The 112936-nt window shown below is 49.3% G+C and carries 122 protein-coding genes and 4 tRNA genes (2 of these 126 only partly in view); 89 read left to right on the forward strand and 37 right to left on the reverse strand.

The features are described 5' to 3' along the window. The 3 genes from pdxR to MAQ5080_RS06410 form a co-directional block, all read left to right on the forward strand. Window positions 1–1178 carry the 3' portion of a MocR-like pyridoxine biosynthesis transcription factor PdxR gene (gene pdxR / locus MAQ5080_RS06400; protein ID WP_067207873.1) on the forward strand. The gene continues 232 nt to the left of window position 1, outside the view, so the window shows 1178 of its 1410 coding nt (coding positions 233–1410); the start codon falls outside the window, past its left edge; it ends in the stop codon at window positions 1176–1178. Between the two features lie 80 nt (window positions 1179–1258). Beyond that, the gene (locus MAQ5080_RS06405) at window positions 1259–1651 is read left to right on the forward strand and encodes a tetratricopeptide repeat protein (RefSeq protein ID WP_067207870.1); all 393 of its coding nucleotides are present in this window, start codon (window positions 1259–1261) and stop codon (window positions 1649–1651) included. A 298-nt stretch (window positions 1652–1949) separates the two neighbouring features. Next, window positions 1950–2552 carry a hypothetical protein gene (locus MAQ5080_RS06410; protein WP_067207866.1) on the forward strand — a complete coding sequence of 201 codons (603 nt, stop codon included), beginning with the start codon at window positions 1950–1952 and terminating at the stop codon, window positions 2550–2552. A 53-nt stretch (window positions 2553–2605) separates the two neighbouring features. Here MAQ5080_RS06410 and MAQ5080_RS06415 read toward each other — a convergent pair whose 3' ends face one another. Beyond that, window positions 2606–4012, reverse strand: a complete 1407-nt coding sequence (locus MAQ5080_RS06415) for an aminotransferase-like domain-containing protein (RefSeq protein ID WP_067207863.1) — start codon at window positions 4010–4012, stop codon at window positions 2606–2608. A gap of 144 nt (window positions 4013–4156) precedes the next feature. Between MAQ5080_RS06415 and MAQ5080_RS06420 the strand changes: the two genes are divergently transcribed. Then, window positions 4157–5041 carry an EamA family transporter gene (locus MAQ5080_RS06420; RefSeq protein ID WP_067207860.1) on the forward strand — a complete coding sequence of 295 codons (885 nt, stop codon included), beginning with the start codon at window positions 4157–4159 and terminating at the stop codon, window positions 5039–5041. A gap of 157 nt (window positions 5042–5198) precedes the next feature. Here MAQ5080_RS06420 and MAQ5080_RS06425 read toward each other — a convergent pair whose 3' ends face one another. After that, complete coding sequence (locus MAQ5080_RS06425) at window positions 5199–6236, reverse strand: CobW family GTP-binding protein (RefSeq protein ID WP_067207857.1); 1038 nt, start codon at window positions 6234–6236, stop codon at window positions 5199–5201. Between the two features lie 155 nt (window positions 6237–6391). After that, window positions 6392–6832 (reverse strand): hypothetical protein, encoded by a 441-nt coding sequence (locus MAQ5080_RS06430; RefSeq protein WP_067207854.1) that lies wholly within the window; start codon window positions 6830–6832, stop codon window positions 6392–6394. Between the two features lie 210 nt (window positions 6833–7042). Here MAQ5080_RS06430 and MAQ5080_RS06435 point away from each other — a divergent pair, with 210 nt between their 5' ends. The 4 genes from MAQ5080_RS06435 to MAQ5080_RS06450 all read left to right on the forward strand — a co-directional run bounded on the left by MAQ5080_RS06435 (window position 7043) and on the right by MAQ5080_RS06450 (window position 11186). Then, window positions 7043–7231 carry a ribbon-helix-helix protein gene (locus tag MAQ5080_RS06435; RefSeq protein WP_067207850.1) on the forward strand — a complete coding sequence of 63 codons (189 nt, stop codon included), beginning with the start codon at window positions 7043–7045 and terminating at the stop codon, window positions 7229–7231. An 84-nt stretch (window positions 7232–7315) separates the two neighbouring features. Next, complete coding sequence (locus MAQ5080_RS06440) at window positions 7316–7651, forward strand: zinc ribbon domain-containing protein YjdM (RefSeq protein ID WP_067207847.1); 336 nt, start codon at window positions 7316–7318, stop codon at window positions 7649–7651. A 231-nt stretch (window positions 7652–7882) separates the two neighbouring features. Next, complete coding sequence (gene ercA, locus MAQ5080_RS06445; protein ID WP_067207844.1) at window positions 7883–9040, forward strand: alcohol dehydrogenase-like regulatory protein ErcA; 1158 nt, start codon at window positions 7883–7885, stop codon at window positions 9038–9040. Next, the gene (locus MAQ5080_RS06450) at window positions 9024–11186 is read left to right on the forward strand and encodes an EAL domain-containing protein (RefSeq protein ID WP_082861047.1); all 2163 of its coding nucleotides are present in this window, start codon (window positions 9024–9026) and stop codon (window positions 11184–11186) included. The genes ercA and MAQ5080_RS06450 overlap by 17 nt, the downstream gene beginning before the upstream one ends. A gap of 36 nt (window positions 11187–11222) precedes the next feature. On the opposite strand, the gene MAQ5080_RS06455 is transcribed toward MAQ5080_RS06450, so the two are convergent. From MAQ5080_RS06455 to MAQ5080_RS06505, 11 genes are all read right to left on the reverse strand, one after another. After that, the gene (locus MAQ5080_RS06455; RefSeq protein ID WP_067207841.1) at window positions 11223–11519 is read right to left on the reverse strand and encodes a type II toxin-antitoxin system RelE/ParE family toxin; all 297 of its coding nucleotides are present in this window, start codon (window positions 11517–11519) and stop codon (window positions 11223–11225) included. After that, complete coding sequence (locus MAQ5080_RS06460; RefSeq protein ID WP_067207838.1) at window positions 11519–11719, reverse strand: addiction module protein; 201 nt, start codon at window positions 11717–11719, stop codon at window positions 11519–11521. The genes MAQ5080_RS06455 and MAQ5080_RS06460 overlap by 1 nt, the downstream gene beginning before the upstream one ends. A gap of 60 nt (window positions 11720–11779) precedes the next feature. After that, on the reverse strand, window positions 11780–13000 hold the full coding sequence (gene arsJ / locus MAQ5080_RS06465; protein WP_067207835.1) for an organoarsenical effux MFS transporter ArsJ: 1221 nt from the start codon (window positions 12998–13000) through the stop codon (window positions 11780–11782). A gap of 271 nt (window positions 13001–13271) precedes the next feature. Beyond that, window positions 13272–14282: an ArsJ-associated glyceraldehyde-3-phosphate dehydrogenase gene (locus MAQ5080_RS06470; protein WP_067207832.1), complete on the reverse strand. Its 1011-nt coding sequence runs from the start codon at window positions 14280–14282 to the stop codon at window positions 13272–13274. Between the two features lie 7 nt (window positions 14283–14289). Next, window positions 14290–14784, reverse strand: coding sequence for a phosphatase domain-containing putative toxin (locus MAQ5080_RS06475; RefSeq protein WP_197464579.1), 495 nt, complete (start codon window positions 14782–14784; stop codon window positions 14290–14292). Window positions 14785–14814: 30 nt separating this feature from the next. Further along, on the reverse strand, window positions 14815–15837 hold the full coding sequence (gene arsB / locus MAQ5080_RS06480; RefSeq protein WP_067207825.1) for an ACR3 family arsenite efflux transporter: 1023 nt from the start codon (window positions 15835–15837) through the stop codon (window positions 14815–14817). A gap of 15 nt (window positions 15838–15852) precedes the next feature. Next, a complete protein-coding gene (locus MAQ5080_RS06485; RefSeq protein ID WP_231870805.1) occupies window positions 15853–16224 on the reverse strand; it encodes a metalloregulator ArsR/SmtB family transcription factor in 372 nt (123 codons plus the stop codon). 122 nt (window positions 16225–16346) lie between these two features. Continuing rightward, window positions 16347–16580, reverse strand: coding sequence for a thioredoxin family protein (locus tag MAQ5080_RS06490; protein ID WP_067207822.1), 234 nt, complete (start codon window positions 16578–16580; stop codon window positions 16347–16349). An 8-nt stretch (window positions 16581–16588) separates the two neighbouring features. Further along, window positions 16589–17578: a permease gene (locus MAQ5080_RS06495; RefSeq protein ID WP_067207819.1), complete on the reverse strand. Its 990-nt coding sequence runs from the start codon at window positions 17576–17578 to the stop codon at window positions 16589–16591. A gap of 94 nt (window positions 17579–17672) precedes the next feature. After that, window positions 17673–18587 (reverse strand): LysR family transcriptional regulator, encoded by a 915-nt coding sequence (locus MAQ5080_RS06500; RefSeq protein ID WP_067208011.1) that lies wholly within the window; start codon window positions 18585–18587, stop codon window positions 17673–17675. A 97-nt stretch (window positions 18588–18684) separates the two neighbouring features. Next, window positions 18685–19776, reverse strand: coding sequence for an NADH:flavin oxidoreductase/NADH oxidase (locus MAQ5080_RS06505; protein ID WP_067207816.1), 1092 nt, complete (start codon window positions 19774–19776; stop codon window positions 18685–18687). 164 nt (window positions 19777–19940) lie between these two features. Between MAQ5080_RS06505 and MAQ5080_RS06510 the strand changes: the two genes are divergently transcribed. The 5 genes from MAQ5080_RS06510 (at window position 19941) to MAQ5080_RS06530 (ending at window position 22526) form a co-directional block, all read left to right on the forward strand. Continuing rightward, window positions 19941–20273 carry a DMT family transporter gene (locus MAQ5080_RS06510; RefSeq protein WP_067207812.1) on the forward strand — a complete coding sequence of 111 codons (333 nt, stop codon included), beginning with the start codon at window positions 19941–19943 and terminating at the stop codon, window positions 20271–20273. A 79-nt stretch (window positions 20274–20352) separates the two neighbouring features. After that, entirely contained in the window at window positions 20353–20742 is a 390-nt protein-coding gene (locus MAQ5080_RS06515; protein ID WP_067207809.1) for a hypothetical protein, read from the forward strand. A 153-nt stretch (window positions 20743–20895) separates the two neighbouring features. After that, window positions 20896–21777 (forward strand): DMT family transporter, encoded by an 882-nt coding sequence (locus MAQ5080_RS06520; RefSeq protein ID WP_067207806.1) that lies wholly within the window; start codon window positions 20896–20898, stop codon window positions 21775–21777. A 25-nt stretch (window positions 21778–21802) separates the two neighbouring features. Continuing rightward, entirely contained in the window at window positions 21803–22147 is a 345-nt protein-coding gene (locus tag MAQ5080_RS06525) for a DUF6404 family protein (RefSeq protein WP_082861046.1), read from the forward strand. A 25-nt stretch (window positions 22148–22172) separates the two neighbouring features. After that, the gene (locus MAQ5080_RS06530) at window positions 22173–22526 is read left to right on the forward strand and encodes a putative quinol monooxygenase (RefSeq protein ID WP_067207803.1); all 354 of its coding nucleotides are present in this window, start codon (window positions 22173–22175) and stop codon (window positions 22524–22526) included. 339 nt (window positions 22527–22865) lie between these two features. On the opposite strand, the gene MAQ5080_RS06535 is transcribed toward MAQ5080_RS06530, so the two are convergent. The 4 genes from MAQ5080_RS06535 to MAQ5080_RS06550 are packed head-to-tail and all read right to left on the reverse strand — an operon-like array spanning window position 22866 to window position 27506. Beyond that, complete coding sequence (locus MAQ5080_RS06535) at window positions 22866–24248, reverse strand: ABC transporter ATP-binding protein (protein WP_067207800.1); 1383 nt, start codon at window positions 24246–24248, stop codon at window positions 22866–22868. Next, complete coding sequence (locus MAQ5080_RS06540; protein ID WP_067207797.1) at window positions 24245–25033, reverse strand: ABC transporter permease; 789 nt, start codon at window positions 25031–25033, stop codon at window positions 24245–24247. Before MAQ5080_RS06540 ends, MAQ5080_RS06535 begins: the two co-directional genes overlap by 4 nt. Then, window positions 25033–25968 (reverse strand): ABC transporter permease, encoded by a 936-nt coding sequence (locus tag MAQ5080_RS06545; protein ID WP_067207794.1) that lies wholly within the window; start codon window positions 25966–25968, stop codon window positions 25033–25035. The genes MAQ5080_RS06540 and MAQ5080_RS06545 overlap by 1 nt, the downstream gene beginning before the upstream one ends. Continuing rightward, on the reverse strand, window positions 25968–27506 hold the full coding sequence (locus MAQ5080_RS06550) for an ABC transporter substrate-binding protein (protein ID WP_067207791.1): 1539 nt from the start codon (window positions 27504–27506) through the stop codon (window positions 25968–25970). The genes MAQ5080_RS06545 and MAQ5080_RS06550 overlap by 1 nt, the downstream gene beginning before the upstream one ends. Window positions 27507–27824: 318 nt before the next feature. Between MAQ5080_RS06550 and MAQ5080_RS06555 the strand changes: the two genes are divergently transcribed. The 9 genes from MAQ5080_RS06555 (at window position 27825) to MAQ5080_RS06595 (ending at window position 37633) form a co-directional block, all read left to right on the forward strand. Then, window positions 27825–28202 (forward strand): hypothetical protein, encoded by a 378-nt coding sequence (locus tag MAQ5080_RS06555; protein ID WP_156496536.1) that lies wholly within the window; start codon window positions 27825–27827, stop codon window positions 28200–28202. A gap of 161 nt (window positions 28203–28363) precedes the next feature. Further along, complete coding sequence (gene cyoA, locus MAQ5080_RS06560; RefSeq protein ID WP_067207785.1) at window positions 28364–29326, forward strand: ubiquinol oxidase subunit II; 963 nt, start codon at window positions 28364–28366, stop codon at window positions 29324–29326. Then, window positions 29326–31302, forward strand: a complete 1977-nt coding sequence (gene cyoB, locus MAQ5080_RS06565) for a cytochrome o ubiquinol oxidase subunit I (RefSeq protein WP_067207783.1) — start codon at window positions 29326–29328, stop codon at window positions 31300–31302. Before cyoA ends, cyoB begins: the two co-directional genes overlap by 1 nt. Before the next feature lie 2 nt (window positions 31303–31304). Beyond that, window positions 31305–31913 (forward strand): cytochrome o ubiquinol oxidase subunit III, encoded by a 609-nt coding sequence (cyoC, locus tag MAQ5080_RS06570; RefSeq protein ID WP_067207780.1) that lies wholly within the window; start codon window positions 31305–31307, stop codon window positions 31911–31913. Beyond that, window positions 31914–32237 carry a cytochrome o ubiquinol oxidase subunit IV gene (cyoD, locus tag MAQ5080_RS06575; RefSeq protein ID WP_067207777.1) on the forward strand — a complete coding sequence of 108 codons (324 nt, stop codon included), beginning with the start codon at window positions 31914–31916 and terminating at the stop codon, window positions 32235–32237. 12 nt (window positions 32238–32249) lie between these two features. Then, on the forward strand, window positions 32250–33185 hold the full coding sequence (cyoE, locus tag MAQ5080_RS06580) for a heme o synthase (RefSeq protein WP_197464578.1): 936 nt from the start codon (window positions 32250–32252) through the stop codon (window positions 33183–33185). 247 nt (window positions 33186–33432) lie between these two features. After that, a complete protein-coding gene (gene puuE, locus MAQ5080_RS06585) occupies window positions 33433–34362 on the forward strand; it encodes an allantoinase PuuE (RefSeq protein ID WP_067207774.1) in 930 nt (309 codons plus the stop codon). 133 nt (window positions 34363–34495) lie between these two features. Beyond that, window positions 34496–36892 carry an EAL domain-containing protein gene (locus MAQ5080_RS06590; protein ID WP_156496535.1) on the forward strand — a complete coding sequence of 799 codons (2397 nt, stop codon included), beginning with the start codon at window positions 34496–34498 and terminating at the stop codon, window positions 36890–36892. 114 nt (window positions 36893–37006) lie between these two features. Next, entirely contained in the window at window positions 37007–37633 is a 627-nt protein-coding gene (locus MAQ5080_RS06595) for a methyltransferase family protein (RefSeq protein ID WP_067207767.1), read from the forward strand. Here the strand turns inward: MAQ5080_RS06595 and MAQ5080_RS06600 are convergent. Genes MAQ5080_RS06600 through MAQ5080_RS06615 form a run of 4 tightly spaced genes read right to left on the reverse strand, consistent with a single transcriptional unit; the run spans window position 37630 to window position 39384 of the window. Continuing rightward, window positions 37630–38487 (reverse strand): DMT family transporter, encoded by an 858-nt coding sequence (locus MAQ5080_RS06600; RefSeq protein WP_067207764.1) that lies wholly within the window; start codon window positions 38485–38487, stop codon window positions 37630–37632. The genes MAQ5080_RS06595 and MAQ5080_RS06600 overlap by 4 nt on opposite strands. Before the next feature lie 8 nt (window positions 38488–38495). Further along, the gene (locus tag MAQ5080_RS06605) at window positions 38496–38918 is read right to left on the reverse strand and encodes a TM2 domain-containing protein (RefSeq protein WP_067207761.1); all 423 of its coding nucleotides are present in this window, start codon (window positions 38916–38918) and stop codon (window positions 38496–38498) included. Window positions 38919–38928: 10 nt separating this feature from the next. After that, window positions 38929–39159 (reverse strand): membrane protein insertion efficiency factor YidD, encoded by a 231-nt coding sequence (yidD, locus tag MAQ5080_RS06610; RefSeq protein WP_067207759.1) that lies wholly within the window; start codon window positions 39157–39159, stop codon window positions 38929–38931. 12 nt (window positions 39160–39171) lie between these two features. After that, complete coding sequence (locus tag MAQ5080_RS06615) at window positions 39172–39384, reverse strand: DUF4177 domain-containing protein (protein WP_067207756.1); 213 nt, start codon at window positions 39382–39384, stop codon at window positions 39172–39174. A 249-nt stretch (window positions 39385–39633) separates the two neighbouring features. Here MAQ5080_RS06615 and MAQ5080_RS06620 point away from each other — a divergent pair, with 249 nt between their 5' ends. Continuing rightward, complete coding sequence (locus MAQ5080_RS06620) at window positions 39634–40530, forward strand: aldo/keto reductase (protein ID WP_067207753.1); 897 nt, start codon at window positions 39634–39636, stop codon at window positions 40528–40530. 14 nt (window positions 40531–40544) lie between these two features. Next, window positions 40545–41297, forward strand: coding sequence for a sporulation protein (locus MAQ5080_RS06625; protein ID WP_067207750.1), 753 nt, complete (start codon window positions 40545–40547; stop codon window positions 41295–41297). Between the two features lie 67 nt (window positions 41298–41364). Here the strand turns inward: MAQ5080_RS06625 and MAQ5080_RS06630 are convergent, their stop codons facing one another. Further along, complete coding sequence (locus MAQ5080_RS06630; protein ID WP_067207748.1) at window positions 41365–42099, reverse strand: PIG-L deacetylase family protein; 735 nt, start codon at window positions 42097–42099, stop codon at window positions 41365–41367. A gap of 170 nt (window positions 42100–42269) precedes the next feature. On the opposite strand from MAQ5080_RS06630, the gene folE2 reads away from it, so the two are divergent. After that, the gene (gene folE2 / locus MAQ5080_RS06635; RefSeq protein ID WP_067207746.1) at window positions 42270–43190 is read left to right on the forward strand and encodes a GTP cyclohydrolase FolE2; all 921 of its coding nucleotides are present in this window, start codon (window positions 42270–42272) and stop codon (window positions 43188–43190) included. Further along, a complete protein-coding gene (locus tag MAQ5080_RS06640) occupies window positions 43187–44530 on the forward strand; it encodes a dihydroorotase (protein WP_067207743.1) in 1344 nt (447 codons plus the stop codon). The genes folE2 and MAQ5080_RS06640 overlap by 4 nt, the downstream gene beginning before the upstream one ends. On the opposite strand, the gene MAQ5080_RS06645 is transcribed toward MAQ5080_RS06640, so the two are convergent. The 9 genes from MAQ5080_RS06645 to uraD all read right to left on the reverse strand — a co-directional run bounded on the left by MAQ5080_RS06645 (window position 44527) and on the right by uraD (window position 55207). Beyond that, window positions 44527–45558 carry an NAD(P)H-dependent flavin oxidoreductase gene (locus MAQ5080_RS06645; RefSeq protein ID WP_067207741.1) on the reverse strand — a complete coding sequence of 344 codons (1032 nt, stop codon included), beginning with the start codon at window positions 45556–45558 and terminating at the stop codon, window positions 44527–44529. The genes MAQ5080_RS06640 and MAQ5080_RS06645 overlap by 4 nt on opposite strands. 66 nt (window positions 45559–45624) lie before the next feature. Further along, window positions 45625–47361 (reverse strand): diguanylate cyclase, encoded by a 1737-nt coding sequence (locus tag MAQ5080_RS06650; RefSeq protein WP_067207738.1) that lies wholly within the window; start codon window positions 47359–47361, stop codon window positions 45625–45627. Between the two features lie 159 nt (window positions 47362–47520). Further along, window positions 47521–47886, reverse strand: coding sequence for an AraC family ligand binding domain-containing protein (locus MAQ5080_RS06655; RefSeq protein ID WP_067207735.1), 366 nt, complete (start codon window positions 47884–47886; stop codon window positions 47521–47523). 179 nt (window positions 47887–48065) lie between these two features. Continuing rightward, a complete protein-coding gene (locus tag MAQ5080_RS06660) occupies window positions 48066–49292 on the reverse strand; it encodes an allantoate amidohydrolase (RefSeq protein WP_067207732.1) in 1227 nt (408 codons plus the stop codon). Beyond that, window positions 49289–50536, reverse strand: coding sequence for a pyridoxal-phosphate-dependent aminotransferase family protein (locus MAQ5080_RS06665; RefSeq protein ID WP_067207730.1), 1248 nt, complete (start codon window positions 50534–50536; stop codon window positions 49289–49291). The genes MAQ5080_RS06660 and MAQ5080_RS06665 overlap by 4 nt, the downstream gene beginning before the upstream one ends. Window positions 50537–50545: 9 nt before the next feature. Next, on the reverse strand, window positions 50546–51364 hold the full coding sequence (locus tag MAQ5080_RS06670) for a sulfite exporter TauE/SafE family protein (RefSeq protein WP_067207727.1): 819 nt from the start codon (window positions 51362–51364) through the stop codon (window positions 50546–50548). A 406-nt stretch (window positions 51365–51770) separates the two neighbouring features. Then, a complete protein-coding gene (locus MAQ5080_RS17390) occupies window positions 51771–53357 on the reverse strand; it encodes a gamma-glutamyltransferase family protein (RefSeq protein ID WP_067207724.1) in 1587 nt (528 codons plus the stop codon). A 3-nt stretch (window positions 53358–53360) separates the two neighbouring features. Continuing rightward, window positions 53361–54533 (reverse strand): amidase, encoded by a 1173-nt coding sequence (locus MAQ5080_RS17395; protein WP_067207721.1) that lies wholly within the window; start codon window positions 54531–54533, stop codon window positions 53361–53363. 131 nt (window positions 54534–54664) lie between these two features. Further along, the gene (gene uraD, locus MAQ5080_RS06685) at window positions 54665–55207 is read right to left on the reverse strand and encodes a 2-oxo-4-hydroxy-4-carboxy-5-ureidoimidazoline decarboxylase (protein WP_067207719.1); all 543 of its coding nucleotides are present in this window, start codon (window positions 55205–55207) and stop codon (window positions 54665–54667) included. 132 nt (window positions 55208–55339) lie between these two features. On the opposite strand from uraD, the gene uraH reads away from it, so the two are divergent. The 5 genes from uraH to MAQ5080_RS06710 all read left to right on the forward strand — a co-directional run bounded on the left by uraH (window position 55340) and on the right by MAQ5080_RS06710 (window position 61849). Next, window positions 55340–55696 carry a hydroxyisourate hydrolase gene (gene uraH / locus MAQ5080_RS06690; protein ID WP_067207716.1) on the forward strand — a complete coding sequence of 119 codons (357 nt, stop codon included), beginning with the start codon at window positions 55340–55342 and terminating at the stop codon, window positions 55694–55696. 168 nt (window positions 55697–55864) lie between these two features. Further along, the gene (gene hpxO, locus MAQ5080_RS06695; protein WP_067207713.1) at window positions 55865–57019 is read left to right on the forward strand and encodes an FAD-dependent urate hydroxylase HpxO; all 1155 of its coding nucleotides are present in this window, start codon (window positions 55865–55867) and stop codon (window positions 57017–57019) included. Window positions 57020–57703: 684 nt separating this feature from the next. Further along, window positions 57704–58120: a UPF0158 family protein gene (locus MAQ5080_RS06700; RefSeq protein WP_067207710.1), complete on the forward strand. Its 417-nt coding sequence runs from the start codon at window positions 57704–57706 to the stop codon at window positions 58118–58120. Between the two features lie 358 nt (window positions 58121–58478). Continuing rightward, entirely contained in the window at window positions 58479–59891 is a 1413-nt protein-coding gene (locus MAQ5080_RS06705; protein ID WP_067207707.1) for a hypothetical protein, read from the forward strand. Between the two features lie 305 nt (window positions 59892–60196). Then, on the forward strand, window positions 60197–61849 hold the full coding sequence (locus tag MAQ5080_RS06710; protein ID WP_067207705.1) for an OpgD/OpgG family glucan biosynthesis protein: 1653 nt from the start codon (window positions 60197–60199) through the stop codon (window positions 61847–61849). Between the two features lie 48 nt (window positions 61850–61897). Here the strand turns inward: MAQ5080_RS06710 and MAQ5080_RS06715 are convergent, their stop codons facing one another. Next, a complete protein-coding gene (locus MAQ5080_RS06715; RefSeq protein ID WP_067207702.1) occupies window positions 61898–62338 on the reverse strand; it encodes a GNAT family N-acetyltransferase in 441 nt (146 codons plus the stop codon). A gap of 79 nt (window positions 62339–62417) precedes the next feature. Between MAQ5080_RS06715 and MAQ5080_RS06720 the strand changes: the two genes are divergently transcribed. From MAQ5080_RS06720 to rplQ, 48 genes are all read left to right on the forward strand, one after another. Beyond that, window positions 62418–63596 (forward strand): alpha/beta hydrolase, encoded by a 1179-nt coding sequence (locus MAQ5080_RS06720; RefSeq protein WP_067207699.1) that lies wholly within the window; start codon window positions 62418–62420, stop codon window positions 63594–63596. A 57-nt stretch (window positions 63597–63653) separates the two neighbouring features. After that, complete coding sequence (locus tag MAQ5080_RS06725; protein ID WP_067207697.1) at window positions 63654–64610, forward strand: biotin--[acetyl-CoA-carboxylase] ligase; 957 nt, start codon at window positions 63654–63656, stop codon at window positions 64608–64610. Continuing rightward, the gene (locus tag MAQ5080_RS06730) at window positions 64576–65337 is read left to right on the forward strand and encodes a type III pantothenate kinase (protein ID WP_067207694.1); all 762 of its coding nucleotides are present in this window, start codon (window positions 64576–64578) and stop codon (window positions 65335–65337) included. Before MAQ5080_RS06725 ends, MAQ5080_RS06730 begins: the two co-directional genes overlap by 35 nt. Next, the gene (locus MAQ5080_RS06735; RefSeq protein ID WP_067207691.1) at window positions 65334–66089 is read left to right on the forward strand and encodes an SPOR domain-containing protein; all 756 of its coding nucleotides are present in this window, start codon (window positions 65334–65336) and stop codon (window positions 66087–66089) included. The genes MAQ5080_RS06730 and MAQ5080_RS06735 overlap by 4 nt, the downstream gene beginning before the upstream one ends. A 76-nt stretch (window positions 66090–66165) precedes the next feature. Further along, a tRNA-Tyr gene (locus MAQ5080_RS06740) sits at window positions 66166–66249 on the forward strand. Between the two features lie 3 nt (window positions 66250–66252). Beyond that, window positions 66253–66327: transfer RNA gene (locus MAQ5080_RS06745), tRNA-Gly, on the forward strand. A gap of 10 nt (window positions 66328–66337) precedes the next feature. After that, window positions 66338–66413, forward strand: a tRNA-Thr gene (locus tag MAQ5080_RS06750). Between the two features lie 119 nt (window positions 66414–66532). Further along, window positions 66533–66608, forward strand: a tRNA-Trp gene (locus MAQ5080_RS06755). A gap of 40 nt (window positions 66609–66648) precedes the next feature. Continuing rightward, window positions 66649–67017, forward strand: coding sequence for a preprotein translocase subunit SecE (gene secE, locus MAQ5080_RS06760; protein ID WP_055462792.1), 369 nt, complete (start codon window positions 66649–66651; stop codon window positions 67015–67017). 9 nt (window positions 67018–67026) lie between these two features. Next, complete coding sequence (gene nusG, locus MAQ5080_RS06765; protein WP_067207688.1) at window positions 67027–67560, forward strand: transcription termination/antitermination protein NusG; 534 nt, start codon at window positions 67027–67029, stop codon at window positions 67558–67560. A gap of 49 nt (window positions 67561–67609) precedes the next feature. Then, on the forward strand, window positions 67610–68044 hold the full coding sequence (gene rplK, locus MAQ5080_RS06770; RefSeq protein ID WP_067207686.1) for a 50S ribosomal protein L11: 435 nt from the start codon (window positions 67610–67612) through the stop codon (window positions 68042–68044). Further along, on the forward strand, window positions 68044–68739 hold the full coding sequence (gene rplA / locus MAQ5080_RS06775; RefSeq protein WP_067207684.1) for a 50S ribosomal protein L1: 696 nt from the start codon (window positions 68044–68046) through the stop codon (window positions 68737–68739). The genes rplK and rplA overlap by 1 nt, the downstream gene beginning before the upstream one ends. A 213-nt stretch (window positions 68740–68952) precedes the next feature. After that, window positions 68953–69453 (forward strand): 50S ribosomal protein L10, encoded by a 501-nt coding sequence (gene rplJ / locus MAQ5080_RS06780; RefSeq protein WP_067207682.1) that lies wholly within the window; start codon window positions 68953–68955, stop codon window positions 69451–69453. 79 nt (window positions 69454–69532) lie between these two features. After that, the gene (gene rplL / locus MAQ5080_RS06785) at window positions 69533–69904 is read left to right on the forward strand and encodes a 50S ribosomal protein L7/L12 (protein WP_067207679.1); all 372 of its coding nucleotides are present in this window, start codon (window positions 69533–69535) and stop codon (window positions 69902–69904) included. 187 nt (window positions 69905–70091) lie between these two features. Continuing rightward, entirely contained in the window at window positions 70092–74192 is a 4101-nt protein-coding gene (gene rpoB / locus MAQ5080_RS06790) for a DNA-directed RNA polymerase subunit beta (protein ID WP_067208003.1), read from the forward strand. A 67-nt stretch (window positions 74193–74259) separates the two neighbouring features. After that, the gene (gene rpoC, locus MAQ5080_RS06795; RefSeq protein ID WP_067207675.1) at window positions 74260–78462 is read left to right on the forward strand and encodes a DNA-directed RNA polymerase subunit beta'; all 4203 of its coding nucleotides are present in this window, start codon (window positions 74260–74262) and stop codon (window positions 78460–78462) included. A gap of 132 nt (window positions 78463–78594) precedes the next feature. Beyond that, window positions 78595–78966 carry a 30S ribosomal protein S12 gene (gene rpsL / locus MAQ5080_RS06800; RefSeq protein WP_013659444.1) on the forward strand — a complete coding sequence of 124 codons (372 nt, stop codon included), beginning with the start codon at window positions 78595–78597 and terminating at the stop codon, window positions 78964–78966. 96 nt (window positions 78967–79062) lie between these two features. Next, a complete protein-coding gene (rpsG, locus tag MAQ5080_RS06805) occupies window positions 79063–79536 on the forward strand; it encodes a 30S ribosomal protein S7 (protein WP_067207672.1) in 474 nt (157 codons plus the stop codon). Window positions 79537–79554: 18 nt separating this feature from the next. Beyond that, window positions 79555–81648 carry an elongation factor G gene (fusA, locus tag MAQ5080_RS06810; RefSeq protein WP_067207668.1) on the forward strand — a complete coding sequence of 698 codons (2094 nt, stop codon included), beginning with the start codon at window positions 79555–79557 and terminating at the stop codon, window positions 81646–81648. 34 nt (window positions 81649–81682) lie between these two features. Continuing rightward, a complete protein-coding gene (gene tuf / locus MAQ5080_RS06815) occupies window positions 81683–82906 on the forward strand; it encodes an elongation factor Tu (RefSeq protein WP_067207665.1) in 1224 nt (407 codons plus the stop codon). Between the two features lie 198 nt (window positions 82907–83104). Then, window positions 83105–83416, forward strand: coding sequence for a 30S ribosomal protein S10 (gene rpsJ / locus MAQ5080_RS06820; RefSeq protein WP_067207662.1), 312 nt, complete (start codon window positions 83105–83107; stop codon window positions 83414–83416). Window positions 83417–83543: 127 nt separating this feature from the next. Further along, on the forward strand, window positions 83544–84182 hold the full coding sequence (gene rplC / locus MAQ5080_RS06825) for a 50S ribosomal protein L3 (RefSeq protein WP_067207660.1): 639 nt from the start codon (window positions 83544–83546) through the stop codon (window positions 84180–84182). Window positions 84183–84194: 12 nt separating this feature from the next. Continuing rightward, a complete protein-coding gene (gene rplD, locus MAQ5080_RS06830; RefSeq protein WP_067207656.1) occupies window positions 84195–84800 on the forward strand; it encodes a 50S ribosomal protein L4 in 606 nt (201 codons plus the stop codon). Beyond that, window positions 84797–85093 carry a 50S ribosomal protein L23 gene (gene rplW, locus MAQ5080_RS06835; protein WP_067207653.1) on the forward strand — a complete coding sequence of 99 codons (297 nt, stop codon included), beginning with the start codon at window positions 84797–84799 and terminating at the stop codon, window positions 85091–85093. Before rplD ends, rplW begins: the two co-directional genes overlap by 4 nt. Before the next feature lie 14 nt (window positions 85094–85107). Then, the gene (gene rplB, locus MAQ5080_RS06840; protein ID WP_067207650.1) at window positions 85108–85932 is read left to right on the forward strand and encodes a 50S ribosomal protein L2; all 825 of its coding nucleotides are present in this window, start codon (window positions 85108–85110) and stop codon (window positions 85930–85932) included. A gap of 15 nt (window positions 85933–85947) precedes the next feature. Next, a complete protein-coding gene (gene rpsS / locus MAQ5080_RS06845; protein WP_055462806.1) occupies window positions 85948–86223 on the forward strand; it encodes a 30S ribosomal protein S19 in 276 nt (91 codons plus the stop codon). A 16-nt stretch (window positions 86224–86239) separates the two neighbouring features. Then, the gene (gene rplV / locus MAQ5080_RS06850; protein ID WP_055462807.1) at window positions 86240–86572 is read left to right on the forward strand and encodes a 50S ribosomal protein L22; all 333 of its coding nucleotides are present in this window, start codon (window positions 86240–86242) and stop codon (window positions 86570–86572) included. 14 nt (window positions 86573–86586) lie between these two features. After that, window positions 86587–87267 (forward strand): 30S ribosomal protein S3, encoded by a 681-nt coding sequence (gene rpsC, locus MAQ5080_RS06855; RefSeq protein ID WP_067207647.1) that lies wholly within the window; start codon window positions 86587–86589, stop codon window positions 87265–87267. A gap of 10 nt (window positions 87268–87277) precedes the next feature. After that, window positions 87278–87691, forward strand: a complete 414-nt coding sequence (gene rplP / locus MAQ5080_RS06860; protein ID WP_067207644.1) for a 50S ribosomal protein L16 — start codon at window positions 87278–87280, stop codon at window positions 87689–87691. Beyond that, the gene (gene rpmC / locus MAQ5080_RS06865; RefSeq protein ID WP_055462810.1) at window positions 87692–87883 is read left to right on the forward strand and encodes a 50S ribosomal protein L29; all 192 of its coding nucleotides are present in this window, start codon (window positions 87692–87694) and stop codon (window positions 87881–87883) included. Window position 87884: 1 nt separating this feature from the next. Then, the gene (rpsQ, locus tag MAQ5080_RS06870) at window positions 87885–88151 is read left to right on the forward strand and encodes a 30S ribosomal protein S17 (RefSeq protein WP_067207642.1); all 267 of its coding nucleotides are present in this window, start codon (window positions 87885–87887) and stop codon (window positions 88149–88151) included. 51 nt (window positions 88152–88202) lie between these two features. Then, on the forward strand, window positions 88203–88571 hold the full coding sequence (rplN, locus tag MAQ5080_RS06875) for a 50S ribosomal protein L14 (protein WP_055462812.1): 369 nt from the start codon (window positions 88203–88205) through the stop codon (window positions 88569–88571). A gap of 17 nt (window positions 88572–88588) precedes the next feature. After that, window positions 88589–88906 (forward strand): 50S ribosomal protein L24, encoded by a 318-nt coding sequence (rplX, locus tag MAQ5080_RS06880; protein WP_067207640.1) that lies wholly within the window; start codon window positions 88589–88591, stop codon window positions 88904–88906. Between the two features lie 17 nt (window positions 88907–88923). Next, window positions 88924–89463: a 50S ribosomal protein L5 gene (rplE, locus tag MAQ5080_RS06885; RefSeq protein ID WP_067207638.1), complete on the forward strand. Its 540-nt coding sequence runs from the start codon at window positions 88924–88926 to the stop codon at window positions 89461–89463. A 12-nt stretch (window positions 89464–89475) separates the two neighbouring features. Next, window positions 89476–89781: a 30S ribosomal protein S14 gene (rpsN, locus tag MAQ5080_RS06890; RefSeq protein WP_055462815.1), complete on the forward strand. Its 306-nt coding sequence runs from the start codon at window positions 89476–89478 to the stop codon at window positions 89779–89781. Between the two features lie 129 nt (window positions 89782–89910). Further along, window positions 89911–90303, forward strand: a complete 393-nt coding sequence (rpsH, locus tag MAQ5080_RS06895; protein ID WP_067207636.1) for a 30S ribosomal protein S8 — start codon at window positions 89911–89913, stop codon at window positions 90301–90303. Window positions 90304–90311: 8 nt separating this feature from the next. Next, window positions 90312–90845, forward strand: coding sequence for a 50S ribosomal protein L6 (gene rplF, locus MAQ5080_RS06900; RefSeq protein WP_067207634.1), 534 nt, complete (start codon window positions 90312–90314; stop codon window positions 90843–90845). A 13-nt stretch (window positions 90846–90858) separates the two neighbouring features. Further along, window positions 90859–91209: a 50S ribosomal protein L18 gene (gene rplR, locus MAQ5080_RS06905; RefSeq protein WP_067207633.1), complete on the forward strand. Its 351-nt coding sequence runs from the start codon at window positions 90859–90861 to the stop codon at window positions 91207–91209. 10 nt (window positions 91210–91219) lie between these two features. Then, entirely contained in the window at window positions 91220–91720 is a 501-nt protein-coding gene (gene rpsE, locus MAQ5080_RS06910; protein WP_067207631.1) for a 30S ribosomal protein S5, read from the forward strand. 6 nt (window positions 91721–91726) lie between these two features. Next, complete coding sequence (rpmD, locus tag MAQ5080_RS06915; protein WP_055462820.1) at window positions 91727–91912, forward strand: 50S ribosomal protein L30; 186 nt, start codon at window positions 91727–91729, stop codon at window positions 91910–91912. A 1-nt stretch (window position 91913) separates the two neighbouring features. Beyond that, the gene (gene rplO, locus MAQ5080_RS06920) at window positions 91914–92348 is read left to right on the forward strand and encodes a 50S ribosomal protein L15 (protein ID WP_067207630.1); all 435 of its coding nucleotides are present in this window, start codon (window positions 91914–91916) and stop codon (window positions 92346–92348) included. Next, entirely contained in the window at window positions 92349–93680 is a 1332-nt protein-coding gene (gene secY, locus MAQ5080_RS06925; protein ID WP_067207628.1) for a preprotein translocase subunit SecY, read from the forward strand. Window positions 93681–93699: 19 nt separating this feature from the next. Continuing rightward, window positions 93700–93813 carry a 50S ribosomal protein L36 gene (rpmJ, locus tag MAQ5080_RS17215; protein ID WP_082861045.1) on the forward strand — a complete coding sequence of 38 codons (114 nt, stop codon included), beginning with the start codon at window positions 93700–93702 and terminating at the stop codon, window positions 93811–93813. Between the two features lie 120 nt (window positions 93814–93933). After that, the gene (gene rpsM / locus MAQ5080_RS06930) at window positions 93934–94290 is read left to right on the forward strand and encodes a 30S ribosomal protein S13 (RefSeq protein WP_067207626.1); all 357 of its coding nucleotides are present in this window, start codon (window positions 93934–93936) and stop codon (window positions 94288–94290) included. Between the two features lie 68 nt (window positions 94291–94358). Beyond that, window positions 94359–94751 (forward strand): 30S ribosomal protein S11, encoded by a 393-nt coding sequence (rpsK, locus tag MAQ5080_RS06935; RefSeq protein ID WP_067207624.1) that lies wholly within the window; start codon window positions 94359–94361, stop codon window positions 94749–94751. A gap of 14 nt (window positions 94752–94765) precedes the next feature. Further along, window positions 94766–95386 carry a 30S ribosomal protein S4 gene (rpsD, locus tag MAQ5080_RS06940; protein ID WP_067207622.1) on the forward strand — a complete coding sequence of 207 codons (621 nt, stop codon included), beginning with the start codon at window positions 94766–94768 and terminating at the stop codon, window positions 95384–95386. A 36-nt stretch (window positions 95387–95422) separates the two neighbouring features. Continuing rightward, the gene (locus MAQ5080_RS06945) at window positions 95423–96427 is read left to right on the forward strand and encodes a DNA-directed RNA polymerase subunit alpha (protein WP_067207619.1); all 1005 of its coding nucleotides are present in this window, start codon (window positions 95423–95425) and stop codon (window positions 96425–96427) included. Window positions 96428–96469: 42 nt separating this feature from the next. Further along, a complete protein-coding gene (gene rplQ / locus MAQ5080_RS06950; protein ID WP_055462827.1) occupies window positions 96470–96853 on the forward strand; it encodes a 50S ribosomal protein L17 in 384 nt (127 codons plus the stop codon). 146 nt (window positions 96854–96999) lie between these two features. Here the strand turns inward: rplQ and uvrA are convergent, their stop codons facing one another. After that, window positions 97000–99819: an excinuclease ABC subunit UvrA gene (uvrA, locus tag MAQ5080_RS06955; RefSeq protein WP_067207616.1), complete on the reverse strand. Its 2820-nt coding sequence runs from the start codon at window positions 99817–99819 to the stop codon at window positions 97000–97002. Window positions 99820–99972: 153 nt separating this feature from the next. Between uvrA and MAQ5080_RS06960 the strand changes: the two genes are divergently transcribed. The 6 genes from MAQ5080_RS06960 (at window position 99973) to MAQ5080_RS06985 (ending at window position 107744) form a co-directional block, all read left to right on the forward strand. Then, the gene (locus tag MAQ5080_RS06960; RefSeq protein WP_067207612.1) at window positions 99973–101328 is read left to right on the forward strand and encodes an MFS transporter; all 1356 of its coding nucleotides are present in this window, start codon (window positions 99973–99975) and stop codon (window positions 101326–101328) included. A 30-nt stretch (window positions 101329–101358) separates the two neighbouring features. Next, window positions 101359–102045: a single-stranded DNA-binding protein gene (ssb, locus tag MAQ5080_RS06965; protein ID WP_067207608.1), complete on the forward strand. Its 687-nt coding sequence runs from the start codon at window positions 101359–101361 to the stop codon at window positions 102043–102045. A 166-nt stretch (window positions 102046–102211) separates the two neighbouring features. Beyond that, entirely contained in the window at window positions 102212–102793 is a 582-nt protein-coding gene (smrA, locus tag MAQ5080_RS06970; protein ID WP_067207605.1) for a DNA endonuclease SmrA, read from the forward strand. Between the two features lie 131 nt (window positions 102794–102924). Continuing rightward, window positions 102925–105846, forward strand: a complete 2922-nt coding sequence (locus MAQ5080_RS06975) for an insulinase family protein (RefSeq protein ID WP_067207601.1) — start codon at window positions 102925–102927, stop codon at window positions 105844–105846. 29 nt (window positions 105847–105875) lie between these two features. Next, entirely contained in the window at window positions 105876–106979 is a 1104-nt protein-coding gene (locus tag MAQ5080_RS06980; protein ID WP_197464577.1) for a 1-acyl-sn-glycerol-3-phosphate acyltransferase, read from the forward strand. A 30-nt stretch (window positions 106980–107009) separates the two neighbouring features. Then, window positions 107010–107744 (forward strand): lysophospholipid acyltransferase family protein, encoded by a 735-nt coding sequence (locus MAQ5080_RS06985; RefSeq protein WP_067207595.1) that lies wholly within the window; start codon window positions 107010–107012, stop codon window positions 107742–107744. 108 nt (window positions 107745–107852) lie between these two features. Here the strand turns inward: MAQ5080_RS06985 and fabB are convergent, their stop codons facing one another. Continuing rightward, window positions 107853–109067: a beta-ketoacyl-ACP synthase I gene (fabB, locus tag MAQ5080_RS06990; RefSeq protein WP_067207592.1), complete on the reverse strand. Its 1215-nt coding sequence runs from the start codon at window positions 109065–109067 to the stop codon at window positions 107853–107855. A 30-nt stretch (window positions 109068–109097) separates the two neighbouring features. After that, complete coding sequence (fabA, locus tag MAQ5080_RS06995) at window positions 109098–109613, reverse strand: bifunctional 3-hydroxydecanoyl-ACP dehydratase/trans-2-decenoyl-ACP isomerase (RefSeq protein WP_067207589.1); 516 nt, start codon at window positions 109611–109613, stop codon at window positions 109098–109100. 275 nt (window positions 109614–109888) lie between these two features. On the opposite strand from fabA, the gene MAQ5080_RS07000 reads away from it, so the two are divergent. Next, a complete protein-coding gene (locus MAQ5080_RS07000; protein ID WP_197464576.1) occupies window positions 109889–110830 on the forward strand; it encodes an alpha/beta fold hydrolase in 942 nt (313 codons plus the stop codon). On the opposite strand, the gene MAQ5080_RS07005 is transcribed toward MAQ5080_RS07000, so the two are convergent. Then, window positions 110814–111803 carry a polyprenyl synthetase family protein gene (locus tag MAQ5080_RS07005; protein WP_067207582.1) on the reverse strand — a complete coding sequence of 330 codons (990 nt, stop codon included), beginning with the start codon at window positions 111801–111803 and terminating at the stop codon, window positions 110814–110816. The two genes, MAQ5080_RS07000 and MAQ5080_RS07005, sit on opposite strands and share 17 nt — an antisense overlap. A 283-nt stretch (window positions 111804–112086) precedes the next feature. Here MAQ5080_RS07005 and rplU point away from each other — a divergent pair, with 283 nt between their 5' ends. From rplU to cgtA, 3 genes are all read left to right on the forward strand, one after another. Further along, window positions 112087–112395, forward strand: coding sequence for a 50S ribosomal protein L21 (gene rplU / locus MAQ5080_RS07010; protein ID WP_067207579.1), 309 nt, complete (start codon window positions 112087–112089; stop codon window positions 112393–112395). Between the two features lie 37 nt (window positions 112396–112432). After that, window positions 112433–112693, forward strand: coding sequence for a 50S ribosomal protein L27 (gene rpmA / locus MAQ5080_RS07015; RefSeq protein WP_055462841.1), 261 nt, complete (start codon window positions 112433–112435; stop codon window positions 112691–112693). A 108-nt stretch (window positions 112694–112801) separates the two neighbouring features. Continuing rightward, window positions 112802–112936: the 5' end (the start) of an Obg family GTPase CgtA gene (cgtA, locus tag MAQ5080_RS07020; RefSeq protein ID WP_067207575.1), read on the forward strand. The gene runs 1056 nt beyond the window's last position; the window shows 135 of its 1191 coding nt (coding positions 1–135); its start codon is at window positions 112802–112804; its stop codon lies beyond the right edge, outside the window.

The following is a 112936-nucleotide window of genomic DNA, read 5'->3' on the forward strand; positions in this document are numbered from 1 at the left end:
TTGTGGCCCAGCATACCTTGTTGCAAGCGCCGAGATCTCGTGCCGTCAAGACAGCGGCGGATGCCTCCTACGAGCGTTTTGATTCCGGCGTTGATGTTAGCGTGTTTCCCAACAAGAAATGGGCGGCCAGTATGCGTCGCGCTTGGTTAAATCCAGATCCTAAGTTGTTAAAAGGCGAATACGAAGCGGGCTATCCGCCCCTGCAGCGGGCCATTTGTGATTACCTGTACGCGTTACGCGGACTGGAATGCGTGCCGGAGCAAGTTCTATTGGTGGCGGGAAACCATGATGCTTTAACGCTACTGCAGCACACGTTAGCCGACGATGTTGAACAATGGCTGCTGGAAAACCCCACTTACCCTCCTCTTCGAGAAAGCTTTGCCGCACAAACGTGCCAAGTATTGCCCGTTTCCGAGCAAGGCTGTGCTCCGCCAACCACAAGGCTTGCTTGGGCTGCGGTGTTAACGCCTAACCGACAATATCCATTGGGTATTTGTGCTAATCCGACCACCCGCGACGCTTGGTTAAATGCCCTGGCAGACGGTCACAATTTTGTCATAGAGGACGATTACGATAACGAATTTTTATATCAAGGCGGCCTCTCTAAGCCTTGGTTTCAGGCGGCGCAACATCGCCCCGGCACCTGTGAGCGCGTGTTTTATATCGGCAGCTTCTCCAAGGTATTGTTCCGCGGGCTGCGTTTAGGATTCATTGTTGCGCCCTTAAGCCAAGTTTCTGCCTTGCGCCACAGCCAAAAGGAATTGGGTCTATTTGCCTCGCAAACGCTGCAGCCCGTCGTCGCAGACTTTATGGTCAATGGCGCTTTTTATCGTCACTTGAACCGCATGCGGCGTCACTATCGTGCGAAACGCGATTATCTATTGCAGCTGCTGGCGGCACACCTCCATCCTTGGTTCGTTTGGCACAAGCCAAATGGCGGCCTGCACATAGTGACTTATGTCAAAGAAGAATTTTCTAGTGAGCAATGGTGTCGTGAATTGAACGGGGGCTGTTTGCAGAGCGGTCTAAGATTATCCTGGCTTCAGCAGCATTATGCTGAACAGGAGACGGCCCCAAAAGGACTGGTGTTAGGCTTTTCGGCTCCGACCGAAGAGCAGTTACAAGCTTGGATAAAACGTATCGCAGAGGTGTGCCAGTCACTCTCTGAGAAGTTGTAAGGATTATTCGAGCTTTGTGTGGACAAATCTAAATGAGAATTGTTATTATTTGTTTGCGCTGAATTTCGTGGAGGTATCCGATGGAAAACTGGAAGCAATACATTGTAGCGGGCAATCAAGCCTTTCAACAGGGCGACAATCTAGTCGCGATCACCTGCTACCAACAAGCGTCAACGCGGGCGCGACAGCAACTTGGTCACTGGTATGACACCCAAGCGGTGTTGTCCGCATTAGTGTTGAGCGATTTAAAAGTAGCGGAAGTTCAATGCCGCTTGGAGCGTTTTGAAGAAGCAATCGACACCTACTCCACCCTAAGTTTGGAGTTGCGTCGATTCCAATGCTGCTTTGCCCCAAGCAACCCGATCACCAGCATTGTGACGCAAGCGCTGAATAGCGTGAAACAAGAGTTTATTAACCTGACCAAAGTGTACGCCTACGATATTTTATACGCTTCCAAGCGTAGTCCTGTGTAAGCGATTATTAGCGGAACCCCTTCAAACCTGCCGTTAATAGCATCGAAAAGTGGGCAAACTAGCCCACTTCGATATCTTATCTATTGTTTTCCAGTATTGCTTCGTCAGCGCTCATCCGCTGCCAAGCGCTGTTCAGTGCGCCTGCCCATTAATCTCACTTATAATGTTACTGCGCTGGCGAGTAACCTAAGAAACCAGTAAAACGACCTATTTTGGTGCAAATCTGGCGTGTTTTGTCCGACCGTTTAATGATCATCTCGGTAGAATCAAGTTTTTACCCCATCAGATAGGAGGGCACATGGACGGCAACGTAAAACTACTCTTTAGCGGCATCGCGATTATCTTAGCCATGGCGGGCTTTGTGCCTTATATCGTGGCGATCTTGCGTGGCCAAGTGAAGCCGCATGTGTTCTCTTGGGTGATCTGGGGCATTACCACCACCATTATCTTCTTTGCGCAGCTGGAAGCTGAAGGCGGTGTGGGGGCGTGGCCGATTGGTTTATCGGGCTTTGTTACCATCTTGGTGGCGGTCTTGGCGTATGTAAAACGCGGCGATTCGACCATCACTCGATCCGATTGGTGGTTTCTGATCATTGCCTTGGCGTCTTTGCCACTCTGGTACATCACCAATGATCCCCTGTGGACCGTGATTATTCTAACCACGGTGGATATGTTTGGTTTTGGGCCAACCTTCCGCAAGGCGTATCATCGCCCGTTTGAAGAGAGCCGACTGTTCTTTATTATTCTCATTCTACGTAATGCCTGTTCAGTGGTGGCGTTAGAAGCTTACTCGGTGACTACGGTATTGTTCCCCTTTTCACTGGCGGCCGGTTGTTTGATTTTGTTGGTGATTTTGCAGTATCGCCGTATGGTGCTTACGGCGGCTAGTTCGGGGGGCTGACCCCATCAATGACTAAGTTTACGTAACCTGCTTTAGGTATGGGGTCAGCCCCCTTAGTGATTAATCAATTGGCACAGGCGCAGTAATTGCGCCTGTGCACTATCGCTATCTATCTCTAGGTAGAGGGGCCAGCCGCAGTTAATCCGCAAGCAGTCATTATAATCAGGGTGGGTGCTGAAGCAGCTACCGCGACGAATATCGACGCCGATTTTCTGAGCTTCATCGGCCAGTTGATCGGTCTCCAAGCCTGGGATTCTGATCCAGAGTACCAAGCCTCCTTGAGGCGCGCTGATCTGGGCAGAAGCGGGTAAATGCTCCGCCAACAACTGTCGATATTGATGTGCTTGGGACTGCAGAATAGGGCGCACCTTATTGATATGGTTACGATAATCACCGCACAGGATAAACTCCGCAATGCAGGCTTGCACCAAGCTATTGATGCCCATGCTGGTGTGGCTATGGTGGCCGTAAAACTGGTCAAAGTAGCGTCCTGGTAAACACCAACCTAGTCGCAAGCCTGGGGCTAAGGTCTTGGATATGGAGCTACACCAGAGGATGTAACCGTCCTTGTCCCAATACTTCGCTGGCAGTGGCTTGTCCTTTTGATGGCTTAACTCGAAGTAAACATCGTCTTCAATAATCGGCAGCTGATATTTGGCGGCTAGGCGGGCGATGGCTTGTTTTTGCTCCGCTGGAAGGGTAATGCCAAGAGGGTTCAAATGAGTCGTGCTAAGCAAGGCCGCAGAGACTTTTTGCTGTGCAAAACACGTTTCTAGCGCTTCAAGGTCAATGCCTGCGTGGGTCACTGGGATCTCGATAATGTGACGCTTTAATGTGGTCAATAAATCCAATAAGCCGCTAAAACAGGGCGAGCACACCGCGATCGTATCCTGTGGCTCGCTCAAACACTCAAGGGCGCTACGCACGGAATCCAAGCTTGAGTTAGTTATCACCAATTCATCCGCATTAAACGGAAAATGATTGTCACGAAAGTGGCCCGCTAGCGCTTGGCGTAAGCTAGCCAGCCCTTGTGCTTCTGGGTAGCTAAACATGCTTTGGCTAGCGCGTTGAGTCACTCGTTTAATGGTGCGCGTAAGCTCCATTTCCGGCAATAAAGCTGGCGCGAGCAGGGAAGTACCCAAGGGTGCAAAGCCGCTTAAACCACTGTCATAACCCTTTTTCGGGGCAAAGCGGCTAGGATCCCGCGGCGTGAGTGAATGACTCGATAAGGGCGGAAATTCGGCAATCTGGCTGCGATTGGCGACAAAATAGCCCGCTTGAGGTCGAGCATAGATCCAGCCACGATCTTCCAAATAGCCATAGGCTTTGCCGGCGGTGGTCAAACTCACACCGTGTTGCTGTGCCAATTGGCGCAGAGCAGGCAGACGTGCGCCCACTGGTAAACGCTCGCTGACAATGTCGTCGATAAAGCTTTGCGCTAAGGATTCGTAAAGGGTCATGGCGTTGATCTGTTCTCTTACAAAAGACAGTCTTTTAAATTGTACTCTTATTTTTATTAAAAATTGAATCTGCTCTCTTAGCAAGCCCAGCACCATACTCAGTCCTGACTTATTGGCAACTGCGACGACAGAGGAGGACAAATCATGACGCAAAAGGATAGCTTGTTGTTGGTGTTATTGATGGCGCTGTGGGGGTTTAACTTCAGTGTGATCAAACTAGGGGTCAACAATATCGACCCATTTCTACTGACCGCTTTGCGCTTTACGCTGGCGGTGCTGCCGCTGATTTTCTTTGTGCGCCGGCCGAATGTGCCATGGCGTTATCTGATGGCTTATGGCTTAACCTTTGGTGTCGGCGTATGGGGGCTGACGACCTTGTCAGTGGGCGCGGGTGTTTCCTCTGGCTTGGCATCCTTGCTGCTGGATATGAGCGTTATCAGCAGCTTGTTAGTGGGTCGTTACTTACTCAAGGAGCAAGTCACCGTCAGCAAGGTACTCGGCTCAGCGCTGGCACTGTTGGGCTTAGGCATTATTATCTGGAACCAAGAAGGCACCGTAACGGCGTTAGGCTTAGTGCTGGTGCTCTGTGCCTCGGTGTTTTGGAGCATTAATGGCTTAATCGTCAAACGCTCTGGCACCCGCGAAATCTTCGCCTTTAATATCTGGGGCATGGCCTTCGCGCCGCTGCCATTACTGTTATTAGCGCTGAGCGTCAGCGGCCCAGACTCGGTGATGCAGTCCTTCACCGAGATGAACGCTTCAGTGCTGTTTTCTGCCGCCTTCCAAGCTTACCCAACCACACTGCTGGGCTACTGGTTCTGGAATAAAATGATCGTCAAATACTCCGTCTCAAGCGTCGCGCCCATGACCTTGCTGGTACCGGTATTTGCCCTAATCGGCGGTTACTTGTTCTTTGGGGAAAGTTTAGATGCGGCACAAAGCATAGCTGCGGTGGTGATCTTGTTAGGTGTGGCAGTCAGTGAGATGAAACTGCCCAAAGGACGGGGTGTGGCGGTGAAATTAGGCTAGGGTGGTGAAGGGGTCTGACCCCTAAGCGTGAGATGTTGAGTTAATAAAATTGCCCATCGTAGTTAAGGGGTCAGATCCCTTATACATCAAGATGGGCAGGCAACTCTTTGGATTCGGCGTTAAAGGGATCTGACCCCTGAATCTGCTGTTGAGCGTGTTACTTCTGCAAACAGCCTAGCATTTGCTGCTCGAGTGCTTGCCAATCTAGCTCACGTGGGCTGATGATTTCGATACGTGAGTCGCGGCGGTAGGCCACCTTGTCGAAGTCATGTTCATCGTTGACGCGGTTGTAGAACACCCAGGCATGGCCAATGCGAATCACGCCTTTGATGCGGTGAATGCCTTCTAAGCCGTTTAGGATTTCTTCCAATTCCCAGTAATCGAAGCAATCATCGCGGTGGAAGATCCAGCCACAGCTAAATAGACCGCTGCCATTACCGATCTTGCGGATCGGTTTACCGGGCTCCGCCACAGCTTCGTGCTCATGGTGATCATGCCCATGGTCGTGATGATGGTCATGGCTGTGATCATGATCGTGGTGCTCGTGAGTATGCGCTTCTGGAAATTGCGCCTGTAGTTGGCCATTGCGCACCAAGTCCAGCAAGGCTGGGTCGATTTGTGCGCGTGTGGTGCGGCCTACATGTTGTTTCGGTGGGAACATGTTGCCAAGGCTTTCTTCCACCACCTCTACCTGTTCAGGTTCTGCTAGGTCGCACTTGTTGATCAGTACCACGTCAGCCAGGTTAAGTTGGTCGTGGAAGGTTTCATTGTTGATCACGTTTTCATCGCCCAAAGAGCGCGGGTCGAGCAAACAGATGGTGGCGCGCAGGTCGAGTTTGTCTTTAAACGCCGGCCCCATAAGCGTATCGATAATACCTTCGGGATGACCGATGCCAGTTGGTTCGATAATCAGACGATCCGGCTTAGCTTGCTCGATTAAACCTTTAACGGTTTTGTGTAGAGAAGGGCCTAAGGCACAGCAAATACAACCGCCAGAGAGCTCTTTGACGTGCAGGCCGTCTTGGTCCGGCATCATTTCTTGGTCGATTCCCACTTGGCCAAATTCGTTCACTAGCACGGCCCAGATTTCGCCTTCTGGCTTATTCGCTAGCAGTCCATTGATCGACGTGGTTTTACCAACACCCAAGAACCCTGTGATGATGTTGGTGGGGATGGCTTTGGCTTGCTCGTTCATAGTGTCTCTTCGTTTTGGTACGGCTGTTGGCAGTTGCTGATCACCCTTCAATGGTCGAATCAGAAAGCCGGTGATAAAGGTTTAACTGGGTGGCTAGTCTGCAGCGTTTTCACGGCATAGGCTAGCCATATTCCGACATGCTTTGCGTTATTTGATCATTCAACTTGAGCTAATGCCAGATCGATGTTGGCTTCTAATTGGCGCAGGCGGTTGAATTCTTCCATTAAACGCTGCTCTAGGTTTTTGAAATTGAGGGGCAGGGTGCGTTGGCAGATATTATGGCCCGTCCCAATCACACTGTAGTCTTTCCAGCTGTTAATACGCTCGCCTTCCAAGGCTAAAAAGGCGTCGATAAAACGCTGTTGGTTAGGACAGTCTTCCTCGGCATGAAGGCAGATAGGAAAGGCTTTTTGCTTAATTTGCGGGCCTTCGATATAGGTCTCGAAATGCACACCACCTTGGTTATGGTTGTGCCAAGTGTCTTTGTATAACTGAATGTAAGGGCCGCGGTTGTAAATCTCCCAACCGTCTTGGAGCCAGCTGGTCTTTTTTAGCGCTTGCTCGACGTTACGAAATACCTTTTTGATGTCTTTCATGGTGCTCTCTTAGGTGCTTTTGTGCATCACATAAGCACCTCAATCGGATGTATTTTTATAAAGGTTATATTATAACAAATTGGCTTTGGGTTATAGATGAGCTCTGGCTTTGAGCCCTTTGAAATGCGTTTAGATTAAGGAATGTGTCGCAATTAAGTGAGGCAGTAATTATAATCAAATGATAATAAATCGACCCACTAAGGATGCCTTATGGAAAGCAAAACTGCCCGTTTTACTGTATTGCTCGACCCTCGTAAAAAGAAGGCGTTTGAGAAATTGTGTGCCGAACAAGATCTGACTCCATCCCAGGTAGTGCGCCAGCTGATTCGTGGTTATTTAGAAGATCACGAGGTGGACTTCACCAAAGAGGTGTTAGAAGAAGCACCTAAAAAAGGTTAATCCTGTCAAAAACATTATCATGTTATTGTCATTGCGTTATAATGCGATGCAAATTTTCCCTATTCCTATTGAGGTTATTGAAGTATGAGTCTTCCAGCTTGCCCACAGTGCAACTCTGAATACGTTTATGAAGATCAATCTATGCTGATCTGCCCTGAGTGTGCCTACGAGTGGAACCCAAACGAAGAGATCGTAGACGAAGACGCGCTGATCCTAAAAGATGCGGTTGGTAATTTTCTAGCGGAAGGCGACAAGGTGACTTTGATCAAAGACCTAAAAGTGAAAGGTTCTTCTCAAGTACTGAAAGTGGGTACCAAAGCCACTATCAAACGCTTCGTAGACGGCGACCACGACATCGATTGTAAAGTCGACGGCGCCGGTGACATGATGCTGAAATCTCAGTTTGTTAAGAAAGCTTAAGCGACTGATCGAACAGCAACTTGATGTGAAGAAGGCTCCTAAATAGGGGCCTTTTTTATGGCCTAGATCTCGATACGGTTACGCGTGTCAGTCACGACACAATATCAGCTGGGGCGCATATACCAAATGTAACAATAGCCCTGAATAAGTTTTCAAAAGACTAGGCTATGCTAGAGCATTAGGACCGACAACGTCTGAGGGATTAGTAACAATGATATTGTGAGGTATTCCATGGCGCTGTACGAAATGCGAAAGTTCGTTGCTCCGGAGTTTATTTTTGGCGTTGGTGCACGCCATCGCGTGGCGAATTACGCGAAAAACATGGCGGCGAAACGCGTATTGATTGTCAGTGATAAGGGCGTGATCGAAGCCGGTTGGGTGAAGGATGCGGTTGACGACTTGAATCAGGTCGGTGTGGCGTCCGTGGTGTTTTCAGATATCACACCGAACCCGAAAGACTACGAAGTCATGGCCGGGGCCGCATTTTATGCTGAGCACGACTGTGATGTGATTATCGCCATTGGCGGTGGCAGTGTGATTGATTGCGCTAAGGCCATTGGCATAGTGCACGCCAACGGCCGCCATATATTGGGCTTTGAGGGCATTGATCAAGTCGATCTTCCTGGGCCGCCTCTGATTTGTATTCCGACCACAGCGGGCACAGCCGCTGATATTTCCCAGTTCTGTATCATCATGAACTCAGAAGAGCGTTATAAAGCGGCGATCATTAGTAAAACCATGGTGCCGGATGTGGCGCTGATCGATCCTGAAACCACCACCACACTGGATAAGTACCTCACCGCCTGTACCGGGATGGATGCGCTGACCCATGCTATTGAGGCCTATGTGTCGACGGCGTCGTCGCCGATCGTTGAAATCCACGCGCTGAAGGCCATTAGCTTAATTTGGTTTAACCTTGAAATCGCGGTCAATCACCCAGAGTACATCGAAGCCCGTGAGAATATGCTGTTGGGCACTCTGCAAGCGGGCTTGGCTTTTTCCAATGCCAGCTTGGGGGCTGTGCATGCCATGGCCCACTCCCTAGGAGGCTATTTGAATCTGGCGCACGGTGAATGTAATGCGCTGCTGCTTGATCACGTCTTGCGTTTTAATATGCAGGCGGGTGGTAAACGCTACTATGCCATTGCTGCGGCCATGGGGATTGATACCCGCGGCATGATGATCGCGGAGTGCACCAAGCGCGTCACCCAACAAATTATCGCGCTGCGTAACCGCTTGGGGATTGCCGACCGGCTATCATTAGTGGGCGTGAACAGTTCGGATATTCCTGAGCTGGCCGCCCATGCTTACAACGATGCTTGCCTAGTCACTAACCCACGTATGGCCTCTATGGCGGATTTAAAGGTTCTTTATGGCGAAGCCATGTAAACCGCAAGATGCGCAGTCGCGGTTAGAGCAAATCATCGGTTTAGGTGAGCGCTCGGTGCGTAAAAACTATTATCCGCAACTGCGTGAAAATGCAGAGCAGGTGAAACGTTTTCGCGCTCTGCTGGATTTTGCCTCCGACTGGATTATTTTACTGTCACTGCAACCGTTTCAGATTTGTGATGTGAACGCAGTCGTTTGCCAGTTCTTTTCCTTAACTGCCAAAGACATTAGCAATGGTCGCCACCGAGATCTGATGCGCCAAGATCCTGAGTCGTCTTTCTGCGAGTTGATGCATCATTTAAAGCAACTGACCAAGCATCATGACGATAATGAAGGGATCAGCAGTGAGTTTTGGATCGAGCATAAGGGGACACAAATTTGCTTAGAACTGACCTGTCGCTTGGCCAAGTTTGAGGGGCAAAGCTTTATTACCGTAGTGGGCCGCGACATGACCGAGCGCAAGCAACATCAGCAGAGCTTGCAGCGCCTTCTAAATGAAAAGGAAGCCTTGCTTGATAATGCGTTAGTAGGCCTGGCGTGGATTAAAAATCGAACCATCCAAACCTGTAACCGGAAATTTGAACAGATGCTGGGTTGTGAGCCAGGCCAAGTGAATGGCCGCTCTACTCATGATTTCTATGAGAATGCCTACGCTTACCAGGCGTTTGGTGATGAAGCTTACAAAGAGCTGGCCAACGGCCATAAGTTCACTGGGCGCGTCAAAATGATTCGCCAAGATGGGGCCGCTATTTGGTGTGAATTGACTGGGAATGCGATTAACCCTAATGCGCCGGATGAGGGCAGTGTGTGGATCTTTTCCGATGTGCACGAGCATATGCTCAACCAAGAGAAAGCCGAATTCCTTGCCTTGCATGATCCGCTTACAGAATTGCCTAACCATAACAAACTGCAGCAAGAATTTATCCGCTATAGCAATGATTTAGCGAATAACCACATGATGGCTATTGTCTCGCTGGACCTGGATCGTTTTAAAAACGTTAACGATCTATTGGGCTATACCGAATCCAATCAACTGTTGGTTAGGATAGGTCAGCGTCTACAACAGTATATCGGCCGTGCGGGGATAGTATCGCGCCAAGGGGGGGATGAATTTACCGTATTATTGCCAAGCCTGAGTAGCGCTGAGTCCTGCTTACCTTTACTGAATCGTATTCATGCGGCGTTGATGAAGCCATTCTTTGCTGCGCAGCAAGAATTGTCCTTAACCTGCTCAATGGGCGTCGCCATCTACCCGCAAGATGGTGAAGACTTCGATAATCTGCTGAAGCGCTCGGGCATGGCCCTGTTCGAAGCGAAAGCCTCAGGTCGAAATACCTACCGTTATTTTAACGAGGCTATGAACGAGGCGGCGAATGAGACCTTGGTCATTGAGTTGGGCTTGAGTAAAGCATTGGAGTTGCAGCAATTTGAACTGCATTATCAGCCACAAATTGACCTGAAGACGGGCAAGCTAATCGGGGCTGAGTCACTGATTCGCTGGCGTCATCCCGAGTTGGGTTTGATCTCTCCGAGTCAGTTTATTCCCGTCGCCGAAGAAGTTGGCATGATCGTCGCCATCGGCAAATGGGTATTGGAAGAAGCTTGCCGACAAGTCAAAATCTGGCATGAGATGGGCTTCAGCGACAGTGTCATTGGCGTGAATCTGTCGGCGGTTCAGTTTACCTCGGGTAATATTGAACAAACCGTGCGGGATGCCTTAAAGCAAGCGGGGGTTTCGGCCAAGATGATTGAATTAGAACTCACTGAGTCGATCATCCTTAAAGATGCGGATAACGTGCTAGAAAAGGTGCATAACCTGAAACAGATGGGCTGTCGATTGTCGATTGATGACTTTGGCACAGGCTACTCAAGCTTGGCCTACTTAAAGCGCTTTGCTGTCAATAAATTGAAGATCGATCAGGCCTTTATTAAAGATATGCAGCACAACCAAGACGATGACGTGATCGTTCGCACCATTATCCAAATGGCGCACAACCTTGGCTTGAAAACCATCGCCGAGGGCATAGAAGACCCCGCCACTTTAGAGTTGTTACGCAGCTACCATTGTGATGAAGCACAGGGCTACTTTATCGCCCGCCCAATGGATCAGGCGGCGTTTTACGAATATCTATCAGCACTAGAGTAGTAGGAAGGCTGTCTCAGCCTGACCTTGTCCTTGGGGCTAATTCCGCTTTCTCCAGTTCTGCGGTGATCTTCGGCTGTCCATAACCGCAAGAGTGACTACCTTGTCGCCAAGCACTTTGTAGTAAAGACCAATTGGAAATTGCTTCAGCAAAGCACGACGAATATCTCGATGAACGAGTTGGTATAGAAATGGATTGAGAGCGACTTGAGCGATGGTTACATCCATTCGAGATATAAAATCATGGCCAAGTTTTGGGGTTATTCGTTTGTAGTAGTCGAGAGAATCACGAATATCTTGCTCTGCTTCCTTGCGAACAAAAATTCTGTAAGGCATTAATCTTCCGTAAACTGTTTCTTAAGTAAGTGCCACTCTGTGCCTATGTTTTGGTCTTTCTCAAATTCAGCGGATCGCGCATCTAGAATCGCTTTTTGCTCATCACTGATCGGTGCTGAAGATTGCTCTTTATAAGCACTTTCCCAAAGTTCTTCAGCAAGCTGAACTTTCTCTTTAGTGGAAAGGTGATTGATATTCATAAAGATGAACCTAGTTTGAATGTTTTTATTAGTATACGTTAGTGAACGGAAGCTGGCGAATTATTCGCCAGCTTCATGCCTCGGCAATCTCACCGAAATCAACGCCGTTAAGCCAATAAATCCTGCCGATACCCATAAACACACCGCTAGGCCATATTCTTGATACAACCAGCCGGAGAGCAGGGTGCCGATGAGGCGGCCCATGGCATTGGCCATATAGTAAAAGCCCACATCAAGAGACACGCCGTCTTGGCCGGCGTAGCTGACGATCAGGTAACTGTGCAGGGATGAGTTGATGGCAAACACGGCGCCAAAGGCCAGCAGGCCGGCAATAATGGCAAATTCAATCTGCCAATCAAAACTCAGTGCTAAGGCGATGGCGACAGGGATCACGCCGAGCGTAAGGGCCCATGCTAAGGCTTGGCGTCCATCGGGAACCTTGCCTTGCGCTTTGCCAGTAAAACGTGGCGCAAAGCCTTGCACAATGCCATAGCCGATAATCCAAAGGGCGAGGAAGCCGCCCACGTACCAATGATCCCAACCAAAGGTGCTGGCAAGGAACACAGGCAAGGCCACCACAAACCACACATCGCGGGCGCCAAAGAGGAATAGACGCGCCGCAGAAAGGTAGTTCACCGCGGCACTTTTTGAGAAGATATCGCCAAACTTTGGCTTGTTCTTCGCTTTACCTAGGTCTTTCTTAAGGGTTAACAGGCTCGCGATCCATACCAAGGTGAGGGCCACCGCCATCCCCAGAATCGCGCCTTTAAAGCCAAATACGCTTAGCAACGCCCCACCCAGGAAGAAGCCCACACCTTTCAAAGCATTCTTTGAGCCCGTCAGCAACGCCACCCATTTATACAGCTGACCTTGGGCATCGCTGGGTACGAGAAGCTTGATCGAGCTTTTGGCGCTCATCTTGTTTAAATCTTTGGCAATGCCCGACAACGCCTGTGCGCCCATTACCCAAGGCACGGTTAATAAGCTCGCTGGGACGAGCAGCATAGCGAGGGCTACAATCTGTAGAAACAGACCAATATTCATAGTGCGATTTAAACCAAGACGCGCCCCCAACCAGCCGCCGACCAAGTTCGTCACGACACCAAAAATCTCGTAGAACAAGAACAGCATAGCGATTTCCAGTGGGCTGTAACCCAAACCGTGGAAATACAACACCACCAACATCCGCAACGCGCCGTCGGTTAAGGTAAATGCCCAGTAATTACCCGTCACCACCATATATTGGCGGATCGCTGGCGAAAGATTGGCTAGTGCTCCCATGAGATCTTGATTCCGTTTATGAGCAAAGTAAGTGGTTAACGCCTCGCTTGATGATGACAGCACCGACCGACGCACATCCTTGTGCGCGACGGTCGGGTCGCCCATCCATGGGCTAAGTGCTTGTCATCTTCAAGCTAAGCTGAGCAAGTGCACTGGTAAGATAAATCCTAAGCCTTAAGATCGGCCATCAGGATGATGGCAAGGCTCATCCAGCGCAAGGACGCGCTGTTTGAGCCGGATCGCAGGCTGGATTTATCGTAGTATGAAAAAACTAATCCTGATCCAAACGCCCGACCATACGCATTAGCTCTGCAGTACGGTTGGCGTAGCCCCATTCATTGTCATACCAAGCATACAGCTTCACCTGTGTACCATTGATGACCATGGTCGAAAGGGCGTCGATGGTACTCGAGCGTGGATCGGTTTTGTAATCCACCGATACCAATGGGCGCTCTTCGTAACCTAAGATGTCTTTTAACTCGCCTTCGGCCGCTTCTTTTAGGAAGCCGTTTACTTCTGCTTCGGTCGTTGGGCGGCTCACTTCAAACACACAGTCGGTTAGGGAAGCGTTGGCCAATGGCACACGCACTGCATGACCGTTTAGCTTGCCTTTTAGCTCAGGGAAAATATGCGTAATCGCTGTCGCTGAGCCTGTCGTCGTTGGGATTAGGCTGGCACCGCAAGCGCGGGCACGACGTAGGTCTTTGTGGGGCGCGTCCAAGATGGTCTGCGTGTTGGTGATATCGTGAATCGTGGTCATGGAGCCGTGCTCAATGCCCAGTTTCTCGTGAATCACTTTCACCACAGGCGCGAGGCAGTTGGTCGTACAAGACGCTGCGGTAACGATAGGGTGTTGCTCTGGATCGTATAGGTCATGGTTCACACCCATAACCACGTTCAGTACGCCGTCTTCTTTCACCGGAGCCGTCACTACGACGCGTTTTACGCCTTGATCAAGGTAGGCTTGTAGTAACGCTTTGGTTTTCATCTTGCCGCTGGCTTCGATCACCACATCACAGCCAGACCAGTCCGTTTCAGCAATCGATTTGTTCTGTGTGCAGGCAATGCGCTGACCATTGATGATCATCTCGTTGCCTTCAGCGCTGGCTTCGTGGTGCCAACGGCCGTGAACGGAGTCGAACGTGATCAGGTGGGCTAGGGTTTCTGCATCACCTGCAGGGTCATTAATCTGTACAAACTCTACATCATCCCAATCGAATGCGGCACGGAACGACAAACGGCCCATGCGACCAAAACCATTAATACCTACTTTAATTGTCATAGTGGCCTCAAATTGAATACTGTTGAATAAAGAAATTAACGTGTGGCTCGAGCGTGAGCGCTTTCGGGCGTATGCCTTGAATCAAAGGCTTCACCTGTGCCCATGACTGGCCGGATTCCAAAAGCAAAATGGCTGCCATCAAGCCTGTACGACCTGAGCCGCCACGGCAGTGAATCACAATGGTTTGTTGTGTGGATAAACGTTCAAGGAGTTCATCTTTCACTGGCAAAAAGGCATCGAAGAAAGGTTGCTCCGGCGCTTGGAAATCTTCGATAGGCAACTGATACCAAGCCATGCCTTGGGCGGTAATTTGTTGACCTAAAGTTGGCACCCCAAGTTCATCCAGCTCATGATCGGACAATAGGCTGATCACAGCATCCGCCTGTTGTGCTTTAAGCGTCGCAACCGAGTCTGCTAGGGACACCTCTTGTGTTCCAGGGCATGGGGTAAAGATAAAGCTTGCGCCATTGTCCAAGGCAAGCACGTCAAAAGGGTGTGTCATATTCTGCTCCATAAAGGGCTCAAATCCCCATTAAACCGCTTTAAACCAGTGACGTGTGCGGTTCGCAAACCACACCAAACTTAACATCACCGGCACTTCTACCAATACTCCAACGACAGTTGCCAGCGCCGCGCCAGAGTGCAAACCAAATAATGAAATGGCGACCGCCACCGCCAGTTCAAAGAAATTAGAGGTGCCAATCATGCAGGCAGGGGCGGCAATGTTATGGCTTAAGCGCAACCTGTGCGCAAAGTAGTAGGCCACTGCGAAAATGGCATAGCTTTGAATCAGCAGCGGGATGGCAATCAGTACAATCGCCTGCGGATTGGAGGAAATGGTTTCCGCCTGGAAGCCAAACAGCAGCACCACGGTGCTGAGTAAGCCGATCACCGACCAAGGTTTTAGCTTAGCTAATAAGTCATGTAAGCGTTGCTCATCACTGCCACGGCTAAGGGCTTGGCGTGTTAACGCACCGGCGATCAGAGGAATGACCACATACAACACCACCGACAAGGTGAGTGTGTCCCAAGGCACGCTGATGTCGGTGACCCCCAGCAAGAACCCTGCAATCGGCGCAAAGGCAAAGATCATAATTAGGTCGTTGACGGAGACCTGTACCAGGGTGTAGTTAGGATCGCCCTTGGTTAATTGGCTCCAGACAAACACCATCGCGGTACAAGGCGCCACCCCCAGCAGGATCATGCCGGCGATGTATTCGCTGGCGGTTTGTGGGTCGACCCAGTCGGCAAAAATACCTTTAAAAAACAGCCAGCCGAGTAACGCCATGGTGAAGGGTTTGACCAGCCAGTTGATGCACAGTGTCAGAATCAAGCCTTTCGGCTTATCGCCAATATGCTTAATGGCGCCGAAGTCCACCTGCACCATCATCGGGTAAATCATTAGCCAAATCAGCACCGCGATCACTAGATTGACGTGGGCGTATTCTAGACTGGCAATGACAGCGAACGCGTGAGGATCCACATGCCCCAAGACAATGCCAGCAATGATGGCTAAAGCCACCCAAACAGTTAAATAACGCTCAAAAATGCCCATTCTATGCGTCCTTGATCAGTTACAGCAGGTGTTAGCGCGCTCTGGTCGATCGCCCATCATTTCGAGGCGCGCCATATCCGCGGCAATGGTGTCCAAGTTTTCAGAGGCGGTGATTTGTAGCACTAACTTTGCCCAATCAGGTAAAGCGTCACTGATGCTGTAGAACACCCATTGGCCTTGGCGGCGGTCGGTCAGCAGGCCGCAGCCGCGCAGTTGGGCAAGGTGACGGGAAACCTTTGGCTGACTTTCGTCGATGGCTTCCGTCAATTCACAGACGCACAGCTCGCCTTCCAGCTGAATCAGCAACATGCAGCGTAGGCGCGTGTCATCGGCGAGGCATTTGTAAAATTGGATCGGACTGATGTCCATTTCTGGGGTTGTCGGCATGACGAGATTTTAACCATATCTGTTTATTCATATATATGAATAAGAGGATATATGGAAAAACGAATATTTAAAAGTGCCAGATAAGAAATATTTATCTGGCTTCTGTAAGACCTGTGCCAAGGCTATGACAGCCAGGCTTTGACTTGATCCGTATGCGGGATGGAGCCCGAGTGCTTTAATTCCTCATCAATGACGACGGCAGGGGTGCTCATGACGCCGTATTGTAGAAACGTCTGCGCATCGGTTTCTTTGCTGACGCTCACCTCAACGCCTTGTTCGGCGGCAATGCGCTCGATCAGCTCTGCAGTTTTCTGACATTTAGTACAACCACTTCCTAACACTTTGACTTGTTTCATAGGGCACCTCATAAGAAGGATGAAAATCCATTAAAGAGCCATCCCACCAAGGTGAAAGACAGCAACAACATAACAAAGACAGTCGCCAGCAAACGCCACTGCATCACTTGTTTAAGTAAGATAAATTCTGGGAAGCTGGCCGCCACCGTGCTCATACAAAAAGCCAGCGTGGTGCCGATCGGTAAGCCGTTTTGAATCAGGCTTTCCATCACTGGGATCACCCCAGTGGCATTGGAATAGAGTGGAATGCCGAGCACCACGGCCGCAGGCACGGTCCACCATTGACCATCACCTAGATATTGTTCGATCCAGCCATCCGGTACAAAACCATGCAGCGCTGCCCCTAGGCCGACGCCGATAATGACCCATTTCCAAACACGACTGAAAATGTCCAAGGTCTCGTCTTTGGCAAAGCGATGGCGCTCCGCCATAGACAGTGTTTCGGTGTCTTGTTGTTCTGGCAACTGAGCGTTTTGGCCTGCGGCGAGTGCTTTTTGGGCAAAGGACTGCAACCAACGTTCGGCCTTGATGGCATCAAGGAAAGCACCGCCAAGAATCCCCACGGTCATGCCAACGACGATATACAGCAGGGTGAATTTCCAGCCCAACAGGCTCATCAAAAGCAGTACGGCCACCTCGTTAATCAAGGGCGAGGTGAGTAGGAAAGACATGGTAATGCCCACCGGAATACCCGCCGAGGTAAAGCCAAGGAACACCGGAATGCTAGAGCAGGAACAGAACGGCGTAATGGCCCCGAAACCAGAGCCCAGTACATAGCCTGCGGCGCGGTTTTTGCCCGCCAGATAGTTACGCACTCGCTCCACATTAAGAGACGCACGCAGTAGCGCGATGAGGTAGATCATCACCAGCAGCAGTACATAAATCTTGCTCACGTCTTCGATAAAGAAATGAACCGCATCGCCCACTTTGCTGGCTGGCGACAAGGACATCACCTCGTATGCCAACCAATCAGCAAAGCGTGTAAAGACTTCAAACATGACCTATTCCTTGTATGGCGCAATATTTGCGAAATCTAATGTTTCGCTTTTAGCCTAGCGGAAAAGTCTCTATAAGGGATTGTTATTTGTCAGGTTAACAGTGAGTAAAGTCATAAATCAGCTGGCGCACCCAGCGACGCAGTGGATCGGAGTGAGTGCGCTCGTGCCACACCTGATGTAAGCGTACGCTAGCGATCTCAACCGGTACGGGATAGGCGCGCAGTGTAGGGTTATTGCGCACTGCGCTTTGTGCGACGCTCTCAAAGCAAGTGGTGATGATCTCTGGATTTTCTTGAATGATATGGATCGGCGCTAAATGGCTGGAAATGCCGGCCACCACATTACGCTTTTTGCCCATGCGTTCCAGCTCACGATCCACTTCACCAATCAAGTCGCCGGAGACCGAGACCACCAAATGCTCGCATTGTAGATAGGCCTCCAAATCGAGGGCGTCGCCTTTGATGTAGGGGTTGTCTGCTGACGCGAGCACCATGTAGCTACGCTCGCCAACAAACTGCTGGCGCATGGTGTCCGGTAGATCTTTGTAAAAGCCAGCAATGGCGAGGTCACATTGACCATTTTCTAATTCTGCTCGAGGCAGCTCGCCGCGGGTATTACGAATCACAAAGCGCACATTCGGGGCTTGCTCGCGCATGACCTTCAAAAGGTACGATAACGAGCACATTTCGAAGTAATCATGGGTATAAATCACGATTTTATCGTCACGTTTGCGAAAGTCTGGCTCCACTTGAGTCGCGTAAAAGGCTTCCAAATTCGGCATCAAATCGCCAATTTGTTGTGCCAATTCGTGGGCTTTAGGGGTTGGCGTTAAGCCGCGCGGCGCTTTGATAAACAAGGGGTCACCCCATTCATCGCGTAGCTTGTTGAGCTTATGACTTAACGCCGGTTGGCTGATGGATAACAGCTGGGCGGCACGCGAGGCATTGCGCTCTTGGTAAAGCACATGAAACAGCAGTAACAGATTTAAATCGCGACGAAAGATATTCATAACAGAACCTTGTAAACGCACAACACGGGCCAGTGCCCGTGTTGTGTCTCTAAGTTCTCAATTTAAGAGAGTAGAGTAAGTGTAGCTTGCCTAGGCCTTAATAACGACCAATCCAGTGTGCGTACGGTGCTGGCAAAACCCAGGACGCGTCATCTAGCTCTAGTGCTTTCGCCAATTGGTAGGTGTAGCGTGGGTTAGCGAGGTAGGCACGGCCAATCAGGACTTGGTCCATTTGGCCCTCTAGGATGGCGCGTTCCGCGTCCTGTGGCTGATCAAAGCCCCAGGCTGAGGCGATCGGTAGACCAGATTCGCGGCGTACTTTCTCAGCCGTTTGCGCCAGCATAGATGGCCCCCAAGGGATGTCCACGTTGGGTGTAGAGAAACCAAAGCTGACGCTGAGGAAGTCCAACCCATGTGCTTTGAATTGTTGGGCGAGCCAAATCGACTCCGCCAAGGTTTCTTCATCGCGGCCATCGTATTCGATCACGCCAAAACGCGCGGTCAGTGGCAGCTCCTCTGGCCATACCTCACGCACGGCTTTTAATGTGTCGAGTAGGAATTTAGCGCGACCTTCTTTGCTACCGCCGTATTCGTCAGTACGCTGGTTGGCGTCACGGTTGAAGAAAGATTGAGCCAAGTAACCGTGAGCAAAGTGCAATTCTAGCCACTCAAAGCCTGCGTCTAGGGCGCGCTGTGCCGCCGCGACAAAATCCTGCTGCACACGGTCAATGTCTGACTGTGTCATGGCTTTAGGTGTTTTGGGTAGATTGGCACCAAATGCAATCGCTGACGGTGCGATGGTGTCCCAACCGCGTGGGTCGTCTTCTGTTAGGTGATCATCACCCTCCCAAGGGCGGTTAGCGCTGGCTTTACGACCTGCGTGAGCGATTTGAATACCGGCTACACTGCCATTGTCTTTGATCAAAGTCGCCACCTTAGCCAGTTCAGCGGCTTGTTCATCGTTCCAAAGGCCGAGATCGTTGGGCGAGATACGCCCTTCTGGGGAGGCGGCTGTGGCTTCGACCACCACTAGACCAGCTCCGCCACGGGCCAGCTCAGCGTAGTGTTGCTTATGCCAATTGTTCGCCACACCGTCTTCAGCGGCACTGTACTGGCACATGGGCGGAATGCCGATGCGGTTTTTTAGGGTAATGCTTTTCAAGGTAAAGGGCGTAAACAGCTGAGCCATTGGGTCTGCTCCTAGTAAGTAATCGTATGGCTGGCGAAGTAAAAGAAGTCGGCCAGCGAGAAGGTAAGGCTTATAATAGGGATTCTTGGTTATTCATAAATTTACATTTTTAAATAACAGCTATTCGTTTTTTCGATGTCTTGTGGAGATAGAAGGTAGGCGCGATGAAAACATGGATTATTTTGTTGGTGGCGATCGTTTCGGAAGTGATTGCCACGTCTGCACTCAAGGCCAGTGACGGCTTTACCAAGCTGGGACCCAGTGTGCTGGTGGTGGTTGGCTATGCGTTGGCATTTTACTTTCTGTCGCTGACCTTGAAAGTGATGTCAGTCGGCATTGCTTACGCCATTTGGGCTGGGCTTGGGATCGTGTTAACGGCCATCATCGGCTGGTTCTTGTTCGAGCAAAAGCTCGATTTGGCGGCGCTGCTGGGCATGGGGCTGATCTTATTGGGAGTAATTGTGATTAATCTGTTCTCCAACGCAAGTGGGCATTAATTCGTCGCAAACAGGATAGTGAAATAGCTTACCTAGGCGTAATTTGCGCTAAGTCAATTTGGCATATTAGAGGTACTCTATGTTTAGCTTATTAAGCAAATACCAATGCGCAAAAGATTTATTTCTTCCCATTGCTGCATTCATCTTATTGCTGCTATTTAGCGCAATCTTCATTCACTTTTGTCCAGAAAGTGGTTGGTCTACCATCGTTGCCTTATTGCCGTTGATCCCTGCGATCTGGGCAGTGCGTACGACTGTCCGTTTAGTCACGCTGTTAGAAACAGCGCAACAAGTGAAATTGTTGGTGAACTTCGCAACAAGCTTCGTTGTGGTTGGCCTGCTGACGTTCGCTTACGGCTTCCTAACTTGCTTCGCAGATTACCCAAGCCTACCGCTGATTATGGTAGCGCCACTAATGGTGGTGGTGTGGATCGCGACCAGCTATGTTATGTGCCGTCGTTGCAAGTAAATCGTTAGACGTTTTTTCTGGCGCCTAGCGCCGCGTTTTTTCTGCCGAATTGCGCCTCCCGGATACCTGGACAACCTGTGATTGCCTTGCGCAAGTTTCGGGTTGTCCTACCGGAATACTTATAGCAAAGTAGGGTCTTTTAGGATGTCTAAAATGGCCAGCTTGCTTAGCCTGTTTGTCTTGGCTGCCTTATGGGGTAGCTCATTCCTGTTTATGCGCATTGCCGCCAATCCTATGGGACCGGCGTTGATGATTGAAGCCCGCATCCTGTTAGCTGCCATCACGCTGTTGCTGATTGCCTTACTGTTGCGTAAGCGTTTAGCATTTCTGTCCCATCCTAAACACTACCTGATTCTGGGCTTGTTCAGTACTGCGTTACCCTTTGTCTTGATTGCCTATGCGGCGCAAACGCTCAATGCCTCCACCTTGTCGATTTTGAATTCCACGGCGCCGATCTGGGGCGCTTTGATCTCGGTGGTGTGGGGTGGCAACCGTTTAACCAAGAAGTTTATGGTGGGCTTAGGACTCGGGGTATTGGGTGTATTTGTCCTAGTTGGCAAAGAGGCAAGTCTGGTGGGCTGGGATGCCGCCATACCAATGTTATGCAGCGTGTCGGCGGCATTTTGCTATGGCATTGCCACTAACTACACGAAAATTGCGCCGAAAGTGTCCTCTTTTAATAATGCCCATGGCAGCATGTGGGGCGCGAGCATCTTGCTGTTACCGCTCGCGATACTGATGCCCGCACGTGAGCCGATGACTCTAGAAGTGGGCTTTGCGGTCATCATGTTAGGGATTTTTTGTACTGGCTTGGCGTATATACTCTATTTCCGTTTGATTGATGAGATTGGTGCCGCGTCCGCTTTGTCAGTGACCTTCTTGGTGCCGGTGTTTGGTATTCTATGGGGCCATCTGTTTTTAGGGGAACCTGTGGGCTGGAATACGTTCATAGGAACACTGCTGGTGCTTGCGGGCACTTCCTGGGTGACGGGCTTCTCGGTCACTCAACTGCTTAAAAACGCTCGCGCTTCCTAGCGAGCGACTGAAAAAGGAACATGACGTGTCATTTGAAGATAAATTAATGAAAGCCCATGCGGAGCTGCAAGCTCAGGGTGTTTGGCTGTCTAACTACAAACCACCCATGTTTAGTTTGCTGCGTATGCTGGGCATCAAGGTACCACCACCGTACTATCTAGGCTTCCATTTGAACGCCATCATTGCCTTTTGGTACTTCGCCATCATCATTTTCTTGGTGATGTACTTCGGCTTACTTGGTAATCAAGACACCCTGCAAACGGCGATGGATAAAGCGGCAGTATGGGGTGTTGTCTACGGGGTGGGCATGGCGGCCTTCTATGCGATACGTCGTCGTAAGCTGCAACTGAGTGACTGGGCGTCACTGTAATTTCATTGTTTTATAAGGGTTATTTATGTCTAGTAAAGTCTACTGTGTCGCACAATTTTTACCGAAAGAAGGTCAAGAACAGGCCCTATTTGAAGTGCTCCAAAGTCTTGAGCCGAACACGCTGCGTGAAGACGGTTGTATTCAATACCGCGTCACGCGTCATATCACCAGCCCATTTGCTGAAGGCAAAAGCTTTCCGATTGCCTTCCATGAGCAATGGGCCGATATGGCGGCGTTTGAAGCGCACTGTCAGCGTAAAGAAATCGCGGACTTTTTTGCCAAGTACTGCCAGGCAGAAGACGGTCTAGCGGCGGATTGGAACGTGTGTATCTACACGGATGAGCCGATCGACTTTGATGCGCCAGTATTCGCTAAGTAAAAAATAACCCGAATACCACGGCGCGTGATATTCGGGTGCAATGCGCCGACTCGGTTATGGTTTCCTCATACGTGCAATTCGAACGTATGAAAGGGCAGGAGCCTCGACACAGAAACCAATCCCCGGAGCGCTGGGAGTAGCAGTTAATTAAGGCGTGGCCAGCAGATAACGAAGTTCACTTGTTTCACGTATCTGATGGGCAACTCATTAATTAACTTGAAATGTTATACTATAACATTTTGTATGAATTTCAACCCGTCTGATTAAAAAAGTCGCGATAAAAATAAACCCCAGCACAAGGGCGGGGGTTTAGGGTAGGGATGCAGGCATTGACTGAGTTTAAGCGCTGAGACGAATCACCCGGTCGCAGCGTTTCTCAATCAGATCTGGGTCATGGCTGACCAGCATCACCGCGCAGCCATTTTGCTTGGCCACATCCACGAGTAGCTGGCTCACTTCCCGTTGCGTGATGGGGTCTAGACGCGAAGTTGGCTCATCGGCAAACAGAAAGACCGGATTGAGTAACAAGGCGCGTAACATACAGAAACGTTGCAGTTCACCACCTGAGACACCTTCCGAATTTCGCTCGAGCAGGTCTTCAGCGAGCCCCAGCTGCTGCATAAGAGGGGCGATGCGTGAGCGATCAATCTTATGCAATGCCACCATATCATTGAGCAAGGTGCGCAAGGAGACCGCTGGACTCACTGCTGCAGTCGGGTCTTGATAAAGTTTTTGCCATTGATGTCGTGGTGCCTTGCTATGACGTTTGACCTGTCCCCCCATGGCGTTATGCACACCTAAAAGGGTATCGCCAAGGGTGCTTTTACCGCAGCCACTGTCGCCCACCACTCCGACCACTTCCCCTTGGTGTAGGGTAAAGTTGAGGTGTTTGGAGAGAGCTGTGTCACCTCTTCCAATGGTCAAGTCTTGCGCGGAAATCAGCGCTTCACCATGGCGAGTATCCCCCTCCGCTTCGTTCCAGTTTTTTGGATCGGCTTCGATGAGTGCTTGGGTAAACGGATGTTTTGGTGCGGTCAGAATGTCGTTGGCCTGACCTTGCTCGACCAATTCACCAGATTTAATCACCATCATACGTCCACCAATCTGACGCGCCACTGCCACATCGTGGGTGATGGTAATCAGTGCGCCTTGTTCTGACTGACTTAGCAGTTGTTGTACGACTTGGTCACGGCGTGAGACGTCCAAGCCTTTGGTGGGCTCGTCGGCTAACAGTACTTGTGCTCCACCGGCCATGGCGCAAGCAATAGCCACACGCTGTGCCATGCCGCCCGACAGCTGATCGACGCGTTTATGACCGCTGTCCTGCAAGCCTTGTAAGGCAAGGGTGTAAGCGGCTTGTTGTCGAGCTTCTGCAGGTGACTCACCCGCCACCATACGGTAGGTTTGCTCCAACTGCTGCTTGGCCCCCATCAAGGGGTCCAGAGAGTTCCAAGGCTCCTGCGGCAGCATGCTGATTTGTGTGCCCCAAAATGCTTGGCGTTCAGCATTATCAACCATACGGCCAAACAGAGACACTTGGCCTTGGCTATGCAGACTGCGAGGTAAGTTGCCCATAATGGCCTGTGCGAGCAGGCTTTTGCCTGAGCCCGTTTGACCTAAGATGGTTAAACGCTCGCCTTTCTCAACCGTTAGGCTGATCGGTGCCAGCAGTTCAATCATGCCCGCGTAGATCGACAAATTCTCGATATGAATCAAACTCATAGTGACTTACCTCGGCCCATTAATTGACACGCTAGCACCACCAGCGCCAGCGCGATAAGTGGCTGAGCCAACAGCCAAGGGGCGTCACTGTAGTACGAAAAATGCTCGACAATCATCAAACCAAGCTCCGCCAGCGGTGGCTGGATACCGACATAAACAAAGCCTAATGAGGCCATCATCAGAATCGCATTGGCGGCACCAAATGCGGCAATGGTAAACAATTGTGGGGCGATGGCTGGCCAGTAGTGACGGCGGAAAATATACCATTCACCAAAGCCCATTAACTGAGACGACTGCACCGCTGGCGACTGGGTCAAACGCTGAGTAATAGCGCGGCTGATGCGGAAATACTCGATCCATTGGATCAAGGAAATGGCCACATACAGCATCCAGAATGAGCCCGGTACAATGGCGGCAAAGATCAGCACCAAGACCAGGCCTGGTAGCGCCAAGATCATGGTCACAACGCCGTCCATAAGGCGGTCAAACCAAGGTGCTCGCGTCGCCGCCAGTACCCCTGCGGTGACGCCAATCAGTGCTGAGGTCAATACACACAGAGCCGCCATCATCAGCGACAGCTGTAAGGCTTCTGCCAAACGCAGCCACATATTGCGACCGAAATGGTCTGTGCCCATCCAGTAGTCGGCATTCGGCGCGGTTAATATTTGGCTTAAGTTTTGGGTTGTGGCATCACCAGACTGAAGTAACGGTGCGCCCAGGGCGTAAGCCAGCAGCAGGGCTAATATCAGCAGCCCTGATTTTTGAGTAAAGGATAAACGAAGCATTAGGCGATGCGTCCTCCACGTGGATCAAGGTAATGGCAGGCGATGTCCACCAAAGTATTTAACACAACGAACATCATGCCCATCATCAATGCTGCGCCTTGAATCACCGGAATGTCGCGGGCGAAGATAGCGTGTGCCAAGCCATGACCGATGCCCGGCCAAGAAAACAGCGATTCGATCATCACCACGCCTTCAATGACGGTGATTAACTGGATGCCTAAGAAAGCAACCACGGGCACGGCAATGTTGCGGATGCCGTGGTGTTGGAAGGCTTGCCAAGGGGATAAACCTTTGAGGCGGGCAAACTCATAAAACGACGAGCCGAACACACGTTGGGCTTCCGTATGAATCACACGGTTAGAGATCGCCGCCAGGCTTAATGCCAAGGTTAAGGCGGGTAGCACCAAGTGGGCCGGCGTGCCAAAGCCGGCCACCGGAAGCAGGTTCCACTCCAAGGCAAACAGGATCACGGCTAACAAACCAATGACAAACACTGGCACCGCACGCATGGCCGTGGAGACCGTGAGCAAGGTACGATCCAGCCAGCCGCCCCAATAAGCGCTGGCTAGGCCTAGGGGGATGGCGATCAACAGAGCAATCAACATACCTGCACCCGCCAGCAACAAAGAGTGCCCCAGCATATGCCAAAGGGATTCAGACACAGGTGTCCCACTGACCAGCGAATTACCAAGGTTCCAGCTCAAAAGGTCGGTAAACCACTGCCAGTAAGCCGCTAAGGCCCCTTGATCGAGGCCTAACTCTTGACGAACCAGTTCCGCGGCACGGTTGTCCACGGCATCCATACCATAGCGACTGGCGGCAATGCGGTAGGCCATGTCGCCCGGCAAAGAACGCATCAAAATGAAGGTCAGTGTGCCGACGCCCCATGACACAGCGATGAGCTGTAGTAGGCGTTTTAACAACAGTTGTCGCATTATTTCACCCAAGTTAATTCGTTGAGGAAGAAACTGCGCTCGTAGGGGTCAAAGCGGAAGCCTTGGAGGCGCTTACTGACCGCCGTTTGTTGTACGTAGTAGGCCACTGGGATCAGCGGTTTTTCATCGTAGATGGCTTGGGCAATGCGCTGCGCCTTTTGTCTGTAAACACTCGGGTCGGTCTCGCTTAACAGTTCTGTCAGCGTGGTTTTTACATAACTGTTTGACCAGTTCATAGTGCCCCAGTCGCCGCCTTTTTCTTGGCCGATATCTTTGATTAGGGTACCCAATGGGTCGGCGATGACGCCGTAGTTGCGGGCAATCAAAGCGGTATCAAGCGAATCATCCGCATGCCCGGCAGGGATGGCGCTGGAGTTGGTGATGTTGACGTTAAGCTTGACGCCAATTTGCTTCCACTGGTCTTGGATCGCGGTCGCCACTGTGGTCAGCTCGGGGCGATCGGCGTAGGTGATCATCTCGATCTCAAAACGTTGGCCGTCTTGTTCTAACCAGCCTTCGCTGTTTTTCTGCCAACCTAGGCTTGCCATCAGTTTGTTAGCTTTGGCAAGGTTCTGGGAACTGTCGCTGTCGGCTACGTACCAATCGCTCATGTACGGCGGTAGGATTTGTGCCGAAGCGGCTTCTGGAGAGCGTAACACCGCCATGGCAATGCCTTGACGGTTTAGTGCGTAACTCAAGGCTTGGCGTGCCTCGACGCTGTCGAGGAAGGCTTGGCTAGCGTTTACTTTGACCACTAGGGTACGCGGTAGGTCAGAGCGTACGACTTCTAGATTTGGTAAGCGCTTAAGCGTTGGTACCGCCGCAGGATCTAAGCCAAAAACGATGTCTGCTTGGCCGCTGCGTGCTTGTAACACACGAGCTTCCGCGCGGTGGCCGGTCAGGTAGCGGGCATACTCAACATGCGCTTTTTGGCCCCAATATTGGTCGAACTTTTCTACTACCGCACGGTGCGGAACCGCTAACTCATAAACGCTGAATGGACCGGTACCAATCAATTGCTGCGCTAGACCGTCTTCAGCATAAGCTTCTGGGGCAAGAATGGCGCTGGCGTAGTTCGCTAAGACGGCCCCTAGTGGTTGGTAAGCTGTGTTCAGTTCAATATCGATCTGATGATCATTAATGACATGAATATCTTTCACTGGGACGCCTTGCCATGCCCCTGGTTTCTGCAGGGCAATTTTTAGCGCCGCGACCACGTTTGCTGGTGTCATAGGCTTGTCGTTATGAAAAACAACTCCGTCGCGTAGTGACAACCTCCAGCGCGTGCCTTGCTCTAGGATTTGCCAGTCTGTGGCAAGGCCTGGAATCAAGTTACCTTGCGTGTCTACATTGAGCAGTGTTTCGATCACCTGTAAACGTGTGAAAACGTAGCCACTGCGGGACGGATCAATGCTTGAGAACTCAAATGGCGCATTGATTTTGACAGTGTTTTGCTCGGTTGGAGCTGCGCTTGAAAGTGTGCTTGAGCAGGCGAGAACGGTGAGGGCGCCCAATGCGGTCGCTTTGATCAATTTCATGTCTTGTAGACCCTTAGTTTTAATAACATATATGCGCATATGTTATGGTATAACGTTTCTTTTGAGAATGAATTTCATGTCGATTAAACGTGAAAGATTTTCATCTTGGTTCGGGGTTATTAGTAGCTTTTATTACTAAAAACGACTTATTTATGAATCAGAGGCACGTTGGCCTGAAATAGCTGAAATTTTGGGTGGAGAGATGGTGAACTAGTGTGTACAATTTTCGGTCGAAATTCTGATTTACGTCAAAACTGATTATTTAGTGATCATTTTTGTTCTGTCGCAGGTCAATTACGTAGGTATCCGAGTGTGGATGTGAAGCAAACGAACAACATGATGGGCAACTTTGGCGAGCTACGCCAGCCTCTTCAGTCTCTGAAGTGGGCGGCTCGTCTGAACGCGTTTGTTTTGGCTGTGGTTGCGGTGAACTTAATCATCTTCCCGCTAGGTGGCGCTTACGATCCGAGCGACTTTTTCCAAACGGTCTTTAAAGACCTCCCGCTTATCTCCCTGTATGCCTTCTTTGGCATTATCAGCCTCTTTGTGTTTGTCTACTGGCTTCTTATGCCAAGTGGGCAATTTGTGTTGCCGGAGAGAAATCGCCGCAACATAAAACCACCCCGTCAGGTGGTTATTCGACAAGTTCATTACCGTACGGTATCGGCTTGTCGTGCACCCCCAGTTTCTGCTTAAAGAGTTTTGTTGAGCGTTAAATTCATTCCTTGGAATGAACTTAGTGTTCATGTGCTCTTTGGGCACGCGCAAAACTCCCCCGCGGAAAAGTTACCGGCCTGAGCCGGTCTGAAATCCTGTCATCGTTTCGATGTCAGCCTACGTCAATCTAGGGTTAGAGGATGAATCTCTTGTTAACTCGTAACTTAAGTAAAGTCGCTTTGGCAGCACTAGTAGCTCTACTAGCTGGTTGTCAGGGTGGTGTGCTTGACCCGAAAGGACAAATCGGTGTGATGGAGAAGGAGCTGATTATTACAGCTACGATCCTGATGCTGATTGTTGTGGTTCCGGTGATTCTCATGACACTTTACTTCGCGTGGAAATATCGCGAAGGTCGTGGCGAAGCATATGAGCCAAAGTGGTCACACTCCACAAAAATTGAAGCCGTTGTATGGATTATTCCAATTATCATTATCGCGATTCTTGGTGTAATTACTTACAAATCAACGCATGCGCTGAGTCCATACAAGCCTATCGAATCTGAAGAAGAGGCGATCACTGTCGAGGTGGTTTCTCTTAACTGGAAATGGTTGTTCATTTACCCAGATCTTGGTATCGCGACGGTAAATGAGTTGGCATTCCCTGCGAATGTTCCTGTGAACTTCCGCATCACATCAGCAGGCACAATGAACTCATTCTTCATCCCTCAATTAGGTAGTCAAATCTACTCAATGGCGGGCATGGAAACGAAACTTCACTTGATTGCTGATGAGCCAGGCACATTTGATGGCATCTCTGCAAACTACTCAGGTCATGGCTTTACAGGCATGAAGTTCGAAGCGATCGCGACACCAACTCGTGAAGACTTCCAAGAGTGGGTTGACGGTGTGAAAGCAAGTGGCGAAGCGCTTACTACTGAGCGTTATGAAGCACTTGTTGAGCCAACTGAATACCACCCAGTTGAGTACTTCGGAACCGTTAAAGAAGGTCTGTTCTTTGACATCATCTGGGAATACATGGGCGACATGGGCCGTATCGAGTTCTACGGTAAGCCAGAATACGGTGCTGAGCTACCTGAAGGCGTAATTCTGCCTAAGCGTGAGCGCACAAGCACTACCCATGAGTCTGAGGAGGCATCTCACTAATGAATCTTCTAGGTAAATTGTCTTGGGACGCGATCCCATATGACCCAATTGTCCTAGGCACCCTAGCAGTTGTTGCTGTCGGCGGCGCGGCGTTGTTCGTGTTCATGACACTAGCAAAGAAATGGGGCTGGCTATGGCGTGAATGGTTGACATCTGTTGACCACAAACGCTTGGGTATCATGTACATTATCTTAGCATTCGTAATGCTTATCCGTGGTTTCGCGGATGCGATTATGATGCGTACACAGCTCGCTGTGGCAACCAATGGCTCGGAAGGTTACCTCCCTCCGGAACACTACGACCAGATCTTTACGGCACACGGTGTCATCATGATCATCTTTATGGCGATGCCATTTATGATCGGTTTGATGAACATCATCCTGCCATTGCAGATCGGTGCACGCGACGTTGCCTTCCCGTTCCTAAACAACCTTTCTTTCTGGTTGGCAGTATCGGGCGCATTGCTAGTTAACATCTCTCTAGGTCTAGGTGAATTCGCTATGACTGGTTGGGTAGCTTACCCACCGTTGTCAGGTCTTGAATTCAGCCCAGGAGTAGGGGTTGATTACTACATTTGGGCACTGCAGATATCGGGTATCGGTACAACACTAACAGGTGTTAACTTCTTGGTTACTGTACTTAAGATGCGTGCACCTGGCATGAAGTTGATGGATATGCCTATCTTTACTTGGACTTGTACTTGGGCCAACGTATTGATCGTAGCATCTTTCCCAATCCTGACTGCTGCACTTGCAATGCTAACGCTTGACCGTTACTTGGACTTCCACTTCTTCACTAACGACGCTGGCGGGAACTCGATGATGTACATCAACTTGTTCTGGGCTTGGGGTCACCCGGAAGTATACATCCTTGTACTACCTGCGTTCGGCATCTTCTCTGAGATCGTTTCGACGTTCACAGGCAAGCGTCTATTCGGTTACAAGTCAATGGTTTACGCTTCTGGCGCAATATCCATCCTTGGCTTCATCGTATGGTTGCACCACTTCTTTACCATGGGTGCGAGCGCGAACGTTAACGCCTTCTTCGGTATCATGACGATGATCATCGCGATTCCGACAGGTGTAAAACTGTTCAACTGGTTGTTCACTATGTACAAAGGCCGTGTACGTCTAGAAGTTCCAATGCTTTGGACTCTTGGCTTCATGGTGATCTTCACGATCGGTGGTATGACAGGTGTACTACTTGCTGTACCGGGTGCTAACTACGTACTACACAACTCATTGTTCCTAATCGCTCACTTCCATAACACGATTATCGGTGGTGCAGTATTCGGTTACCTAGCGGGCTTCGCTTTCTGGTTCCCGAAAGCAATGGGCTTCCACCTAGATCCAAAATACGGAAAGATCTCTTTCTGGTGTTGGACAATCGGTTTCTTACTAGCGTTTATGCCACTTTACGTTCTAGGTTTCCTAGGTATGACTCGTCGTCTAAACCAAACGGACAACCCAGACTGGAACATTTGGCTATACATCGCTGCTGTAGGTGCATTCGTTATCGCAATTGGTATCGCGGCTCAGTTCATTCAATTGTTCCTTGGCTTCAAAAACAAAGACAAGAACTTGGACAAAACTGGCGATCCATGGAACGGTCACACTCTTGAATGGTCTTTGGCGTCTCCTCCACAGTTCTACAACTTCGCAAAATTGCCACAAGTTGAAGACATCGATGCCTTCACTGACATGAAAGAGAAAGGTACTGCGTACCAGCGTCATGAAAGCTACGCGCCGATCCACATGCCAAGCAACACCAATGCAGGTCCAATCATGGGTCTTCTTGCTACGGCTATGGGCTTCGCCCTAGTCTGGCACATCTGGTGGTTGGCTGGTGCAAGCTTCATCGGTCTGATCGTTGCCTTCATCTGCCGTGCTTACGCTAGTAACACTGATTACTACGTTCAGCCTGATGAAGTAGCACGTATCGAAAACGAACACCTAGATAACGTGGCTAAGGGGTAATCATGGGTACTCATGCAGCAGCGCATCACGATGCGCACCACGAAGAACACCACGATACTGGACGTATGACTACGTTAGGTTTCTGGATCTACCTGATGACGGACTGCATCCTGTTTGCATCCTTCTTCGCAACCTACGCAGTGTTGTTTATGAACACTGCAGGTGGCGTATCAGGTAAAGACATCTTCGACCTAAACTTGATTGCAGGCGGCACCGCTGCCCTATTGCTTAGCTCGATCACATTCGGCTTCGCAATGATTTCTGCGTACAAAAACAACAAAGGCGGCACGCTGCTTTGGTTGTTTGTGACGTTCTTGTTCGGCTTGGCCTTCATCGGCATCGAGCTTTACGAGTTCAATCACTTGATCCACGCGGGTAACGGTCCAAGCTCTAGTGCATTCCTAACAGCGTTCTTCTCGCTAGTAGGTCTTCACGGCTTGCACGTAACTGCAGGTCTACTTTGGATTATTGTTCTATTTATCGATATTGCCAAACGTGGTCTGAAAGACCGCACGGTAACTCGCTTAAGCTGCTTAAGCTTGTTCTGGCACTTCCTAGACGTAATCTGGATCTGTGTATTCTCTTTCGTCTACCTAATGGGAGCTATGTAAATGAGTCAACATGATCACGATGCACATTCTCACGGTAGCGTAAGCTCGTACGTAATTGGTTTCGTACTATCCGTTATTCTGACTGTGATTCCATTCTGGGCAGTAATGACTAGTGCATACGACCGTGCCACTTTGTTCGCGATTATCGTGGTAACAGCTGTGGTACAGATCTTTGTACACTTGAAGTACTTCTTGCACCTTAACTTCTCGAAAGAAGGCAAGATCGATACTTTGTCATTTATCTTTACTGCCATCGTTATCGTAATGGTCGTAGCACTATCTGTATGGATTATCTACGAATCTGTTCTGATGATGATGTACTAGGCGAAGAAGCGTATGTTTAAGCGGATCTCATCGTCGCAAAAACCAGAGCAACATAGTGTGTTCGACCGTTACCTGAAGGTAACCAAGCCGGGCATCATTATGGGCAACTTGATCTCCGTGGCGGGAGGATATTTCCTCGCCGCTCGCGGTGACATCGATTGGCTGCTAATGCTGGTGACAATCATTGGATTGTCACTAGTAGTGGCTTCTGGTTGTGCGATCAATAACTGCATCGACCGCGACATTGACGCCAAGATGCAACGTACTCGCAACCGCGTAACAGTTACCGGTGAAATGTCGCTGAAAGCGGCGTTAGCACACGGACTGGTACTAGGCGTGGTCGGGTTTGGTTTACTTGCGTACTTCACGAATGACGTTGCTGTGTTCTTCGCAGCATTTGGCTACTTCGTGTACGTAGGTCTTTACAGCCTGTACTTTAAACGCAATTCGGTTTACGGCACGTTGATCGGTAGTTTGTCAGGTGCAGTCCCACCAGTGGTGGGTTACTGTGCGGTCACCGGTCAGTTCGACGCAGGTGCGGCGATTTTGTTGGTAATGTTTAGTATTTGGCAGATGCCTCATTCTTACGCCATTGCCATCTTCCGCTACAAAGACTACGCAGCGGCAGGTATTCCTGTATTGCCAGTGGCACAGGGCATTCAAAAAGCGAAGCACCACATTGTTTTGTGGATTGCTGTCTTCGCAGTAGCGAGTGCTATGTTGCCACTGACTGGCTACGTGGGTGTGGGCTTTATGGCCGTTGCTGCGTGCACTAGCCTTTGGTGGCTAAGCATGGCGGTAAAAGGCTACCGTGCGGACATTGATGTGAACCGTTGGGCACGCCAAGTGTTCTTCTTCTCCATCATCACCGTCACGGCCCTCAGTATTACCATGTCGTTAGACTTTCGTGCGGTAGCCCCTGACTACCTAGTCATGCTGTCACACTAAGTCTCCTTCGTTAGAAGAATCGAAAACGCCCCACAGGGAAACCTGCGGGGCGTTTTTTTATCCATAACTTTTGCTGGCGCCAAGCATCTGTGCCCTCTTATATGATTGAAAAATGAAAAATGGATACAAGTGATTGATAAATACCTGTTATGACTCTCTAATTGTGTGGCGCACTAGTGTTATTTAAGCTGGCAAGGTGTTTGCTAGAGTTTTATAGATGAATATCTTGAGCAGAAGGTAGTACAGCATGAAACATTACTTAGAACGAGATTATGCCGGATACGGTCGCGCTAACTTGCCAAAAGTAGAATGGCCCAATAAAGCCCGTATCGCGCTGCAATTTGTACTGAACTTCGAAGAAGGTGGCGAGAACTGTGTGCTGCACGGCGATGAGCATGCAGAAACTTTCCTATCGGAAATCTTCGGTGCACAGCCATTTAAAGACCGTCATATGAGTATGGAGTCGTTATACGAGTACGGCTCCCGTAACGGTGTTTGGCGCATCCTGAACGAATTTGAAAAGCGTGGTCTGCCGTTGTCGATCTTCGCTGTCGCAACGGCGTTACAGCGCAACCCTGAAGTGGCCAAAGCCTTTGTAGAGGGCGGTCATGAGCTGGTGTGTCATGGTCTGAAATGGATTCACTACCAAGACATGTCGATTGAAGAAGAGCGCCAGCATATGCAACAAGCGCTGCAAATCATCCAAGATGAAACCGGAGTGATGCCAATGGGCTGGTACACGGGGCGTGACTCGCCTAACACTCGTAAGCTCGTTGCAGAGCAGCCGCAGCTAAAATACGACTCCGACAACTACGGCGACGATCTACCCTACTGGGTGGAAGTGCCGCATCACGAAGACGACAGCAGAACCAAACCGCATCTGATCATCCCGTATACGCTGGATTGTAACGATATGCGCTTTGCCTCTCCGTATGGCTTTAGCCATGGCGATGAGTTCTTCCAATACCTGAAAGACAGCTTCGATTGCTTATACGCGGAAGGCGAAACGGCACCGAAGATGATGTCGATCGGCATGCACTGTCGCACCCTAGGTAAACCAGCGCGCTTTATGGCACTGAAGAGGTTCCTCGATTATGTGCAGTCTCATGACGATGTATGGATTACGCGCCGTTGTGATATTGCTGAGCATTGGATGGCACATCATCCTGCCCCATAGATTTAATATAAAGATACATTACGGTAACCTCTCTTTACCCGAAATAGCTGGCTTATTGAATAAAGATTAGCCTATTCTAATGAATGGAATCCCGTCTTTCATTAGCTAAGTTGTTGAAATAGGAGGAGTATTGTTGCGCATTGGAGTGAGTTGTATTTTATGCCTCTTCACAATCGCCCATGCTTTTGCTGCACAAGACACGGTGCGCCTGCAATTGAAATGGCAACATGCTTATCAATTTGCAGGCTACTATGCAGCTCAAGAGTTAGGTTTGTATAACCAAGCTGGACTGAATGTTGAGATTGTTCCTGCCTCACCATCTACCAATGTTGTGGAGGAAGTGACCTCAGGTAGAGCCCAATATGGGGTAGGCAACAGCTCGATATTGATCCAAAGGGACAAAGGGTTCCCTCTTACCATTCTAGCGGTTATTTTCCAGCATTCTCCCACCGTCTTTATTGCTAAAAATGATGTCATTACATTCCACAATTGGAGTAAGAAGGGCATCATGTTGGAAGAGTCCTCTGATGAATTATTACTCTACCTAGAACAACAGGGTTTAGACTTAGCCTCACTGAATTTCTTACCACATTCATTTGATCCGATCGATTTGACCACCGATCAAGTGGATATCATGAGTGCATACAGTACCAATGAGCCATTCTTTTTGGCGCAGCTTGGTATTCCCTTTCGCGTCTTTTCACCCCGCACCGAGGGCATTGATTTTCTAGGGGATAACTTATTCACTTCAGAGCAGGAGCTGAGTCATCACTCTGAACGGGTGGAGGCCTTCCGACAAGCAAGCCTGGAGGGGTGGGAATATGCGCTCAAGCACCCTGAGCAAGTGATTAACTGGATCATCTCGCGCTACCGCAGTACTTACTCAAGGGATTTCTTGTTCTTTGAAGCTGAAACCACTTACGATTTGATTCAACCGGACTTGATCGAAGTGGGTTACATAAATGAATCCCGCTGGCACAAAGTGGTGAAGTCTTATCAGGCACTTGGAAAGCTCAGTGCAAACTTTGACCTACAGCAAGCGCTGTACCTTCCTGAACCCAAAACGGACTGGCGACAGGTCTGGTTAGTGACTGGTATTGCTGTTCCTGTGGTCTTGCTGTTGGGTATTATGCTCATGGTCATTGCTCGAACCAATCGTAAATTAGAGTCTGCTCTCAAGGATAGCCGCAAGGCACGGGAGAAGGCGGATCAACAAGCAGACTTAGATTCTTTAACTGAGCTATCGAATAGACGATATTTCCAGCGTCAGCTTGAATTCTTATGTAAACGAGCGGCTCATAAGAAAACTTCTTTTGCCCTGTTTTATGTGGATCTAGACAATTTTAAAGAAATTAATGACCTGCACGGTCACCAGGAAGGAGATAACGTACTCAAGATCGTTGCGCAGAGGATTCAATCCGTACTGCCTGACTACTGTGAGCTAGCTCGTATTGGGGGCGATGAGTTCACCGTTATAGTGAAAACATTGGATCAAGAAGCGCTATTAGACGAGCTTGCACACGCTATTTTAGACGTATTAAGAGAGCCTTTTTATATTGGTAAAAGGCAGTGCAAAATTTCCGCAAGTATCGGTATTACGGTATCACCTAGAGATTCAACCGTACCCTCGAATCTGTTGCAGTTTGCGGATGAGGCGATGTATAGCGCTAAGAATGCGGGAAAGAGCCGCTTGCAGCGTTTTTCGTCTTCCCTCCATCAGGACATATTAGAGCACCAAACATTGTTGCAGGATCTGCGTGTGGCGCTTGATAACAATGAGCTATTTGTTGTGTACCAGCCCATTGTTGAGTTAGCGACTGGACGTATCTGTAAGGTGGAAGCCTTGCTCCGTTGGCAGCATAAAAGCCGTGGTTTGATCGGCCCGGATGTGTTCATTCCTATGGCGGAGGAGTCTGGACTGATCATCGTTTTAGGTGATTTCGTTTTTAAAGAAGCCGTCAAACAATTGGCGCACTGGCGGGCCACGGTGGCGCCGGATTTAACCGTCAGCATTAATACTTCTACTTATCAGTACAATGATTCAGGTAAACATCTAGAACACTGGTACCAGTATATAGAGCAGATGGGTGTACCATTTCATGCCATTATTCTAGAAATTACTGAAAGTATGCTCATGCATCAGCATGAGAACGTAAGTAAACAACTTCTCAGCTTTAGAGATCATGGCATTCATGTCGCCCTAGATGATTTTGGCACGGGCTATTCCTCTCTTGCTTACCTCAATCAATTGGATATCGACTTTATTAAAATTGATAAAAGTTTCGTCCGAGATTTAGGCAAAGGGCGCTCGGCTCAAGAGCTTTGTGAAGTCATTATTAGTATGGCCCATAAGCTTGGTTTACGAGTGATTGCAGAGGGCATAGAAACAGAAGCTCAGCTTGATTTTCTAGCTTCCTTCCATTGCGACTTGGGGCAAGGCTATTTATATGCCAAGCCTTTAACAGTCGATGCGTTACAACCGTTATTGGAAAGTAAGCAATTTGACGGTTATGAGCTCATTGAGCGCTAAGGGGCGGTCAAACAGGAATCACTGAGTGTAGGCTGTTGCTTGGCTCCTTGGTATGAAACAATGATTGGACTTTAATTAGGAGCACACCGCAGTCTATCGATATGGATTTCGTTTATGATCGTTACTGAAGCATCTAGCCAGATCATTGAGTTTACTCGGCTCTACCTCGCCTTGTTTTATACCTTTGTCGCCGCCTTCTACACCGTGCGTATCATTACCTTAAAACGCGCCACAGGCGTCGAACGTGTCTATCACGGCCAAAAGTTCTCTGCCAACTGGTGGCACCATCAGATTTTTGATGTGTTCCGCGTACTGATTTGGCTGACCTGCGTGTTGCGCTTTTTCTTTCCAGCTATGGACGGGTATTTAGGGCTGCTTCCAGGGGCTTCTTCTGGGATAGTTGTGTTGATCGGCGATCTGGTTCTCACCTTTGGTTTTGCCAGTACGATCTTGGTTCATTTCTATATGGGCAAGGTCTGGGCATCCGGTGTCAATCAGCGTGGCCCAAGTAAATTGATTACTTCAGGCTTATACCGCTATTCACGAAATCCTATCTTTATCGCTATTTTGGTGTCCCAAGTAGGCTTTGTCCTTGCCTTGCCATCCGTGTTTTCTGTGGTCTGTTTAGTCGTTGGTGTCACCACGATATTGCGCCAAGTAACGGTCGAAGAGCAGCATCTAGCGCAGGTGTTTCCTGATACGTACCCAGCGTACCGCAACGCCGTCCCCAGATGGGTTTAATTGGTGTTAGGCTTCGCCTTAATCACCAAATAAATCCCACCGAGGATCAATAGCGCAGCAAGCATCAGTCTTAAGCTGATGGGCTCGGCCACAAACAGCACGCCACCCAACGCGGCGATCACTGGCACTAAGAGTTGCAGTACGCCTGCTTGGGTAGCACTAAGGTGTGCGAGGACGCTGTACCAAACCGTATAACCTAAACCAGAGGCAATCGCGCCTGAAAGTACCGCTAATATTAGCCCCTGATAGGATAGCTCTAATTGGCTGAGACTTAACAGTGCCAGCATCATTAACAATGGCAGGGTGCGGGTAAAGTTATAGGCTGTGTCCGCTAAAGGCGATTTGGAAGCACGACCACGTAAGGTATAAATGCCCCAAGCGATACCCGCTAATGACATGAGTAACACGCCGCTAAGGGAGGGCGTGCTAACTTCTGGCCAGACCAAATAGACAAAGCCGGTAAAGGCGATGGTGATGCCCAACCATTCAAGTTTGGCCAAACGCTGGCCTTTGATCAGCGAGGCCAGCACCATGGTGATTTGCACCATACCAAATAAGATCAGCGCACCGGTGCCAGTTTCTAATAGCAAATAGGCGTACGAAAAGCCTAACGCATAAACGAACAGCATCAGGCTGGAAAGCCAGCTGCCCTTGGCAGGAGAAGCGCCTCGAAATCGATAAGCCAAGATCAACATCAGCACCACACTGCCTGATAGCAAACGGATGATGGTAAAGCTCGCCGCATCCAACAGCGGCTCGGCCAACGCCATGCGCGTCAGCACGGAGTTGGCGGCAAAGGCGATCAGGGCGAGCGTGGTGAGGAGGGGGACTTTTAGAATCGATGCATTCTCCATCGCGAGTCCTATTTTTGCTCTATAGAAGGCTGAGCAGGATGTGTGTTGACGCTTTTTAAAACTTCCCAACCGAGTCGGTTATTGTAGTCGGCGACAATCAGTTGACTGCGAAATAGGGCGGGTAGCTCAATGAGGGTGACGAACACTAATAGCGCAACACCCACAGGCCAAAAGACCACCAGCATGAACACGCCCACCAGCATCAGTATTAAATCGAATAAGCCCGCCGCCCATTGTTTTAAATAGAAATTGTGTAGGCCTGCGACGAAGCACCAATTGAGGGTAGCGTAAGTATCGGGGTCTTTGATCTGTGGGTTGTAGGCTTTATAAAAAGCGCTGCGCTGTGGGTCAGATAAGCCGCGTAGGGCTTGGCGCAAGGCTTCTTCTTGCGCTTCGACCTGATCCGACTTTAATGTCCAAGCTTCAAACATAAGGCCGTCCTTATGGCAGAGGGTCGTGAATTTTGTCGACTAAATCGCGCTGGTTGCAGCGCCGAATACGTCGCCAGCCACGCCAGCAGCCTTTGACCGCACCGTATTTGATAATGGCCTGACGCGTGTATTCAGAACAGGTCGGTGTGAAATTACAGTCGACGCGAAACTGCGCTTTACCACCGCCCTGTTGTTGATAGCGTTCAATGCAGCGCAGGCAAAAGCGTTGTAACCCGTTCACAGCGCGACTCGATTATTTTCGGCCTAGGGTAAGAATCACGGTTTCGCGCGTCCAGAATAGCCAAAAGCGTTTCTTTTCAATGACTTGGAATGCTAGCTCCCAGCCGTCCGCAGCCGCTTCGTTAAGTTTGGCCTCTAGACGTTTGATCGGTAAGCCAGATGAGCCCAGTAAAATCGTACCGCAACCGCCTTCGGTTACCAGTTCCACTTTGTATTCCTTGTACATGGCAGAGTCTCCTATTGAGTTTGCAAAAGCTATTTTGGCAGTGTGTAAGCAGATTAGGGCTTTTGCAACCAATGTCTTCGAAAATGCTTACTTTTTAGGGAAAAAGAAACGAGTGATGTGGCTTTTAGAGCGCTGCCACAGGGCCGCGGAGCCGGACTGAATCGTCAGCTGCAATCGATCTAACTCTCTAGGCAGTGCCAAGGTGAGTTGTTACAGTAGTTGCACATGTTTAATAAAGGACACGGTCTTATGAATCATCAATACCACCCACTCGGTTTCACTGGCTCACGATTGGCGCAAGGTTACTGGCGCCTAGCGGAATGGGGTATGAGTGACCAAGAGCTGGTGCGATTCATTGAGCAGAGCATTGAAGCGGGCATCACCACTGTTGACCATGCAGACATCTACGGTGATTACCAGTGTGAAACCTTGTTTGGCAAAGCCTTGGCATTGAAGCCAGAGTTGCGCGATAAACTGCAGATTATCACCAAGTGCGGGATTTTATTGCCCAGCGCGAACCGCCCAGAGATTTCTTCCCAGCGTTACGATCAGAGCACAGGACATATTATTCAAAGTGTCGATCAATCGCTAAAAAACCTTCAGGTGGAAAGCCTCGAAATGCTGTTGCTGCATCGTCCTAGTCCATTGATGGATCCAGACCACATCGCTGAGGCGTTTGAGCATTTGTACACGGTAGGTAAGGTGAAGCACTTTGGTGTGTCGAACTTCTCAGCGCAGCAATTCGACTTATTGCAATCACGCTTGGACATGCCATTACTGGTCAACCAAGTGGAGCTGTCTCCGATTGAGCTAAAACATTTTAAAGACGGTACCTTAGAGCACGCCCAACAGCATGCGGTGACACCGATGGCGTGGTCGCCATTTGCTGGAGGGGATTTGTTTAAACTGGATGGCATCGATCCAACCTTGCACCATGCCATCGCCAACGTTGCGGAAGCCCATCAAGCCAGCTTTGACCAGATCGCGTTAGCATGGTTATTACGTCACCCGTCAGGCATTGTTCCTGTATTAGGGTCTGGCAAAATCGAGCGCGCGCAAGCGGCGCAACAGGCGCTGTCCATTAGCCTGAGCGATGATGAATGGTTTGCCATTTGGGTCGCGTCCCAAGGTCATCCAGTACCCTAATAGAGACGATTAATATGCTTAAAAAATTATTGGCCAGTGTTGGCATTGGTAAAGCCAAAGTGGATGCGATTTTACTTTCTGACAGTCTGCAAGCGGGCCAGTCGTTTCAGGTCAAAGTCGAGATTCAAGGGGGCGAGGTTGAGCAGCAGATTCAAGGGCTGGCCTTTGCCATCATGGCGCGCGCTAAGACCACGGTCTCCACGGCGGAACATGACCGCGAAGTGGAGCGCAGTATGGTCTTGCAGGAATGGTGGCAGGACTTGGATATGACCGTGCAAGCGGGGGAAACCTTGTCCAAGACCTTTACTTTGGACTTGCACCCAGAAGTTCCTGCCAGCGAATTGGCGGGACGTGGTATTGCCAAAATTTGGTTAGAGACAGGCATTGATATTAAAAACGGTATCGATGGTTCGGACAAAGATCCACTGGTGATCTTGCCCTCACCCACACAGTTGGCGGTGCTGAATTACATCAGCCAAAGCGGCTATCGTTTGTTTAAGTCGGATATTGAAAAGGGCCAGGTCAAAGCACCGGGCTTTGTCTCCCACTTACCCTGTTATCAAGAATACGAGTTCAAACCGGATTCGTTTTCGCTATTCGGCGTGCGTGAGATTGAAGTGACCTTTGTCGACAATGGCGCCGAAACGGGCGTTTTGTTGGAGATCGACCGTGCCTTTAAAGGCGATGGCTACAAGAGCGTTTCGATCCCGAACCATTGCACTACAGTAGATGCCATTAAGCCGTATATTGGCCAGATTTTGGGTTAATTCTCTGCTTTCTACCATTAGGGGAGCAAGGCTCAATGCCCTGATCCCCTACCTTTAACCCCACAATTTAAAGCTGCTCAACGACCGTTGGCGTCAGCTTCATATAGCCTTCTGCATACTGAATATTACGCTTCGCGGTAATGCCAATATTACGCTTCGCCTGCACGCCACGCTGGAGTGCAACACGGGTGTAGTAATCCCAAAGGTGCTCTTGTCCTGCCATGCACTCAATGGCTTGGCGTTTTAATTGCCAAACCTCGGTGATGTCCAAAAAGGTATTAGGCTGCCATTGGCATTGCTCGGTTTGGTGCGGCTCAAAGGCGTATACAGGCGGTGCCCCGATAATCGGCTGACCTGGGTTGTGACCTTCGGCTTGGGCAATGATGCGGGCTTCTTGCGCCGCATGCATGGCCAGCTGGTGGTCGAAATTGTAAGGGTCTTTCTCGGAGTGGCTTAAGACAAATTCTGGCTGCAGCTCGCGATAAACATCCACTAGGCGCAGTAGCACCTCATCGTTGATGCGCATGGGGTAATCGCCAATGTCCCAAAATTCGATCTCGGCACCTAAGATTTCTGCTGCGGCGCGAGCTTCTTGTTGGCGCACTTCTTTAACGCGTTCTAGGGTCATATTCGGCTGGCGCCACAGCTTAGCTGACTCGCCGCGCTCACCGTAGGACAAACAAATCACTTTCACTTTCCAACCTTGCTTAACGTGTGCGGCGATTGCACCGCCGGCACGCCAAACAAAGTCCGCTGAGTGTGCGCTGACCACGAGAGCTGTTTTTTGAGAAACCGTTGTCATGATGAATCCTTGTTTTGTTGTCGTGATTAAAATTCATAAAATGTTATAACATAACAAATTAAAATCGTTTTATTCGAAAAGTCCTTCACGCAATTACAAATTGTGGATTGAACTACGCGCGCTGTTGATTCGGCGTACCATTCTTACGACAACGGAGATTCTGTTTCCTAATGAACTCTGCTTCCAATCTACCGGATGTTGCCAGCACCTTAGCCACGGCGATTCCTCTCGATCAAGTCGGTATGTCCGGCATTGCCTTACCTGTGACGCTGGCGTTGGCGGATGGTGAGGTGGTGTGTGCCGCGTCTGCTGCCATCTATGCCAATGTCAGCAACGGTCAAAAAGGGCTGCATATGTCACGCATGTACAGCACCTTACTCGGTCTCAGTGACGCGCCTTTGAGCCGTTCCAGTCTGCAACAATGCGCGCAGCAGGCGCTTGCACAACAACAAGAAGTGAATGCTTCGAGTTTGCAATTCTCACTCAGTACCACGGTGCAGCAGAAGCGTTCGGCGCTGAACAGCCAGGGCTGGGGTTGGAATGCCTACCCGCTTACCTTGCAGGCAAGCTACAGCGAAGCGGCCGGTTTTGCCTTGAGTTTGACGGTCCAGGTGACCTATTCCTCCAGCTGCCCGGCATCGGCAGCGCTGTCACGAAAAGCCTTAAAAGACGCCTTCTTAGCCCACTCACAGAGCCAGTCAGAGCCCATGTCCCATGAACAAGTAGCACTATGGTTAGAGCAGCAGGGCACCTTAGCCATACCTCATAGCCAGCGCAGTGTGGCAACGGTCACGGTAGCGATTGAGCAGGCTGAATTACCGATCAGCGAACTGATTGAACTGTGTGAAGCGGCCTTAGGCACACCGGTGCAGACCTATGTGAAACGGGACGATGAACAGCAATTTGCCCTGCGTAATGGCGCCAATCCTATGTTTGTTGAAGACGCCAGCCGTCGTTTGGTGCGAGCCTTGGTGCAACAGGGCTACCAAGGACATCTTAAGGTCGAGCATCAGGAAAGCCTGCATGGTCACGATGCGGTGGCGCAGACCCACTTCAGTGCCGCCGAGTTTGACCGGGAGGCCATGAAATGACAGCGAAATCCGTTGATCTGATTATTAAAAATGCCCAGGTGGTGCTGCCTAGTGGTACCCAGCCCATTCATGTGGTGTGCCATGACGGTAAGATCGAAGCCATTACCCAGGACTTGAGTGGCTTTGTGGCGGTTCAGGAAATTGACGCTACAGGTAAGCATTTACTGCCCGGTATTATTGATTCACAGGTGCATTTTCGTGAGCCAGGTTTGGAGCACAAAGAAACCATCGCCACTGGTACGAAAGCGGCTATCTTAGGCGGTGTCACCAGTATCGTGGAAATGCCCAATACCTCGCCACCGACGACCAGTGCGGCGGCTTTACAGCAGAAGTTGGATATTGCTGAACGCAGTGCTTGGAGCAATTATGCCTTTTACGCCGGAGCAAGCGCGGACAACATCGAGCAATTACCAGCGTTAGAGCAGCTGCCGGGCTGTGCCGGCATCAAGGTGTTTATGGGCAGCTCATTTGGTTCCTTGTTGGTGGATGATACGTTGATATTGCGTGATATCTTGAGTGTTTGTCAGCGCCGTATCGCGATTCATGCGGAAGACGAACAACGATTACGCGCGCGCAAGGAAATTGCTGCGCATGTCGCGCATGTTCGTGCACACCCTGACTGGCGAGATGTCACCAGTGCCTTGCTGGCGACCCAGAAAGTCGTCGGTCTGGCGCAGGAGACGGGCGCGAAATTGCATATTCTGCACATCTCCAGTGCCGAGGAGGTGGACTTCCTACGTCAACAAAAGCAGCGTATGCCACAAGGACAAGTTACAGTGGAAACCTTGCCGCAGTTTTTACATCTGCATGGGCCAGACTGTTATCAGCGTCGGGGCACACGAGTGCAGATGAATCCGCCGATTCGTGAGCGCTATCATCAACACGCCCTGTGGGATGCGGTACATGATGGTACCGTAGATGTGATTGCGACGGATCATGCGCCCCACACGTTAGCGGAGAAAGCGCGCCCTTACCCAGAATCTCCTAGTGGTATGCCCGGCGTGCAAACCCTATTACCCCTGCTGCTGAACTTTGTTCATCAGGGTAAGCTGACCCTTGAAAAGGTCGTGTCACTGGTATGTGAAGGGCCTTGTCGAGTGCTCGGAATCGCTGGCAAAGGTCGCATTGAAAAGGGTTACGATGCGGATTTAGTGTTGGTCGATATGCAGCAGGAACAGCTGCTCGATGACGCGGACATGGCCAGCCAATCTGGCTGGACACCTTTCCACGGTGATCGTGTGGTCGGTTTCCCTGTGGCGACGATCCTGGCCGGAGAACTGGTGATGCAAAACGGCCAGGTCGTGGGCAGGCCCCGCGGGAAAGCGTTGCGTTTTGATTAACCCGCTAAAGCAAGTGTCAGTTCGGTGGCTGAGATAGCGCGGCAGCCGCTGACGTTTTGCCCGGCCCATAGGGGAGAAAAGTCGCCCGAACCCTGCTTTTCAGCGGCGGCGCGAAGTGGTGCCATGGCGGCAGAGGCCAATGGGAATGGCGGTGCCACCTGGCTGAGCGGCCCTAGCTCTTGCATCACGCGATTGACAATGCCACGCGCTGCGCCACCGCTAAAGAGGTTGGTGAGAGCGGTACAGTCAGCGCCTCCGCTTTGTAGCGCAGCACGGTGGATGGCACTGGTTTTGGCTTCATCGCAGAGCAAATACGAGGTGCCGACCTGCACGCCTAGCGCACCAAGTGTCATCACCGCCGCCACCCCTTGTGCGTTGGCAATGCCGCCCGCGGCAATCACGGGGATCGACACCGCGTTGACGATTTGTGGCACGAGAGCAAAGGTGCCCACCTGTGTGGCAATGTTCTGATCAAGGAAAAAACCGCGGTGGCCACCCGCTTCTAAGCCTTGGGCGATGATGGCATCCACCCCCTGTTGCTCTAGCCATTGCGCTTCCGCCACTGTGGTGGCGCTGGAGAGAATCTTGGTGCCCCACGACTTAATTCGAGTCAGCAATACCGGGTCTGGCAAACCAAAGTGAAAGCTCACCACTGCCGGTTTGAATTGTTCTAGGATGTCGGCCATTTCTGAGTTAAACGGCGCACGACCTGGGCCGTCTTGGATGGTAGTGAGTTCTAAACCTAGTTCTTCAAAATATGGCAACAATGCCGCGCGCCATTTCCCTTCCACCGCACTGTCAGGTGCTGGTGGTGTATGGCAAAAGAAATTCACATTGTAAGGCTTATTGGTTTTCGTGCTGAGGGCAGTGAGTTCGCGTTTGAGCCCTTCTGAATCTAGCATGGCGCAAGGCAGCGAGCCTAAACCTCCGGCGTTACTGACCGCCGCGGCGAGCTTGTGATCTTGTACGCCTGCCATGGGGGCTTGGATGATGGGCAGTTGAATGCCCAATAGTTCCTGAATTGTCATTATCTCTACCTCGGCCAGTCCATTGTCAGTACCCACAGGCTAGCATTGAATCATGACGGAATGAAATCAAGCTTCGTTGAGATCGCTGCCTCGCTTGGATGGTAGGACAAACTTGACTAGGTTACGGCCGAGTTTTTTCGCCAGATAGAGTTGCTCATCGGCGGCCCGGAACAGTAATGAGAAGGTCGGGTAATCTTTCGTACTTGCAAGGCCTATGCTCGCCGTAATAACGATAGACTCGTCGTCAGCGGTGACTAAAGGGGAGTTACAAATGGTCTCACGCAACTCCTCGCATAAGGTATGAGCGTCGGTTAGCCGTGTGTTTGGCATCAGCACCACGATTTCTTCGCCTCCCCAGCGGGCCACAATGTCATTGGGACGGGCGGCGTGCTTCATAATATCAGCGATGTGCTTCAACGCCATATCTCCCACATGGTGTCCATAGTTGTCATTGATGGCTTTGAAATGGTCTAAATCTAATATGGCCATGCTTAATGGCGCATGATAATGCTCGGCTTGCTGCAATAACTTGGTGGTCATTTGCTCAAAAGCGTGACGATTAAACAGCTTCGTGAGAGGATCATAGGTCGCGAGGAACTTAGTGGTGATACGCTCATTTTCAATCACCTTTAAGCGATTCGTTACTATGATGGCCAGGATGAAGGCTTCGCAAACCACGCCAATTTCGGCGCTGTGGTAACCCAGTTGGCTATAAGGCATCAGTCCCAGAGTCGATAACGAGGTGACACAAAGGCCAGCCATACTACAGCAAACGGCTAACAGGAAATAACGCGCATCTTTCACCTTGGTAATACTGATCAAACTGGTCAGAATCATAATCAAGGTTGTTAACGTGATGTAGCCAAAGGCCCATAGCGCTGAGAGTAAGTGGGTTTGTGCTAAGGTGCAGGTGGTGATGGCAAGCAAGCCTACTAGCATGTAGAGTTTGAGCCCTCGATCTAGGCGGGGAAAGTTTTTCCTCACCTTTAAGAAGCTACGCATAAATAGCAAACCAAAAATGGCGTGCAGCACCATGAAAAACAGAGTGCTGTAGTTTTGAATCACAGGGTTTTGTGGGTAAATCCAAGCGAAACCATAGCCCGTGTAGCCAAAGTTCATGACCACAAAAGTGCCCACATAGAGGGTATAAAACAGCGCATTTCGGTGTTTTAAAATCCTATACAGCACCAGCTGAAAAGCCGCTAAGGCCAGCAAAATACCATACAGCAGCCCAGAAGTAAGATGTGCTTTACTGTCAGTCTGTTGCGCTTGTTCAAGGCTCTCTAAGCGGATCGGTAACGTAATGGGATCGAGAGATTGGACCCTGAGCCATACCTCACTTTGGCCGTCTGCGATGTCTAAGGCAAACACGATGCCAACCGCAGGTAGCAAATGTTCGTTCGCCGCCAAACCATCCCCACCAGTATAGGTTTGGGTGCGCCCACTTGAGATGTAAAACACATCGACTTGCTCAAGCCAGGTCATGCCTGCCGTTAAACGCCGTGCCTGAATGGCTCCCGTTTGATTCTCTAATGCTAAACGCACCCAGACACCTCGATCGCGGATACCAAAGGTCAATGCTGGATGCTCGAAGAGAGAAAGCTGGCCAACGGTTAAAGTTGGTGGCTCGAAAAGAGAAAAATCACCTTGTGCAAAGCGCTGCAGAGCTTGCGTCAGTGAAAGCGGGGATGCTGCTTGTTCTTGGTAATAATGGATGTTCGTAATCACTACTTGGCCAGAGGCTGCAGAAGTCTGCCCCGTGAGTAATGCCATCATAAAGAGTAGTAAGTAGCGTAGCATCATCGGTGATTGAACCTGCCAAGTGACAGCAGAGCTCTCCTTGCCAAAGTAGTGGTTAACCTTATGGACAATATCCTATCTCCACCAGTCTGCCAATGAATCGTGATGATTTTATGGTTATAAAACGCACAAGTATGGAGGGCGTTGCTAAGCGCGACGAGCCTACAACACTGTCCCTTCTGGAAGGGTGACAAAAATTGAGTGGCGGATTTCGTTGTTCAGTGCTTTAGAGCAATGACCTTCGCCTTCGGTATCTTCGAGCAGTAGCACGTCACCGCCTTTGAATTGGCGCGTTTCACCGTTGGAAACTTTAAACTCACAGCTGCCTTTGATGATAAACAACAGCTGACGCTGTGGCGCTGGGTGCCATTTGAAATCGTAGTCCGCTGGGGTTTCACGGAAGATCATCTCACCCGCGGCAAAACGCTCCGACAACATACCGATCGGCCCGCCATCGCGGACATTGATATTCACTTCACCGAAGTGGCTTTTGCCCTGATCGTCATTATAAATTCGAGTAAATTGCATCAAGTAATCCTCACTAGATAAGACTGGGGGCTTATTAGCAAACGTCTATGCGTTTAATTGGCGCTGACGCGGTCGAGGGACGAGAATTGCGCAAGCCAATTGAATTGCATAGACGGGTGCATCAACAAGAGGTTGGGAATTCCCCCTAATGATTTTGTATAAATGCGTGTCTGCAGAGCTTATTTCAAGCTCTGCAATGTATGGCTTAACACCGCCAAGGTCGCGACCACATCCTCGGTCATAATCGCTTCAGCCGGATGGTGGCTAATGCCTTTATCACAGCGCATAAACAGCATGGCTACAGGACAAATATCGGCAATCGCCATGGCATCGTGGCCAGCACCTGAGAATAAGGTGTGCACATCGATGTTTTGCGCGGCGATGGCATCACGCAACACGCTTTGCAGCTCGGCATCACAGTGCACGGCATTGGCGCTATGAGTTTGCTGATGTTCTAAGCTCACGTTGCGTTTTGCGGCGATATTCGTCAAACGATCCATGATATCGGCGAGTGCGTCATCACGCTGTTGATCGTGTTCGCTACGAATATCCAATGAGAAAACAGTTTTGCCAGAGATTACATTGACGCCATTGGGGCGGTTGCTGATCTGGCCGACTGTCGCTACAACACCATGTTCTTTGGCGACGGCTTCGACGGCTAAAATCATTTCACTGCTGGCTGCTAGCGCGTCCAAACGCATTGGCATGGGTACAGTGCCCGCATGACCCGCCATACCTGTGACGGTAAATTCAAAACGCTTGGCACCAGCGATGGCGCTGACCACACCCACAGGAAGATTTTTCTCTTCTAAAACAGGGCCTTGTTCGATATGCAGCTCAAGGTAGCCTTTTAGATTGTCCGTAGGGATGGCTGCTTCTGCGACTTGAGCGAAGCTTAAACCAAAGTTTTTCAGCGCCTCAGCAAGGCTAATGCCGTCATCGTCTTTTAGCTCGGCCCAGCTTGCTGGCCATTGTCCCGTTAACGCGCGGCTACCCAGCAACGTAGAGCCAAAGCGTGTGCCTTCTTCGTCACCAAAGCCGACAATATCCAAATGTAAAGGCAGGCGAATACCTTCCGCTTGGAAGGCTTCGATCAAGGTCACCGGCGCAACCACGCCAAGCATACCGTCGTATTTACCACCGTTTGGCACTGTGTCCAAATGACTGCCCATAACAAAGCGTGGTGCATTGGCATCCTCGGCTGCAAAGCGGCCCCACAGGTTGCCTGCTTGGTCTTGCCAAGTTTGCATGCCTGCCGCTTCCATCCAGCTGCCCACCAATTGGTTAGCCACTTTATGCTGCTCAGTCAGGTAGCGACGGTCGAGGTGCTCGGACGCTTGGCTGATCTTGCCAAGCGTCTCCAAGCGCTCCATGACCTCTTGGCCAAGGCGTTTGTAATCCATCATAGGCTAGCCTTTTGCGCCGCACTTTCTTTTGCTGAAGAGTACACTGCCATAGCTGTGTCGACACCTTCGCCATTTGGCAGCGCAAAACCTTGAGCACGAAGCACGGTTTCAAGGGATTGAAGCGTATGCAAAACAGCGTCTTGGCGCGCGTTGTAGCCCATGGTACCGATACGCCATACCTTGCCTTTTAGTGGGCCAAAGCTGGTACCGATTTCGATGTTAAAGATGTTCAGCATGTCGTGACGTACTTTTTCGCCATCGACATTTTCTGGGATATGAACGCCGACCACGTTGCTCATCTTGTTGCTTAGGTCACCGTATGGTTTCAAGCCCATCGCTTGAATGCCTTGAAGCATGGCATTGCCTGCTAATTGGTGGCGGGCGATCACGGTGTCTTGGCCTTCACGCAGCAGTTCCACGGCGCATTGGCGCGAGCCAAACAGCATGGTCGCTGCTTCAGTGTGGTGATTTAGGCGCTCTTCGCCCCAGTAATCCATGATCATGCCAAGATCAAAATAGTTTGAGCGAATACGTGAACCTGAAGACTCAGTATGGTGTGCGTCACGAATACCGGCTTCTACATGGTGGCGCTTACGTACCGCAGAAACAAAACGATCACTGTAGCTTACTGGCGCGCTACCAGAGGGGCCGCCAAGACACTTCTGTAGACCAACAGACACTGCATCAATTTGCCACGCGTCCATATCAAACGGGTTACCGCCGATCGAAGCCGTCGCGTCCGTGTACAGCAACACATCGTGTGCGCGACAGATGCCACCGATGTCATTTAATGGCTGTAGCATGGTAGTCGAGGTATCACCTTGCACGATGGCTAATACTTTCGGCTGTACGCGTTTGATCGCTTCTTCGATCTGTTGTGGATCGAAGACTTCACCCCAAGGCACTTCAATGGTGTGCACTTCCGCGTCCGCGCGTTCTGCGATTTCGGTCAGCAGGTGACCGAAACGACCGAAGATTGGCACAAGCACTTTATCGCCAGGCTCTAGCACGGATACCAAAGACGCTTCGATGCCTGCACGAGACGTACCGTCGATGAGGAAAGTTTGTTCGTTTTGCGTATTGAAGACTTGGCGGTACAGCGCCATCACTTCATTCATGTAACCCGTCATCGTCGGGTCGTATTGACCGACTAGCTGCGTTGACATGGCTTGCAACACACTTGGGTAACAGTTGATTGGGCCTGGGCCCATTAGCAAACGTGGTGGAAATTGTAGAGGTTGCATGAATAGCTCCTACGCTAAAACTTGGTAAAGCATTCTAAGACCAGTGAAGATCAGTGTTACGGCGAACACCTTTTTCAACATGGCAGCGTTTAAACGGTGTGCAAGGCCCGCACCCACTGGCGCGAACAATACGGTCAGCGGGATAATGCAGGCTGCACCCACTAGGTTCACCAATCCGAATGTACCGAATGGCGAATCCGCTGGTGTTTGACCTACGACCAACATAGTGATCGCTGCTGGTAGAGAGATGATCAGACCGACCGCTGCAGCCGTACCCACAGCACGGTGGGCTGGGTAGTTACAGAAGGTGAGCGTTGGCACGGTTAGCGTACCGCCACCGATACCCACCATTGAGCTGAAGAAACCGATACAAGTGGCGATGATGCTCTGGCCGCCTTTGCCTGGCAGCGAGTTAAACAGCGCGTCTTTTTTGCCTAGCAGCATATTGATCGCCGATAGCGTCGCAATGACGCCGAATAGCAGCGTTAGCCATTGGCCTTCTACACGCGTCACCACGAAACTACCGACCAACACGCCAAGGAAAATGAAGAAGCCCCATGCTTTCAGCAGTTGGAAGTCCACATTGCCTTTCGCGTTGTGGGCGCGGATCGAGCTGATCGACGTTGGGATAATCGTGGCAAGGGACGTAGCCGTCGCCACTAGCATGGCTGTATCAGCGCTCACGCCTAGGCCTTGGTATAAGAAAAACAGCACCGGCACGATTACGATACCGCCACCAACGCCTAACAGACCTGCCAAGATACCCGCGACTACGCCCGTGCCCATCATGGCTAAAATCATGGAATAGTTTTCCATTATGAATGACATCTACTTTTTAACTCCTGCTTAGGGACTGTTGTGTTTGATTTCATTGAATACTTACTTCAAATGTTTTTGTAATCGTAACAGCAACGCCTTCACGACCTGGCTTAGACGGCACATCCATGTGCCGTCTAAGCCTACGCAATCATCCTGATTGCTGGTCTTTGAAGGGTTGTCTGTTCCTATCGATAATCCCTGCTTAACGCTGATTATCTGGAATATGTTTTGGCTAATTGATCTTTACTGCACTCAATGAGACAGCCAATAGGTAATGGCAAGCACCAGCCCATGGATGGGCTGGGTAGGCTGTCGCAGACAGGGATGTCTGTCTGCCGGCGGCCATTACCTAATTGGCGGCTCAGTCTGAATAACTTTCTATTTGCGAGCCGGCGCTTTCATAATCAACTCCGACTCACTTCAAATTGCTCAACTCAGTCGAAGAAACGGCTAAGCCATCACTGCGTGGGTCGGTGGCGGCATCGGTATTGCCCTCAGGGAACAACACGACGGCGCCAGCATGGCCCATTAATTCATTGCACGCTGGTACTTCCACAAGGTCGTGTCCGCGAGCAATCAATATATCTGCGGCTTCTGCCGCGAAATCGCTTTCCACTTTTAAGTTGTGGCTCACATCTCCCCAAGTACGGCCCAATAACCAACGGCCTGCGGCGATGCTCTGTGCCAGTGGTTGCTTGTGGTAGACGTAACGGCTGAACAACGCCGCTTGGGTTTGTGGTTGGCCTTCGCCACCCATGGTGCCGTAGCTAATTCGGCGACCATCAATAAGTTCTGCAAAAGCAGGGTTTAGGGTGTGAAATGGCTTTAAATTCGGCTTAAGTTCTTGCAAATGGTCTTTTTCAAGGCTGAACGACGAACCTCGGTTATTCCACACAATGCCCGTGCTTGGGCTGACGATGCCGCTGCCAAATTCCCAGTACAGACTTTGGATGTAGCTCACCATGCGACCTTCGTTGTCACAACAGCCCATCCAAATGGTATCGCCGTGTTTGGCTGGGTGTGGCCACACTTGAGCTTGGTCGATGGCAATCTTGTCCGCCATGGCCGCTAGGCTTTCATCACTGAGTAAGTCTTGTAGCTCAACGCTTAAACGCGCTGGATCGGTGACATATTCATTGCGCGCAATAAAGGCTTGTTTTGTTGCCTCGATCAATAGATGCGCCATATCGGTGTCACCGCCATCGCCTAGTTGATGAATGCGATCGTACAGCGCCAAGATGATCAAGGAGGCAATGCCTTGCGTCGGCGCTGGCAGGTTATAAAGTTTGCCTACACCTGTATCCACACTTAATGGCGTCACTTGTTCAGCGCGGTAATCATGGAAATCCGCTAAACGAATCGGTGAACCTGCGGCTTCCAGATCAGCCGCCAGCTTTTCAGCCACAGTTCCGTGGTAGAAGTCATCTAAACCGACTTCTGCTAGGTGCTTTAGCGTTTGCGCTAAAGCGCTTAGGGTTAGGCGATTACCGTGAGTCAGTGTTTCACCTTGATCTAAGAACTGCGCAAAGCCTGGCAGTGCAGATAAATCGTTATGTACTTTTTGGCTGGCTGCTTGCAAGCTTTCCGTAATTTCGATGCCATTCTCTGCATGATCGATAGCATTTTGCAGCAATTCGTTTAATGACTTAGGCGCTTGCCAGATTGCACTAATGTCTAACGCCTTTTGCCAACCTGCCACGGCGCCCGCCATAGTTACGGTAGCTTTGCCGCCACGAGCAGGGATCGCATCTTCGCCTTGAAAGAAGTCTAATGTCGCCAGTTGCGCTGCTTTCCCGGATGCATCAATGCCAATTGGCGCTTTGCCTGGTTCGCTGATTAGCCAAAACCCGTCACCACCTAAGCCGTTCATATGTGGATAGACCACCGCAATGGTTGCGGCCGCAGCGACCATGGCTTCAATCGCGGTACCGCCTTGTTCGAGAATGGCTCGGCCGGCTTTGGTCGCCTCGTGATGTGGCGCCGTAAATGCAATCGAAGACATGGGTTACTCCATTAGGTCTTTGGCTAGGGCTAACAAACTTAAATCGCTACCACGCGGGCCAATTAGGGATAGGCCACAGGGTGCGCCGTCAATGTCACAAACCGGTAAATGCAATTGCGGTAAACCGCATAGACCAGCGATCGCTGTGAGCTCCAAAAGCTGGTTTCGGTATTCGGCTAACTCATTGTCTTGCATTGTCAAAAGTGGTGAACGCCCCGGCGTGGTGGGCAGTATTAATGCCGCACCTTCAAGCTGCTCATCAATCCATTCTCGAAACTTGGCTTGCTGCGCTTTGGCGTCGCTGACGTCGTCTGCGCTAATGGTTTTCGTCCACTCAACACGGCTAGCAATATCCGGCGCAAAGTCAGGATCATTTTGCGTGATCCAGTCACCGTGGGTTTGCCAGATTTCCGCCCCTTGTAGGGTGCGAAAGGTCGCGCCGGTTTGCCAGTACACAGGGTCGATTTCAAGGCTCTTATCTATGCTGAGCTTACCTTGCGCTGACCATGTGTCTAGCTGCTTAAGTAGCGCGTCTTTATGTTCAACTTGATTGATTAATTGTTTGGCAATCAGCGTCTTAGCAAGCACTGGTCGCTGTGCTGGTAACAGTGTTTGGGCAACCTTGATCAACTCATCAAGGCTACGAGTCATAAAGCCAACGGTGTCAAACGAAGGGGCTAAGGCCACCATGTTATCCATTGCGATCACACCATGAGTAGGGCGCAAACCAAACAAGCCGTTGTAGCTTGATGGCACGCGAATCGAACCGCCGGTGTCGGTACCCAAACCAATCTCAGCCAGATGGCCAGACACCGCTACCGCTGAGCCTGACGACGAACCACCCGGCAAACGCTCAGGGGTGATTGGGTTTTCGGGTGTGCCGTAATGAATATTTTGTCCGTTTAAGCTGTAGGCCAATTCATCGGTAATGGTTTTACCAACGAACTGTGCGCCAGCGCTCAGCAAGGTGTTAACGCTAGACGCGGTTACTGTGGGTTGATCATGAGTCGCGAGCCACGTTGGGTTGCCTGCTGTGGTCGGCAAACCTTGCATATGAAACAAATCTTTCACCGCCAAACGCATACCTGCAAGCGGCTGCTCTGAGGCTGCCACCACCGTCGGGGAGAAGTGTTCGGGTAGGCGTAAAAATGGGTTTTGGACGATTGCGTGTTTCATAAGTCGCTCCTTTGATCTTTAGCTATGAAACAATTGTTTCTATAAAATGTCAAATGAAACAAAAGAGACATCTTCTTCCCTGGCAAACTCTGTCGTAGACAGAGGTATCTAGCTAAACCGTCATCTGCGCTTTAATCGCCCCAGAGTTCCTTTGGTAATGCTGCCAAACGAAAGCCTGCGATCTTATGTACCTCATTGAGTGCTCGACGAAACTCCGTTTCCACATCATTGGGCAAGCGTGCTTCGAAGCCTTCGACGATTTGTGCCTTGGTGGCGCCTTGCACCGCCATGATGAAGGGGAAGTCGAATTTTTCGCGATAGCTCATATTCAGTGCGAGGAAGTTTTTCAGCTCTGGCGGCGTCAGTTGATCTAGCCCAGCGCCCGCTTGTTCGTTGCTGGAGGCATCGGTTAACTCGCCCGCCAAAGCCGCTTTGCCAGCTAAGTCTGGGTGTGCTCGAAGCAAGGCCAGCTGAGTGCTGTGGTCGGCGGCTTCGATGATGTCGTGCATAGCCTCCGTCACGGCAGATTGGATGCCATCAGGGTGATTGGCTAACGTATCTCGTTGCTCGTATAGCGCTTCTGCGAGCCATTTTGAATGCTCGTAAATATCTTTTAAGTGTTTGATAAAGCTATCTTTATCCTGCTTAAGCAGCGGTAATATTGTGGATGTCATGGTGACTCCTTAGTGGTGTCTCACGGGTAATTGTGCTTAGCTGACAGTCACTTTTGATCCTAATCGCTGTGCGCCGCAAGTGCTAATTTTCTCAGTCGATATTGGATATCGCTGGTTTTAGAGGAGAGACAGATGGGTTATCTAACCACTCATATTTTGGACACAACCCGTGGTGTGGCGGCCGCTGGCGTCACCATTGAGCTTTATCAATTGGCCGAGGATGGCTCGCGCAGCTTGGTGCAGAAAACGATGTCTAATGACGATGGCCGCTGCGATGCGCCGCTACTGGATGGCGAACAGTTCAAAATAGGGCGCTATGAACTGGAGTTTGCTATTGGCGACTACTTTGCCAGGCAGGGGATTGAGATGCCTGAGCCACGTTTCCTCGATGTGGTGGTGTTGCGTTTTGGCATTGCCGACCAAGACAGTCATTACCATGTGCCGCTGTTGGTGACGCCCTATTCTTACAGCACTTATCGTGGCAGCTAGGCATTGATTGCACTGACATGGTGCGTTTCGGGTGGTATTGCAGATGGGGAAGTACTGCTCACTATGACTGAAACGCTTGTTTCATAGGCGGCAAGCTGTTCACAGCAAGTTGGGCACGCTTTTTGAAGGTCCTTGCTCTATCTGGATAAGCTGAGTGGAGGGCTTGTTATGAAAGCAATCATCATTGGCGCAGGCATTGGCGGTATGTCGGCTGCGGCGGCACTGGATCAACAAGGCATTGATTGTGAGGTGTTCGAAGCCGTTAAAGAAATGAAGCCCGTCGGTGCGGCAATCTCGATTTGGTCGAATGGCGTCAAATGCATGAATCACCTAGGTATGGGGCAAATCATGGATGACCTCGGTGGCCCGATGCACAATATGGCTTACCTCGAAGGCTTCAGCGCTGCCCAGATGACACGCTTTAGCTTGAAACCTTTGGTGGAAGAAGTGGGTGAACGCCCATGTCCTGTGTCCCGTGCCGACCTGCAATCACGCATGATTGATTGGTGGGGGCGCGACAAAGTGCGATTTGGCAAGCGCTTGGAATGCGTCACGCAAGATGAAAACGGCGTCACCGCCACCTTCACCGATGGTTCCATGGCCCATGGAGACTTTATGATCGCTGCCGATGGCGCCCACTCTATCGCCCGTGAGTATGTGCTTGGGCAAACAGTCGAACGTCGCTACGCTGGCTACGTGAACTGGAACGGCCTGGTGGAAATCGACGAAGCCATCGCCCCAGCGGATCAATGGACTATGTTTGTCGCCGATGGCAAACGTGTATCCGTGATGCCGATTGCGGATAACCGTTTCTACTTTTTCTTTGATGTGCCACTGCCTAAAGGTTTACCAGAGGATCGTTCAACCGTTGTAAATGATCTTAAAGGTTATTTTGAAGGCTGGGCCGAGCCGGTGCAGCGCTTGATCGATGCCATTAACCCAGACACCACCAACCGTATTGAAATTCATGATGTGGAACCCTTTAGCCCATTGGTCAAAGGCCGTGTCGCACTGCTTGGCGATGCGGGCCACAGCACCACACCGGATATCGGCCAAGGGGGCTGCGCTGCACTCGAAGACGCGGTCGTCCTAGGGCGCTGCTTTGCGGCCAGCTGTGATATCGAAGGCGCATTGCAGTGCTATAACAACTCACGCCTGGAACGCGTCAAAGACCTCGTCCTTAAAGCCCGCAAACGCTGTGAAGTCACCCACGGCTTTGATCCAGCCGAAACCCAAGCCTGGTACGACGAACTACGTGCCGAGACCGGCGTCGGCATCATGAGCGGCTTATCCAAAACCATCCTCGGCGGCCCACTGGGCTAACCGCTCGTAGGAGCGGTCTCCGACCCGCGACCAAAACTGCACCGCCTAAGGCAAACCGAAGTCCCAAAGCAGTAGGACCTCGGTTCCCGAGGGAGCAATTTTCAAACTAGGTAATCTTTCTAGGTTGTCAGCCTTCCAGCTTCGGTGCTTACCAACCGCTTTGCTGCGCTATACCATGCAATTCAATTCGCTTGCGCACATCTACGGTCGTACCTCCCTTCGACCGTCAGCGCGAATTAAACGCATGGAAGACCGCTAAGGTGCTCTCGTACGAGCGGTCTCCGCCCCGCGACCAAAACTACACCGCCTAAGGCAAACCGAAGCCCCAAAGCGGTAGGACCTCGGCTTCCGAGGGAACAATTTTCAAACTAGGTAATCTTTCTAGGTTGCCAACTATCCAGTTTCGGTGCTTATTAGCCTCTTTGTTGCGCCATTCCATGCAATTCAATTCGCTTGCGCAAATTTCGGGTCGTTCCTCCCCATCGATCGTCAGCGCGAATTAAACGCATGGAATGCTGCTAATGCGCTTTCGTAGGACCGCGCTGCGCGCGGATCGAGCCACGTACGAGCGGTCTCCGACCCGCGATCAGCTTCGGTTTGATCTACGGTTGGCGCTCTCTAATAAATAAGCTAAGTTTGTCTATTACTGGTTTATGCGGCATTAACTTGATAAGCGAGGCTTGTATGACGGCGACATTTTCAGATATCGAATCGGCGGTTGAGTTTGTTTCATCAGGTGATGGAATGTCTGAAGCCTATGTAGATATTCAGACCGGCGCCATTTTTTATGTAGATGATGTTGTTGAAGAGGAAGTGCCTGAGGATCTCTATGAGAATAGCCGATACATCTCGCTTCCTGGCAAGTATGATTTGGGTTTGGATAAGAACACTGCTATCCAGTTTGTCGCCGAAAATTTACCGGCTCAACTTGAGCTGGCCTATGAAATCTTCAGTAAAAAGGGCGCTTACCGACGCTTCAAAGATTTTCTCAATGCCTCTGACAAGCTGGAAGCTTGGTACTCGTACGAAGAACGTGCGCTACGCGATGCCATTATCGAATGGTGCCAAGAAAACAACGTACCATTTAGCGAGGCCGTTTAACCTCAGTACGCAGCCACGTACGAGCGGCCTCCGTTCCGCGACTTCTTGTAGGAGGGGTATCCTTACCCCGATTTTATTTGGTTTCTGGCGATTGATCAGCTTCGGTGCTTACCAACCGCTTTGCTGTGCCATTCCAGGCAATTCGCTTGCGCACATCTTCGGTCGTGCCTCCCTTCGACCGTCAGCGCGAATTAAATGCCTGGGATAACGATTGGATCACCTTAAATGGATGAGTTAAGTTTGGTTTACTGCTGTCATGGATGACATTGAGAATTTATTTCTTTTCCGATGTGCCTGATATGCGTAATTGCTAGATGACTAACTAGTGTGAACCTGATGAAGTAAAAGGGCGGGAATTGTGGATAGCTACTATAGAGAAAAGGTTTCCTTTGATGCGAAACTTTTAGATTTGTCAGGCAGGGAGGTCCTTGTCGACTGTAACCTTAGGCTTCCAGCTATATGGGGTGAAAAGGTTGAGATCAATATTGGAATACCTCACTCGGAGATGCCAATTAACGTTTTCGAGAACCCATGCCAGCTTTCTAGTTTGCAAGATGCACCGAATTATCGAGTTGAAATGGGAGAGGTGTGCTATAGGAAAATAACCACTGGGCTCCATCAGGCTAGAAAATTTGGCTTATCTCCTATTATTCTTACGCATGTTGCTCACTTGAAGATTGTTGATCAATGTCCAAATGGTGAAAGCAAATTTTATATATGCATCACCCCGAATGATTACCTTTCTGATAATACCTCATTAGATTCTTCTCAGATGCTTGAAGAACTAACATCCTTTCATTGTTCGACTCTTGGCGAAATTAAGTTACAGAGGTATTGGGTAAAGTCACGAGTCAGTTCTTCAAATGACTATGCCTTGAAGTCTGGATATTGGCTGGAAGTATCTGCCGATATGCACAAATACGAAGCAAATCAAATTTTACAGATGATCTCTCCTATTTTAGATATTCTCTCGATTATTTTCAGGCAACGGGTTTCTGTAGTGGGGTGGCAGTCATTGCAGTCTGGAGTAAGAACAAGGTATTGGATTTATCCCATTGAGCCTTCTGAAACTCATTATGCAGGTCTTGAGCCTAAAAAGTATGTCGCTTCAATCAATGATCTTTCAGAAGTAGTTAATAAGGCAATCCATACGCATAAACTATTGCAGGGTAGAGGGCGGCAGTGGCTATTTTTCTTAAGCTATGGCTTGAGTCCTGCAATTCAGTTACAGGATGCAGAGAGATTTATGTCGTTATTTAGAACCTTAGAGAAGATTTCAAGTGAATCGTATGAGCCAAAGGCCCCAACTGATGCTAATAAAGTCGCAGCTGAAATGCTTCAAGATCTTGCGGACTCAATGGAAGAAATGGGATTAGATACATCTTCACGGATGAAAGGTTTCGCTAAAATGCTTACTAATGGTGATTCACCTTTAGCAGATAAAATAATCAATTTTCTGAATGCACATAGTGTTAGTTTTAAAGACCTATGGGATATCGAAGGCAAAAAGAAAGGATTAATAGGTATTAGAAACAAGTTAGCTCATGGTGGTGCTCACTACATAAATCACCAGAGCCTAGCTGTGGCCACTTTTCATTTGTCTGTATTGGCAGAAAGGGTCGCATGTACATTGTTAGAAATACCTTGGAAAGAGTCTCACAGGAGAGAAATGAGAGATGAATGGCTTGATCCAAGTTATGTCCAAGTTCTTCAAAATGAAGTACTTAAAGTAAAAAATGTATATGAGGAAAAGCATGGAACTGCCAAATAGAGCAGTGCAAAGGCAGCTCAGCTTTAAGTAAGGGCTGATACATATCCTTCCCGATAAAATCGGGCCGTACGCAGCCCAACCCCCATCACTAAGCTCCCTATCTCAACCCCTCCCTAACCCTTGCTAAGGGGAGGGAACACGAATTTCCTCAGATATGCCGCGATCTGGCACCAGCCATGACACGCTGTCGCTTTTGTAAGATTAATGCTCAGTTATTTGAAATTCTTTACCTAGTGTCAAGTATCCCTAAATCTCGAACAGGGGTAGCATGCTTGGTTATTGTTAGATAACTATAGGAAGATTCGATGCGTATTAGCCTGCCGTACCCACAAGCGGAATCTCGGGGCTTGCGAGCGTTGCTAAAGAGTAGCATGCGTCTGATGAGTAAAGCCGTTTTGATGGTCAGTGCTTTGGCCAGTGTCACCGCTTGTGCGGTGTCCCAGCCAACGGTCAATCCCGCTAAGGGCGAGGCGTTTAGTTACGCTTGGTTGAAAGGCCATGCCCGTAATTTGGCGGAGAAGCCATTTGTCAGTGCAAAGGGCGATGTGCCGGATGTGCTGTCAAACTTGGATTGGGATGAGTATCAGCAGCTGCATTTTAAACGCGAGCAGAGTTTGTGGCAGAAGGCGGATACCGCTTACCGTGCGACTTTCTTTCACCTAGGCCAAGGTTTTATCACGCCAGTACATATCAATGTGGTGGAAGACGGTAAGTCGACACCGGTGGATTATTCATCGAAGATGTTTGATTACGGTGATTCCCATGTCAATGGTAAGGCACTACCACAGGATTTGGGTTTTGCGGGTTTCCGTATGCAGTTCGCGACCGATTGGGAGCGTGATATTGTGGCGTTCTTGGGGGCGAGTTATTTCCGCGCTGTCGGCGCAGAGATGCAATACGGTCTATCGGCCCGTGGTCTAGCCATTGATACGGCGATGAATAAGCCGGAAGAATTCCCGGTGTTCACCAATTTCTGGTTTGAGAAGCCAAAACCGAACTCAGAGGAAGTGACTATCTACGCGCTACTGGACTCGGAAAGTATTACCGGTGCGTACCGCTTTGATGTAAAAGCGGGCGAGCCGCTCACCATGCGTGTCGATGCGGCCCTGTATCCACGTAAGGAAATTGAGCGCTTGGGTGTGGCACCGCTGACCAGTATGTACATGATTGGTGAGAACGACCGTCGTACCAACTATGACTGGCGGCCAGAGATCCATGACTCCGATGGTTTGGAAATGCTAACCGGTAATGGCGAGTGGCTCTGGCGTCCATTAGGTAACCCTGAGCAGCTGCGTTTCAATGCTTACATGGATAACAATCCAAAAGGCTTTGGTTTGATGCAGCGTGACCGTAACTTTGATCATTACCTAGATGACGGTGTGTTCTATGAAAAACGTCCACATCTTTGGATTGAGCCAATCGGTAACTGGGGTGAAGGTTCGGTGCAGCTGGTGGAAATTCCAACCCTAGACGAAACTTTCGATAACATTGTCGCGTTCTGGAACCCTGCGCAAGCAATCGTGCCAGGCCAAGAGTTGTTGTACAGCTACAACATGTACTGGGGCAGTGAAGCACCAGTGCAATCAGGTAAAGCGACGGTGCAAAGCACTTACACTGGTATCGGTGGTGTTGTCGGCAAAAAGCGTGACTACTACAGCAAGCGTTTTGCCATCGACTTTGAAGGCGATATTTTCCAAATGTTGGGGCATAGCACCAAAGTAGAGCCAGTGATCGAGGCGTCCCGTGGTCGAGTGGAAATCACTTCAGCCCGTCCGCAGCATCATATTGCTGGTTACCGTGCCATGTTTGATTTGGTGCCAGACGAGTCCGTTGAGCCGATTAATATTAAGGTGCATCTGGAAGCCAATGGTCAGCCGATTTCGGAGAGCTGGGTGTATCAGTGGAATCCACCAGCCCCTGAAGATCGTGAACTGCATAATGCAGGTCATTTGAAATAAGCCGCTCGGCTAACCATAAAAGCGCTCCTAACTAGGGGCGTTTTTTGTTTATAGGGTGGTTGGGTGATAGGCCATGGCGACCAGCTCGGGCTGTTTGACGCGATAGCGGCGTAAACGCCCTTGGATATCATCTGGCAAGCTGTGCTCCTCCTCCACTAGGACAAAATCGTGCTTTTGATAGAAAGGAATTAACTCAGGCTGGTTTAAACAGAAGCAGGGCGTACGCTGAAACTCACTGGTTAAGGCCTGTAATAGACAGCTGGCATGACCCTGCTGGCGATGCTCTGGGTGGGTGACCAATCCTGTGAGCAGCTGACAATCGCGAAACGGTTTGAGTCGCACTGCGGCGAGTATAGTGGCCCCCTGTTTGATCACCCACAGTGGCTCAGATTTGTTCGGTTTGCCGCTCGGGTAATAGGCTTGGTAAAACTTTTTGACTAAAGGAAACCACAGGGCTTCGACTTGGGTGATGGTCGCTGAAGGGCTCAATTTCCTGCCTAGATGCTAGTGATTTATGTGATATCCGCTATGATAAGCGTTTTGCACCATAGCTCAACGGGAATAACGAATGCGCTTACCACGTCTGCTGATCAGTCTGCTTGTATTGGGTGGCTCTTGCTGGTTGCATGCTAGCAGCTTGGTCCAGGGTGTCACTGAGCCGTTTGATGACTATCGTGAGCGTCTGCGACTGCACTTCTTAGAACGGAAAGCCTGGGTTGACCCAAGTGCACAGGGTGTGGAAGTCGAGGCTGTGCTGCCGTTTGAGCATCGTCCACAGGAACACTGTCGCAGCGACGAGCGTGTCGGTGTGTTGATGTTTCATGGCCTGTCCGACTCGCCGTTTTCGCTACGAGATCCGGCGCGCGCCATTGCTGAGCAGTGTTTGCATACGCGGGTGATGCTGTTGCCGGGGCATGGCAGCAAGGCTGAAGATCTATTAAGCGTCAGCCGAGAGGATTGGCGCCTAGCAGTCAGCAACGCCGTAGAGCAGTTTTCAGGGGAAGTGGATACCCTCTATTTGGCGGGCTTCTCGACGGGTGGCGCGCTGGTGACCGAATACGCTTGGCAGTACCCAGACGACATACAGGGGGTAGTGCTGTTTTCACCGTTATTTAAGATTAACAGCCGTATCGATTGGCTGGCACCGATCTTAGCGCCCTTTATCGATTGGCTGGATCATCATCCGAGCGATGACTACGCCAAGTACGCGTCCATTCCGGTGCCAGCGATTGCGCAAGCTTATAAGTTGGCCAAGGAAGTGAAGCAGACCGTGTTGGCCACGCCAGCTCAAGCGCCCGTGTTTTTAGCGTTGTCAGAAGAGGATGCGACGGTTGACTCCAGTGTCACCTTAGAGGTGTTTGAGCACTCGTTAGCGCAACACCCTGACAGTGCTATGGTGCTGTACAGTGTTAGCCAAGCTGAGCAAACCAAGGCTCAGGTGCAGATTGTTAATACGGATTTGCCAGAGCAGCGCATTTTTGGCTTGGCGCATATGGCCGTCCACGGTGCGCCGCACAACCCTTACTACGGGGCACAGGGCGAATACCGTATTTGTGCCTGGTATCTGGGTGACAGGGAGCGTTATAACGAATGTCGTTTAGCGCAGAATAATTGGTATGGTGAACGTTCAGAAGCCTTGTCAGAGCGCAGTGAGTTAGCTGCGCGTTTGTCTTGGAATCCCTATTTTGATGATTTGATGCAACGTGTCTCAGGGTTTATTGCGACGACATCTGAGTCGTCGTTTTAACATCGTTAACGGGTTTGAGTTGCAACAAGCCTCTGGAATGAAAATGGTGAGGGCCCTATGAGAGAAGTATTGAGCTTGCTGAGTGATAGTAAGTTTCATTCTGGTGAAGAGCTAGGGGAGGCGCTAGGGGTAACCCGAGCGGCTGTTTGGAAGCGATTGAAGAAGCTTGAAACCGTAGGGATTACCGTGCATTCCGTAAAAGGGCGTGGTTACCGTATACCGGAACGCCTGATCCTGCTGGAAGAAGGGCGCTTACGTGCCGCGGGTGTGGCGTCTGAGATCGCCATCGACATCCCGTTTGATACGCCGTCGACCAATGATGTGCTAAAGCAAAAAATTGCCTTAGGCGCGCGCTTGCCCGCCTTAGTGGTGACGGAGCATCAGACCCAAGGTAAAGGCCGCCGTGGCCGTATTTGGGAAAGTGGTGTGGCGAAGAACATTACCATGTCGTTTGCGTGGAAGTTTGAGCAGGGCCCGAGTGTGGTCGAAGGGCTTAGTCTCGCGGTCGGTGTGGTGATCGCCCAAGTCTTGCGTAACCTTGGGGTGCCTAATCCAGGCTTAAAATGGCCCAATGATATCTTGATTGATGGTCAGAAAATCTGTGGTATTTTGCTGGAAATGATCGCCGATCAGGACGTTTGTCGTGTGGTGATTGGCATTGGTCTAAATGTTGAATCGACGCCAGAACAGCAGGCGCGAGTGGATCAGCCGTGGACGGATTTGACCTCAAGACTGTCTTTTACCCCAGATCGCAATGAGATCATTGCGCAAATTACCCAGGGCTTGGTCGAAGTGTGTGAAGTGTTCGAACAGGGTAATGGCTTGGCCCATTATCATGCCCAATGGCAAGCGTTTGATATGCTCTACAATCAACCAGTAATGGTGTTCAGTGGTAACCGCCAGCAGACGGGGATCGCACGTGGTGTTGATACCAGTGGTGCGTTAAAGCTGGAAACCAACGATGGCATGGAACTGTTACATGGAGGCGAAATCAGTGTGCGCAAACAAGCCTAGCACGCTGGTGATTGATGCGGGCAATACGCGTATCAAGTGGACCTTGTTTCAGGGACGCGAGATCCTTGATAAATGGGCGCAAGATACGCTGGATGTGCCGCGCTGCGGGGCGCCAAGCCAGATAGTCTTCGCCAGTGTACGATCTGCTGCCGAAGACGAAAGCTTGATGGCCGAGATTCGCGCGACCTTGCCCAATACGCCATTGACCGTGGTGCACTCAGAACGCCAAGCTTGCGGTGTGCAAAATTCCTATGCTGAACCCCATCGACTGGGGGTAGATCGTTGGCTGGGCGCGATTGCTGCGTACAAAGAATACGGCGGTCCTGTGGTGATCATTGATGCCGGGACTGCGATCAAAGCTGATTTTGTTGATCAGTCTGGGGTGCACCTAGGCGGCTATATCGTGCCAGGCTTGGATCTTATGGTCAGCAGCTTGATTGATAAAACCGCTAAAATCCGCTACCAGGAAAGTGAGCAGTCGTTAGGCAGTGATGGTATACCGCACAGTACGGCGGATGCGGTGCAGCAGGGCTGCCTAGAAATGGCGCTGGGGTTTGTGCAGCGTTTGCATGAGCGGCACTGTGATGCGCGCTGGATTGCGACCGGTGGCTCGAGTCAAAAGTTAATGGCCGCCCTGGCGATTGATTGTGAGCTGGATGTGCATCTGGTCGCCAAAGGCGCGAAATATGTATTGGAAGAAGCCTTGGAAGGGTGGGAAGTAGAATGAAGTGGGTCTTTTTGCTGCTGGTGTTAGCCAATGCCGGATTTGTGGCTTGGCAGGGATTCTCTGCCGTCGATGCGGGAGCGCAACAGGCGCCCGTTTACGCGCCGCCTGTCAGTGAGCGTATCTATTTAATTGGGGAAGCACGGCCGGAGGGGGATTTGTTGGCGCAGAGCCTGCCTGAGGCGACGCTTGAGCCGGAACCTGAGTCTGAGCCGGTAGAAGAGGTGCTCTCTGAGCTTAATCAAGCTGTGGCCAATGCGGTGCAGCAGAATGCTGCCGAGCAGGATCGCCGTGAAAATTTGTTGTGTCCTGTGCTGGAGCTGGAACGCGACGCAGACCGTCGTACCGTGTCGGACGCTTTGCGCAACAATAATTTAGCTTTCAGCCAAAATGAAATCACCGGTAAACGTGATAAATATTGGCTCTATATCGCTGCTCCAGCGACCACGGCACAAGCACAAGACATCGTTGCTGAGCTGAAGTTGAAACGCATCGATAGTTATGTGATTGCTCGCGGCGAGATGAAGAACCGCATTTCCTTAGGTTTGTTTTCTTCGCAAGAGCGTGCGCAACAAGCGCAAACAATGATTGCCCAGCGTTCTGGCAAGCGTGTCAGCATCTATGAGCATGAGCGTACGGTGAAGTTGTATGAGCTGCTTTTAGATCAACCCATTAGCGAGAATGCTTGGGCGCAATTCCTGCAACAACTGGATTTATCCAAGCTGTTAATAAAAATAGAAAAAAATCCTTGCTAGTGCTTGCAATTGAAAAACTGATTCATATAATGGGCTGCACCTTTTGGGGCGTTGTGAGCAATGCTTTAAAAATCGTGGAGGGGTTCCCGAGTGGCCAAAGGGAGCAGATTGTAAATCTGCCACGAAAGTTTCGGTGGTTCGAATCCACCTCCCTCCACCATTTGCGGGCATGGTATAGTGGCTATTACCTCAGCCTTCCAAGCTGAAGAGGCGGGTTCGATTCCCGCTGCCCGCTCCAATGTTTTTCTGCTCATGTAGCTCAGTTGGTAGAGCACACCCTTGGTAAGGGTGAGGTCGGCAGTTCAAATCTGCTCATGAGCTCCAGCATTTCTCAATGCTAAAGCAAGCGAAATCCAACCGCTTAGTTTTTTGTCTGAATTTTGGGCAAATACCACTTGCTAAATTTTAAACAAGTCGGTATCATCCTCCGCCCATACGAATGTAGGCCAGTAGTTCAGCTGGTAGAGCGTCGGTCTCCAAAACCGAATGTCGGGGGTTCGAATCCCTCCTGGCCTGCCATCTTTCGTATCCAATTTCTTAGCTAGGGATCACCTGAAGTATGAGTTCGAGTGCTGAAACTCAAGAGTCTCGCGGAGACGTTTTTAAGTGGGCGGTTGTAGTCCTTCTTATTGCTGTGGCTGTAGTCGGAAACAACTATTTTTCTGCTGAGTCATTGCTGTATCGCTTGATTGCTGTTTTGGTTCTGGCTGGTATTGCTGGCTTCGTTGCGCTGAATACGGCTAAAGGGCGTTCTTTTGCGAAATTAGCAAAAGAGGCGAAAACCGAAATTCGTCGTGTTGTATGGCCAACGAGACAGGAAACGGTTCAAACAACGTTGATCGTTTTGGCGGTTGTTATTTTTATGTCTCTCGTACTGTGGGGAGTAGATTCACTCCTTGGTTGGATCGTTTCCGCAGTAATAGGTTAGGAGTTGCTCGTGGCGAAACGATGGTATGTGGTACAAGCGTACTCAGGTTATGAAAAGCACGTGATGCGCTCGCTGAAAGAGCGAGTGGGCATTATGGGCATGGAAGATTATTTTGGCGATATCCTAGTTCCGACTGAGGAAGTGGTTGAGATTCGCGATGGCAAGAAGCGCAAGAGTGAGCGTAAATTCTACCCTGGCTATGTATTAGTTCAGATGGATATGAATGACGACTCTTGGCACCTTGTTAAAGGTACAGCGCGTGTGCTTGGCTTCATTGGCGGCACAGCGGACAAGCCATCACCGATCACGGACCGTGAAGCAGATGCGATTCTGCAACGTGTTAATGATGGTGTGGATAAGCCTCGTCCTAAGACGTTGTTTGAAGTGGGTGAAGTGGTTCGTGTTAACGAAGGTCCATTCGCTGACTTTAACGGTGTTGTGGAAGAGGTGGATTACGATAAAAGCCGAATCAAGGTGGCAGTGCTTATTTTTGGGCGCTCTACGCCGGTTGATTTGGAATTTAGTCAGGTTGAGAAGACCTGATTGTAATTAAACGGGTAGCCTTCGGGCGCTGACCCATCTGGAGTAAAAAATGGCTAAAAAAGTCCAAGCTTACATCAAGCTACAAGTTAAAGCGGGTCAAGCGAACCCAAGTCCACCAGTTGGTCCAGCTCTTGGTCAACACGGTGTGAACATCATGGAATTCTGTAAAGCGTTCAACGCCAAAACTCAAGGCGTAGAACCAGGTCTTCCAACACCAGTTATCATCACTGTATACAGTGACCGTAGCTTCACGTTCGAAACAAAATCTACTCCGGCTTCAGTTCTTCTTAAGAAAGCTGCTGGCCTTAAGAGTGGTTCACCACGTCCAAACACTCAGAAAGTTGGTACAGTAACTCGTGCGCAACTAGAAGAGATCGTTAACGCTAAGCAGGCTGATTTGACTGCAGCGGATATGGATGCTGCCGTACGTACTATCGCAGGTAGTGCACGTGCAATGGGTCTAGATGTTGAGGGTGTGAACTAATGGCTAAGCTAACTAAACGCGCTCGCTTGATCGCTGAAAAAGTAGACGCAGCAAAACTTTACTCTGTAGAAGAAGCAGTAGCTCTTCTTTCTGAACTTTCTACTGTTAAGTTCAAAGAGTCTGTAGACGTATCTGTTAACCTAGGCGTTGACCCACGTAAATCTGATCAGGTTGTTCGTGGCTCTACAGTGCTTCCTAACGGTACAGGTAAAGACGTTCGCGTTGCTGTATTCGCACAAGGTGCAAACGCTGAAGCAGCTAAAGAAGCTGGTGCAGACGTTGTAGGTTTCGAAGACCTTGCTGAGCAAGTTAAAGCTGGCAACCTAGACTTCGACGTAGTTATCGCTTCTCCAGACGCGATGCGTATCGTTGGTCAACTAGGTCAGGTACTTGGTCCTCGTGGTCTTATGCCAAACCCTAAAGTTGGTACTGTAACGCCTGACGTTGCGACTGCGGTTAAAAACGCTAAGTCTGGTCAAGCTCGTTACCGTACTGACAAAAATGGTATCATCCACGCTGGCGTTGGTTCTATCGACTTCGCAGCTGATGCTATCAAAGGCAACCTAGAAGCGCTTCTAGCCGACCTACGTCGTGCTAAACCAGCATCTTCTAAAGGTGTCTACATGAAGAAAGTGACTTTGTCCTCTACAATGGGACCTGGTCTAACAATTGATTTAGGTGCGCTAAGCTTCTAAGTCAGAGCTTTGGGGTCTGTACAGCTTGCTGTATAGGCCGTCAAAGACCGCAGGAATCTTGCGATTTAATCAAAACGTTGCGAAACGTTTGTCCTGCGCAGATGGTGTGGCCCGATTCAGATTAAACTGGATCCAACTCACCAGTAAGTACTCCGAATATTCGGAGAGTTGGTAAATTTGGGGATTTATCCCTGCTAATCCAGGAGAAAACCAGTGGCATTAGGTCTAGAAGACAAAAAAGCCATTGTCGCCGAAGTTAGCGAAGTTGCTCAAGGCGCTTTGTCTGCTGTGGTAGCTGATTCACGCGGTGTTACCGTGTCTGATATGACAGCTCTACGTAAGCAGGCTCGTGAAGCTGGCGTTTACGTACGTGTAGTACGTAACACTCTAGCTCGCCGCGCAGTTGAAGGCACAGACTTCGAATGCTTGACAGAAAGCTTCGTTGGTCCAACTCTTATCGCATTCTCTAACGAGCACCCAGGTGCGGCCGCTCGTTTGTTGAAAACTTTCGCGAAAGAGAACGACAAATTTGAAGTTAAAGCATTAGCGTTCAACGGTGAGTTGATCGCAGCTGGCGACATTGATCGTTTGGCAACACTGCCAACATACGACGAAGCAATCGCGAAACTAATGAGCGTTATCCAAGGTGCGACAAGCAAACTTGCTCGTACACTGGCAGCGATTCGCGATCAGAAAGAACAAGAAGCAGCGTAACTTTAAAGCGCGCTTACTTGAAATCAATTGGTTTTTGTTGCCTGTTATGGCAACTACAAAATGTTAGGAAATCTGAGTCATGGCTCTAACTAAAGAAGATATCATCAATGCAGTAGCAGAAATGTCTGTAATGGACGTTGTTGAACTAATCGAAGCAATGGAAGAAAAATTCGGCGTAACTGCTGCTGTTGCTGCTGCAGCTCCTGCTGCTGGCGATGCTGGTGCAGCTGCTGAAGAACAAACAGAATTTGACGTAGTTCTTACTGCTGCTGGCGATAAGAAAGTTAACGTTATCAAAGCTGTTCGTGGCGCAACTGGTCTTGGCCTTAAAGAAGCGAAAGCAATGGTTGACGGCGCTCCAGCGACTGTTAAAGAAGCTGCTTCTAAAGAAGAAGCAGAAGAGCTTAAGAAAGCTCTTGAAGAAGCAGGTGCTTCTGTCGAAATCAAGTAATAATGTTACTTGCTTCGCAAAAGTTCGGCATCTAGTCGAAATGGCTGGTGGTTTTTTGCCACCGGCCTTTTTGGGTTTCTAAAACCCGATTAAAAAATTATTCTTTTTTTGAGAGAATACTCTCTCAATTTCGGTAGGCCTGATTAAGAGGCCTTTTGCGTCAATGTGCACAAGCTGGGGAATGCTGATGGCTTACTCATACACTGAGAAAAAACGTATCCGTAAGGATTTCGGTAAACTGCCGCCCGTTTTGGATGTGCCATACTTGCTGGCAATTCAGCTTGAATCCTACCGTAACTTCTTGCAGGAAGGTAAAGTTCCTGCAGAGCGTGGGGAACTGGGTCTGCATGGGGCCTTTAAATCTGTCTTTCCAATGGTCAGCTTTTCCGGCAATGCGGCGCTAGAATACGTCGATTACCGATTGGGCAAGCCAGTATTTGATGTAAAAGAGTGTCAGCTACGTGGTGTTACGTATGCCGCTCCTTTACGTGTTCGTGTGCGTCTTATCATTTATGATAAAGAGTCAGCGAACAAGGCAATCAAAGACATTCGTGAGCAAGAAGTCTACATGGGTGAAATCCCATTAATGACTGAAAACGGTACGTTTGTAATTAACGGTACTGAGCGTGTAATCGTATCTCAGTTACACCGTTCTCCTGGTGTGTTCTTCGACCACGATCGTGGTAAGACTCACTCATCAGGTAAACTGCTACACTCTGCTCGTGTAATTCCTTACCGTGGTTCATGGTTGGACTTCGAGTTCGATCCAAAAGACTGCGTGTTCGTTCGTATCGACCGTCGTCGTAAACTACCTGTAACAATCTTGTTACGTGCGCTAGGTTTTGATACTGAACAAATTCTAGATACTTTCTTCGATACAACTCGCTTCTACTTGAGCCGTGATGGCGTAGAAATGGAGCTGATTGCAAGCCGCTTACGTGGTGAGACAGCTTCTTTTGACATCACTGACCAAGAAGGCAATGTCATCGTTGAAGAGACTCGCCGTATTACTGCGAAACATATCCGCCAGATGGAAAAAGTAGGTCTAGAGCGTCTCTCTGTGCCTCTTGAGTACCTGTTGGGTAAAGTAACGGCTAAAAACCTTGTGCATCCAGGCACGGGTGAGTTGATCGCTGAAGCGAACACGGAGATGTCGGTTGATCTACTAGAAGCACTGGTTGCTGCTGGTATTAAAGAGATTGAAGTTCTTTACACGAACGATCTTGATCACGGTCCGTTTATCTCTGATACCTTGCGTATCGACCCTACTAACAACCAGTTGGAAGCATTGGTAGAAATCTACCGTATGATGCGCCCTGGTGAGCCGCCAACCAAAGAATCTGCTGAGGCGTTGTTCCAAGGCTTGTTCTTCTCAGAAGATCGCTACGATCTATCTGGCGTTGGTCGTATGAAGTTTAACCGTCGTTTAGGACGTGATGAAGACGAAGGTCTAGGTATCCTAGATAACGACGACATCATCGCTGTTCTTAAGACATTGCTAGATATCCGTAACGGTAACGGTATGGTCGACGATATCGACCACCTAGGTAACCGTCGTATTCGTTCTGTCGGCGAAATGGCCGAGAACCAATTCCGTGTTGGTTTAGTGCGTGTAGAGCGTGCCGTGAAAGAGCGTCTGTCTATGGCAGAAGCGGATGGCCTAATGCCACAAGATCTATTGAACGCTAAGCCAGTGGCGGCAGCGATCAAAGAATTCTTCGGTTCTAGCCAATTGTCTCAGTTCATGGATCAAAACAACCCGCTTTCTGAGGTTACTCACAAGCGTCGTGTTTCGGCGTTGGGCCCTGGTGGTCTAACACGTGAACGTGCCGGCTTCGAGGTGCGAGATGTACACGCAACCCACTACGGTCGTGTGTGTCCAATCGAAACACCTGAAGGTCCAAACATCGGTCTGATCAACTCGCTATCTACTTACGCGCGTACTAACAGCTACGGCTTCCTAGAAACGCCTTACCGTAAAGTAATCGATGGCAAAATGAGTGACGAAACGGTTTACGTTTCGGCAATCGATGAAGCGAAATACGTTATCGCACAAGCGTCTGTGAACGTTGATGAAGAAGGTCGTCTAGTAGACGAGCTTGTTCAGGTTCGTCACATGCACGAAACGACTCTACTACCAAAAGAGAAAGTAAACCTAATGGACGTGTCACCACGTCAGGTTGTTTCGGTAGCAGCGTCGCTTATCCCATTCCTAGAACACGATGACGCCAACCGTGCCTTGATGGGATCGAACATGCAACGTCAGGCTGTACCGACTCTAATCGCTGAGAAACCAGTGGTTGGTACCGGTATGGAGAAGAACGTAGCGAAAGACTCTGGTGTTTGTATCGTTGCTCGTCGCGGCGGTGAAATCGAGTCTGTTGATGCCAGCCGTATCGTTGTACGTGTGAACTCTGAAGAGACCGAAGCAGGTGAAGCGGGTGTAGATATCTACAACCTGACGAAATACGTTCGTTCGAACCAGAACACATGTATCAACCAGCGTACTTTGGTACTGAAAGGTGACAAAGTTGCACGCGGTGACATCATGGCTGACGGTCCTTCTGTTGACATGGGTGACCTAGCGCTTGGTCAAAACATGCGTATCGCCTTCATGCCTTGGAACGGCTTTAACTTCGAGGACTCGATCCTAGTATCTGAGCGCGTAGTTGAAGAAGATCGTTTCACTTCGATTCACATCCAAGAGCTAACATGTGTGGCTCGTGATACGAAGCTTGGGCCTGAAGAAATTACTTCAGACATCCCGAACGTAGGCGAAGGTGCGCTATCTAAGCTTGATAATGCTGGTGTGGTTTACATCGGTGCAGAAGTAGAACCAGGTGACATCCTAGTTGGTAAAGTAACGCCAAAAGGCGAGACGCAACTAACACCTGAGGAAAAACTTCTACGCGCAATCTTTGGTGAGAAAGCGTCTGACGTTAAAGATACGTCTCTACGCGTGAAAACAGGTACTCGCGGTACAGTTATCGACGTACAGGTATTCACTCGTGACGGCATCGAGAAAGACGAGCGTGCGAAGTCGATTGAGAAATCTCAACTAGACCAAGTGCGTAAAGACTTGAACGAAGAATTCCGCATTGTTGAAAAAGCAACGTTTGAGCGTCTAGCTGAAGCATTGGTTGGCCAACAGGCAGAAGGCGGTCCGGGTCTTGCGCGCAACGCTGTGATCACTGAAGACTTCCTAGCGAACCTTGATCACCCTGAGTGGTTCAAGATCCGCGTAGCGAACGAAGAAGCGAGTGAACAGCTTGAAAAAGCACAAGCCGCTTTGATCGAACGCCGCAAAGAGCTAGACGCGAAATTCGAAGATAAAAAACGCAAGCTACAAACTGGCGATGACTTGGCACCAGGCGTGTTGAAGATCGTTAAGGTTTACGTAGCTGTGAAACGTCGTATCCAGCCAGGTGATAAGATGGCGGGTCGTCACGGTAACAAGGGTGTAATCTCTAAGATCATGCCTGTTGAAGATATGCCGTACGACGAAAACGGCGATCCAGTTGATATCGTACTTAACCCACTGGGTGTACCGTCTCGTATGAACGTAGGTCAGGTACTAGAAACCCACTTGGGTGCAGCAGCGAAAGGCTTGGGTCGTAAGATCGACGAGATGCTTAAGGTTGAGCGTGAGAAAGCAGAAGCGGTTAAAGAGCTTCGTGTTTTCCTAAATGAAATCTATAACGGTCACGAAGGCGATCTTCGTCCAGCTCGTACAGAAGACCTAGACAGCTTCTCTGATGAAGAGATTCTAGTGTTGGCAGCTAACCTTAAGAAAGGTGTGCCAATGGCGTCTGGTGCCTTTGACGGTGCTAAAGAAGCTGAGATCAAGCGTATGCTGCGTCTAGCTGGCATCAACGAGAGTGGTCAGATCAAGCTATTCAACGGCCGTACTGGTGAAGCGTTTGAGCGTCCTGTAACCGTAGGTTACATGTACATGCTTAAGTTGAACCACTTGGTAGATGATAAGATGCACGCTCGTTCTACTGGCTCTTACAGCCTTGTTACTCAGCAGCCGCTGGGTGGTAAAGCGCAATTCGGTGGTCAGCGTTTCGGTGAGATGGAGGTATGGGCACTGGAAGCATACGGTGCCGCCTACACGCTACAAGAAATGTTGACTGTTAAGTCGGACGACGTGAACGGTCGTACTAAGATGTACAAAAACATCGTAGACGGCGATCACCGTATGGAGCCAGGCATGCCTGAATCCTTCAACGTATTGGTGAAAGAAATCCGTTCTCTTGGTATCGACATCGAGCTAGAAAACGAATAAGCACGAATCACATTTGACCTGCTGGGAGGGTTAGCCCCTCCCAGCCTTACGAGTGGGGCGAATATCCATGAAAGACTTATTAGGTCTTCTAAAAACACAGGGACAATCAGAAGAGTTTGATGCGATTCGCATTGGCTTAGCTTCTCCAGATATGATTCGTTCATGGTCTTATGGTGAAGTTAAAAAGCCAGAAACCATCAACTACCGTACGTTCAAACCAGAGCGTGACGGCCTGTTCTGTGCCAAAATCTTTGGTCCTATCAAGGACTACGAATGTTTGTGTGGTAAATACAAGCGTTTAAAACACCGTGGTGTCATTTGTGAGAAGTGTGGCGTTGAAGTTGCGTTGTCGAAAGTGCGTCGTGAGCGCATGGGACACATCGAGCTAGCTTCACCGGTTGCTCACATTTGGTTCCTTAAGTCTCTACCATCTCGTATCGGTCTTATCATGGATATGACCCTACGTGATATTGAGCGTGTTCTTTACTTTGAATCTTTCATCGTGATTGACCCAGGCATGACAACGCTTGAAAAAGGTCAGCTACTGAACGATGAGCAGTACTTCGAAGCATTAGAAGAGTTCGGTGACGAATTCGACGCGCGCATGGGTGCGGAAGCGATTCAATGCTTGCTTCGTGACATGGACCTTGCTGAAGAAATCAGCACCATGCGTGAAGAGCTAAACGCTACTAACTCTGAGACTCGTATTAAGAAGCTTTCTAAGCGTCTTAAACTGATTGAAGCGTTCCACCATTCTGGTAATAACCCAGAGTGGATGGTGTTAGACGTTCTACCAGTGTTGCCACCTGATCTTCGCCCTCTAGTACCGCTAGAAGGTGGTCGTTTTGCAACGTCTGATTTGAACGATCTTTACCGTCGCGTTATCAACCGTAACAACCGTCTAAAACGTCTTCTTGAGCTAGCTGCTCCAGACATCATCGTACGCAACGAAAAGCGTATGCTACAAGAGTCTGTTGACGCGCTACTAGACAACGGTCGTCGCGGTCGTGCGATCACAGGCTCTAACAAGCGTCCTCTGAAATCTTTGGCCGACATGATCAAAGGTAAGCAAGGTCGTTTCCGTCAGAACCTTTTGGGTAAACGTGTAGACTACTCTGGCCGTTCTGTAATCACAGTAGGTCCATCTCTACGTTTGCACCAGTGTGGTCTGCCGAAGAAGATGGCTCTTGAGCTATTCAAGCCATTCATCTTCTCTAAACTAGAACTTCGTGGCATGGCAACAACCATCAAAGCTGCGAAGAAAATGGTAGAGCGTGAAACCGCTGAGGTTTGGGATATTCTTGATGAAGTTATCCGCGAACACCCAGTCATGCTTAACCGTGCACCAACGCTTCACCGTTTGGGTATCCAAGCGTTTGAACCGATTCTAATCGAAGGTAAAGCGATCCAGTTGCACCCACTTGTGTGTGCGGCCTACAACGCCGACTTCGACGGTGACCAGATGGCGGTACACGTACCATTGACGATCGAGGCTCAACTTGAAGCTCGTGCGTTGATGATGTCTACCAACAACATCCTGTCACCTGCCAACGGTGAACCGATCATCGTTCCTTCTCAGGACGTTGTATTGGGTCTGTACTACATGACGCGTGATAAAATCAACGCGAAAGGTGAGGGCATGGCCTTCGCTGATATCAAAGAAGTACACCGTGCCTATGGTGCAAAACAAGTTGAACTGCACGCGAAAATTAAGGTGCGTGTAAATCAAGTTGATACAACGCTTGAAGGTGAAAAAGTACCTTCAACGTTCATCGTTGACACGACAGTTGGTCGTGCGTTGTTATTCGATATCGTGCCTGATGGCCTTCCATTCTCGGTTATCAACCAACCGATGAAGAAGAAAGCAATCTCGAACCTAATCAACGAGTGTTACCGCAAAGTTGGTCTGAAAGAGACATGTGTGTTCGCTGACCAATTGATGTACACAGGTTTCCAATACGCAACTGCGTCGGGTTCCTCTGTAGGTGTTGATGACTTCGTAATTCCGCCAGAAAAAGTAGATATCATTTCTCGTGCAGAAGAAGAAGTTAAAGAAATCGAATATCAATTCGCTGACGGTCTTGTGACAGCTGGTGAGAAATACAACAAGGTTATCGACTTGTGGTCTCGTACCAACGAAACCGTAACTGAAGCCATGATGAAAAACTTGGCAAAAGAGACGGTTATCGACAAAGAAGGTAACGAAGTTGAGCAGCAATCATTTAACTCAGTTTACATGATGGCCGACTCTGGTGCCCGTGGTAGTGTGGCTCAGATGCGTCAGCTAGGTGGTATGCGTGGTCTGATGGCGAAACCGGATGGTTCCATCATCGAAACGCCGATCACTGCGAACTTCCGTGAAGGTCTATCAGTACTTCAGTACTTTACCTCGACTCACGGTGCTCGTAAGGGTCTTGCCGATACCGCCTTGAAGACAGCCAACTCTGGTTACCTAACGCGTCGTCTAGTAGACGTAGCGCAAGACTTGGTAATCACAGAAGTAGACTGTGGTGCTGAAAACGGCCTTCTAGTAAGTGCTTTGATCGAGGGTGGTGACGTAGTCGTTCCGCTAGGTCAGCGTGTACTAGGTCGTGTGGTAGCACAAGATGTAATTGATTCTAAAGGCGATGTCGTTGTTGAGCGTGGTGTTCTGATTGATGAGCACAACGTTCGTGCGATCGAAGCAGCGGGTGTGGACGAGATGATCGTTCGCTCAGTAATCAGCTGTGAAACGAAGCACGGTGTATGTGGTACTTGTTACGGTCGTGACCTAGCGCGTGGTCACTTGGTGAACATTGGTGAAGCTGTGGGTGTTGTTGCAGCACAGTCGATCGGTGAGCCGGGTACACAGCTTACCATGCGTACCTTCCACATCGGTGGTGCGGCATCGCGAGCGTCTGCAGTAGACAGTGTTCAAGTGAAGAGCGCCGGTACTGTACGTTTCCACAAGATGAAGAGCATCGAGCGTGAAACAGGCCAGTTGGTTGTGGCATCGCGTTCTTCTGAATTGGCGATTGCGGACGAAGCGGGTCGTGAGAAAGAGCGTTACAAGCTTCCTTACGGTGCCGTACTAAGCGTTCGTGAAGGTGACGAAGTAACGGCTGGCCAAGTATTGGCTAACTGGGACCCGCACACTCACCCAATCGTTTCTGAGATGCAGGGTAAACTTGAATTCTCTGGTATGGATGAAGGCGTAACCATTCGCCGTCAGTCTGATGAGCTTACTGGCTTGACGACCATCGAAGTACTAGAAATGAAAGACCGTCCTTCATCTGGTAAAGACATCCGTCCTACGATCTCTGTCGTAGACGAGAATGGCGCGCCAGTGATGATTCCTGGTACGGAGATGCCGGTACAATACATGCTTCCTGAGAAGGCTCTATTGAGCTTGGATCACGGTGCCACCATCAAGTCTGGTGAAGTATTGGCCCGTATCCCACAAGAATCTCAAGGTAACAAGGACATCACCGGTGGTCTACCGCGTGTAGCTGACTTGTTCGAAGCACGTCGTCCGAAAGATCCTGCTGTGATGGCAGAAGCAACGGGTGTAGTAAGTTTCGGTAAAGAGACAAAAGGTAAGATCCGTTTGGTAATCACACCACAAGATGGTGGTGACCCAATCGAAACTCTGATTCCTAAATGGCGTCAAATCAACATCTTCGATGGTGAAGAAGTTGAGAAGGGTGAGATCATTGCCGACGGTCCTCTAAACCCACATGACATCTTGCGTCTTCAGGGTGTAGCAGCGCTTGCTGATTACATCACTAACGAGATCCAAGAGGTTTACCGTCTACAGGGTGTAGGCATCAACGATAAGCACATCGAAGTTATTGTGCGTCAGATGCTACGTAAAGTAGACATCACTGAATCAGGTGATACGAACCTAATTCAGGGTGACCAGGTTGAATACACGCAAATGCAAGAAGCGAACGAAGCTGCGGAAGCAGAAGGTCGTTTCCCTTCTAAATACGAGCGCGTACTACTTGGTATTACTAAAGCTTCTTTGGCAACTGAGTCATTCATCTCTGCGGCATCGTTCCAAGAGACGACTCGAGTACTAACAGAAGGTGCGGTAACCGGTAAGAAAGACCACCTACGTGGTCTGAAAGAAAACGTTGTTGTAGGTCGTCTGATCCCAGCGGGTACAGGTTTGGCTTACCACAGCGGTCGCAAAGCTAAGAAAGAGCTTGCGCAAGCAACGGCTGAAGGTAGTGCATCAGTAAGTGCTTCGGATGTAGAAGAAGCATTAAGTGCTGCACTGAAAGACTAGAAGTCATTGGAAGTGTCAGGGAGGTGAATTTTTGTTCGCCTCCCTATTGACTGTTTTATAGGCGCAAATTACACTTGCGCCTCCTTATTTTTGGCGATTTCCGCCAATAGAATTGGATGTGGAGCTTGTTAAATGGCAACCGTTAACCAGTTGGTTCGTAAACCACGTAAACGTAAAGTGGCAAAAAGTGACGTTCCTGCGTTACAAGCTTGTCCGCAACGCCGCGGCGTCTGCACACGTGTATACACTACTACGCCTAAGAAGCCTAACTCGGCTTTGCGTAAAGTATGTCGTGTTCGCTTGACGAACGGCTTCGAAGTTACTTCCTACATCGGTGGTGAAGGTCACAACCTGCAAGAACACAGCGTAGTGCTGATTCGCGGCGGTCGTGTAAAAGACCTTCCAGGTGTTCGTTACCACACAGTACGTGGTAGCTTGGATACTTCTGGCGTACAAAATCGTAAGCAAGGCCGTTCTAAATACGGTACTAAGCGTCCTAAGTAAGCTTTATCGCTGCTTTAATCGTTTAGACATAATTTTTTAATACAGTAAGGCCGAGCACAGAAATGGTCTCGGACTCACCTGAAGAGGATATAATCCATGCCTAGAAGACGCGTAGTCGCTAAGCGTGACGTGCTTCCTGATCCGAAACACGGAAGCCAACTTCTTGCAAAATTCATTAACCACGTAATGGTTAGTGGCAAGAAATCTGTAGCTGAAAGCATTGTATACGATGCCCTAGACACAGTTGCAGAACGCACAAAATCTGAAGAGCCAATGGCGATCTTCGAAAAAGCACTAGAATCTATCCAGCCAATGGTTGAGGTTAAATCTCGCCGTGTTGGTGGTGCAACTTACCAAGTACCTGTTGAAGTACGTCCAGCTCGTCGCTCAGCGCTATCTATGCGTTGGTTGGTAGACGCTGCACGTAAGCGTGGCGAAAAATCTATGGCGCTACGTCTTGCAGGCGAAATTCTAGATGCGTCTGAGAACAAAGGTTCAGCTGTTAAGAAACGTGAAGACGTTCACCGTATGGCTGAAGCGAACAAAGCGTTCTCTCACTACCGTTTCTAATCATCCGGAGAAGCTTAAGTGGCACGTAAGACACCCATCAATCGTTACCGCAATATTGGTATTTGTGCGCACGTTGATGCGGGTAAGACGACAACTACTGAGCGTGTTCTGTTCTACACCGGTCTTTCTCATAAGATCGGTGAAGTCCATGATGGTGCTGCCACCATGGACTGGATGGAACAGGAACAGGAGCGTGGTATCACGATCACTTCAGCGGCAACAACTTGCTTCTGGAGTGGGATGAATCAGCAGTTCGATCAACACCGTATCAATATTATCGACACCCCTGGGCACGTAGACTTTACCATTGAGGTAGAGCGTTCTTTGCGTGTGTTGGATGGTGCTGTCGTGGTGCTGTGTGGATCGTCTGGTGTACAGCCTCAAACTGAAACTGTATGGCGTCAAGCAAACAAATATGAAGTGCCACGTATGGTGTTCGTCAATAAGATGGACCGTACAGGTGCCGATTACTTCAGTGTCGTAAGACAGCTTGGAGAGCGCTTGGGTGCGAATGCAGTGCCAATTCAAATCAACATCGGCACCGAGGAGAACTTCTCGGGTGTTGTAGATTTGCTATTGATGAAAGCCATCATGTGGAATGAAGCCGATCAGGGTATGACTTATGATCTGGAAGACATTCCGGCAGACTTGGTTGTCGTTGCTCAAGAGTGGCGTGAACAAATGGTTGAGGCGGCAGCTGAAGCAAATGAAGAATTGATGGATAAGTACCTTGAAGAAGGTGATTTGTCTGTTGAGGACATCAAAGTAGGCTTGCGTGCACGTACACTGGCTAACGAAATTGTACTGGTTACTTGTGGCTCGGCGTTTAAAAACAAAGGCGTACAAGCAGTATTGGACGCAGTGGTTGAGTATCTACCTTCACCATTAGAAGTTAAGGCAATCGAAGGCACTCTAGAAGATGCTGAGACGGTCGTAACGCGTGAGGCAGATGACGAGGCGCCGTTCTCATCGTTGGCATTTAAAATTGCGACAGATCCGTTCGTAGGTACTTTGACTTTCGTTCGTGTATACTCTGGCGTCCTGAATTCAGGCGACGCAGTATACAACTCGGTTAAACATAAACGTGAGCGTGTCGGCCGTATGGTGCAGATGCATGCGAATAACCGAGAAGAGATCAAAGAAGTGCGCGCAGGCGATATCGCGGCTTTGATCGGGATGAAAGACGTTACCACTGGGGATACGTTATGTGATGGCAAACAAATTGTTGTCCTAGAGCGTATGGAGTTCCCAGAGCCAGTAATTTCTGTGGCAGTTGAGCCTAAATCTCAAGCGGATCAAGATAAAATGGCTGTGGCTCTTGGTAAGCTTGCGCAGGAAGATCCATCTTTCCGCGTTGAGACGCACGAAGAGACAGGTCAGACAATTATCTCGGGTATGGGTGAGCTTCACCTAGACATTCTTGTGGATCGTATGAAGCGTGAATTTAAAGTTGACGCTAACATCGGTAAACCACAGGTATCGTACCGAGAAAAAATTCGCAAAGAAGTGGAAGTTAACCACAAATTTGTGCGGCAATCTGGTGGCCGAGGACAGTACGGTCACGTTGTTATGAAGCTGGTTCCGACCGAAAAAGAAGGTTTGGAGTTCGTGAATGAGATTGTCGGTGGTGTTATTCCGAAGGAATACATCCCAGCTGTCGAAAAGGGTATTTCAGAGCAAATGAAGAACGGTGTTGTTGCCGGCTATCCTTTATTAGGATTGAAGGTAGTATTGTTCGATGGTTCTTACCATGATGTTGACTCTAACGAAATGGCCTTTAAAATTGCAGCTTCTCAAGGCTTGAAGAAAGGTGCTGCGGAAGCAGATCCTTGTGTTCTTGAGCCTGTAATGAAGGTAGAAGTTGTAACTCCTGAGGAGTACATGGGTGACGTGATGGGTGACTTGAATCGTCGTCGTGGACTTGTTCAGGGGATGGAAGATTCCCCATCCGGTAAGATTATTCGCGCAGAAGTGCCATTAGGCGAAATGTTCGGGTATGCAACGGATGTGCGTAGTTTGTCGCAAGGGCGTGCAAGTTATGCAATGGAATTCCTAAAATACGCTGAAGCGCCAGCTAGTGTGGCAGACGCGATCATCAAAAATGAAATTTAATCATCATACTTACTATTTATAAGGTGTATGTATCATGGCAAAAGAAAAGTTCGAACGTAGTAAACCACACGTTAACGTTGGTACTATCGGTCACGTTGACCACGGTAAAACTACTCTAACAGCAGCACTTACTCGTGTATGTGCAGAAGTATTCGGCGGTGAAGCTGTTGCATTTGACGGTATCGATAACGCTCCAGAAGAGCGTGAGCGTGGTATCACGATCGCAACTTCTCACGTAGAGTACGATTCTCCAACTCGTCACTACGCACACGTAGACTGTCCTGGACACGCCGATTATGTTAAAAACATGATCACTGGTGCTGCTCAAATGGACGGCGCGATCCTAGTATGTGGTGCGACTGATGGTCCTATGCCACAAACTCGTGAGCACATCCTTCTTTCTCGTCAGGTAGGTGTACCTTACATCGTTGTATTCCTAAACAAAGCAGACCTTCTAGCTGAAGACTGTGGCGGTGCTGACACTGAAGAATACGCAGAGATGCAAGAGCTTGTAGAGATGGAACTACGTGACCTTCTTTCTGAGTACGACTTCCCAGGTGATGACACTCCAATCATCCCAGGTTCTGCCCTAATGGCATTGAACGGCGAAGACGACAACGAAATGGGTACTACTGCAGTAACTAAACTAGTTGAAGCTCTAGACAGCTACATCCCAGAGCCAGAGCGTGCAATCGACGGTGCATTCATCATGCCTATCGAGGACGTATTCTCTATCCAGGGTCGTGGTACTGTAGTAACTGGTCGTGTTGAGCGCGGTATCATCAAAGTTGGTGAAGAAGTTGAAATCGTTGGTATCAAAGATACTACTAAAACAACTTGTACTGGCGTTGAGATGTTCCGTAAGCTTCTAGACGAAGGTCGTGCAGGCGAGAACTGTGGTGTCCTTCTTCGTGGTACTAAGCGTGATGAAGTACAACGTGGTCAAGTACTAGCTCGTCCAGGTTCTATCAATCCTCACACTGAGTTCGAAGCAGAAGTATACGTACTTTCTAAAGATGAAGGTGGTCGTCACACTCCATTCTTCAAAGGCTACCGTCCACAGTTCTACTTCCGTACAACTGACGTAACTGGTTCTTGTGAGCTTCCAGAAGGCGTAGAAATGGTTATGCCTGGCGATAACATCCAAATGACTGTATCTCTAATTCACCCAATCGCGATGGACGAAGGTCTACGTTTCGCGATCCGTGAAGGTGGTCGTACAGTAGGTGCTGGTGTTGTAGCGAAAGTTCTTAAATAATTTTTGCCCCGGCAGAAGTTATAAGTAACTGAGTAAAAAAGGCCGCTCGTTGAGCGGCCTTTTTTTATGAGTGCTGTTTTTGAAATTGGTCACTTGACAACCAATTTTTAAACGGCTAACATTCGCCGTCCTTAAATAAGGATGGTAAGTCAAATTCTGTACAGATGACTTATCTGAACATAGTATTTGGAGTTGGAAATGCAAAGCCAAAAAATCCGTATTCGTTTGAAAGCTTTCGATCACCGTCTGATTGATGCTTCAACGCAAGAGATTGTGGACACTGCTAAGCGCACTGGTGCTCAAGTACGTGGTCCAATTCCACTTCCTACTCGCAAAGAACGTTACACAGTACTGGTTTCACCACACGTAAACAAAGATGCGCGTGATCAATACGAAATCCGTACACACAAACGTGTTCTAGACATCGTTGAGCCAACAGAAAAAACTGTTGACGCTCTAATGAAGCTAGATCTTGCGGCAGGCGTGGAAGTACAAATTTCTTTGGGCTAATCCCCAAAGTTTTAGGGGTGCGATAACCAGCAAGTATTTGTTGGCCTAAGCACATTAGTGGAATGATCTGGAATGGTCAGCCGTAGCGGGTGATAGCCCCGTACACAACTGGCAATTGAGGTATAAAATGGCTATTCAATTAGTCGGACGTAAAGCCGGAATGACACGTATCTTCAACGAAGATGGTGTATCCGTGCCAGTAACCGTTATCGAGGTTGAACCGAACCGTGTAACACAGGTGAAAAACGCAGAAACTGACGGCTACACAGCTGTTCAAGTAACTGTTGGTTCTCGCCGTGCTAGCCGTGTAAACAAAGCAGCTGCAGGTCACTTTGCAAAAGCTAACGTTGAAGCGGGTCGTGGTTTGTGGGAGTTCCGCCTTTCAGGTGACGAAAAAGAAATCAATGTTGGCGACGAGCTAACAGTAGCGGATTTTGAAGCTATTACTAAAGTTGACGTAACTGGTCAATCTAAAGGTAAAGGTTTCCAAGGTGGCGTTAAACGTCACAACTTCCGTACGCAAGATGCTACTCACGGTAACTCATTGTCTCACCGTGCTCCTGGTTCCATCGGTCAATGTCAAACACCTGGTCGTGTTTGGAAAGGCAAAAAGATGGCTGGTCACATGGGCGCAGCTCAAGTAACAACTCAATCTCTAGAAGTTGTTCGCGTTGATGCTGAACGTAACCTAATCCTTGTGAAAGGTGCGGTTCCTGGCGCTGTTAATGGTGACGTAATCGTTCAACCAGCAGTTAAAGCTCGCTAAGAGGGGTAGACAATGAACTTGAATCTAACAGGTGCTGAAGGAACTGTAGAAGTTTCTGACGTGACCTTTGCGCGTGAATACAACGAAGCGCTAGTTCACCAGGTTGTTAGTTCTTACCTGGCTGGTGCTCGTCAAGGTACTCGTGCTCAGAAAACTCGCTCTGAAGTAGCCGGTGGCGGTAAAAAGCCATGGCGTCAAAAAGGTTCTGGCCGCGCACGTGCTGGTACAATCCGTAGTCCTCTATGGCGTACTGGTGGCGTAACTTTCGCTGCTAAACCTCAAGACCACTCTCAGAAAGTAAACAAGAAGATGTATCGTGCAGCAATGCGCACCATCTGGTCTGAGCTTGCTCGTCAAGACCGTCTTGTTGTAGTAGAAGAGCTTTCTATCGAAGCTCCTAAAACTAAGCTTTTCAAAGCTAAAATGGCTGAATTGAATGTTGAGAACGCGCTAGTTGTAGCGCAAGAGCTAGACACTAACCTGTTCCTAGCGGCTCGCAACATTCCGAACGTTGACGTTCGTGATGCAGCGTCTGTTGACCCTGTTAGCTTGATTGCATACGACAAAGTGTTGGTGACAGTTGGTGCTCTGAAACAAGTTGAGGAGGCACTAGCATGATCGGCGAACGCATTTATAAAGTATTGTTAGGTCCACACATCTCTGAGAAAGCGACGATCGTAGCAGAAGGCAACGGTCAGTACGTATTCCGCGTAGTAAATGACGCGACGAAACCAGAGATTAAACAAGCAATCGAAGCGTTGTTTGAAGTCAAAGTTGAATCAGTTCGCACGTTGAACCACAAAGGTAAAACGAAGCGCACGGTTCGTGGTCTAGGCAAGCGTAACGACGTTAAAAAAGCGTACGTACGTTTGGCAGAAGGCCAAGAAATTGATTTCTTGGGCGCTGAATAAGGGGAGATAGGTCAATGGCTGTTGTAAAAAGTAAGCCAACGTCTGCAGGCCGTCGTCACGTTGTTAAAGTTGTTAACACTGACTTGCATAAAGGTGCGCCATACGCTCCTTTGCTAGACAAAAAGAGCAAGTCTGGTGGTCGTAACAACAACGGTCGCATCACTACGCGTCACGTAGGTGGTGGTCATAAGCAGCATTACCGTATCGTAGATTTCCGTCGTAACAAAGACGGTATCCCAGCGGTAGTTGAGCGTTTGGAATATGATCCAAACCGTTCTGCACACATTGCATTAGTTAAATATGCTGATGGTGAGCGTCGTTACATTATCGCTTCCAAAGGTATGGAAGCTGGTTCTGTTGTTTCCAACGGTGTAAATGCCCCTATCAAAGCAGGTAACTCTTTGCCTTTGCAAAACATCCCTGTAGGTAGTGTGGTTCACTGTATCGAGCTTAAGCCAGGTAAAGGTGCGCAAATCGCACGTTCTGCTGGTGCTTCTGCTCAGCTTGTCGCTCGTGAGGGTCGTTACGTAACTCTTCGCCTACGTTCTGGTGAAATGCGTAAAGTTCTTACTGAGTGTCGTGCAACTCTAGGTGAAGTATCTAACTCTGAGCACACTCTACGTGTTCTAGGTAAAGCTGGTGCTAAGCGCTGGCGCGGTGTTCGTCCTACAGTTCGCGGTGCGGCAATGAACCCGGTTGACCACCCACACGGTGGTGGTGAAGGTCGTAGCTCAGGTGGTCGTCACCCAGTTACTCCTTGGGGTGTTCCTACGAAGGGTTACAAAACTCGTAAGAACAAACGTACTGATAAACTTATTGTACGTCGTCGTACTAAGTAATAAGAGGAAACGACTGTGCCACGTTCACTAAAAAAAGGTCCTTTTATCGACCTTCATTTGTTGAAAAAGGTAGAGGCTGCGGTAGAAAAGAATGACCGTCGTCCAATTAAAACTTGGTCGCGCCGTTCTACAATCTTCCCTGAATTTGTAGGGTTGACTATCGCTGTCCATAATGGTCGCCAACATGTCCCAGTTCTAGTATCTGAGGATATGGTCGGTCATAAATTGGGTGAGTTCGCTCCGACCCGTACCTACAAGGGTCACGCTGCGGACAAGAAAGCCAAACGGTAATTAAGGGGTATTAATCATGAGTGAAGTAAGCGCTTCATTGAAGGGTGCTCGCCTCTCAGCGCAGAAGGCCCGTTTGGTAGCAGATCAAATCCGCGGCAAATCTGTAAGCGAAGCACTGAACATTTTGGCGTTCAGTCCTAAAAAGGCGGCAGCAATTGTCAAGAAAGTACTAGAGTCTGCTGTAGCAAACGCTGAGCATAACGAAGGTGCTGATATCGATGACTTGCGTGTTTCTACGATCTACGTTGACGAGGCTATGACTCTAAAACGTATCAAAGCTCGTGCTAAAGGCCGTGCTGATCGTATTTTAAAACGCGGTTGCCATATTACAGTTAAAGTCGCTGACTAATTAGGAGATACCCAATGGGTCAGAAGGTTCATCCAACTGGAATTCGCCTAGGGATAGTTAAAGACCATACTTCTACTTGGTATGCGAACAACCAAAACTACTCTAAGCAACTTTTAAACGATCTTCAGGTACGTAAATACCTAGAAGACAAACTTGTACAGGCTTCTGTTTCTCGCATCGAGATCCAGCGTCCTGCACAAACAGCTCGTATTACTATCCACACTGCTCGTCCGGGCATCGTGATTGGTAAGAAAGGCGAAGATGTTGAGAAACTACGCAACGCAGTATCTGCAATGATGGGCGTGCCAGTTCACATCAACATCGAAGAAATTCGTAAACCAGAACTAGACTCTAAATTGGTTGCGCAAAACATTGCTGGCCAACTTGAGCGTCGTGTTATGTTCCGTCGTGCTATGAAGCGTGCAGTACAAAACGCTATGCGTGCCGGCGCGAAAGGTATCAAGGTTCAGGTAAGTGGTCGTCTGGGCGGTGCAGAAATCGCACGTGCAGAATGGTACCGTGAAGGTCGTGTGCCTCTACACACTCTACGCGCTGACATCGACTACGCTACTTATGAAGCTCACACAACTTACGGCATCATCGGTGTTAAAGTTTGGATCTTCAAAGGCGAAATCTTGGGCGGTATTGAACAAGTGCGTGCTGAAAAAGGCGCACAGAAGAAGAAGTCTAAGTAGGGGGTAGTCAATGTTACAGCCGAAACGTACTAAGTTCCGTAAGACGCAAAAAGGTCGCAACCGCGGTCTTGCTCTTCGCGGCAACCAAGTTAGCTTTGGTGAATTCGGATTGAAATCGACTGAACGTGGTCGAATCACCGCTCGTCAAATTGAAGCGGCGCGTCGTGCAATGACTCGTCACATCAAGCGTGGTGGTAAAATTTGGATCCGTGTATTCCCAGATAAGCCTATTACTCAGAAGCCTCTAGAAGTGCGTCAGGGTAAAGGTAAAGGTAGCGTAGAATACTGGGTGGCTCAAATCCAACCAGGTAAGATGCTTTATGAAGTTGAGGGCGTATCTGAATCTCTAGCTCGCGAAGCTTTCGCGCTAGCAGCAGCTAAGCTTCCTCTAGCTACAACTTTCGTAACGCGTACGGTGATGTAGATGAAAGCAAAAGAATTGCAAGAAAAGTCTGTAGCTGAGCTACAGCAGACCTTGATCGAACTACTACGTGAGCAATTTACTCTGCGTATGCAGAAAGCCACTGGTCAGTTGGCTCAAACGCATTTGCTCTCGCAAGTTCGCCGCAATATCGCACGTGTTAAAACCGTGCTAAATGATAAGGCAGGTAACTAAGATGGCAAGTGTAGAAACTCAAGCTCGTACAGCTACTGGTAAAGTAGTAAGCGATAAGATGGATAAATCCATCGTGGTACTAGTTGAGCGTACTGAACGTCACCCTCTATACGGTAAGTTCGTTCGTCGTTCTACTAAACTACACGCTCATGATGAAAACAACGAGTGTCAAGTTGGTGATACAGTTAAGGTAGTGGAATCACGTCCTTACTCTAAGACTAAAACTTGGAAACTGGTTCAGGTTGTTGAGAAAGCAGCTGCTGTATAAGCAGCTCCTTCCTTCATGAGACTTGTTATCTAATTTGATTGGAGAGCAGAAATGATTCAAACAGAATCGATGCTTGATGTAGCAGATAACAGCGGCGCAAAGCGCGTTCAGTGTATTAAAGTACTGGGTGGCTCACATCGTCGTTATGCTACAATTGGTGACGTAATTAAAGTCACAGTTAAAGAAGCGATCCCACGTGGTCGTGTTAAGAAAGGCCAAGTTATGAACGCTGTTGTCGTTCGAACTAAGAAAGGTGTGCGTCGTCCTGATGGCTCAGTGATCCGTTTTGATGTAAACTCAGCGGTTCTATTGAACGCATCTGGCGCGCCGATTGGTACACGTATCTTTGGCCCTGTGACACGTGAGTTGCGTACAGAGCAATTCATGAAAATTGTTTCTCTTGCACCAGAAGTGCTGTAAGAGGTAGGGGACCGAATATGCGTAAAATCAAACGTGACGATGAAGTCGTAGTAATTGCTGGTAAAGACAAAGGCAAACGCGGCAAAGTTGTTAAAGTAGTAGACGAAAGCCGCGTGATTGTTTCTGGTATCAATATGGTCAAGAAACATGAGAAGCCAAACCCAATGAAGGGTACAACTGGCGGTATCGTTGAAAAAGAAGCACCTATCCAGGTTTCAAACGTAGCCATTTTTAACAATGCTACTGGTAAAGCGGATCGCGTCGGCTTTAAAGTGACTGAAGACGGTACTAAAGTACGTGTTTTCAAATCTAACAGTGAAGCGATCGACGCCTAAGAGCGAGAATTATAGCCATGGCGAGACTTAAGCAAGTTTATAAAGATCAAGTTGTAGCAAAACTGACTGAACAGTTTGGCTACCAAAACGTAATGGAAGTGCCAAAAATCACTAAAATTACGTTAAACATGGGTGTTGGTGAAGCTATCGCAGACAAGAAACTTCTTGAAAATGCGGTAAATGATCTTACAGCACTTAGCGGCCAGAAAGTGGTAGTAACTAAAGCACGCAAATCTGTTGCAGGCTTTAAAATCCGTGACGGTTACCCGATCGGTTGTAAAGTTACTCTACGTGGCGACCGTATGTGGGATTTCTTCGACCGTTTGGTTGATGTTGCTATCCCACGTATCCGTGACTTCCGTGGTCTAAACCCGAAGTCATTCGACGGACGCGGTAACTACAGCATGGGTGTTAAAGAGCAGATCATCTTCCCAGAAATCGATTACGATAAAGTAGACCGTGTACGCGGTATGGATATTACCATTACTACTACTGCTCGTACCGACGAAGAAGGTCGTGCTTTGCTAGCCGCCTTTAGTTTCCCTTTCAAGAAATAAGAGGTAGGAATCATGGCTAAAGTATCAATGATTCAACGCGAAGCTAAGCGCACAAAATTAGTAGCTAAGTACGCTGAAAAGCGTGCTGCTCTAAAAGCGATCATTAACGACGTTAATGCATCGGACGATGAAAAGTGGGAAGCAACGCTTAAACTGCAAGCGCTTCCACGCGATTCATCTTCTTCACGCCAACGTAACCGTTGTCAGGTTACTGGTCGTCCACACGGCGTATTCCGTCGCTTCGGCTTGTCTCGTATCAAGCTACGTGAAGCAGCGATGCGCGGTGACGTACCAGGCTTGAAGAAAGCTAGTTGGTAAGCAAGTAGAGCACGATCATAATACATGGCAGTGAGAGGGTGTCTAAATACTGGACATTCTGCTCGCTGCTGTGTACTATGCGCGAGCTCTATTTGCTGCACAATGGTTTTTTCTATTAGGAGCTCTTAAATGAGTATGCAAGATACACTTGCGGATATGATTACTCGTATCCGTAACGCACAGTTGGCTGCAAAAACAACTGTGTCTATGCCTTCATCAAAAATGAAGGTATCTGTTGCTAACGTTCTTCGCGAAGAAGGTTACGTGACTGACTACAGCGTGGAAGAAGGCGCTAAGCCGACTCTTACTATCGAACTAAAATACTTCGAAGGTAAGCCTGTAATCGAAGAGATCAAACGTGTCTCTCGTCCAAGTTTGCGTCAATACAAAGCATCAGCAGACCTACCAAAAGTAGAAGCAGGCCTAGGCGTTGCTATCATCTCTACTTCTAAAGGTCTTATGACTGATCGTGCAGCACGTGCTGCTGGTATTGGTGGCGAAGTAATCTGCACAGTATTCTAGGAGTTAGTATGTCTCGAGTTGCGAAAAGCCCTGTGACGCTTCCTAGTGGTGTAGAAGTTACTCTAAATGGACAGTCTGTTGCCGTTAAAGGTAGTAAAGGTTCTTTAGAGCTAAACGTACACACAAGCGTTGAAGTTAAGCAAGAAGAAAACGTTCTTACTTTTGCTCCACGTGATGGTGCAAAACAAAGCAATGCACTAGCTGGTACTACTCGTGCCCTAGTCAACAACATGGTTGTTGGTGTAAGCCAAGGCTTTGAAAAACGTCTACTACTACAAGGTGTTGGTTACCGTGCTGCTGTAAAAGGCAACGTTCTTAACCTAGCACTAGGTTTCTCTCACCCAGTAGATTATGAACTGCCTGAAGGCGTTACTGCTGAGTGTGCATCACAAACAGAAGTTATTCTTCGCGGTATCGACAAGCAAGCGCTAGGTCAAGCGGCTGCTGAAGTTCGCGGCTTCCGTCCACCAGAGCCATACAAAGGCAAAGGTGTTCGTTATGCTGATGAAGTTGTTCGCCGTAAAGAAGCTAAGAAAAAGTAGTAGGTAAGCATTCATGAACACTAAGAAACAATCTCGAATTCGTCGTGCTCGCCGCACGCGTTTGCATATTCGTGACCTAGGTGCGAACCGTCTTACTGTAAATCGCACACCACGTCACATGTATGCGCAAGTTATTTCGCCATGTGGTAGCACAGTGCTAGCAAGCGCTTCTACTCTAGATGCGAGCCTACGTTCTTCTGCGACTGGTAACAAAGACGCAGCGGCTAAAGTGGGTGCACTAATTGCTGAACGTGCTAAAGCAGCTGGTATCACTGCTGTAGCTTTCGATCGTTCTGGCTTCAAATACCACGGTCGCGTTCAAGCGCTAGCTGATGCTGCGCGTGAAGCTGGTCTAGAGTTCTAAGGGGTAGCAAATGGCAGTTAACGAACAACAAACTAGCGATCTACAAGAGAAGCTAGTACAAGTAAACCGCGTTGCTAAAGTAGTTAAGGGTGGTCGTATCTTCTCTTTCACTGCTTTGACAGTCGTTGGTGATGGTAACGGTAAAGTAGGCTTCGGTCGTGGTAAAGCACGTGAAGTTCCTCAAGCTATCCAAAAAGCAATGGAACAAGCTCGCCGTAACATGGTAAACGTTGCTCTTGATGGCGACACACTTCAATACCCAGTTAAAGCGGTTCACGGTGCATCTAAAGTGTACATGCAGCCAGCTTCTCAAGGTACTGGTGTTATCGCAGGTGGTGCAATGCGTGCGGTTCTAGAAATCGCTGGCGTTCACAACGTACTAGCTAAATGCTACGGTTCAACTAACCCTGTAAACGTTGTTCGCGCAACGATCAAAGGTTTGGCTGACATGCGTGCACCTGAGCAAATCGCTGCAAAACGCGGTAAGTCTGTCGATCAAATTTTGGGGTAATGTGAAATGGCTAACAAAACCATCTCAGTACAACTGACTCGTAGCCCTATCGGTCGTCTTCCAAAGCACCGTGAAACAGTTAAAGGCTTGGGTCTTAAAAAGATCGGTCAAGTACGTGAACTAGAAGATACTCCTTCAGTTCGTGGCATGATCAATAAAGTTTATTACATGGTTAAAGTGGTAGGAGAGTAACATGTTCCTAAATACTATTCGCCCTGGCGAAGGTAGCAAGCATGCTCCTAAACGTGTAGGCCGCGGTATTGGTAGCGGTTTGGGCAAAACTGGCGGTCGTGGCCATAAAGGTCTTAAGTCTCGTTCAGGTGGCTCAGTTAAACCAGGTTTTGAAGGTGGTCAGATGCCTATCCAGCGTCGTCTACCAAAATTTGGTTTCACTTCACGTCAGGCTCAGTATGTAGCTGAAGTTCGTCTAAACGAACTAGCCGCAGTGAATGCAGAAGTTGTAGATTTGGCTGCTCTTAAAGCTGCCGACATCCTAGGTGACAAAATTAAGTCAGCGAAAGTTATCCTTTCTGGTTCTATCGAGAAAGCCGTAACTGTACGTGGCCTTAAAGTTACTAAAGGTGCTCGTGCCGCGATTGAAGCAGCTGGCGGAAAGATCGAGGAATAGATGACAAAGCGTGGCTCACTACCAGCAGGTATGCAAAGCGGACTTGGCGAGCTATGGGCTCGAATCCGTTTTGTTTTCTTAGCAATTATTGTATATCGAATCGGTGCGCACATTCCGGTACCTGGCATTAACCCAGACCGTCTGTCAGCACTGTTTGACCAGAACGAAGGCACAATCCTGAGTTTATTTAACGTATTCTCAGGCGGCGCATTGGAGCGTATGAGTATTTTTGCTCTAGGTATCCTGCCCTATATTTCTGCCTCGATCATTATGCAGTTATTGACAGTAGTGAGTCCGCAACTAGAGCAATTAAAGAAGGAAGGTGAAGCGGGTCGTCGTAAGATTACCCAATACACTCGTTACGGTACGGTTCTTCTTGCACTTGTTCAGTCTGCTTCTATGGCAGTCGGCCTAGCTAGCCAAGGTATTTCGTTCAGCTCAGGTTTAGAGTTCTACGCTGTTGCAGTCGTGACTCTAGTAGCTGGTACAGTATTCTTGATGTGGTTAGGTGAGCAGGTAACAGAGAAAGGCATTGGTAATGGTATTTCGATCCTTATCTTTGCTGGTATCGTGGCAGGTCTTCCTTCTGCTCTAGGTCGTTCATTTGAATCGGCCCGTCAAGGTGATATCAATATCCTTGCACTGCTTTTGATTGGTATTTTGGCAATCGCTACCATCGCGTTCGTAGTCTTTATTGAACGCGGTCAGCGCCGTATTACTGTCAACTATGCCAAGCGTCAGCAGGGCAAAAAGGTGTTTGCCGCACAAAAGAGTCATTTGCCACTAAAAGTGAACATGGCGGGTGTAATTCCACCAATCTTCGCTTCTAGTATTCTTCTGTTCCCAGCTTCGATCGGCCAATGGTTCGGTCAAGGTGAAGGGATGGAATGGTTGCAAAATCTTTCTTTGGCTCTAGCTCCTGGGCAACCGCTCTATGTGCTGTTGTTTGCGATAGCAATTGTTTTCTTTTGCTTCTTTTATACAGCGCTGGTGTTCAACCCTAAAGATGTGGCAGATAACTTGAAAAAGTCCGGTGCGTTTTTGCCGGGCATTCGTCCAGGCGACCATACAGCTCGATACATCGACGGTGTTATGACTCGTTTGACGCTATTCGGTGCCTTGTATATCACGCTAGTGTCATTGATGCCTCAGTTCTTTGTCGTAGCATGGAACGTTCCTTTCTACTTCGGTGGTACTTCGATGTTAATCGTAGTCGTTGTAGTAATGGACTTTATGTCTCAAGTACAAAGTCACTTAATGAGTCATCAATACGAATCATTAATGAAAAAGTCTAATCTGACTGGATATGGTCCAAATGGCCTAATGCGTTAAGCATAGGTTGGAGTTGAACATGAAAGTACGTGCATCTGTAAAGAAAATCTGTCGTAACTGTAAAGTCGTTCGTCGTAACGGCTCAGTTCGAGTGATCTGTACTGAACCTCGACACAAACAGCGTCAAGGTTAATAGCCGGATTATTCGATGATGGGAGGGTGGTTGATTTTTGTCCGCTATGCTGGCATAATCTGCCACCCTCATGAAAGCAAAGTGATGAAGTATTTCATCCATAACAACGGAGTAAAGTGAATGGCCCGTATAGCCGGTGTCAATATTCCTGACAATAAACATGCGGTCATTTCTCTAACTTACATCTTCGGGATCGGTCGCACTCGCTCACAAGAAATCTGCCAAGCTGCAGGTATCGAAGAAACCGCTAAAATCGGTTCTCTAAGCGATGAAGTGCTAGACCGTCTACGTGGCGAAGTTGCTAAGTTTACTGTAGAGGGTGACCTCCGCCGTGAAGTCAGCATGTCTATCAAACGTTTGATGGACTTAGGCTGTAACCGTGGCATCCGTCACCGCCGCAGCTTACCAGTTCGTGGTCAACGTACCAAAACGAACGCTCGTACACGAAAAGGCCCTCGTAAGCCAATTCGTAAGTAATTCAACGCGTTTCGCTCTAGTGCATTAAGTCTGCTAGAGCTGAGCATTAGATTTAGGAAAAGTGCAATATGGCTAAGCCAGCAACGCGCAATACCAAGAAAAAAGTCAAAAAGACGGTCGTCGACGGTGTTGCTCACGTACATGCGTCTTTCAACAACACGATCGTGACTATCACTGATCGCCAAGGCAACGCTTTGTCTTGGGCGACTGCGGGTGGTTCAGGTTTCCGTGGCTCTCGTAAAAGTACTCCTTTCGCTGCACAGGTTGCTGCGGAACGTGCCGGTGCGGTTGCGCAAGAGTTCGGTCTTAAGAACGTTGACGTATTGATCAAGGGCCCTGGTCCTGGTCGTGAATCCGCAGTTCGTGCATTGAATGCACTAGGTCTGCGCATCAATAACATCACAGACGTGACGCCAATCCCGCACAACGGTTGCCGTCCGCCTAAGAAACGTCGCGTTTAAGAGGAGACAGACACATGGCTCGTTATTTAGGTCCTACTTGTAAACTGTCTCGTCGTGAAGGCACAGACTTACAACTTAAAAGTGGCTCACGCGCTCTAGAATCAAAATGTAAAGCAGAAACAGTTCCAGGTGTGCACGGTGCACGTCGTGGTCGTCTTTCTGATTACGGTCTACAGCTACGTGAGAAACAGAAAGTTCGCCGTATCTACGGCATTCTTGAAAAACAATTCCGTAACTACTACAAAGAAGCGGCTCGCATCAAAGGTGCAACTGGTGAAAACCTTCTGCAACTTCTTGAGTCTCGCCTAGACAACGTAGTTTACCGTGCAGGCTTCGGCTCTACACGTGCGGAAGCTCGCCAGCTAGTTGGCCACAAGGCTATCCTAGTAAACGGCGAAGCGGTTAACATCGCATCTTTCCAGGTTAAATCTGGTGATGTTGTGTCTATCCGTGAAAAAGCTAAGAAGCAGTTGCGTGTACAAAACGCACTAGAGCTATCTAAAAATCGCGCACCGATCCACTGGATCGAAGTTGATTCAACTAAATTGGAAGCAACTTACAAAGCTGCTCCGGAGCGTGCCGATTTATCAGCTGAAATTAATGAGAACCTAATCGTCGAGCTTTACTCTAAGTAATAGCTAGATGGTTAGGATTAAGAAATAGGTGGATCTATGCAGCGTTCAGTGAGCGAATTGTTAACCCCACGCAACATCGAAGTACAAGAGCTAGGCCAGTCTCGTGCCAAGGTAACTCTGCAACCACTAGAACGTGGTTTCGGTCATACACTTGGTAACGCACTACGCCGTATCCTTTTGTCTTCTATGCCTGGTTGTGCAATTGTCGAAGTAGAAATCGACGGTGTATTGCATGAGTACAGTGCGATTGAAGGGGTAAAAGAAGACGTTATTGAAATTCTTCTTAACCTAAAAGGAGTTGCGATCGCTCTACACGGGCAAGATGAAGCAACTCTAACACTAAGTAAGAAAGGTCCTGGTGTCGTAACAGCTGGAGATATCCAACTTGTTGCTGACTCTGAGATTTCTAACCCAGATCATGTTATCTGTCACCTTGATGACACTGCTGAACTAAACATGCAGATCAAGGTAGCACGTGGTCGTGGTTATGAGCCTGCTGACGCTCGTGTTGCTAGCGATGATGAGACTCGTCCAATCGGTCGCTTGCAGCTGGATGCCTCTTTCAGTCCTGTTCGCCGTGTTGCGTACAGCGTAGAGAATGCTCGTGTAGAGCAGCGTACTGACCTAGACAAACTTGTCATTGACATCGAGTCTAACGGTACTATCGACGCTGAAGAAGCAATTCGTCGTGCAGCGACTATTCTACAACAACAGATCGCTGTATTTGTCGCTCTTGAGAGCGAAAGCGAAACGGTTGTAGAAGAAGAAGAGGATGAGATTGATCCGATTTTGCTACGCCCGGTTGATGATCTTGAGCTAACCGTTCGCAGTGCTAACTGTCTGAAAGCAGAAAACATCTACTACATTGGTGATTTGATTCAGCGTACAGAGGTTGAGCTACTTAAAACGCCTAACCTAGGTAAGAAATCATTAACTGAAATTAAAGATGTTTTAGCACAGCGCGGTCTGTCTTTGGGAATGCGTCTAGAAAACTGGCCACCAGCTAGTTTGAAAGACGATAGCAAAGTTCTAGCTCGCTAGATCATTGTTCCCTGACCACCGTAGTTTGGTAAGGAATATATAATGCGTCATCGTAAGAGTGGACGTCACTTAAACCGTACTAGCTCTCATCGCAAAGCGATGTTCAAAAACATGGCTGCTTCTCTATTCGAGCACGAAGTTATTAAAACTACGTTGCCGAAAGCCAAAGAACTTCGTCGCGTTGCTGAGCCTTTGATCACATTGGCGAAAGAAGATTCGGTTGCGAATCGTCGCCTAGCCTTTGCACGTACTCGTAGCAAAGATGCAGTAGGTAAATTGTTCTCTGAGCTTGGTCCTCGTTACCAAGGTCGTCCTGGTGGTTACGTTCGCATTCTAAAATGCGGCTTCCGCGCAGGTGACAATGCACCTATGGCTTACGTTGAACTGGTTGATCGTCCAGTTGCGGAAGCTGCAGACGCTGAGTAATACAGCATTTGCTTAAAAAAAGCCGAGCCACAAGCTCGGCTTTTTTGCGTCTAAAGGTTTGTTATACGGCCATCCGTGGCAATTAATCGATAGACATAAAAAAGGAGCCAGCGGCTCCTTTTTCATTTCATGACTGATAGCACTGATTAAAGCATTGGTTTTAAGAAGCGTGCAGTGTGAGAGGTCTCATGTTCAGCCACTGTCTCAGGGGTGCCTTCGGCCACAATGTAACCGCCACCACTGCCGCCTTCGGGGCCAAGGTCGACGATCCAGTCCGCTGTTTTAATCACATCGAGGTTATGTTCGATCACCACAATGGTATTGCCGTGATCACGTAGGCGATGCAGTACCGATAGTAATAACTCGATGTCGGCAAAGTGTAGGCCTGTGGTTGGTTCATCTAAGATATACAGCGTTTTGCCGGTATCGCGCTTTGATAGTTCCTTGGCCAGCTTCACGCGCTGTGCTTCACCACCCGATAGAGTGGTGGCGGCTTGGCCGAGACGAATATAGCCAAGGCCGACATCGATCAGCGTTTGTAGCTTACGGGCAATGGATGGCACCGGATCGAAGAACTCTCGTGCTTCCTCGATGGTCATTTCCAAACATTCGTGAATGTTTTTGCCTTTGTAAGTGATTTCCAAGGTTTCACGATTGTAACGGTGGCCTTTACAGACATCACAGGGGACGTACACATCCGGCAAGAAGTGCATCTCTACCTTGATCACGCCATCACCCTGACAGGCTTCACAGCGGCCGCCTTTGACGTTAAAGGAGAATCGCCCTGGTTTGTAACCACGGGAACGGGCTTCTTGCGTGGCCGCAAACAGCTCACGCATCGGCGTGAAAATGCCAGTATAGGTGGCTGGGTTAGAGCGCGGTGTACGGCCGATTGGGCTTTGATCGATGTCGACACATTTATCAAAATGATCGAGCCCTTCGATGTGGCTGTGCTCAGCGGCGGTCAGAGTGGTCGCACCATTTAACGCTGTCGCGGCTAATGGGTACAAGGTGCCATTGATTAAGGTCGACTTACCTGAACCGGACACGCCGGTGACACAGGTCATGACGCCTACAGGGATGTTCAAGGTGACATCATTCAGGTTATTGCCTTGGGCACCGTGTAGCGTGATCTGTTTACCTTGTGTCGCTTGGTGACGTAACGCTGGTATTTCAATCTTACGTTTGCCGGTTAGGTATTGGCCAGTGATGGAGGCTTCACAGTCCATGATGTCTTGTGGCGTGCCAGAGGCAATCACTTGGCCGCCATGCACACCAGCGCCTGGGCCGATATCAATCAGGTGGTCTGCGACACGAATCGCATCTTCGTCGTGTTCTACCACGATTACCGTGTTGCCCAGATCACGTAAACGCGTCAGGGTACCGATTAAACGCTCGTTATCACGTTGGTGTAGGCCAATTGAAGGCTCATCGAGAATATACATAACGCCGACAAGGCCGGCACCGATCTGGCTGGCCAAACGAATACGCTGTGCTTCACCACCCGATAGCGAGTCGGCTTTACGATCCAGCGTCAGGTAGTCGAGGCCAACGTTTACTAGGAAGCTTAAACGGTCACGGATTTCTTTGAGGATCTTCTCGGCGATTTCCGCCTTTGCCCCCTGAAGCTGCAACGTTTCAAAGTATTGCAAGCACTCAGCGATTGGCTTCTTCACAATGTCTGGCAGCGTTTCGTCGGCAATAAAGACGTTACGTGCGGCTTTGTTTAAACGGGTGCCGTGACAGGATGAACAAGGTTTGGTGCTGATGTACTGGGATAAGTCATCGCGCACACTGTCCGATTCGGTTTCATGGTAACGACGGTTAAGGTTCGGCAGCACCCCTTCAAAGGCATGCGAGCGCGTCATCTTGTCGCCACGTTCGTTGATGTAGACGAAATCGATTTTATCTTTGCCAGAACCGTTCAGGATGATGTCCTGATACGCCACCGGGATGTCTTTGAATTTCGAATTGATATCAAAGCCATAAAAGTTCGCTAGCGCATTCAGCTGTTGGAAGTAGAAGATGCTGCGACGTCCCCAGCCACGAATCGCGCCTTCACCCAAGGTCAGGCTTTCATCTTGAATCACACGATCGGCATCAAATGCTTGTTGTGTGCCAAGGCCATCACAGGTTTGACAGGCACCATTTGGGTTATTGAACGAGAACAAACGCGGTTCTAGCTCGGTAATGGCGTAGCCACACACTGGACAAGCGAACTTGCTCGAGAACACGAGCTCATCGTTCTCGTCGTCCATATTAATGACTTTGGCGATGCCATCCGACAGCGACAAACAGGTTTCAAAGGATTCGGCTAGGCGCAGTTGCAAGTCTGGACGGACTTTAAAACGGTCAATCACCACCTCGATGGTGTGTTTCTTGTTTTTCTCCAACGCCGGCGCATCGTCCAGATCCACCACGATGCCGTCAATACGAGCACGTACGAAGCCTTTTGACAGCAATTCACTGATGGTATGTAAATGCTCGCCCTTACGATCTTTAATGATCGGCGCCAGCATCATCATTTTGCTTTCTTCTGGCAGTGCTAAGACTTTATCGACCATTTGGCTGATGGTCTGCGCTTCTAAGGGCTCGCCATGGTCTGGACAGCGCGGCTGTCCCGCACGAGCAAACAATAAACGCAGATAATCGTAGACTTCGGTAATGGTACCGACGGTCGAGCGTGGGTTATGTGAGGTCGACTTTTGTTCGATGGAAATCGCCGGAGATAAGCCTTCGATATGATCAATATCGGGCTTTTCCATCATGGACAAGAACTGACGTGCGTAGGTCGATAGGGATTCGACGTAACGACGTTGGCCTTCGGCGTAGAGGGTATCAAATGCGAGTGACGATTTGCCTGACCCTGAGAGTCCGGTAATCACCACCAGCTTGTCGCGAGGAATGTCCAAATCGATGTTTTTAAGATTGTGGGTCCGCGCGCCGCGAAGGGTAATAGTGTCCATGAGTCTCCAAAATGTAATGCAACCAAGGAAAAAGTCATTCAAAATAGAATAACTGTCTATTTTTACAGTAGTTAAAATAGAGCTTCAACGGTATTTTTAGTAAAATCTGCGATCTTTTAACAATCACCTCAAATTACGCAAGTAGTAGCACCTATGGATGTCATTGAACGCCGCTCAGTTTTAGCCCTCGCAATGGTTTATCTGTTCCGTATGTTGGGCTTGTTTCTGATTATGCCTGTTATCAGTGTTGCAGCAGATGGCCTAGACGGCGCCGATGCCGCATTGATTGGTGCCGCGATTGGTATTTATGGTTTTACCCAAGCGACGTTGCAGATCCCGATGGGGATGATGTCCGATAAAGTGGGCCGTAAGCGCGTCATTATTTTTGGCTTAGTGCTGTTTGCCTTGGGCAGTGTGATTTGTGCCAACGCCGATAGCATCATGAGTTTGATCTTCGGTCGTGCGATTCAAGGCGCTGGTGCCATTGCCAGTACCTTAATGGCCTTACTGAGTGATGTCACCAAAGAGCAAAACCGTACCAAAGCGATGGCTAGTGTCGGCATCAGTATTGGTGCGTCGTTCATGCTGTCTTTAATCCTAGGGCCGGTGTTGTTTGAATGGCTCGGCTTATCGGGCTTGTTCTACCTGTCGTTTGCCTTCTCCATTATTGGCATGGCATTGATTATTTGGGTGGTCCCAAATCAGACGCAGCATGCTTTCCGTCGTGATACCACGCCCAGCTTGACGGCTTTGGGTGGTGTCTTAAAGGATGCCCGTTTGCGTTTCTTAAACATCAGCATATTGCTACTGCATGCTAGCCTGACCGCATTGTTTGTTGCGATTCCGAGTCTTTTGATTCATCGTTACGGGTTGTCGTTAGGCAAACACAGTATCTTGTACCTGTTGGTAATGGGCGGCGCCTTTATTTTGATGCTGCCACTGATCATTGCAGCGGAAGGCAAAGGCAAGATGAAGCAGGTGTTGACCTTGGTGATTGCCATCATTGGTCTGACGACTATCCTGATGGAATGGTCATCGCAACTGTGGCTATTTGCCGTGGCGGTATGTTTGTTCTTCGTCGCGTTTAACACGTTAGAAGCGACTTTGCCGTCGGTGATCAGTAAACTGGCACCGGTTGGTTACCGTGGTACGGCCATGGGCGTCTTTTCAACGCACCAATTTATGGGTGCCTTTATCGGTGGTGCTGGTGGCGGTTGGCTACTGCAGCACACATCGGTAGCCATGCTGTTTACTGTGATCGGCTGTGTTTGGTTAGCTTGGGCGTTAGTCAGTGCCATGCAGCCAGCACCGCAACCAGTATCGAGCATGGCGTTTAGTGTTGCCGCGCACAGTGCGCAGGATGTGCAACAGCTGACTCAGCAACTTATGGAAATCCAAGGAGTGGAAGATGTACAGATTTTTACGGATGAGCAGACCGCTTATCTAAAAGTAAACAAGAAACAACTCGACAAAGAGGCGCTGCAGCGTATCGCGCCGCAGGTCAAGTAAACGCTTTATAGAACTTATTGGAGTAACGTCATGGCACGTGGAATCAACAAAGTCATCATCATTGGTAACGCTGGTAGCGATGCAGAAGTGCGCTACATGCCATCTGGCGCAGCCGTTGCCAACGTTAGCCTAGCGACAACAGAGAGCTGGCGTGACCGTCAAACCGGTCAGATGCAAGAACGTACAGAATGGCACCGTGTGGCCTTTATGGACCGTGGTAACTACCGTCTTGGTCAAATCGCCGGTGATTTCATCAAGAAAGGCTCGAAAGTGTACGTAGAAGGTTCGCTACGTACCCGTGAATGGGAAAAAGACGGCATTAAACGTTACACAACAGAAATTGTAGCGAACGAAATGCAACTGCTGGACGGTCGTGCTGACGGCCCACAAGGCGGCGGTTTTGGTGGTGGTCAACAAGCCCCTCAACAAGGTGGCTACGGTGCGCAGGGCGGTTACGGCAATGCGCCACAACAGTCTGAACCACAACAAGGCAGCTACGGTGCATCACCGGCACCATCTGAACCACACCAAGGTTACGGCCAAGCGCCACAACAAGGTGGTGGTTTCGGTGGTCAACAGCCGGCACAACCACAATCGTTCGGTAGCTGGGGTAACCAACCACAGCAAGCACCGGCGCAGCCAAAAGCGCCAGAGCCAGCTAAGCCACAACAACCAGCACCAAGCTTTGACGACTTCGACGACGATATTCCGTTCTAAGATTTGAGTGCGAAGCTGTAATCATTGTTTAAACCTTGCTGGTTACCCAAACCTTAGGCGTGCAGCAGGGCTTTATCTTAACCCTACAGCTTGATTGGGCTCCTTCGGGAGCCTTTTCTGTGTTTATGTGTCCTAGACTGTAGGGGACAGAGTTTTGAGGTAACGTATGCAAGAGGATGATGATTTCTCTTTGTTCGCGCAAGAAGTGCAGGGCATCCGACCAATGAAGAAGACCGAGGTCTACCTAGGTAAGAAACAGGGTGGGGTGGACTTTACTGAGCGCAAAATCGCGGCACAAGTCGCCAAGGTCGAAGACCGCAATCACTTGTCGAAGGACTATGTGGAGCGTGTTGATCCGGACGACATGTTGGAATACAAGAAAGATGGCGTACAAGATGGTGTCTTTAAACGCCTGCGCCAAGGTAAGTATGGCATTGAGTCGCGCTTAGACTTGCACCGTCGTACCGTTGAGCAGGCGCGTCGTGAGGTGTTTCAGTTTGTCGAAGACTGTATGCGTCATGATATTCGCGTCGGCATCATCGTCCATGGCAAGGGCGACCGTACCCCGGATCCACTCGAGCAAGCGACGATTAAAAGCTTTATTAACAAATGGTTACGTGACTTGGATGATGTCATGGCGTTTCATACAGCGCAGCGTCATCACGGCGGCTTGGGAGCGGTGTACGTGTTGTTCCGAAAAAGCGAGAAAGCACGCCTAGAAAACTGGGAACGCCATCAAAAGCGTTAGTCCAGCGCAGCACACGGTCTGTGCCGATCACGTCACATTCTTGATATAATTCACACGCTTTATTGCTTGAGATTAGGGCGATAACGCCCAATGATTCTAGTAATAGAAAACGATTTTAACAGGGGTAATTTATGACCACGACAAATGCACACCACCCAGCATTTAGCGCCATTCGCAGTGAATTTATTGAAGCACTGAATGTGACGGTGCAGGAGTACGAACATAAGGTAACGGGCGCTAAGCATTTTCATATTGCCTCTGACAACGATGAGAACGTGTTTTTAGTTGGCCTAAAAACCGTACCGACGGATTCCACTGGTGTCGCACACATTCTCGAGCACACGGTACTTTGTGGCTCTGAGCGTTTCCCAGTGCGTGACCCCTTCTTTATGATGATTCGTCGTTCCTTGAACACCTTTATGAACGCCTTCACCTCATCCGATTGGACCGCTTACCCATTTGCCAGTAAGAACAAGAAAGACTTCCGCAACCTATTGGATGTCTACTTGGACGCGGTGTTCTTTTCACGTCTGGACCCACTGGACTTTTCTCAAGAAGGCCATCGCCTAGAGTTTGCTGAGCCGACCAATTCAGAGTCGGAGCTGACCTTTAAAGGTGTGGTGTTCAACGAGATGAAAGGCGCGATGAGCTCGCCCACCTCTGTTTTATGGCAAGCACTGACCAAGTACCTATGCCCAAGCAACACCTACCACTTTAACTCTGGCGGTGAGCCTAGCGATATTCCAGATCTATCGTACGACGATTTGATGGCCTTCTATCGTAAGCATTACCACCCATCGAATGCCGTCTTTATGACCTTTGGTGACATTCCTGCAGAAGAGCTGCAGGCAGAATTCGAAAGCAAAGTGCTGAGCCGCTTCGAGCGTTTAGACGACCAAGTGAGCGTACCCAATGCCAAGCGTTACTTCTCGCCAGTACGTGTGGAAGAAGGCTATGCCACCGACGAAGCCAAAGAAGATGGCAGCCATGTGGTGGTGGGTTGGTTGCTAGGTGAAAGCATCGACCTTGCACAACAATTTGAAGCACAGTTGCTATCCAGTGTGCTGCTGGATAACTCCGCATCACCGTTACGTCGTGCCCTTGAAAACTCTGAGTTGGGGGCGTCGCCATCGCCGATGTGTGGCCTTGAAGACAGCAATAAAGAAATGAGCTTTATGTGTGGTCTAGAAGGCGTTAAACGTGACAACGCGCCACAAGTGGAAGCGCTGATTCTACAAACTCTAGAAGACATCGCTGAAAATGGAGTCGACCAAGACATGGTGGAAGCCATGCTGCACCAATTAGAGTTGAGTCAACGTGAAATCGGTGGCGACAGCTACCCATACGGCTTGCAGCTGATCCTAACCGCGCTATCAACGGCCGTGCACCAGGGCGATGTGATTGCCCAGCTGGATCTAGACCCAGTGATCGACAGCATGCGCGAGAAAGTGCTGCACGAAGACTATATTCCGACCTTGGTACGTGAGTTACTGTTGTCGAATGCGCACCGAGTGACCTTGACACTTAGTCCTGATGAAGCCCTAGAAACGCGCCGTAACCAAGCGGAAAAAGATCGTCTTAGCCATATCAAAGCAGGACTCAGTGACGAGAAAAAACAACACATCATCGAGCGTAGCCAAGCGCTGAAAGCGCGCCAAGAGCAGGTTGATGATATGAGTATTCTGCCAAAAGTGGGCCTCGAAGATGTGCCCGCGCGCTTACCTGAATACGAAAACGAAAAAGTGGCAGAGAGTTTGCCGATTACCTTCTACCCACAGGGTACCAACGGTTTGGTCTATCAGCAGTTGGTGACTGAGTTACCAGCCTTAACAGAGCAAGAAACCCAGCATCTGCCACTGTACTGCTACCTAGTGACGGAATTAGGAGTTGGCGAGCAAGATTACTTAGCAATCCAGTCGCGCCAAGCGCAAGTGTGTGGTGGACTAGGCGCTTCGTCATCGATTCGTCCCGAGCTGATCGATAAGCAACGCGTAGCGGGCTACTTTGTGCTGAGTTCCAAGGCCTTGGTACCCAATGCTGCGGCCATGACCGAGTTGATGGCGCAGACCTTCAATGATGTGCGTTTTGATGAAGCAGGGCGTATTAAAGAACTAATTGCTCAGCGCCGTGCCCGTCGTGAGCGTTCCATCACAGGCCAAGGCCATGCTTTAGCCATGAGTGCTGCAACCAGTGGCATGTCTGGTTTGTCTGCGCAACAAGAAGCTTGGGGCGGCATGACTGGTATTCGTGATGTGATTGCCTTAGATGATGCACTAAAAGCTGATGCAAACGCTATGACCACCTTGCGCACCACGCTAGAATCGATTCATAGCAAACTTGCTGGCGCTGCGAAGCAAGTTTTATTGGTGGCGGAGCCGCATCATAAAGAGTCTCTGTTAGAAGCCATCACGCCAGTTTGGCACACTGTCAGCAACCACGAGCAGGTCTCACACTTCTCATTGCCTGCCATTGACCAGAACGTGAAACAAGCTTGGGTCACGGCGACACAAGTGAGTTTCTGTGCCAAGGCTTTCAAAGCGGTCTCTGGTGAGCACCCAGACGTCCCCGTGCTAACGGTATTAGGCGGCTTCCTACGTAACGGTTACTTACACCGTGCGATTCGTGAGCAAGGTGGCGCCTACGGCGGTGGAGCAACGTTTGATGCCAGCTGTGGCGCATTCCGCTTCTTCTCGTACCGTGACCCACGTTTGTTAGAAACGCTGGCAGACTTTGATGCGTCGATTGAGTGGCTATTGAGTAGCGAACATTCACACGATGCTTTAGAAGAAGCTGTGTTGGGTGTGATCGGCTCGATGGACAAACCCAGCTCGCCAGCCGGTGAAGCGCAAAGTGACTTCTTCCAGCAACTGCACCGTCGTAGTCAAGCCTACCGTGAAGCATTCCGTGCCGGTGTCTTGGCGGTAACCATCGAGGATCTACAGCGCGTGGCGAAGCTTTACTTAACAAAAGAGAATGAAAGTACAGCGGTGGTGACAGCTGCTTCTAACAAAGCCATGTTAGAGGAAGCGGGCTTCGAGATTTGTACACTATAACGATAACTTAAACCTGAATGGACAGTTCAATGGATCAGTTTCATGACATACGCCCTTACAACGACGATGAGGTCGCCGGGGTGTTACAAAATTTGGTAAATACGCCCGACTTTATCGACACGATTGTCGGCTTCAAATTTACTAAATGGCCACAGTGGACACGTGGATTCTTAGCGATGGTCGTTAAGCACGTTTTGCAAAAGGAAGTGCGCAAAATTAATGATGTGCACGCTTTCCAGACGCAAGTGGCCGATTACATGGAACGTATGATTAAAACCACCACCAGCAATGTCGAGTACCGTGGTATTGAAAAGCTGGCCAAAAACGAAGGCTATCTATTTCTTTCCAACCACCGTGATATCGCTATGGATCCTGCATTTGTGAACTATGGCTTGTATCTCAATGGGTTGGATACGGTACGTATTGCCATTGGTGATAACTTGTTGCGTCGTCCATTCGTGTCAGACCTGATGCGTTTGAATAAGAGTTTTATTGTTAAGCGTTCGGTGAATGGGGTGCGTGAAATGATGGCGGCCTTTGGTCAGCTGTCGGATTACATCACCCATTCCTTAACGCAAGAGCACTGTAATATCTGGATCGCCCAGAAAGAAGGGCGCGCCAAAGATGGCCTTGATCAAACCGATCCAGCGATCATCAAGATGTTTTACATGAGCCAGAAAAAGCAGAAAGTCGCCTTTCCTGATGCCATGCAAAACTTAAAGATCGTACCGGTATCGATTTCCTACGAATACGATCCATGTGCCTTTGACAAGGCTCGTGAACTGCACGAAAAGTCGACCACAGGCTCTTATCAAAAAGCAGAGTTTGAAGACATCGACAGCATTCGCAAGGGCATTGTCGGCCGTAAAGGTAAAGTCATCGTCACCTTTGGTGATGTGATTGACCATAACTGTGCCACTCCGGATGAGATGGTGGCGGAAGTGGATCGCCAAATCATTGGTTCCTACGCCATTCAGTCGACCAATAGTGCGGCTCAGAAAGTGTTAAATGGCGAACCAAGTGGTGACTCTGTATTTGATGAATACATGGCGACTTGCCCAGCAGAATTGCGTGAGACGGTATTACGTATGTACGCCAACCCACTGATTCAAAAGCAAGAGCGTGGCCTGTAATTGGCTTAATCAATATGGAGTAAGCGCTTTATGAAACCTAGGAATTCGTTGCGAGCTTTGATCGGCTCGTTGTTGTTCGCGGTGTGCTATGGCCTGCTTACTGGCTTTACCGGCGTGTTGGCGCCGTTGATCGCTTGGATGCTGCCACCGAGCTGGCGTCAGCCAGTGTTGAATGTGCACAACCACCTATTGTTGTTTATATTTCGCAAAGTAGTCGGTGTCAAAGTTGAGGTGATCGGCCGAGAGAACCTGCCAGCGAAAGACCGTCCAGTGGTGTTGGCAGCGAACCACCAGAGTGAGTGGGAAACCTACTTGTTGCAGGTGCTGAAGACACCGATTTCAACGGTGTTGAAGAAAGAACTGTTGTCGATCCCCTTCTTTGGTTGGGGCTTGCGTATGGTGCAGCCGATTGCCATTGACCGTGCTAAACGTGCGGGGGCATTGAAGCAGATCTTGAAGCAAGGCAAGGAGCGTATTGCAGCGGGTCGCTCGGTGCTGATTTTCCCCGAGGGAACGCGTACTTTGCCTGGCAAAGAGCGTGACTTTAACAAAGGGGCTGCGATGTTAGCGTCTTCGGCGAAAGCACCGATCTTACCGGTTGTGCATAACGCAGGACATGCTTGGCCTGGTCGAACTTGGCGCCGTTACCCTGGTACCATCACGGTAGTGATTGGTCCCTTGATTGAGGTGGAAGGGAAAGACACTAACCAGATTCATGAAGAAATGGAGACTTGGATGCGCGCTGCGATGCGCCAGTATCCATGAAGCGCTGCTTAATCCACCTGCTATCAGATTAAACACATCAAATAGCAGACATAAAAAAACCGCACTTTAAAGTGCGGTTTTTTTGATTTGGAAATCGTTGGCGAACGATTAGCCTTCGTATTTTTTGAATACTAGGCTGGCGTTGGTACCGCCGAAACCGAAGCTGTTTGACATAACGTGCGTCAGTTCAACGTCGTCTTGACGTGTCACGGCCACTGGGATGTCACCAGCTTCTGGATCAAGTTCTTCGATATTGGCAGAAGCGCAGATGAATTTGTTTTCCATCATTAGCAAGCTGTAGATGGCTTCATGTACACCGGCCGCACCTAGAGAGTGACCCGATAGCGACTTAGTTGAGCTGATCACTGGGATCTCAGAGCCGAATGTTTCGCGAACGGCTTGTAGTTCTTTCATGTCACCGGCAGGAGTACTGGTACCGTGGGTGTTGATGTAATCGATCTTGCCATCAACAGTGCTCATAGCCATTTGCATACAACGCACTGCGCCTTCACCTGATGGTGCGACCATGTCGTAGCCGTCAGATGTTGCACCGTAACCTACCACTTCAGCGTAGATTTTCGCGCCACGAGCTTTAGCGTGTTCTAGTTCTTCAAGAACTAGAATGCCGCCGCCGCCTGCGATAACGAAGCCGTCACGCTTGGCATCGTAGGCACGAGATGCTTTCTCAGGGGTGTCGTTGTACTTAGAAGACAACGCGCCCATTGCGTCAAACATACACGTTTGTGTCCAGCTTTCTTCTTCGCCGCCACCTGCAAATACAACGTCTTGCTTACCTAATTGGATAAGCTCCATTGCGTTACCGATACAGTGTGCACTGGTAGAACAAGCCGATGTGATCGAGTAGTTCACGCCTTTGATTTTGAATGGTGTCGCAAGACACGCAGATACGGTGCTACCCATCGTTTGAGTAACACGGTATGGGCCAACACGCTTAACGCCTTTTTCACGCAGTGTGTCAGCGGATTCCACCAGGTTTTTCGCCGAAGCGCCGCCAGAACCAGCGATCAAACCTGTGCGGATGTTAGAAACTTGGTCTTCGCCTAGACCTGAGTCAGCAATGGCTTGCTGCATAGATACGTAAGCGTAAGTTGCCGCGTCCCCCATGAAACGACGTACTTTACGGTCGATTTCAGTGTCGTCTAGGTCGATACGACCACAAACGTGACTACGGAAACCTTTTTCTTGGTAGTCTTCCGCGAAACGAATGCCTGAACGGCCTTCACGCAGGGACTCAAGAACTGTCTGTTTGTCATTGCCAAGGCAGCTAACAATGCCCAAGCCAGTTACAACTACACGACGCATAACTAATGTGCCTCTTATACTCTTAATCTTTTAGAAGTTTTCTGTTGATGTGAACAAGCCTACACGTAGGTCTTTTGCCGTGTAAATTTCACGACCATCTACAGACACACTTCCGTCAGCAATGCCCATTACAAGCTTGCGTTCGATCACGCGCTTCAGGTCAATACGGAACGTTACTTTTTTAGCGGTTGGCAGAATCTGCCCAGTGAATTTTACTTCGCCAGAACCCAATGCACGGCCACGACCTTTGTTGCCTTTCCAACCTAGGAAGAAGCCAACAAGCTGCCACATAGCATCAAGACCTAGACAACCAGGCATGACTGGGTCGCCAGGAAAGTGGCATTCAAAGAACCAAAGGTCTGGGGTGATATCCAATTCAGCAATGATTTCACCTTTCCCGAATGCACCGCCTTCAGTAGAGATGTTGGTGATTCGGTCTAGCATAAGCATGTTGCCAACAGGTAGCTGAGCGTTACCTTCGCCAAACATTTCGCCGTAGCCGCACTTTAAAAGTTCGTCTTTTTCAAACGATGAAGCTGTAGTCATTATAGTCCTATTTCCACCGCCCAGTTATTTACTTAAGCAATTGAGCGCGTGGTCCAGTTAGCAGTATGAAAATCCATGAGATTATATCGGTTCGGGGAAGTAATATGAATGTTTGTGCGGAAAAAAACCAATTGAGAGTCGGTAAAAGTACGTTTTTTTTGTCTATTTACGTTACAAAACGACAAAATTTACACTCATGAGCAGTAACCGCTAGCATATAGGTCGGTAGCTTAAGGCAGTTTTCTAAACTGTATCACGATACGATGGGAGCGAAAGTGAGCAGAATTTCTTATCAACAGCAAAACTTTTCAGTCACAGATGGGCAACTGTCGGTGCATCTACATTTGCTTAAAGACGCCTCGCAAACTTTGCATTTTCTCCACGGCAACGGCTTCGCAGTGCGCACTTATGATGCCTTGCTAGAGGGCATCGTGGCGCAGGATAACCTTATGTTGCAAGACGCAGCGGGGCATGGCTTGTCCCCGGCAGGTGAAGCATTTGTTGGCTGGGAGCGATCGTCCGAGCGTTTTCAATCGTTACTGATGCAACAGCGCGCTGAGCACGATTGGTCGAAAGTCATTGGGCTTGGGCACAGTTTTGGTGGTTGCATGACTTTGCTGATGAGTGCGCGGCAGCCAGACCTGTTCCAAAAAAATGTTTTGCTAGACCCTGCTTTCTACCCGCCTGAGATGATTGAACAGTTGATGGCACAAGCCCAGCAGGGGGTGTCGCGTAAGTCGTTATTAGTGCGTCAAACCGAGCGTCGTCGGACCCATTGGCAAAACGCTCAGGAAGTGGTCGACAGTTTACGTGGTCGTGGTGCCTTTGTCGGTTGGCAAGAGCGCTGTTTGCAGGATTATGTGTCTGCCTCGACCCATGACAACGCGACTGGAGAGCGTGAGTTAAACTGTCCGCCATGGCTGGAAGCGGCATTATTTGGTAGTTCGCCGCGTTCCTTATGGCCTGCTTTAGAAAGTATCAACACACCTACGTTTGTGTTGTGGGGCACAGCGACCCATGAGATGTTCCAAACCTCTTATCGCTTGGCACAAACACTGAATCCAAATTTGCATTTTATTGAAGTGCAGGGCGACCACTGCTTCATGATGCAGTACCCAAAGGAAACGGCGGAACTGGTACGAGCGATTATTGATCGCGGGGAAGAGGGTGTCCGAGCGCTGGCGCACTCGGACTTTATTATCAGTTACGGCGGTTAACCGCTGCGTTGGCTAGGCTGATCAGCGCTTGCTTGTAGTCACTGTCTGGTAGGTCTGCGATCGCGGCAATGGCCAATTCAGATTGTTGCTTGGCCTGATCTTCCGTGTATTCGATGGCACCACAGTCACGCACATCGGCTAGGATAGCGTCTAGTTGTTCAAGGCCACCCGTCTCGATCGCTGAGCGAACGCGTACTTTGGCTTCGTCGGTACCGTGCTTCATGGTGAAGATCAGTGGTAGCGTAGGCTTACCTTCGGCCAAGTCGTCGCCGACGCTTTTGCCCATTTCTTCAGCGGTTGAAACATAGTCCATGACATCGTCAATCAATTGGAAAGCGGTGCCTACGTACATGCCGTATTGGCGTAGGGCTTCTTGATGTGCGCTGCTGGCTTCGGCAACGACCGCACCACACAAGGCTGCGCCTTCGAACAGTTTTGCGGTTTTGTATTGAATCACCTTGATGTAGTTATCTTCGGTGGTGTCCGGATCGCCACAGTTGATCAACTGCTGCACTTCACCTTCGGAAATGATGTTGGTGGTGCCGGACAAGATTTCCATGCATTGAAAGCTGCCCACGTCGACCATGATTTGGAACGCGCGAGTGTAAAGGAAGTCACCTACTAGAACACTGGGTGCATTGCCCCATTCTTCATTGGCGGTTTTCTTGCCGCGACGCATGTCGGATTCATCGACCACATCATCATGTAGCAATGTCGCGGTGTGGATGAACTCGATGATGGAGGCCATTTTTACCGCGTTGCTGAGTGTTGTCTCGGTGAGACCATTAGCTGGCTGTGCGGCACGGGCGGCTAGCAAGACCATCAATGGGCGCAAACGTTTGCCACCATTGCTGATAATGTAGTAACCAATTTGTTCGATCAGAGGGATTTCGCTCTTAAGTTGCGAAACAATGTAGTCGTTTACCTGACCGAATTCATCGGCCACCACGTCATGAAAATTAGTAGGTTGCATGGAACTTCCGAAGCTAAAATATAGTCAAGCTGAACAGCAAGAGGCGTCCATGCTAGGTAAGCTCCCACACGGGGTCAACCCAAAACCGTAAAAATACTGCTAGCAGTGTGATTTGGGTTGTGTTTGCTGGTTCTCTTTTGTACAATTCGGCGTCCGATTTGCCCATATTTTTGCTCCCTATCATATGGTGAAGTGTAAGTCTTTGAATGGCCTGCATTTGTAAGCCACTAGAAGTAGGTCAAATACAATCCAGTAGCCGGGCAAATTCATTTGGAGATAGAAAATGTTTGCAGTGATCAAAACAGGCGGTAAGCAATACCGCGTACAAGAAGGTCAAACGCTTAAAGTAGAAAAACTAGCTATCGAAGCTGGTTCTGCTGTTGAGTTCGACGACGTTCTTCTTGTAAGCAACGGCGACGACGTTAAAGTTGGCGCGCCAGTTGTTGAAGGCGCTAAAGTAACAGCTGAAGTTGTTGCTCACGGCCGTGGTGACAAGGTTAAGATCTTGAAATTCCGTCGTCGTAAGCACTCTATGAAACGCGCGGGTCACCGTCAGTGGTTCACAGAAGTTAAAATTACTGGCATCAAGTAATTTAAGCGTTTAAAGATTCAATATTTAGGAGTAAATCATGGCTCACAAAAAAGCTGGTGGTAGTACTAAAAACGGTCGCGACAGTCAGTCGAAACGCTTAGGTGTTAAACGCTTTGGCGGCCAAGTTGTTGTACCAGGTAACATTCTAGTTCGTCAACGTGGTACTGAATTCCACGCTGGTGAAGGCGTACGTGTTGGTAAAGACCACACTCTATTCGCTGTTGCTGAAGGTCAAGTGAAATTCGAAGTTAAAGGTAAGTTCAAGCGTCGTACAGTTTCTGTCGTAGCTGCTGCCTAATCGCTTAGCGAATTATCAAAAAGAGCTCCGCAACGCGGGGCTTTTTTTTTGGAAAAATTCTATAATCAGTGCCACTGAGTTCTGATAACGCACCTAAGAGGTGATTTTGTGAAATTTGTTGATGAAGCCACGATTTACGTTCGCGCAGGTAAAGGTGGTAACGGCGCTTTAAGCTTCTGGCGAGAAAAGTTTGTCGCGAAAGGTGGCCCAGACGGTGGCGATGGCGGTGATGGTGGTAGTGTG

It is taken from the genome of Marinomonas aquimarina, assembly GCF_900089755.1.
Taxonomy (GTDB): domain Bacteria; phylum Pseudomonadota; class Gammaproteobacteria; order Pseudomonadales; family Marinomonadaceae; genus Marinomonas; species Marinomonas aquimarina.

Coding starts and splice junctions, on each gene's coding strand:
- MAQ5080_RS06405 (WP_067207870.1), top strand. CDS start 1,259: ATGGAAAACTGGAAGCAATACATTGTAGCGGGCAATCAAGCCTTTCAA.
- MAQ5080_RS06410 (WP_067207866.1), top strand. CDS start 1,950: ATGGACGGCAACGTAAAACTACTCTTTAGCGGCATCGCGATTATCTTA.
- MAQ5080_RS06415 (WP_067207863.1), bottom strand. CDS start 4,012: ATGACCCTTTACGAATCCTTAGCGCAAAGCTTTATCGACGACATTGTC.
- MAQ5080_RS06420 (WP_067207860.1), top strand. CDS start 4,157: ATGACGCAAAAGGATAGCTTGTTGTTGGTGTTATTGATGGCGCTGTGG.
- MAQ5080_RS06425 (WP_067207857.1), bottom strand. CDS start 6,236: ATGAACGAGCAAGCCAAAGCCATCCCCACCAACATCATCACAGGGTTC.
- MAQ5080_RS06430 (WP_067207854.1), bottom strand. CDS start 6,832: ATGAAAGACATCAAAAAGGTATTTCGTAACGTCGAGCAAGCGCTAAAA.
- MAQ5080_RS06435 (WP_067207850.1), top strand. CDS start 7,043: ATGGAAAGCAAAACTGCCCGTTTTACTGTATTGCTCGACCCTCGTAAA.
- MAQ5080_RS06440 (WP_067207847.1), top strand. CDS start 7,316: ATGAGTCTTCCAGCTTGCCCACAGTGCAACTCTGAATACGTTTATGAA.
- ercA (WP_067207844.1), top strand. CDS start 7,883: ATGGCGCTGTACGAAATGCGAAAGTTCGTTGCTCCGGAGTTTATTTTT.
- MAQ5080_RS06450 (WP_082861047.1), top strand. CDS start 9,024: ATGGCGAAGCCATGTAAACCGCAAGATGCGCAGTCGCGGTTAGAGCAA.
- MAQ5080_RS06455 (WP_067207841.1), bottom strand. CDS start 11,519: ATGCCTTACAGAATTTTTGTTCGCAAGGAAGCAGAGCAAGATATTCGT.
- MAQ5080_RS06460 (WP_067207838.1), bottom strand. CDS start 11,719: ATGAATATCAATCACCTTTCCACTAAAGAGAAAGTTCAGCTTGCTGAA.
- arsJ (WP_067207835.1), bottom strand. CDS start 13,000: ATGGGAGCACTAGCCAATCTTTCGCCAGCGATCCGCCAATATATGGTG.
- MAQ5080_RS06470 (WP_067207832.1), bottom strand. CDS start 14,282: ATGACAATTAAAGTAGGTATTAATGGTTTTGGTCGCATGGGCCGTTTG.
- MAQ5080_RS06475 (WP_197464579.1), bottom strand. CDS start 14,784: ATGACACACCCTTTTGACGTGCTTGCCTTGGACAATGGCGCAAGCTTT.
- arsB (WP_067207825.1), bottom strand. CDS start 15,837: ATGGGCATTTTTGAGCGTTATTTAACTGTTTGGGTGGCTTTAGCCATC.
- MAQ5080_RS06485 (WP_231870805.1), bottom strand. CDS start 16,224: ATGCCGACAACCCCAGAAATGGACATCAGTCCGATCCAATTTTACAAA.
- MAQ5080_RS06490 (WP_067207822.1), bottom strand. CDS start 16,580: ATGAAACAAGTCAAAGTGTTAGGAAGTGGTTGTACTAAATGTCAGAAA.
- MAQ5080_RS06495 (WP_067207819.1), bottom strand. CDS start 17,578: ATGTTTGAAGTCTTTACACGCTTTGCTGATTGGTTGGCATACGAGGTG.
- MAQ5080_RS06500 (WP_067208011.1), bottom strand. CDS start 18,587: ATGAATATCTTTCGTCGCGATTTAAATCTGTTACTGCTGTTTCATGTG.
- MAQ5080_RS06505 (WP_067207816.1), bottom strand. CDS start 19,776: ATGGCTCAGCTGTTTACGCCCTTTACCTTGAAAAGCATTACCCTAAAA.
- MAQ5080_RS06510 (WP_067207812.1), top strand. CDS start 19,941: ATGAAAACATGGATTATTTTGTTGGTGGCGATCGTTTCGGAAGTGATT.
- MAQ5080_RS06515 (WP_067207809.1), top strand. CDS start 20,353: ATGTTTAGCTTATTAAGCAAATACCAATGCGCAAAAGATTTATTTCTT.
- MAQ5080_RS06520 (WP_067207806.1), top strand. CDS start 20,896: ATGGCCAGCTTGCTTAGCCTGTTTGTCTTGGCTGCCTTATGGGGTAGC.
- MAQ5080_RS06530 (WP_067207803.1), top strand. CDS start 22,173: ATGTCTAGTAAAGTCTACTGTGTCGCACAATTTTTACCGAAAGAAGGT.
- MAQ5080_RS06535 (WP_067207800.1), bottom strand. CDS start 24,248: ATGAGTTTGATTCATATCGAGAATTTGTCGATCTACGCGGGCATGATT.
- MAQ5080_RS06540 (WP_067207797.1), bottom strand. CDS start 25,033: ATGCTTCGTTTATCCTTTACTCAAAAATCAGGGCTGCTGATATTAGCC.
- MAQ5080_RS06545 (WP_067207794.1), bottom strand. CDS start 25,968: ATGCGACAACTGTTGTTAAAACGCCTACTACAGCTCATCGCTGTGTCA.
- MAQ5080_RS06550 (WP_067207791.1), bottom strand. CDS start 27,506: ATGAAATTGATCAAAGCGACCGCATTGGGCGCCCTCACCGTTCTCGCC.
- cyoA (WP_067207785.1), top strand. CDS start 28,364: ATGAATCTCTTGTTAACTCGTAACTTAAGTAAAGTCGCTTTGGCAGCA.
- cyoB (WP_067207783.1), top strand. CDS start 29,326: ATGAATCTTCTAGGTAAATTGTCTTGGGACGCGATCCCATATGACCCA.
- cyoC (WP_067207780.1), top strand. CDS start 31,305: ATGGGTACTCATGCAGCAGCGCATCACGATGCGCACCACGAAGAACAC.
- cyoD (WP_067207777.1), top strand. CDS start 31,914: ATGAGTCAACATGATCACGATGCACATTCTCACGGTAGCGTAAGCTCG.
- cyoE (WP_197464578.1), top strand. CDS start 32,250: ATGTTTAAGCGGATCTCATCGTCGCAAAAACCAGAGCAACATAGTGTG.
- puuE (WP_067207774.1), top strand. CDS start 33,433: ATGAAACATTACTTAGAACGAGATTATGCCGGATACGGTCGCGCTAAC.
- MAQ5080_RS06595 (WP_067207767.1), top strand. CDS start 37,007: ATGATCGTTACTGAAGCATCTAGCCAGATCATTGAGTTTACTCGGCTC.
- MAQ5080_RS06600 (WP_067207764.1), bottom strand. CDS start 38,487: ATGGAGAATGCATCGATTCTAAAAGTCCCCCTCCTCACCACGCTCGCC.
- MAQ5080_RS06605 (WP_067207761.1), bottom strand. CDS start 38,918: ATGTTTGAAGCTTGGACATTAAAGTCGGATCAGGTCGAAGCGCAAGAA.
- MAQ5080_RS06615 (WP_067207756.1), bottom strand. CDS start 39,384: ATGTACAAGGAATACAAAGTGGAACTGGTAACCGAAGGCGGTTGCGGT.
- MAQ5080_RS06620 (WP_067207753.1), top strand. CDS start 39,634: ATGAATCATCAATACCACCCACTCGGTTTCACTGGCTCACGATTGGCG.
- MAQ5080_RS06625 (WP_067207750.1), top strand. CDS start 40,545: ATGCTTAAAAAATTATTGGCCAGTGTTGGCATTGGTAAAGCCAAAGTG.
- MAQ5080_RS06630 (WP_067207748.1), bottom strand. CDS start 42,099: ATGACAACGGTTTCTCAAAAAACAGCTCTCGTGGTCAGCGCACACTCA.
- folE2 (WP_067207746.1), top strand. CDS start 42,270: ATGAACTCTGCTTCCAATCTACCGGATGTTGCCAGCACCTTAGCCACG.
- MAQ5080_RS06640 (WP_067207743.1), top strand. CDS start 43,187: ATGACAGCGAAATCCGTTGATCTGATTATTAAAAATGCCCAGGTGGTG.
- MAQ5080_RS06645 (WP_067207741.1), bottom strand. CDS start 45,558: ATGACAATTCAGGAACTATTGGGCATTCAACTGCCCATCATCCAAGCC.
- MAQ5080_RS06650 (WP_067207738.1), bottom strand. CDS start 47,361: ATGATGCTACGCTACTTACTACTCTTTATGATGGCATTACTCACGGGG.
- MAQ5080_RS06655 (WP_067207735.1), bottom strand. CDS start 47,886: ATGCAATTTACTCGAATTTATAATGACGATCAGGGCAAAAGCCACTTC.
- MAQ5080_RS06660 (WP_067207732.1), bottom strand. CDS start 49,292: ATGATGGATTACAAACGCCTTGGCCAAGAGGTCATGGAGCGCTTGGAG.
- MAQ5080_RS06665 (WP_067207730.1), bottom strand. CDS start 50,536: ATGCAACCTCTACAATTTCCACCACGTTTGCTAATGGGCCCAGGCCCA.
- MAQ5080_RS06670 (WP_067207727.1), bottom strand. CDS start 51,364: ATGTCATTCATAATGGAAAACTATTCCATGATTTTAGCCATGATGGGC.
- MAQ5080_RS17390 (WP_067207724.1), bottom strand. CDS start 53,357: ATGTCTTCGATTGCATTTACGGCGCCACATCACGAGGCGACCAAAGCC.
- MAQ5080_RS17395 (WP_067207721.1), bottom strand. CDS start 54,533: ATGAAACACGCAATCGTCCAAAACCCATTTTTACGCCTACCCGAACAC.
- uraD (WP_067207719.1), bottom strand. CDS start 55,207: ATGACATCCACAATATTACCGCTGCTTAAGCAGGATAAAGATAGCTTT.
- uraH (WP_067207716.1), top strand. CDS start 55,340: ATGGGTTATCTAACCACTCATATTTTGGACACAACCCGTGGTGTGGCG.
- hpxO (WP_067207713.1), top strand. CDS start 55,865: ATGAAAGCAATCATCATTGGCGCAGGCATTGGCGGTATGTCGGCTGCG.
- MAQ5080_RS06700 (WP_067207710.1), top strand. CDS start 57,704: ATGACGGCGACATTTTCAGATATCGAATCGGCGGTTGAGTTTGTTTCA.
- MAQ5080_RS06710 (WP_067207705.1), top strand. CDS start 60,197: ATGCGTATTAGCCTGCCGTACCCACAAGCGGAATCTCGGGGCTTGCGA.
- MAQ5080_RS06720 (WP_067207699.1), top strand. CDS start 62,418: ATGCGCTTACCACGTCTGCTGATCAGTCTGCTTGTATTGGGTGGCTCT.
- MAQ5080_RS06725 (WP_067207697.1), top strand. CDS start 63,654: ATGAGAGAAGTATTGAGCTTGCTGAGTGATAGTAAGTTTCATTCTGGT.
- MAQ5080_RS06730 (WP_067207694.1), top strand. CDS start 64,576: ATGGAGGCGAAATCAGTGTGCGCAAACAAGCCTAGCACGCTGGTGATT.
- MAQ5080_RS06735 (WP_067207691.1), top strand. CDS start 65,334: ATGAAGTGGGTCTTTTTGCTGCTGGTGTTAGCCAATGCCGGATTTGTG.
- secE (WP_055462792.1), top strand. CDS start 66,649: ATGAGTTCGAGTGCTGAAACTCAAGAGTCTCGCGGAGACGTTTTTAAG.
- rplK (WP_067207686.1), top strand. CDS start 67,610: ATGGCTAAAAAAGTCCAAGCTTACATCAAGCTACAAGTTAAAGCGGGT.
- rplA (WP_067207684.1), top strand. CDS start 68,044: ATGGCTAAGCTAACTAAACGCGCTCGCTTGATCGCTGAAAAAGTAGAC.
- rplL (WP_067207679.1), top strand. CDS start 69,533: ATGGCTCTAACTAAAGAAGATATCATCAATGCAGTAGCAGAAATGTCT.
- rpoB (WP_067208003.1), top strand. CDS start 70,092: ATGGCTTACTCATACACTGAGAAAAAACGTATCCGTAAGGATTTCGGT.
- rpoC (WP_067207675.1), top strand. CDS start 74,260: ATGAAAGACTTATTAGGTCTTCTAAAAACACAGGGACAATCAGAAGAG.
- rpsL (WP_013659444.1), top strand. CDS start 78,595: ATGGCAACCGTTAACCAGTTGGTTCGTAAACCACGTAAACGTAAAGTG.
- rpsG (WP_067207672.1), top strand. CDS start 79,063: ATGCCTAGAAGACGCGTAGTCGCTAAGCGTGACGTGCTTCCTGATCCG.
- tuf (WP_067207665.1), top strand. CDS start 81,683: ATGGCAAAAGAAAAGTTCGAACGTAGTAAACCACACGTTAACGTTGGT.
- rpsJ (WP_067207662.1), top strand. CDS start 83,105: ATGCAAAGCCAAAAAATCCGTATTCGTTTGAAAGCTTTCGATCACCGT.
- rplC (WP_067207660.1), top strand. CDS start 83,544: ATGGCTATTCAATTAGTCGGACGTAAAGCCGGAATGACACGTATCTTC.
- rplD (WP_067207656.1), top strand. CDS start 84,195: ATGAACTTGAATCTAACAGGTGCTGAAGGAACTGTAGAAGTTTCTGAC.
- rplW (WP_067207653.1), top strand. CDS start 84,797: ATGATCGGCGAACGCATTTATAAAGTATTGTTAGGTCCACACATCTCT.
- rplB (WP_067207650.1), top strand. CDS start 85,108: ATGGCTGTTGTAAAAAGTAAGCCAACGTCTGCAGGCCGTCGTCACGTT.
- rplV (WP_055462807.1), top strand. CDS start 86,240: ATGAGTGAAGTAAGCGCTTCATTGAAGGGTGCTCGCCTCTCAGCGCAG.
- rpsC (WP_067207647.1), top strand. CDS start 86,587: ATGGGTCAGAAGGTTCATCCAACTGGAATTCGCCTAGGGATAGTTAAA.
- rplP (WP_067207644.1), top strand. CDS start 87,278: ATGTTACAGCCGAAACGTACTAAGTTCCGTAAGACGCAAAAAGGTCGC.
- rpmC (WP_055462810.1), top strand. CDS start 87,692: ATGAAAGCAAAAGAATTGCAAGAAAAGTCTGTAGCTGAGCTACAGCAG.
- rpsQ (WP_067207642.1), top strand. CDS start 87,885: ATGGCAAGTGTAGAAACTCAAGCTCGTACAGCTACTGGTAAAGTAGTA.
- rplN (WP_055462812.1), top strand. CDS start 88,203: ATGATTCAAACAGAATCGATGCTTGATGTAGCAGATAACAGCGGCGCA.
- rplX (WP_067207640.1), top strand. CDS start 88,589: ATGCGTAAAATCAAACGTGACGATGAAGTCGTAGTAATTGCTGGTAAA.
- rplE (WP_067207638.1), top strand. CDS start 88,924: ATGGCGAGACTTAAGCAAGTTTATAAAGATCAAGTTGTAGCAAAACTG.
- rpsN (WP_055462815.1), top strand. CDS start 89,476: ATGGCTAAAGTATCAATGATTCAACGCGAAGCTAAGCGCACAAAATTA.
- rpsH (WP_067207636.1), top strand. CDS start 89,911: ATGAGTATGCAAGATACACTTGCGGATATGATTACTCGTATCCGTAAC.
- rplF (WP_067207634.1), top strand. CDS start 90,312: ATGTCTCGAGTTGCGAAAAGCCCTGTGACGCTTCCTAGTGGTGTAGAA.
- rplR (WP_067207633.1), top strand. CDS start 90,859: ATGAACACTAAGAAACAATCTCGAATTCGTCGTGCTCGCCGCACGCGT.
- rpsE (WP_067207631.1), top strand. CDS start 91,220: ATGGCAGTTAACGAACAACAAACTAGCGATCTACAAGAGAAGCTAGTA.
- rpmD (WP_055462820.1), top strand. CDS start 91,727: ATGGCTAACAAAACCATCTCAGTACAACTGACTCGTAGCCCTATCGGT.
- rplO (WP_067207630.1), top strand. CDS start 91,914: ATGTTCCTAAATACTATTCGCCCTGGCGAAGGTAGCAAGCATGCTCCT.
- secY (WP_067207628.1), top strand. CDS start 92,349: ATGACAAAGCGTGGCTCACTACCAGCAGGTATGCAAAGCGGACTTGGC.
- rpmJ (WP_082861045.1), top strand. CDS start 93,700: ATGAAAGTACGTGCATCTGTAAAGAAAATCTGTCGTAACTGTAAAGTC.
- rpsM (WP_067207626.1), top strand. CDS start 93,934: ATGGCCCGTATAGCCGGTGTCAATATTCCTGACAATAAACATGCGGTC.
- rpsK (WP_067207624.1), top strand. CDS start 94,359: ATGGCTAAGCCAGCAACGCGCAATACCAAGAAAAAAGTCAAAAAGACG.
- rpsD (WP_067207622.1), top strand. CDS start 94,766: ATGGCTCGTTATTTAGGTCCTACTTGTAAACTGTCTCGTCGTGAAGGC.
- MAQ5080_RS06945 (WP_067207619.1), top strand. CDS start 95,423: ATGCAGCGTTCAGTGAGCGAATTGTTAACCCCACGCAACATCGAAGTA.
- rplQ (WP_055462827.1), top strand. CDS start 96,470: ATGCGTCATCGTAAGAGTGGACGTCACTTAAACCGTACTAGCTCTCAT.
- uvrA (WP_067207616.1), bottom strand. CDS start 99,819: ATGGACACTATTACCCTTCGCGGCGCGCGGACCCACAATCTTAAAAAC.
- MAQ5080_RS06960 (WP_067207612.1), top strand. CDS start 99,973: ATGGATGTCATTGAACGCCGCTCAGTTTTAGCCCTCGCAATGGTTTAT.
- ssb (WP_067207608.1), top strand. CDS start 101,359: ATGGCACGTGGAATCAACAAAGTCATCATCATTGGTAACGCTGGTAGC.
- smrA (WP_067207605.1), top strand. CDS start 102,212: ATGCAAGAGGATGATGATTTCTCTTTGTTCGCGCAAGAAGTGCAGGGC.
- MAQ5080_RS06975 (WP_067207601.1), top strand. CDS start 102,925: ATGACCACGACAAATGCACACCACCCAGCATTTAGCGCCATTCGCAGT.
- MAQ5080_RS06980 (WP_197464577.1), top strand. CDS start 105,876: ATGGATCAGTTTCATGACATACGCCCTTACAACGACGATGAGGTCGCC.
- MAQ5080_RS06985 (WP_067207595.1), top strand. CDS start 107,010: ATGAAACCTAGGAATTCGTTGCGAGCTTTGATCGGCTCGTTGTTGTTC.
- fabB (WP_067207592.1), bottom strand. CDS start 109,067: ATGCGTCGTGTAGTTGTAACTGGCTTGGGCATTGTTAGCTGCCTTGGC.
- fabA (WP_067207589.1), bottom strand. CDS start 109,613: ATGACTACAGCTTCATCGTTTGAAAAAGACGAACTTTTAAAGTGCGGC.
- MAQ5080_RS07005 (WP_067207582.1), bottom strand. CDS start 111,803: ATGCAACCTACTAATTTTCATGACGTGGTGGCCGATGAATTCGGTCAG.
- rplU (WP_067207579.1), top strand. CDS start 112,087: ATGTTTGCAGTGATCAAAACAGGCGGTAAGCAATACCGCGTACAAGAA.
- rpmA (WP_055462841.1), top strand. CDS start 112,433: ATGGCTCACAAAAAAGCTGGTGGTAGTACTAAAAACGGTCGCGACAGT.